Annotated in this window: 108 protein-coding genes (2 of these 108 only partly in view); 40 read left to right on the top strand and 68 right to left on the bottom strand. The window is 42.1% G+C overall.

Annotated features, from left to right (window positions below):
• The 20 genes from GS399_RS01750 to GS399_RS01660 all read right to left on the bottom strand — a co-directional run.
• Positions 1–1,210, bottom strand: the 5' portion of a protein-coding gene (locus GS399_RS01750; protein WP_160842854.1) for an eCIS core domain-containing protein. 1,139 nt of this gene lie to the left of the window's left edge; the window shows 1,210 of its 2,349 coding nt (coding positions 1–1,210); the start codon lies at positions 1,208–1,210; its stop codon lies off the left edge, out of view.
• Between the two features lie 6 nt (positions 1,211–1,216).
• Entirely contained in the window at positions 1,217–2,587 is a 1,371-nt protein-coding gene (locus GS399_RS01745; protein ID WP_160842853.1) for an eCIS core domain-containing protein, read from the bottom strand.
• Between the two features lie 34 nt (positions 2,588–2,621).
• Positions 2,622–3,992 (bottom strand): ATP-binding protein, encoded by a 1,371-nt coding sequence (locus GS399_RS01740; RefSeq protein WP_160842852.1) that lies wholly within the window; start codon positions 3,990–3,992, stop codon positions 2,622–2,624.
• On the bottom strand, positions 3,986–5,479 hold the full coding sequence (locus tag GS399_RS01735; RefSeq protein ID WP_160842851.1) for a contractile injection system tape measure protein: 1,494 nt from the start codon (positions 5,477–5,479) through the stop codon (positions 3,986–3,988). The genes GS399_RS01740 and GS399_RS01735 overlap by 7 nt, the downstream gene beginning before the upstream one ends.
• Complete coding sequence (locus GS399_RS01730; RefSeq protein ID WP_160842850.1) at positions 5,479–8,355, bottom strand: hypothetical protein; 2,877 nt, start codon at positions 8,353–8,355, stop codon at positions 5,479–5,481. Before GS399_RS01730 ends, GS399_RS01735 begins: the two co-directional genes overlap by 1 nt.
• Before the next feature lie 4 nt (positions 8,356–8,359).
• On the bottom strand, positions 8,360–10,987 hold the full coding sequence (locus tag GS399_RS01725; protein WP_160842849.1) for a baseplate wedge protein: 2,628 nt from the start codon (positions 10,985–10,987) through the stop codon (positions 8,360–8,362).
• A gap of 5 nt (positions 10,988–10,992) precedes the next feature.
• Positions 10,993–14,181, bottom strand: a complete 3,189-nt coding sequence (locus GS399_RS01720) for a baseplate J/gp47 family protein (protein ID WP_160842848.1) — start codon at positions 14,179–14,181, stop codon at positions 10,993–10,995.
• Positions 14,178–14,609: a GPW/gp25 family protein gene (locus GS399_RS01715; protein WP_160842847.1), complete on the bottom strand. Its 432-nt coding sequence runs from the start codon at positions 14,607–14,609 to the stop codon at positions 14,178–14,180. Before GS399_RS01715 ends, GS399_RS01720 begins: the two co-directional genes overlap by 4 nt.
• Before the next feature lie 19 nt (positions 14,610–14,628).
• Positions 14,629–14,880 carry a hypothetical protein gene (locus tag GS399_RS01710; protein ID WP_160842846.1) on the bottom strand — a complete coding sequence of 84 codons (252 nt, stop codon included), beginning with the start codon at positions 14,878–14,880 and terminating at the stop codon, positions 14,629–14,631.
• Positions 14,881–14,884: 4 nt separating this feature from the next.
• A complete protein-coding gene (gene vgrG, locus GS399_RS01705) occupies positions 14,885–16,762 on the bottom strand; it encodes a type VI secretion system tip protein VgrG (protein WP_160842845.1) in 1,878 nt (625 codons plus the stop codon).
• Complete coding sequence (locus GS399_RS01700) at positions 16,755–17,486, bottom strand: CIS tube protein (protein WP_160842844.1); 732 nt, start codon at positions 17,484–17,486, stop codon at positions 16,755–16,757. The genes vgrG and GS399_RS01700 overlap by 8 nt, the downstream gene beginning before the upstream one ends.
• Before the next feature lie 2 nt (positions 17,487–17,488).
• On the bottom strand, positions 17,489–17,647 hold the full coding sequence (locus tag GS399_RS20615; RefSeq protein ID WP_202409354.1) for a DUF5908 family protein: 159 nt from the start codon (positions 17,645–17,647) through the stop codon (positions 17,489–17,491).
• Between the two features lie 2 nt (positions 17,648–17,649).
• Entirely contained in the window at positions 17,650–18,195 is a 546-nt protein-coding gene (locus tag GS399_RS01695) for a phage tail protein (RefSeq protein ID WP_160842843.1), read from the bottom strand.
• Between the two features lie 9 nt (positions 18,196–18,204).
• Positions 18,205–18,639, bottom strand: coding sequence for a phage tail protein (locus GS399_RS01690; RefSeq protein WP_160842842.1), 435 nt, complete (start codon positions 18,637–18,639; stop codon positions 18,205–18,207).
• A gap of 48 nt (positions 18,640–18,687) precedes the next feature.
• Positions 18,688–20,217: a phage tail sheath family protein gene (locus GS399_RS01685; protein WP_160842841.1), complete on the bottom strand. Its 1,530-nt coding sequence runs from the start codon at positions 20,215–20,217 to the stop codon at positions 18,688–18,690.
• Positions 20,218–20,231: 14 nt separating this feature from the next.
• Positions 20,232–21,284 (bottom strand): hypothetical protein, encoded by a 1,053-nt coding sequence (locus GS399_RS01680; protein WP_160842840.1) that lies wholly within the window; start codon positions 21,282–21,284, stop codon positions 20,232–20,234.
• A gap of 9 nt (positions 21,285–21,293) precedes the next feature.
• Positions 21,294–21,905 (bottom strand): Pvc16 family protein, encoded by a 612-nt coding sequence (locus tag GS399_RS01675; RefSeq protein ID WP_160842839.1) that lies wholly within the window; start codon positions 21,903–21,905, stop codon positions 21,294–21,296.
• Positions 21,906–21,969: 64 nt separating this feature from the next.
• Positions 21,970–22,740, bottom strand: coding sequence for a glycosyltransferase family protein (locus GS399_RS01670; RefSeq protein WP_160842838.1), 771 nt, complete (start codon positions 22,738–22,740; stop codon positions 21,970–21,972).
• Between the two features lie 34 nt (positions 22,741–22,774).
• Positions 22,775–23,368, bottom strand: coding sequence for a class I SAM-dependent methyltransferase (locus GS399_RS01665; RefSeq protein WP_160842837.1), 594 nt, complete (start codon positions 23,366–23,368; stop codon positions 22,775–22,777).
• A 33-nt stretch (positions 23,369–23,401) separates the two neighbouring features.
• Entirely contained in the window at positions 23,402–25,597 is a 2,196-nt protein-coding gene (locus tag GS399_RS01660; protein WP_160842836.1) for a glycosyltransferase, read from the bottom strand.
• A gap of 373 nt (positions 25,598–25,970) precedes the next feature.
• Between GS399_RS01660 and GS399_RS01655 the strand changes: the two genes are divergently transcribed.
• Positions 25,971–26,753 (top strand): response regulator transcription factor, encoded by a 783-nt coding sequence (locus tag GS399_RS01655; protein WP_160842835.1) that lies wholly within the window; start codon positions 25,971–25,973, stop codon positions 26,751–26,753.
• Positions 26,754–26,760: 7 nt separating this feature from the next.
• On the opposite strand, the gene GS399_RS01650 is transcribed toward GS399_RS01655, so the two are convergent.
• Positions 26,761–27,942: a PepSY-associated TM helix domain-containing protein gene (locus tag GS399_RS01650; protein ID WP_160842834.1), complete on the bottom strand. Its 1,182-nt coding sequence runs from the start codon at positions 27,940–27,942 to the stop codon at positions 26,761–26,763.
• A 58-nt stretch (positions 27,943–28,000) separates the two neighbouring features.
• On the bottom strand, positions 28,001–30,430 hold the full coding sequence (locus GS399_RS01645; protein ID WP_160842833.1) for a TonB-dependent receptor: 2,430 nt from the start codon (positions 30,428–30,430) through the stop codon (positions 28,001–28,003).
• Between the two features lie 118 nt (positions 30,431–30,548).
• Between GS399_RS01645 and hisS the strand changes: the two genes are divergently transcribed.
• Positions 30,549–31,943, top strand: a complete 1,395-nt coding sequence (gene hisS / locus GS399_RS01640; protein ID WP_160842832.1) for a histidine--tRNA ligase — start codon at positions 30,549–30,551, stop codon at positions 31,941–31,943.
• On the opposite strand, the gene GS399_RS20765 is transcribed toward hisS, so the two are convergent.
• The 5 genes from GS399_RS20765 to trmB all read right to left on the bottom strand — a co-directional run bounded on the left by GS399_RS20765 (position 31,940) and on the right by trmB (position 34,988).
• Positions 31,940–32,188 carry a Uma2 family endonuclease gene (locus GS399_RS20765; protein WP_237487837.1) on the bottom strand — a complete coding sequence of 83 codons (249 nt, stop codon included), beginning with the start codon at positions 32,186–32,188 and terminating at the stop codon, positions 31,940–31,942. The genes hisS and GS399_RS20765 overlap by 4 nt on opposite strands.
• 381 nt (positions 32,189–32,569) lie before the next feature.
• A complete protein-coding gene (locus GS399_RS01630) occupies positions 32,570–33,547 on the bottom strand; it encodes an alpha/beta fold hydrolase (RefSeq protein ID WP_160842831.1) in 978 nt (325 codons plus the stop codon).
• A 97-nt stretch (positions 33,548–33,644) separates the two neighbouring features.
• The gene (locus GS399_RS01625) at positions 33,645–33,989 is read right to left on the bottom strand and encodes a carboxymuconolactone decarboxylase family protein (protein ID WP_160842830.1); all 345 of its coding nucleotides are present in this window, start codon (positions 33,987–33,989) and stop codon (positions 33,645–33,647) included.
• A 5-nt stretch (positions 33,990–33,994) separates the two neighbouring features.
• Positions 33,995–34,336, bottom strand: a complete 342-nt coding sequence (locus tag GS399_RS01620) for an MGMT family protein (protein ID WP_160842829.1) — start codon at positions 34,334–34,336, stop codon at positions 33,995–33,997.
• Entirely contained in the window at positions 34,323–34,988 is a 666-nt protein-coding gene (gene trmB / locus GS399_RS01615; RefSeq protein ID WP_160842828.1) for a tRNA (guanosine(46)-N7)-methyltransferase TrmB, read from the bottom strand. The genes GS399_RS01620 and trmB overlap by 14 nt, the downstream gene beginning before the upstream one ends.
• A gap of 56 nt (positions 34,989–35,044) precedes the next feature.
• Here trmB and fcl point away from each other — a divergent pair, with 56 nt between their 5' ends.
• Entirely contained in the window at positions 35,045–35,980 is a 936-nt protein-coding gene (gene fcl, locus GS399_RS01610) for a GDP-L-fucose synthase (protein ID WP_160842827.1), read from the top strand.
• 33 nt (positions 35,981–36,013) lie between these two features.
• Here the strand turns inward: fcl and GS399_RS01605 are convergent, their stop codons facing one another.
• The 8 genes from GS399_RS01605 to GS399_RS01570 form a co-directional block, all read right to left on the bottom strand.
• Positions 36,014–36,475: a hypothetical protein gene (locus tag GS399_RS01605; protein ID WP_160842826.1), complete on the bottom strand. Its 462-nt coding sequence runs from the start codon at positions 36,473–36,475 to the stop codon at positions 36,014–36,016.
• On the bottom strand, positions 36,475–36,825 hold the full coding sequence (locus tag GS399_RS01600; protein WP_160842825.1) for a phage holin family protein: 351 nt from the start codon (positions 36,823–36,825) through the stop codon (positions 36,475–36,477). The genes GS399_RS01605 and GS399_RS01600 overlap by 1 nt, the downstream gene beginning before the upstream one ends.
• Positions 36,826–36,839: 14 nt before the next feature.
• Positions 36,840–37,106: a YtxH domain-containing protein gene (locus GS399_RS01595; RefSeq protein WP_160842824.1), complete on the bottom strand. Its 267-nt coding sequence runs from the start codon at positions 37,104–37,106 to the stop codon at positions 36,840–36,842.
• 39 nt (positions 37,107–37,145) lie between these two features.
• Complete coding sequence (locus GS399_RS01590; RefSeq protein ID WP_160842823.1) at positions 37,146–38,210, bottom strand: AI-2E family transporter; 1,065 nt, start codon at positions 38,208–38,210, stop codon at positions 37,146–37,148.
• 75 nt (positions 38,211–38,285) lie between these two features.
• Complete coding sequence (locus GS399_RS01585; RefSeq protein WP_160842822.1) at positions 38,286–39,287, bottom strand: response regulator; 1,002 nt, start codon at positions 39,285–39,287, stop codon at positions 38,286–38,288.
• A gap of 141 nt (positions 39,288–39,428) precedes the next feature.
• Positions 39,429–40,832: a sigma-54-dependent transcriptional regulator gene (locus tag GS399_RS01580; RefSeq protein WP_160842821.1), complete on the bottom strand. Its 1,404-nt coding sequence runs from the start codon at positions 40,830–40,832 to the stop codon at positions 39,429–39,431.
• Positions 40,833–40,915: 83 nt separating this feature from the next.
• A complete protein-coding gene (locus GS399_RS01575) occupies positions 40,916–41,698 on the bottom strand; it encodes an enoyl-CoA hydratase/isomerase family protein (protein WP_160842820.1) in 783 nt (260 codons plus the stop codon).
• A 3-nt stretch (positions 41,699–41,701) separates the two neighbouring features.
• Positions 41,702–42,178: a cobalamin B12-binding domain-containing protein gene (locus GS399_RS01570; RefSeq protein ID WP_369410088.1), complete on the bottom strand. Its 477-nt coding sequence runs from the start codon at positions 42,176–42,178 to the stop codon at positions 41,702–41,704.
• Between the two features lie 141 nt (positions 42,179–42,319).
• Between GS399_RS01570 and GS399_RS01565 the strand changes: the two genes are divergently transcribed.
• On the top strand, positions 42,320–43,993 hold the full coding sequence (locus GS399_RS01565; RefSeq protein WP_202409352.1) for a glutamine--tRNA ligase/YqeY domain fusion protein: 1,674 nt from the start codon (positions 42,320–42,322) through the stop codon (positions 43,991–43,993).
• Between the two features lie 58 nt (positions 43,994–44,051).
• Here GS399_RS01565 and GS399_RS01560 read toward each other — a convergent pair whose 3' ends face one another.
• A complete protein-coding gene (locus GS399_RS01560; RefSeq protein WP_160842819.1) occupies positions 44,052–44,840 on the bottom strand; it encodes a hypothetical protein in 789 nt (262 codons plus the stop codon).
• Positions 44,841–45,038: 198 nt separating this feature from the next.
• Between GS399_RS01560 and GS399_RS01555 the strand changes: the two genes are divergently transcribed.
• The 3 genes from GS399_RS01555 (at position 45,039) to GS399_RS01545 (ending at position 47,786) form a co-directional block, all read left to right on the top strand.
• Positions 45,039–46,337, top strand: a complete 1,299-nt coding sequence (locus tag GS399_RS01555; RefSeq protein WP_160842818.1) for an MFS transporter — start codon at positions 45,039–45,041, stop codon at positions 46,335–46,337.
• A 69-nt stretch (positions 46,338–46,406) separates the two neighbouring features.
• Positions 46,407–46,622, top strand: coding sequence for a hypothetical protein (locus tag GS399_RS01550; protein WP_160842817.1), 216 nt, complete (start codon positions 46,407–46,409; stop codon positions 46,620–46,622).
• A gap of 315 nt (positions 46,623–46,937) precedes the next feature.
• Complete coding sequence (locus tag GS399_RS01545; RefSeq protein WP_160842816.1) at positions 46,938–47,786, top strand: helix-turn-helix domain-containing protein; 849 nt, start codon at positions 46,938–46,940, stop codon at positions 47,784–47,786.
• Between the two features lie 10 nt (positions 47,787–47,796).
• Here the strand turns inward: GS399_RS01545 and GS399_RS01540 are convergent, their stop codons facing one another.
• On the bottom strand, positions 47,797–48,612 hold the full coding sequence (locus GS399_RS01540) for an N-acetylmuramoyl-L-alanine amidase (RefSeq protein WP_160842815.1): 816 nt from the start codon (positions 48,610–48,612) through the stop codon (positions 47,797–47,799).
• 165 nt (positions 48,613–48,777) lie between these two features.
• On the opposite strand from GS399_RS01540, the gene GS399_RS01535 reads away from it, so the two are divergent.
• The 4 genes from GS399_RS01535 to GS399_RS01520 all read left to right on the top strand — a co-directional run bounded on the left by GS399_RS01535 (position 48,778) and on the right by GS399_RS01520 (position 50,966).
• Entirely contained in the window at positions 48,778–48,999 is a 222-nt protein-coding gene (locus GS399_RS01535) for a hypothetical protein (RefSeq protein WP_160842814.1), read from the top strand.
• Positions 49,000–49,029: 30 nt separating this feature from the next.
• A complete protein-coding gene (locus GS399_RS01530) occupies positions 49,030–49,599 on the top strand; it encodes a hypothetical protein (RefSeq protein WP_160842813.1) in 570 nt (189 codons plus the stop codon).
• 65 nt (positions 49,600–49,664) lie between these two features.
• The gene (locus GS399_RS01525; RefSeq protein WP_160842812.1) at positions 49,665–50,576 is read left to right on the top strand and encodes a hypothetical protein; all 912 of its coding nucleotides are present in this window, start codon (positions 49,665–49,667) and stop codon (positions 50,574–50,576) included.
• Between the two features lie 15 nt (positions 50,577–50,591).
• Positions 50,592–50,966: a hypothetical protein gene (locus GS399_RS01520; RefSeq protein ID WP_160842811.1), complete on the top strand. Its 375-nt coding sequence runs from the start codon at positions 50,592–50,594 to the stop codon at positions 50,964–50,966.
• Here GS399_RS01520 and ypfJ read toward each other — a convergent pair whose 3' ends face one another.
• Together ypfJ and gltX are read right to left on the bottom strand one after the other, a co-directional pair.
• Positions 50,967–51,827: a KPN_02809 family neutral zinc metallopeptidase gene (ypfJ, locus tag GS399_RS01515; protein ID WP_160842810.1), complete on the bottom strand. Its 861-nt coding sequence runs from the start codon at positions 51,825–51,827 to the stop codon at positions 50,967–50,969.
• Between the two features lie 70 nt (positions 51,828–51,897).
• Positions 51,898–53,415, bottom strand: a complete 1,518-nt coding sequence (gene gltX, locus GS399_RS01510; RefSeq protein ID WP_160842809.1) for a glutamate--tRNA ligase — start codon at positions 53,413–53,415, stop codon at positions 51,898–51,900.
• Between the two features lie 145 nt (positions 53,416–53,560).
• Between gltX and GS399_RS01505 the strand changes: the two genes are divergently transcribed.
• Positions 53,561–54,796, top strand: coding sequence for a sensor histidine kinase (locus GS399_RS01505; RefSeq protein ID WP_160842808.1), 1,236 nt, complete (start codon positions 53,561–53,563; stop codon positions 54,794–54,796).
• Entirely contained in the window at positions 54,777–55,283 is a 507-nt protein-coding gene (locus GS399_RS01500; protein WP_160842807.1) for a DinB family protein, read from the top strand. The genes GS399_RS01505 and GS399_RS01500 overlap by 20 nt, the downstream gene beginning before the upstream one ends.
• Before the next feature lie 51 nt (positions 55,284–55,334).
• Here GS399_RS01500 and GS399_RS01495 read toward each other — a convergent pair whose 3' ends face one another.
• Complete coding sequence (locus GS399_RS01495) at positions 55,335–55,700, bottom strand: DUF6249 domain-containing protein (RefSeq protein WP_160842806.1); 366 nt, start codon at positions 55,698–55,700, stop codon at positions 55,335–55,337.
• A 182-nt stretch (positions 55,701–55,882) separates the two neighbouring features.
• On the opposite strand from GS399_RS01495, the gene GS399_RS01490 reads away from it, so the two are divergent.
• On the top strand, positions 55,883–56,461 hold the full coding sequence (locus tag GS399_RS01490) for an RNA polymerase sigma factor (RefSeq protein WP_160842805.1): 579 nt from the start codon (positions 55,883–55,885) through the stop codon (positions 56,459–56,461).
• Positions 56,458–56,952, top strand: coding sequence for a hypothetical protein (locus tag GS399_RS01485; RefSeq protein ID WP_160842804.1), 495 nt, complete (start codon positions 56,458–56,460; stop codon positions 56,950–56,952). The genes GS399_RS01490 and GS399_RS01485 overlap by 4 nt, the downstream gene beginning before the upstream one ends.
• Before the next feature lie 113 nt (positions 56,953–57,065).
• Here the strand turns inward: GS399_RS01485 and GS399_RS01480 are convergent, their stop codons facing one another.
• On the bottom strand, positions 57,066–57,629 hold the full coding sequence (locus tag GS399_RS01480; RefSeq protein WP_160842803.1) for a DUF2911 domain-containing protein: 564 nt from the start codon (positions 57,627–57,629) through the stop codon (positions 57,066–57,068).
• Entirely contained in the window at positions 57,629–57,820 is a 192-nt protein-coding gene (locus GS399_RS01475; RefSeq protein ID WP_160842802.1) for a hypothetical protein, read from the bottom strand. Before GS399_RS01475 ends, GS399_RS01480 begins: the two co-directional genes overlap by 1 nt.
• A gap of 144 nt (positions 57,821–57,964) precedes the next feature.
• Between GS399_RS01475 and GS399_RS20920 the strand changes: the two genes are divergently transcribed.
• Genes GS399_RS20920 through GS399_RS01455 form a run of 4 tightly spaced genes read left to right on the top strand, consistent with a single transcriptional unit; the run spans position 57,965 to position 62,552 of the window.
• Positions 57,965–58,606 (top strand): TetR/AcrR family transcriptional regulator, encoded by a 642-nt coding sequence (locus tag GS399_RS20920; protein WP_160842801.1) that lies wholly within the window; start codon positions 57,965–57,967, stop codon positions 58,604–58,606.
• On the top strand, positions 58,590–59,954 hold the full coding sequence (locus GS399_RS01465) for a TolC family protein (protein ID WP_237487836.1): 1,365 nt from the start codon (positions 58,590–58,592) through the stop codon (positions 59,952–59,954). Before GS399_RS20920 ends, GS399_RS01465 begins: the two co-directional genes overlap by 17 nt.
• Before the next feature lie 5 nt (positions 59,955–59,959).
• Complete coding sequence (locus GS399_RS01460) at positions 59,960–61,003, top strand: HlyD family secretion protein (protein WP_160842800.1); 1,044 nt, start codon at positions 59,960–59,962, stop codon at positions 61,001–61,003.
• A 1-nt stretch (position 61,004) separates the two neighbouring features.
• Positions 61,005–62,552 (top strand): DHA2 family efflux MFS transporter permease subunit, encoded by a 1,548-nt coding sequence (locus GS399_RS01455; RefSeq protein ID WP_160842799.1) that lies wholly within the window; start codon positions 61,005–61,007, stop codon positions 62,550–62,552.
• 296 nt (positions 62,553–62,848) lie between these two features.
• Here GS399_RS01455 and GS399_RS01450 read toward each other — a convergent pair whose 3' ends face one another.
• From GS399_RS01450 to GS399_RS01440, 3 genes are all read right to left on the bottom strand, one after another.
• Complete coding sequence (locus GS399_RS01450; protein ID WP_160842798.1) at positions 62,849–63,433, bottom strand: carboxymuconolactone decarboxylase family protein; 585 nt, start codon at positions 63,431–63,433, stop codon at positions 62,849–62,851.
• A 60-nt stretch (positions 63,434–63,493) separates the two neighbouring features.
• A complete protein-coding gene (locus GS399_RS01445) occupies positions 63,494–64,039 on the bottom strand; it encodes a peroxiredoxin (protein ID WP_160842797.1) in 546 nt (181 codons plus the stop codon).
• A gap of 145 nt (positions 64,040–64,184) precedes the next feature.
• Positions 64,185–66,572, bottom strand: coding sequence for a TonB-dependent receptor (locus GS399_RS01440; protein ID WP_369410087.1), 2,388 nt, complete (start codon positions 66,570–66,572; stop codon positions 64,185–64,187).
• 416 nt (positions 66,573–66,988) lie between these two features.
• Here GS399_RS01440 and GS399_RS01435 point away from each other — a divergent pair, with 416 nt between their 5' ends.
• Complete coding sequence (locus GS399_RS01435) at positions 66,989–69,883, top strand: DEAD/DEAH box helicase (protein WP_160842796.1); 2,895 nt, start codon at positions 66,989–66,991, stop codon at positions 69,881–69,883.
• Between the two features lie 4 nt (positions 69,884–69,887).
• Here GS399_RS01435 and GS399_RS01430 read toward each other — a convergent pair whose 3' ends face one another.
• Together GS399_RS01430 and aat are read right to left on the bottom strand one after the other, a co-directional pair.
• Complete coding sequence (locus tag GS399_RS01430) at positions 69,888–70,727, bottom strand: universal stress protein (RefSeq protein ID WP_160842795.1); 840 nt, start codon at positions 70,725–70,727, stop codon at positions 69,888–69,890.
• Between the two features lie 77 nt (positions 70,728–70,804).
• On the bottom strand, positions 70,805–71,440 hold the full coding sequence (gene aat, locus GS399_RS01425; protein WP_160843238.1) for a leucyl/phenylalanyl-tRNA--protein transferase: 636 nt from the start codon (positions 71,438–71,440) through the stop codon (positions 70,805–70,807).
• A gap of 71 nt (positions 71,441–71,511) precedes the next feature.
• Here aat and GS399_RS01420 point away from each other — a divergent pair, with 71 nt between their 5' ends.
• Complete coding sequence (locus tag GS399_RS01420; protein ID WP_160842794.1) at positions 71,512–72,912, top strand: DUF1800 domain-containing protein; 1,401 nt, start codon at positions 71,512–71,514, stop codon at positions 72,910–72,912.
• Positions 72,913–72,921: 9 nt separating this feature from the next.
• On the top strand, positions 72,922–74,118 hold the full coding sequence (locus GS399_RS01415; protein WP_160842793.1) for a DUF1501 domain-containing protein: 1,197 nt from the start codon (positions 72,922–72,924) through the stop codon (positions 74,116–74,118).
• A gap of 21 nt (positions 74,119–74,139) precedes the next feature.
• Here GS399_RS01415 and GS399_RS01410 read toward each other — a convergent pair whose 3' ends face one another.
• The 7 genes from GS399_RS01410 to GS399_RS01385 form a co-directional block, all read right to left on the bottom strand.
• Positions 74,140–74,787: an HAD family hydrolase gene (locus GS399_RS01410; RefSeq protein WP_160842792.1), complete on the bottom strand. Its 648-nt coding sequence runs from the start codon at positions 74,785–74,787 to the stop codon at positions 74,140–74,142.
• A 524-nt stretch (positions 74,788–75,311) separates the two neighbouring features.
• Complete coding sequence (locus tag GS399_RS01405) at positions 75,312–75,779, bottom strand: hypothetical protein (RefSeq protein WP_160842791.1); 468 nt, start codon at positions 75,777–75,779, stop codon at positions 75,312–75,314.
• A gap of 342 nt (positions 75,780–76,121) precedes the next feature.
• Positions 76,122–76,337 carry a type II toxin-antitoxin system VapC family toxin gene (locus GS399_RS20610; protein WP_202409351.1) on the bottom strand — a complete coding sequence of 72 codons (216 nt, stop codon included), beginning with the start codon at positions 76,335–76,337 and terminating at the stop codon, positions 76,122–76,124.
• Positions 76,337–76,588 (bottom strand): DUF6364 family protein, encoded by a 252-nt coding sequence (locus GS399_RS01395; RefSeq protein WP_160842790.1) that lies wholly within the window; start codon positions 76,586–76,588, stop codon positions 76,337–76,339. The genes GS399_RS20610 and GS399_RS01395 overlap by 1 nt, the downstream gene beginning before the upstream one ends.
• Positions 76,589–76,910: 322 nt before the next feature.
• Positions 76,911–77,468, bottom strand: a complete 558-nt coding sequence (locus GS399_RS01390; RefSeq protein ID WP_160842789.1) for a hypothetical protein — start codon at positions 77,466–77,468, stop codon at positions 76,911–76,913.
• Positions 77,465–77,758: an alpha/beta hydrolase family protein gene (locus GS399_RS20915; protein ID WP_369410096.1), complete on the bottom strand. Its 294-nt coding sequence runs from the start codon at positions 77,756–77,758 to the stop codon at positions 77,465–77,467. Before GS399_RS20915 ends, GS399_RS01390 begins: the two co-directional genes overlap by 4 nt.
• Entirely contained in the window at positions 77,752–79,851 is a 2,100-nt protein-coding gene (locus tag GS399_RS01385; RefSeq protein WP_255491514.1) for a S9 family peptidase, read from the bottom strand. Before GS399_RS01385 ends, GS399_RS20915 begins: the two co-directional genes overlap by 7 nt.
• 83 nt (positions 79,852–79,934) lie before the next feature.
• Between GS399_RS01385 and GS399_RS01380 the strand changes: the two genes are divergently transcribed.
• Positions 79,935–80,495 (top strand): GNAT family N-acetyltransferase, encoded by a 561-nt coding sequence (locus tag GS399_RS01380; RefSeq protein ID WP_202409350.1) that lies wholly within the window; start codon positions 79,935–79,937, stop codon positions 80,493–80,495.
• Between the two features lie 227 nt (positions 80,496–80,722).
• Here GS399_RS01380 and GS399_RS01375 read toward each other — a convergent pair whose 3' ends face one another.
• Entirely contained in the window at positions 80,723–81,943 is a 1,221-nt protein-coding gene (locus tag GS399_RS01375) for an FAD-dependent oxidoreductase (RefSeq protein WP_160842788.1), read from the bottom strand.
• A 176-nt stretch (positions 81,944–82,119) separates the two neighbouring features.
• Here GS399_RS01375 and GS399_RS01370 point away from each other — a divergent pair, with 176 nt between their 5' ends.
• Positions 82,120–82,656, top strand: a complete 537-nt coding sequence (locus tag GS399_RS01370) for a YfiT family bacillithiol transferase (protein ID WP_202409349.1) — start codon at positions 82,120–82,122, stop codon at positions 82,654–82,656.
• A gap of 66 nt (positions 82,657–82,722) precedes the next feature.
• Here the strand turns inward: GS399_RS01370 and GS399_RS01365 are convergent, their stop codons facing one another.
• The 4 genes from GS399_RS01365 to GS399_RS01350 all read right to left on the bottom strand — a co-directional run bounded on the left by GS399_RS01365 (position 82,723) and on the right by GS399_RS01350 (position 85,259).
• Complete coding sequence (locus tag GS399_RS01365; RefSeq protein WP_160842787.1) at positions 82,723–83,526, bottom strand: hypothetical protein; 804 nt, start codon at positions 83,524–83,526, stop codon at positions 82,723–82,725.
• A 3-nt stretch (positions 83,527–83,529) separates the two neighbouring features.
• Positions 83,530–84,054: a heavy-metal-associated domain-containing protein gene (locus tag GS399_RS01360; RefSeq protein ID WP_160842785.1), complete on the bottom strand. Its 525-nt coding sequence runs from the start codon at positions 84,052–84,054 to the stop codon at positions 83,530–83,532.
• A gap of 54 nt (positions 84,055–84,108) precedes the next feature.
• Positions 84,109–84,423 (bottom strand): HYC_CC_PP family protein, encoded by a 315-nt coding sequence (locus tag GS399_RS21175; protein WP_500778604.1) that lies wholly within the window; start codon positions 84,421–84,423, stop codon positions 84,109–84,111.
• Positions 84,424–84,578: 155 nt separating this feature from the next.
• Positions 84,579–85,259, bottom strand: a complete 681-nt coding sequence (locus GS399_RS01350) for a YiaD family glycine zipper/OmpA-like lipoprotein (protein ID WP_160842781.1) — start codon at positions 85,257–85,259, stop codon at positions 84,579–84,581.
• A gap of 61 nt (positions 85,260–85,320) precedes the next feature.
• Here GS399_RS01350 and GS399_RS01345 point away from each other — a divergent pair, with 61 nt between their 5' ends.
• On the top strand, positions 85,321–86,142 hold the full coding sequence (locus GS399_RS01345; RefSeq protein ID WP_160842779.1) for an SDR family oxidoreductase: 822 nt from the start codon (positions 85,321–85,323) through the stop codon (positions 86,140–86,142).
• Here GS399_RS01345 and GS399_RS01340 read toward each other — a convergent pair.
• From GS399_RS01340 to GS399_RS01325, 4 genes are read right to left on the bottom strand one after another with little or no spacing between them, the layout of a single operon-like run.
• On the bottom strand, positions 86,139–86,924 hold the full coding sequence (locus GS399_RS01340; protein WP_160842777.1) for an SDR family oxidoreductase: 786 nt from the start codon (positions 86,922–86,924) through the stop codon (positions 86,139–86,141). The genes GS399_RS01345 and GS399_RS01340 overlap by 4 nt on opposite strands.
• A gap of 40 nt (positions 86,925–86,964) precedes the next feature.
• A complete protein-coding gene (locus GS399_RS01335) occupies positions 86,965–87,810 on the bottom strand; it encodes a transglutaminase-like domain-containing protein (protein WP_160842775.1) in 846 nt (281 codons plus the stop codon).
• A complete protein-coding gene (locus GS399_RS01330; RefSeq protein ID WP_160842773.1) occupies positions 87,807–88,562 on the bottom strand; it encodes a proteasome-type protease in 756 nt (251 codons plus the stop codon). The genes GS399_RS01335 and GS399_RS01330 overlap by 4 nt, the downstream gene beginning before the upstream one ends.
• 39 nt (positions 88,563–88,601) lie before the next feature.
• Positions 88,602–89,876 carry a replication-associated recombination protein A gene (locus tag GS399_RS01325; protein WP_160842771.1) on the bottom strand — a complete coding sequence of 425 codons (1,275 nt, stop codon included), beginning with the start codon at positions 89,874–89,876 and terminating at the stop codon, positions 88,602–88,604.
• Positions 89,877–90,049: 173 nt separating this feature from the next.
• Between GS399_RS01325 and GS399_RS01320 the strand changes: the two genes are divergently transcribed.
• The 3 genes from GS399_RS01320 (at position 90,050) to GS399_RS01310 (ending at position 94,679) form a co-directional block, all read left to right on the top strand.
• The gene (locus GS399_RS01320; protein WP_160842769.1) at positions 90,050–90,916 is read left to right on the top strand and encodes a tetratricopeptide repeat protein; all 867 of its coding nucleotides are present in this window, start codon (positions 90,050–90,052) and stop codon (positions 90,914–90,916) included.
• Positions 90,917–91,200: 284 nt separating this feature from the next.
• Complete coding sequence (locus GS399_RS01315; RefSeq protein WP_160842767.1) at positions 91,201–92,301, top strand: tetratricopeptide repeat protein; 1,101 nt, start codon at positions 91,201–91,203, stop codon at positions 92,299–92,301.
• A gap of 155 nt (positions 92,302–92,456) precedes the next feature.
• Complete coding sequence (locus GS399_RS01310; protein WP_237487835.1) at positions 92,457–94,679, top strand: carboxy terminal-processing peptidase; 2,223 nt, start codon at positions 92,457–92,459, stop codon at positions 94,677–94,679.
• A 60-nt stretch (positions 94,680–94,739) separates the two neighbouring features.
• On the opposite strand, the gene GS399_RS01305 is transcribed toward GS399_RS01310, so the two are convergent.
• Positions 94,740–95,255 carry a hypothetical protein gene (locus tag GS399_RS01305; RefSeq protein WP_160842763.1) on the bottom strand — a complete coding sequence of 172 codons (516 nt, stop codon included), beginning with the start codon at positions 95,253–95,255 and terminating at the stop codon, positions 94,740–94,742.
• A gap of 197 nt (positions 95,256–95,452) precedes the next feature.
• Between GS399_RS01305 and GS399_RS01300 the strand changes: the two genes are divergently transcribed.
• The 4 genes from GS399_RS01300 (at position 95,453) to GS399_RS01285 (ending at position 102,493) form a co-directional block, all read left to right on the top strand.
• On the top strand, positions 95,453–96,544 hold the full coding sequence (locus tag GS399_RS01300) for a ligase-associated DNA damage response exonuclease (RefSeq protein ID WP_160842746.1): 1,092 nt from the start codon (positions 95,453–95,455) through the stop codon (positions 96,542–96,544).
• A complete protein-coding gene (locus tag GS399_RS01295) occupies positions 96,541–98,151 on the top strand; it encodes an ATP-dependent DNA ligase (RefSeq protein WP_160842744.1) in 1,611 nt (536 codons plus the stop codon). The genes GS399_RS01300 and GS399_RS01295 overlap by 4 nt, the downstream gene beginning before the upstream one ends.
• A gap of 529 nt (positions 98,152–98,680) precedes the next feature.
• Positions 98,681–99,796, top strand: coding sequence for an NHL repeat-containing protein (locus tag GS399_RS01290; protein WP_160842742.1), 1,116 nt, complete (start codon positions 98,681–98,683; stop codon positions 99,794–99,796).
• Positions 99,797–99,979: 183 nt separating this feature from the next.
• Positions 99,980–102,493: a ligase-associated DNA damage response DEXH box helicase gene (locus tag GS399_RS01285; RefSeq protein ID WP_160842740.1), complete on the top strand. Its 2,514-nt coding sequence runs from the start codon at positions 99,980–99,982 to the stop codon at positions 102,491–102,493.
• 4 nt (positions 102,494–102,497) lie between these two features.
• Here GS399_RS01285 and GS399_RS01280 read toward each other — a convergent pair whose 3' ends face one another.
• A complete protein-coding gene (locus tag GS399_RS01280) occupies positions 102,498–102,695 on the bottom strand; it encodes a hypothetical protein (RefSeq protein WP_160842738.1) in 198 nt (65 codons plus the stop codon).
• 52 nt (positions 102,696–102,747) lie between these two features.
• Here GS399_RS01280 and GS399_RS01275 point away from each other — a divergent pair, with 52 nt between their 5' ends.
• On the top strand, positions 102,748–103,851 hold the full coding sequence (locus GS399_RS01275) for a sensor histidine kinase (protein WP_160842736.1): 1,104 nt from the start codon (positions 102,748–102,750) through the stop codon (positions 103,849–103,851).
• Entirely contained in the window at positions 103,832–104,569 is a 738-nt protein-coding gene (locus GS399_RS01270) for a LytR/AlgR family response regulator transcription factor (RefSeq protein ID WP_160842734.1), read from the top strand. Before GS399_RS01275 ends, GS399_RS01270 begins: the two co-directional genes overlap by 20 nt.
• A gap of 85 nt (positions 104,570–104,654) precedes the next feature.
• On the opposite strand, the gene GS399_RS01265 is transcribed toward GS399_RS01270, so the two are convergent.
• Together GS399_RS01265 and GS399_RS01260 are read right to left on the bottom strand one after the other, a co-directional pair.
• Positions 104,655–106,862, bottom strand: coding sequence for a DUF5916 domain-containing protein (locus GS399_RS01265; RefSeq protein WP_160842732.1), 2,208 nt, complete (start codon positions 106,860–106,862; stop codon positions 104,655–104,657).
• A gap of 219 nt (positions 106,863–107,081) precedes the next feature.
• The gene (locus GS399_RS01260; protein WP_160842730.1) at positions 107,082–107,570 is read right to left on the bottom strand and encodes a hypothetical protein; all 489 of its coding nucleotides are present in this window, start codon (positions 107,568–107,570) and stop codon (positions 107,082–107,084) included.
• Positions 107,571–107,802: 232 nt separating this feature from the next.
• Between GS399_RS01260 and GS399_RS01255 the strand changes: the two genes are divergently transcribed.
• Genes GS399_RS01255 through GS399_RS01245 form a run of 3 tightly spaced genes read left to right on the top strand, consistent with a single transcriptional unit; the run spans position 107,803 to position 110,724 of the window.
• On the top strand, positions 107,803–109,857 hold the full coding sequence (locus GS399_RS01255; protein WP_160842728.1) for a M13 family metallopeptidase: 2,055 nt from the start codon (positions 107,803–107,805) through the stop codon (positions 109,855–109,857).
• A gap of 46 nt (positions 109,858–109,903) precedes the next feature.
• Positions 109,904–110,479: an outer membrane beta-barrel protein gene (locus GS399_RS01250; protein ID WP_160842726.1), complete on the top strand. Its 576-nt coding sequence runs from the start codon at positions 109,904–109,906 to the stop codon at positions 110,477–110,479.
• A gap of 53 nt (positions 110,480–110,532) precedes the next feature.
• Positions 110,533–110,724 (top strand): hypothetical protein, encoded by a 192-nt coding sequence (locus GS399_RS01245; protein ID WP_160842724.1) that lies wholly within the window; start codon positions 110,533–110,535, stop codon positions 110,722–110,724.
• 66 nt (positions 110,725–110,790) lie between these two features.
• Here the strand turns inward: GS399_RS01245 and GS399_RS01240 are convergent, their stop codons facing one another.
• Positions 110,791–111,351, bottom strand: a complete 561-nt coding sequence (locus GS399_RS01240; RefSeq protein WP_160842722.1) for a C40 family peptidase — start codon at positions 111,349–111,351, stop codon at positions 110,791–110,793.
• Positions 111,352–111,581: 230 nt separating this feature from the next.
• Between GS399_RS01240 and pdhA the strand changes: the two genes are divergently transcribed.
• The 3 genes from pdhA to GS399_RS01225 form a co-directional block, all read left to right on the top strand.
• Complete coding sequence (gene pdhA / locus GS399_RS01235) at positions 111,582–112,577, top strand: pyruvate dehydrogenase (acetyl-transferring) E1 component subunit alpha (RefSeq protein WP_160842720.1); 996 nt, start codon at positions 111,582–111,584, stop codon at positions 112,575–112,577.
• Positions 112,578–112,609: 32 nt separating this feature from the next.
• Complete coding sequence (locus GS399_RS01230; RefSeq protein WP_160842718.1) at positions 112,610–114,289, top strand: pyruvate dehydrogenase complex dihydrolipoamide acetyltransferase; 1,680 nt, start codon at positions 112,610–112,612, stop codon at positions 114,287–114,289.
• 87 nt (positions 114,290–114,376) lie between these two features.
• Positions 114,377–115,343: the 5' portion of an alkaline phosphatase family protein gene (locus GS399_RS01225; RefSeq protein WP_160842716.1), read on the top strand. The gene runs 287 nt beyond the window's last position; only the first 967 of its 1,254 coding nucleotides appear in the window; the start codon lies at positions 114,377–114,379; the stop codon falls past the right edge of the window.

Genomic DNA, 115,343 nt, shown 5'->3' with positions numbered 1-115,343 from the left:
GCGCGGCGCGGCGCGCTCTGAAAGCCGTAACGTTGGTCCTGATAATCGGTTCGAGTACCCCTCTAATGCGTGTGGTAAATGCTGTCGCGTTGGAGCATACCGGAGCTACGGTTGGCGGCGTTACAGTTATTGTTCCCGTTGAGGATACACTAGTGGTAGCGCCCGGATTAAATATGGTTTCGATTGAAGCTTGTTCAGCCGCAGTTGGAATGTGTGATCCTGTGTATAAATCCTGTGAAACAGCCGACCGGTGTGTGGTTATGTATGTTTGTATGGCCTGCTGTTGTTGTAGAGGCAATGCCGTGATGTTTGTAGCCAAATCCTGCAGTTCGGCTGCCGACATGTCATTTTGATAACGAGCATTTTTAAATCCGAGAAAATAAACCCTGAGGCGGGTTACGCCAACGGGGCCGGTGGCGCTGCCGAGGTTTGAAAGAAGCGAAAAAACTGACCTGGGATTCCTTCTTTCCAGTTCATCCAGCGTGTCGATAATGTCTGTCGAATTTAACGGACTTAGAATGGTATACGCTCCCGCAAAATCTGTTATCCCGGTGGCGGAGCCTCCGGTTACTTGCGGATAATACGATGCCCTTTGGATTTTTTTATTCAGTTGATTATTTCCCTGCTGAATCGTGTGAGTTAGTTCATGCGCCAGCAGTTTTTTTCCTTCTGAAGAGTTTGACTGATACTGACCGCTGTTGAAATAAATGTCTGATCCGGTTGTAAACGCTTTGGCGTTAAGGCTTTGACTTAGTTGGGCGGACTGATAATCGTTATGAATTTGAACGTCCGAAAAGCTGGTGTTAAAACGACTTTCCATAAAACTTCGGGTATCCTTGTCAATGGATGTTCCTCTGCCTTTTTCGGCTTGAATTTGCTGTGAGACAGCTTCAGGCGCCGTTGAGCCATTTGCATCAGTTTTTCGTTGGATAAATTCCGGCATAATTTTCCGCTGAGCTTTTTCCTCCTCCTCGCAGTGCGAACATTTACGTTGGATAAACCCGTTTTCGGGCATTCGCATCACCTGGTCGGCAACGGCGTCGGCTTCGCGTTCAAGAGGGTCGTCTGGCGCGCCAACAGTAAGTTTGTACTGAACAGGATTTATGCCGCATATGGTTGGACGGTCTAACGTATCGATTGTAGGCGAAAAACGCGAAACGCTTTGGTCTTCCGTTTTAGCGACAGGATTGCTTGTTTCCGGCTGATGCATGACAGATCAGGGATTGGGAATGGTGAAAGGAAAGACCACCGGTGAGAATTCAACCGTGAAGGGAACGTCGCCTGATATGCCGGTTGCTTCGAACTGTGACATTGGCACTGTTGCCAACTGTTCAGCTGAGGTTCCACAATTACCGGGACAAAGGTCTATAGTATCTTTTACGGTGTAGTTAATGATTGGTATGACGGTAATTTCGCCAGGTTTGCTTTTCACAAGCGTAACAGCACCAGTGGCGAGACGCATATCATTGAACGGTGATGGCTGCGCACCAGATTTACAGGCTGTTTGATTATCGCCGATACCGCCAGCCAGGTTGCCGGCAATGTCTTTAGGAATGTTAAAATTCATTTCATTGGCATCTCCCGATGTGTTGATCGCGGCAAGTTCGGTGGGAATAAGGGTTAAAATGTCGACCGTGGTTACCATGGAGCCGGCAGGGAATGTTGGAACAGAAGCTGTCAATTTGTTTTTAAGAGCTCCCAACAAAAAATTAGTAGTGGCTTTTGTTGTAGGCGAAGCGGCAAAGTCGGCGCCAAATTTGGCGCTTAAGTTCTGCGGTGGCGAGCCGCCTAACAAATACTCGCTCCAAAGAGGCATTACCCGGGAATCGACCACTGCGCCTATACCCGCCAGCAGGAAGAACATTGTTTTATCACGTTGGCTTCTTGCCAGGTTTTCGCTTTTAAATGGCTGGCAAAAAGTCGCTGGACAGTTTGATGGCGGGGCACATGATTTCGCTTTTGGAGCACCGTCGCGCTGATCGACGTAATCGATATTTCCTGGATCTGAAGCCAATTGCCTTTGTACAACAGGCGCATGCGAAGAACTTTGCTGCAACACGTGCGTTAGCTCATGTGCCAATAGTTTTTGTCCGTCCGGTGATTGTGGACGATATTGACCTTCGCCAAAATAAATATCAGAGCCGGTGGTAAATGCCCGGGCGTTGAGATTCCGGCTTAGTTGTACAGCCTGTTGATCGGTGTGGATTGTTACGTTTGAAAAATCACTGCCAAAACGATCAGACATGAACGATTGAGTTCTATTGTCGATTGATGTGCCATTTCCTTTTGATGAACTGATAGAACCGGCAATGCTTTCAGTGGCAACCTGTTCTGAGCCGGATTGATTCGACTCTTTACGCTGAAGTTTTTCCTCTTCCTCGCAGTGAGCACATTTACGCTGAACGAAGTTTGATCCGGATCCGCTCACAACCTGTTCGGCTATCGAATCCGCTTCGCGTTCGTATTGGTCGTCTGGTGAGCCGACTGTTAACTTCCGCTGAATGTTCAGCACTCCTGGTGAACACTTTCCTGTTACAGAAGGTCCTTCCGGATTATTGTTTTCCGAATGTTTTTCTAATGCAAACATTGGTCCTGATTCTATTATTCAAGATGCTTAAACCTTATACGGTTTTGCCTTCTTTTCTAAATTCTTTTCGAATTCCCTCTAAAATATCCGACTGGCGGATGATATTCTCATTGCGGCTTAGGGCCATCAGCGAGGCGTACTGCACCACGTTTATAATTGAGCCCCCGGCCAGTTCAAATTTTTCAGCAATCAGATCAAGATTAACATCTTCTGAAAAGCTACTTTGCGTACTGAAAGATTGCTGCCAGAGCAAGGTTCGTTCATGGCTTTTAGGAACAGGGAAATGAATAACCGACTGGAGCCTTCGGCCGAATGCTTCGTCAACATTGCTGCGCATATTAGAAGATAAAATCACTAGTCCGTTATAATCTTCAAGCCGCTGCAGCAGGTAGGCTATTTCCTGGTTGGCATATTTGTCGTGTGCGTCTGAAATGGAAGTCCGCTTGCCAAACAAGGCATCCGCTTCATCAAAAAACAGGATCCAGCTTTTGTGCTCCGCTTTAGTGAAGACTTTTTCAAGATTTTTTTCCGTTTCGCCGATGTATTTCGAAACGACCATGGAGAGATCAACCCGATAAACGTCAACACCTGCAAGTTTGCCGAATAACGCCGCGGTAAGTGTTTTGCCTGTGCCCGGCGGGCCATGGAAAAGAGCTTTGTAGCCGGGCTTCAGCTGCTTCTTCATTCCCCATTCGTTCATCAGCTTGCTGCCATGCTCCAACCAGATTTTTATTTCAGCCAGCTGCTGAGATGTGTGCCTGTCAAGAACCAGATCCTCCCAATCTAAGGTCGTCGTTATCCGCTTTGCCGGGAAATCCATGCTGAAGGAAGGCTTGCGAAGTTTCCCCCCGGTAAACAGGTCGACGTATTCATCATTGATCAACAGCTGGCCGCTAAAAACTGGTTCATTTGCCGGCGAGCTTCCCAGCCAAAGGATGTTGTGGATTTTAAATAAATGTTCTGTATCAAAGAGCTGCTGCACTTTAAACCGCTTGCCCAGATCATTGCCCGCCAGTAAAAACAAAACGGTTTCGCCTGTTGGGAGGAAACCGCTATGAGATGTGCCTTTTAAGCCCCCGAATTCTGTGTTTCCGCGATCTTTAAGCTGCCCTTTATTAAAGAAAACGTCCAGTATCTGCGGAAAAATGTGAGGCAGCATAGCCAATATCAACACCAGCCGTTCAGAAGATGTTAACTGGTAAAAGCGGATGAATTCAAAATAGACAGATTCCCTGTCTGAATAATCGGGTGGCAGAATCTGGTTGATGGATTCAAAATCAGTTTCCTCGCCATAGTGAAGCTTAAGCCGTGTTTGCAACACCTTCTCAAACCAATTGATTTCATCCAACAGGTCGAGCGCGTTTAAATGGTATGCTTCTTTTACTAGTTGTCCATTGGTCACCATTCGGTGTAAATTAATTCGTCGAGCCAGGGGAGTTTGACCGTCCCGATGCCCCAGGGTAATCGTTCTAACAAAATATCTACGCCGCTTCGCTCAACGTTCAGCAGCCAGTGATCATCTTTAAAGGAAATTTTTCCTTCGCGTAGAAGGAATGTGTTTTGGAGTGCTTCAATGCTTGATCCTTTCAATGCCTCCCAGTAATCAACAACGGCTTTTAACAGCAAGAGCGATTCTGTTTGTTCCTGTTCTGTCAATTCTATTCCGTTCGGTATTAAATCAGTTGTGGCTAAACCGCATAGGATTTTATTCAAAGCCATGTCCCATTCCTGGTATTGCCGGCTGCCACATTGTAAAAAATAAAGCAAAACTGAAGCCCGGATCTTTGCTTCGGCAGAGATAAACAGGTTCGTGTCATCTGTAAGATTCAAGCCACGGAAGTAAGCAGGCAAAAAGGGGTGAAGTAAGATAAGGCCGGCATTTTCTATATAAATTCCTTCCTGCTCGCTTGCAGAATAATTTATAGACTTTTTTGTTTTTTTATCATCAACTGATTTATCCTGCGTTTTCGAATCTTCGGTTTGGATATCTACACCATCGTAAATCACTTCGCTATATAAAAAGTCGCCCGTCTGAAGTGACTGTGCTTTCTCTTTTAATTCGTCTGTAGAAAGTGATGAGATTTGCCGAAGCTCTTTGAAAAATGCTTGAAGAAAGCTTTCTTCTGTGCTGTTTAACAGGATGAAATTAAGGCTGCGTTGTAAGTATTTTTTTTCGGAGATACCGAACAGGTTTGCTATTTCAGTTTTATGGTTGATTAATGTAGTAATGTTTTTCCTGGTTGATTCGTCAGAAAGCAATTCCTGCAGATGATGAATAAAGTTTGCAGTAGATGATTCATCTGAATGACTCAGCAGGCGTTGAATAAATTGATTCGTTTGCGCTGAAAACCTGTTAACCCGTGCCAGCGACAGAACCTTTAAAATCAAATTTTTTTGCTCACCAACGTCCAATAACGACAATAATTCCGCCGGCGTTTTTCGCAGGTTTTTTTTAAACCACCAGGGGAAAGATCCGCTTTCCAAAAAGTAAATCAGCGCGGTGTAATTTTGCTGCTTTACTGATGTGTATTTTATAACAGCAGGTAAGTCGTCTGAGTCAAATGAGCTGTCGGTATCGTTATTAGATTTTTTGTTTGGCGTGACCTGCGAATCTTCAAATTGTTTTGCCAGTTCGGCAACGAGTTTTCTTTCGACTAACTCAAAAAAGTGATTTTTAAATTCAGCTGTTGAAATAACTCCAAGATCTATTTTCAGCGAGTTTATTGTCACGAACTGATCCTCGGAAACTTCCTGGTAAAAGATGTTCCCGTAAGTTTTTTTCAACCCGTCTTCAACAGTTTCATTTATGAAGCGCTGACAATCAAACGCAATTTTTTCATTTTCGGCTTTTATGCTGATTTGTTGCTTGCGGATGATCACATCGTTATTCACTACCTGCGCAGATTAAAGCTTTTGATAGCATTCAGAGCTTTTTCAGAGACCTGGCCTGCCTGATCTTTCAAAGCGGGATTTTGTACGAATGTAGATGCGCTTTGAACGTCGGCTAAAATGCTTTTTGCACCGATGGCGCTGGTCGGATCCTGTAAAACTGCCGGTTGATTAAGTTTATCTGTTAGATCATTCATTGATTGCAGCAGTTCATTTTCTTTGACCTGCCGGTCTGGTGCGTCAGGGGCAAGATTTTGAATAATCGATTGTTTTTCATGCAAAGCATTGAGATCAGCCGTGAAATCCCGGCCGCCTAAATTGAGACCTGCCGAAGGAAGTGCTACTTTTGATAGATCTTTAGACAAAACGCTGTTAAAGAGGGAAGAATTGTCTTTCAAGCGTTGATCGAAACTAGCGATCTGCGGTGTTAATCCATCGATTTTTGCATTTGTTACTGCGAGTTTAAGATCGACGGTTGAGGCTACTTTAGTATCTATGTCAGCGATTTTTACGTACGGTGCAATCCGGTCATCAAAATTTTTCACGTAGTAAGGTTTTATTTCAAATACGTTTCTGATCGGGAACTTCGGAATGATCGGTGTTCCTTCCGGCAATGGCAGCGGAAGTGGTTTATAAACCGGTGGATCTGGGACAACGTCCTTATCAATACTGGCATAGGGTAGCATAAAATCTGCTACTACCTTTTTATCATCGGCGGTATAAACCAATACAAAAGTTCCGCCGCGTAATGATCCCCCTACATGCTCCAGGCCCGGATTATCTTTCATAAAATTTCCAAGCGTAAGACCAGCTTTTTTCTTATTGAGGGTTTCCTGGAAAATCCCTGAAATAACATCAGTTTTTCGCAGAATGTCTGAATTAAGAATAAAATCGTGCGGGATCGCCGTATTTGAAAAAGTATATTGCTTGGTTTGGGCCTTTACGTTGGATGCGGCGGTGAACATGTTTGATACTGCCGACCGGTAATTAACAAAATTAAACTGCGGATCGCCTACATCTCTCGCATTGTCAAGGACATTCTGTTTAGCTGTTTTAAACTCACTTACGGGAATAACCGGATTGTCATTTGCGGTATCCTGAACCAACTCATCGTTCACGGTATCGGCGTCATTCATACGGTCGATAAACGTGCTTTTTACCGATTTTTCATACATATACAGGTGCGGGAAGAACCAAGGTTTGATAGGGATCGTTTCAATTTTCTTTTCCACCTGAACAGATTGAATATTTATCGGCAGGTTATTGTCAAGAATGATTTTATTAAGCGCTGCTTCCACTGCAGAGAGTGTAAAACCAATATGTCCCTCGATCCTGAAAAAGTTAAACGGCAAAATATTATACAAAAGCGGAGTAAGTGTGGCGGGATTGTTTGAATACAAGTTCGCATTGTATGATAAAATCTGGTTCTCTTTTTTGCGGGTATTGGCATTAAAGTTCCAGTAAAGGTTTAGCGGAAACGTTGCGTTGTAACGATAGTAAAACGGAATACTGCGTTGACCGAGCGGAGAATCTTCCTGGTATCCGGGTATAATTTTTAAGGCCGTATCGATATTTTGTAATTCGTCGGATGTCGGTACATGAAAATTGGTAATCATGCTGTGTATACGCATAAAGCAGAACCGGGTAAGTTCATCTGCTTCATTGTTATTATTTAGGATCGGCGATTCATAAAAATGATGCCGGTATTCCAGGTCGATATGAATCGGGTTAAAGCGTTTGATCAGTGTGCCCAGGTTAAACCGAATGTTACTGAACAGGTTGATTCGTGGATTGATCAAACGGTCAATTGTTCTGGTCGGGATGATCGGGATATCTCTTCCGGGTAAAATCCGGATGTCCGGAAAGGGGATGATCGGATTTTTCAATGAAGCGTCACGTATCAGGCCAAGCAGCACATGTTTAGGAAACAAATCAACATCCGGCAAACTCAGCATGTCGTCAGAAAAAAGACTTTCACGCATTTCATTATACGCGTAGCTCAAATCCCTTGCGAAGTCGTAAACGTACTGTGTTGTGGTGCTTACGCCCGCGGTAAAATGCTGATCAAGCAGGGTGTTCCAGCCGGAAGTCGGATCGCCGGCTTCAAACTCATCTTCGACAATCAGCTGGCAGGTTTGATAGGCTTTGGCCAGCTTGGCTTTAATGTCATCTTTGATTGCAAGCGCATTATTGAACGATGCATTTAATTCGGCATACGTGTCTATCGCTGTGCTAACGGTAACTCTCGGGATGTTCAGGTCATCGAGTGCGAAATAATCCTTGTTTAACGAAGGCATACTTTGCAGCAACGTATTTACGTTGTTTTTATGAACTAGTAAAACCTTAAGTTCTTTAACAGCGATGATACCCTTATTGTCGCAATCGGTGCCGGTACACAGATCTTCATCATTGTCATAATCTTCCAGGTAAAGAATGCCGACATAATCCTTAAAAGCGGTGCCGGTGGTATCTTCCAGCGTTGCAAGGTCTTTGCCGGGAACTGCGCCTACGAGCTGACTATTTCGCAACTCGAAAAGGGGAATGGGCTGATCGGTGTCTAAATGGAAGTAAGAATATTTAGCGTTGGCATCTTCAAACACGTCATACTGGTCAAATTCCTGATCATTTGCAAATTGCACGAGATCGCCGTCGGTAGTGATGGCTGCGCCTTTAGAGACTACCACGTGCTTATTGTCCAGCAAGCCGATTTCGAGGCCGGTAATAATACCTACACCAATTGCCTGCGTCCTGGTGAGCCTTGACTGGACATCGAGGTAATTGACCAGATCGTTCAAATGATCAGCAGTTAATACCTGGTCGTTTTCAAAAATAGTAAAGCGGGTATTGTCTTTACTGATGTGATCGAGTACGTTACCCATGATTTTATGTTTTAAGTGTTCCCAATGCGTTTTGATTTAACAGGAAGAGTGTACGTTCTTCGCTGCTTGAGCAATCTTCCAGTCTTGATACCGGGTAAATTGATCGTAGAGCCGTAAAAATGGTAATGAAGCGGTTTAAAATTAAATTACCGTTATCGGTAGCGGCGCCGGTTTTTACTGCGAGCCATGCCCGGTAGGCATCCTGGAATTCTGCCAGCTGCTCGTTGCTCACCCAGCAAATCTTTGCGAAAATATGTGCGGGCGATTCCATCCGGATAGTACGTTCGATATATTGACGAAAGCCCTGATTTAAAAGCCGCGGTGCATAAGCGGGTAAAACAACGCTTATTCTGAATGAGTAAGGGTCTTTATCCTCGCAATCCTTGCAGCTTGAGTCGACACAGATAGGCAGAAATCCATCTAAATTATCGGGTGGAGATTGTGGCGCATCAGGCGGGCTTTCAGGTGCTGATTCATCTCTTTGTGGAAATAGTAGCGAATGTTCGATCAGGAACATTCCTTCATCCGCCCTCGACTGGGTAACCAGAGTTGTTAACTGCGCCAACGCCGCATTTGCATCCTCCTGTGTGGCGTAAGTTTCGCCGCTTGTGCCGAGTATGTCTTCCTCATTTAAAACCTGGTAAGAAAATGTGCCGTCGCCATTAGCTACAACCCTCAGATTAACCGGATTATAAATTAATGTCAGCGCATCTTCCAGGTCGAATGCGGCCTCTTCGCTGCCCGGATATTTAGCCGCGCCTTCTAAGAGTATTTTGCTATTGCGGTGGTCGGAAATCCGGAACCAGAACTCATCGTTGTTAAATTCATTAACTCCATGCTCAACGGATGTAAGCAAATTAACCAGGTCGTGCCTGTTCAAATTATCAAATCCCAGCAAACGTTCCAGCCGTTTTTCAAGTCCGCTTACATTCGGAGTGTCCCATATTTGCGGGTTGGTATAATCATATGCTCCGAACCGCTGGCCGCTGTATTCGGGATAGTTCTTTAAAAAAGCCGCCTTGTCCTTAATAATGTCATCCTGGTTGATCGGAAATGGAATAATTACGTCTTTTGGGTTGGATGTAAAACCCGAATAAAGAACATTCACATAGTCAAAGAATGATTCTGAAAAACGCGAAAGAAGGTGGTCAAGAAACAGGTTTCTGCGTTTGTAAAACTGGCCTTTATTTTCTGCTGCGGCCTGAAATGCCGTGTCGGCTGTTGCCGGGTCGACAAACAGATCGTCGGCGTCTTTAAAAGATCTTACCGCGGCAGTGAAATACGTTATCGTTTCGTCGTTTGCGGAAAATAGATTTTGCAAATGAGAAAGCTGGGCGAAGTAATTAGCGAGATGCTGGTCGAAAATATATAGATAGCCCTGAAGCTGTTTCGCCTGTGCCCTGCGTTCGTCGGTTGCGTCATTAGGCAATCCCCAATGGCTGATTCCGTAAGTTTTTGGATAATGGTTTTGAAAGGAATAATAATCACCGGTATTGGTAAATGAGCCGGTATCAAATGTGATATCTTCAGTGCTTACCAGATCATTTCCGGTGATATATTCGCCCATCATTTGCTCGAACCGGGCTTTTATAATATTCATATCCGGCCTGAGAGGCATGCCGTTTTTATAAACCAGGATATTCGACTCAAGAATATTGACAACGGGCTGTTTGCCTTTAGCGACCGGAATTATCCATTTGTTAATAAGCTCCTTTTGCTGATCAACCGGGTTAAAAACAATATCAAGGATATTGCTGATACCGTCGATATTTAAAATCTGCTGCATCACGTCGGAAAGATGAATTTCCGTTTTAAGGTCAGACGCGATCAGTTCCTCTTCTTTTATAAAACCATGGTCGAGTAACGGGCCTTCAAAAATCTTATCGCTGGTATATCCCTGGGCAAACAGGTCCTTTAGCCAGTAAAATTTAATTAGCGGGGTTAGATATAACTGTATGTTAAAAAATAGCCTTGCGACAGCATCGAACGGATCGGCGCCTGACTTTATTTCCAGCTCGCTGCAAAGACGAAATTCCTGTTTGTTTACCTCGCCGATAGCCAGAAAATCTTCACATAAATTACGCTGCTGGTTAAGTGTTTCTCTTACTTCGTTTATTATTCCCGACCGGTTTTCAATAGCAACATTTGTATCAAACTCCAGCAGAACATCATAGTAACCTTTGATTTCTACCGGCTCCCACTGTTTGCTTGTTGGTTGGGTAAACTGTAGTTTTTTGTGCGATATGTCGGCGAAAACCGGAATCGATCTTTTAGTCAGCCAGGCATTTTTAACACCCACTGTGTCGATAATCAATTTTCTGTAATCGTTAATAGTAACCGCCCGGTTTGGGAATATCTTTTTAGCCGAAAAAAAGTGACTGAGAATATTTGTTTTAGCGTTGGTTGATGTTGCCAGTAAATCGGGTATGCTGTTATTGATACGATAACTTAAATCGGTGATGACATAACACAACAATTCGAGGGTAGTAATTCCCGGGTCATGAACGTTATAATCGGTCCATATGGCTGATGCGGTTTTCTCAATATGGCTGATACCAAGTTTTCGCAGTTCTTCATAGTCAAAAGCACTGTTTAGCGGCTTTTCGGTTGAAATAGTTAATACGTCGCTCATGAGGATCAGTCGTTTATTATCACATGATGAGGCGCCGAAACCAAAATAGATGCCGGGTTGGAAGCTTCGGCCACTTCCGTATTTTTACCAAAGGAAAATTTGGTTGGAGAGAACTTGTAAAGGGAAAAATCTGTGAGGTAATCTACAAACTCCAGGTCTTCCAGGAATTTGATAATCATCGATTTGGTCACTTTTCCGCCAAAATGAATGTCGCTGCCGGTATTGGTTATCCAGGGCGATAAAAACTCCTGTATTTTCTGATCAATTATCTTCTCATAATAATTGAATTCATAACCTTTTTTTAGTTTCACCCGTATGGAAACTTTTACCTGCTCATACAAAGGATTTATCACTTTAAACTGCGACCATGCAGATGAATGCTCCGACAGAAATGTTGCTATCTGATCAAGGGTGTTTTTGTCAACCTTTGGCCGTAACGGATCCACCGCATTCCGGTTAGTTAAATCGGGCACCACCACAATCAACGTATTGCCAGGCGAATAAAATGAAGTAGTTGAAGCGTGATTTATACATTTCACTTTGTGTACACCGGGGAAATGCTGCAGGATGAGGCGCTCATAATCCCATATTGCAATGCTTCGCTCTTTGTGCCTTAGCCGCTCACTTACACGAATGTAGTAGGAACGGTCGTCTTCCTTCATCCGGCCACCGAACGAAGCATAAGGCTGTGATACTTTTTTGATATATGCGACATCGGTTTTTAACTTACTAATGGTTTGAGCTGGCATCGCATTAGCGAGATACTGCGGATCATTATCCTGGTTGTCAAATACAACGATCGCCGCGTTGCTTTGAACATCGAGCAGGCTGCAAACGCCGTCTGTATCTTTTTGTATAGATGCTTTCAGCCAAAGTAATCCCGCAGGAAGAATGGTATTGAGAGTAGTCGCTTCTTTCGGAATAACAATATTTATTACGCCGCTTGTCAGTAAGCCATTTGTTGTATCGAAAATAAAATCTTCATTGCTCAACGATTTCCAGTAGTTATCACAAAGAACACTCCAGGCAATTGATATTTTAGGTTTTTCAGGATTGGCGCTACCTTCGGCTACCTGAAAGAGTAACGAAACAGAATCCTCAGCATATAAATCGCTTAAGCCAATCATCAACGATCCTTCCGAACTGTATTCGGGCAATAGTTTTACCAGGTTGTTTCCAAGGAAACTAAGTTTGCTTCGTGTGTATGCGTGTTCGCGCATCTGGCCGAAAGCGCCATATTGAAAAAACTCGATCTCTTCGTCGACATAATCATTTAAGGCGGTACTGTTAAAAGCGATTTTGGCGGTTGTAGTGGTATAATTCAGTGTTAACGATTGTATTTCCGGCGTAAAGGGTTCGGCAGGTAATTTTAGCGTTCCGCCTTCACGGCTGAAGCGCATAATTTCGGCGGTATATTTATCGCGATAATCTTTAAACAGGAAGCTATGTTCCAGGCGAAGCTGAAGCTGACCTTTGCGAATATCTTTATAAACATTAAATAAAGCCTGCAATACCGGCTTGTATATCTGTAAGGTCATGGCCGATTTAGCCTGCACGAACTGGGTTTTATTTTGCAATGTCGAGAAGCCGGGAACCAGGTATGATAATTTGCTGGTTACAGCTTGCTGAACAGATTGTCCAGGATTGATTGAATATTGCCCCGGATCAACGTAGTACGGAATGGTAAATTGAGGGAGGATATAAAAAGGGAATAAAACCGGGAATGCCGGGTTGGTAAATTTCCATGTCGTAGTAAGTTGTGCGTTTGATGCATTAAACAGCTGAACTGATTTAAATCGTTCCTGCCAGGTGAAGCCATCTTTAAAGGCGGCAGTTGCAGTGAAGTTTGCATTGCCGTTGTTCGACTGGTTATAATTAACGAAATAGTTAGCGAGGTTCGAATCCGGAATATTTTTCCAATCAACATCCAGCCAAAATTCTTTCAGTCGCTTGGAGAAAGTTTCTTCATGACGTACATAGAAATTTGAGTTTTTATCAGATTGTGAGCCAAATGGGGCAAACGGTTTTTTAGGATTCAACGTGCCGGAATCATTTTCAAGTTCCATCGAAGTAATTTCCTTAACATCCACTTCGATGGTCGCATCAATCAGTTCGGCATTCATGAGATTCTGGTAACCAAAATCGGATTTTTCGTTATTTATTAGTAGCTGTAATACAGGACGAATTGTATCGAAGTCGCCACCATGAATGCCTTTATCATAAGCGATTACCGCCGGCTCGTCCTTAGTTATATTGACGACAATCGTCATGTTAAAAGTCAGGTTATCGGATGAGCTGATAGTTGCAGAAGTAAGTTTTGGACCTATCCAGCCTTTTTCGCCGGTGAGGCTAACGCGAAACAGATTAGTGGTTAAAAGGTTGTTTTTCGCCGATTGGTCCAGGTTTTTTAATGTAAGATTCAGGGTAACGGTCCTCGTTCCTTCTTTCATTTTTAAAACATCGCTGGCCAGGCAGAAGCCGACTTGTGCTGCCGGCATTATCGAGTTACCGAATCCGCTCCATTTAGGATTTGACGGATCTAAGACTGCACCGACACCATCTGCAGAATTAGCGATTGGTGCCTGATGTAAATAATTTTTGTTGTAGGGATTTACAAACAGCGACTTTAGCTGAGATACTTTTGATGCGTTTACAATAATGTTATGCGTCAGTTTGTAATTCAGGTCTTTCTTTGTCTTGTCCTTGCCCGCCAGCAATGCCGATCCCGCAGTGAGGAGGGTGTTTTCAGCATTTTTTTTCAGCTCAAAGATTACATGAGCGCTATCGGCAACCGGCGCATTTCTGTTGAGTTTTAAAGCGTCCTGGTAATAGAAATCCAAGTGACGTTTAGTGAGTGTATTAATAAGGTCTTTAGGCTTTTCCAGCAGTTCAACAAAACTGTTCCAAAGGCCGATATGTGGCGGGAGGGAGGCGCTTTCTGCCAATTCATTTAATTGAGTAATATCCAGCTCATAAAAACTTTCCCAGGTTCCATTTTCAATCAGCTTTTTGTTCTGGTCAACGTCAAAAAACTTCAGCTGTTTGGATACTTCCTGAACATACTTTAGCAGGTCTTCCTTGCTCCGCTGGTCGACAGGAACAAGAGAAGGATCCAGCCAATCGGGCATTCGCTGTTCCTGCGTTTGTCCGTCGCGTTTCAGGATTACCTTATAATCGATTGCTTTTGCACTCATGCCGACTTGTTATTAGCCTCATTGAGGTAGAAAGGATAAACCAGGTTGAACCGTGTATTGGTATTGATTACTTCATAGTCGACGGAAATATCTATCCGGCCTTCGTAAATAAAGTCAGTAAGCAGTTCAATGGTTAATAGTTTTATTCGCGGTTCAAATAGCAGCACCGCATTTTTTACGGTTATTTTAATTGCCGTTTGGGTGGATGCGCTTAGTCCTTCAAAAACATAGTTATCAAGATTGCAGCCGTATGAAGGTTGGAGAAAGCGTTCACCGATAGTTGTTGAAAGCAATATTTCCAGGCTTTTATTAATATCTTCTTCGTCTGCTGTCATCACAACCTGCCCCGTTTGTTTGGAAAATGCTGGAGGAAAACTCCAACCGCGACCCAGAAACGAGCGTTCGGTTATATCGTTAATATTTGCCATGAGTAAGAATAATTTAAGATCACTGAATTTCAACGGTTGCGTTGTACAGTGTTCCGTCGCCAAATTTTGTTTTAATTACAAATGCTTCCGGATGTGCCTTCAGGTGGTTAATTACCCCTTCGGCAACGGCAATGCATAAAAGCTGCATCTGTTTATTGTCGGGCGGAGGCGGCTGCCCCATTATTTCGTTATAGTGATTATTAAAAGCAGTTTGAATAGCTTCTGCCATGCTGCTCGAAAAATCTGATTTTGTACCTGCTTTAAGCGCCATAAAACTATCCTGTTTTAACTTTGACTGACAATAATGCCGGCGTTGGAGGGCTCATTGGTTGCGCCGGAATCATAGGGCTTACCGGTAATCCCAAAGCTGTTTGGCCTACGTGAGTATGGGTTGTATAAGTCTTAACAATATCGGTTAAATAAGTCAGCAGATCATCGCCAAAAACCAGGGGATGAGCAGCGCCGTCAACAAGTTCAATTTGCGGTGCATCTACAACTACTTTGGAGTTGCCTTTGATTTTTATAATACCACCGTTTACATCGATATGAATTTGATTATCCTTCGAATCTTTAATCGTTACTGAAGCCGGTTCAGTAGTGATTTTGTGTCCGCTTTGATCTTCCAGGCTAATTCCTTTCTTATCATCACTGATAAAAGCTTTATTCTCTCCGGGAGTTTCTATTAAAATTTCTTTGATCTCATCGTCAAACGTGAGTTTCAGTTTTTCGCGCGAGGTATAGCCTTTCTTAAAATTATCATTAGTCGGATCTATCGGCGATACTTTATTGGAACTATGCAACATCCCCAGAATAACAGGGTATCTTGGGTCGTCAAACAAAAAGCCTAACACTACTTCGTCACCAACGTCTGGCCTGAAAAACAGGCCGCGTTCGTTTCCGGCATCCGCTAACGCGATTCGTGCCCAAACTCCATCATCGTCAGCGTTTATGAAGGGCATTTTCACTCGTACGCGCTGTTCATTTTCCGGATCCTCATTGTCGGTAACAATGCCGGTATGGAGACCGATCACTCCGGGTAATAATCCGCCGGCTTTTGGTGCGGTTACCTGGGTTTCTTCGATGAACCAATCTGGTGTGTGACCAAACTGAGCATGTGTTTTCCAACCATCGGTAAGGGTATATTCCTGCCTTACGCCGCTAACAAAGGCTTTTCCATTGAAGCGATCGCCAAGGCTTGTAAGTTGTATTACATCGCCGGGATTGATGGTTGCGATGCCCTGAAATTTCGCTTTGCCCCGTATTTTTGCCAGGCGTGATTTAAGCAGTTGCGCATCGGCCCAAGCCTGGCGCTCGTCTGGAGCAAGGGTTGCTGAATGACTCAGGATAAATTCTTCTGGCCCTGCAACCGCCGCAAGATCGGTATTGGGTAGAATTCCCTCTTCTTCGAGATCGGAAGGATCGTTTGCGGTCGATTCGGCAATTTCCTGGTTTGCCATATCCCAGGCTTTGCTTTTCACCGCAGCAAACTGATTGCGGCTATCCATTTCGGCGTCGAGCTCAATAAGCGTATCACCATGATTGAGGGAAAGTGTCGCATCGCCGGTTACCGTCGGTGTTTTGGTTTCAATCTTTCCGTCGTTTGTCAATATCACTTTACCGGTTGCTTCCGCGCGGCTTAAAATAAAATCCCAGTCGGTTGTATTGTACTGGACCATTTCCTTGTGGGTAAGATCGCTTGTTTCGATATCCACATCGTTAAAACCGTCCGCTTGTAAAATCTGGCTGATGATATCGGAATCCGTAGAGTCATGAAAATATGCGTTCTTCCGGCCGATGGTAGTTTTAATTGCTTTATGCCGGCATTCAACGATCAGTTGAGGAGCCGAGGCACTGCGCACTTTGATCGACTGCTTAATCACAATTCCGGTAAAGATGCTGGTTGATTTCTCCGGATCGCCGGCTTCAATTACTATTTCATTGCCCGGGGTAAATAAGTCGCCGTCGGTTAAAGGGAACTTTCCATCCGACGCATCACCATCCTGGAATATTAAAGTCGCCGAAGATATTTTATTAACGACCTTGGTGATGTGGACTCCAAGTTTGGCAACAGTTGCCGGTATCTCCGTTCCGCTTATTTTGATCCGGAATTCGGCGACGGATTCTACCGCGGGAATGAGCCTTTCTTCAGACATTTTTAGATTGCTTTACAGTTTTATCGAATGGCGGAAAAATCAACTTTTGACCGGGTTGCAAGTCTCTGAAATTTTGGAGTTTATTGATCCTGGCAACTTCCAGGTAATATTTAAAGTCGCCATAGATTTTTTCAACCATTCCAGGAAGTGTATCTCCTTCTTTAACAATACGAACATGTGTGAGATCCGGCGACTCTTTTCTGTCTTCCGCAAGCTGTTTTTCAGCAGCAACTTTTTCCGCAAACGTTGCGCTAATAATCACGCGGAGCGGCGTTCCATCAAACTTAAACAGCTTATATTGAATGGAAGTCGTTTTTAGCTCACAGTCAAACTCGTACTGATTGGTACGTAACCAGGTAAGATGTCCCCAGGTAATACGCAGAAATGATGTTCTGTGAACTTTTCCGTCGTAACCTATAGTTTCATAAAACTCCCGGATTTTAGAGGGTACATCCAGTTTAACCCCGTTTGCATTGGTCCCGTCGAGAAAGAACTTTAAAGAAACTTCAAGCGGTTTTGTTCCGAGAAATCCTCCGGCGCTTCCGTTTGCTCCCGCCGCATTGGTGCTTTCGGTTAAAACCGAGTAGTTTAAGGTAAACTCATCCGGGTTAATGAATGCCGTGAAAGTTTTACTTGCCGTCCCTTTTCTTTTAATATCCGGCCAGGATTCGATTTTAAGTTTATCGGCCGACTTTCCGGGCAATAAACCACTGATTATATCCATTGTCAGCGTTCATTTTTTTGTTTGATGATTTCCATGACCTGTTCCACGCATTCCTTGATGATCTCTTCTTTCGTAGAGGGATTAGCTGTGGAAGAACCGCCTGCCGGATTATTGTCGGCAACGGTTACTGATATTGCAATTTCCTGAATGATTAGTGGCATAACTAGAAGCTTACAGAGCCTGAAATTCCGCCGCTTACCGCACCGGCGACGGCTCCAATAGCGCCGGTTACAAGATCGCCGATGCCCATCGGTTTAAAGTACTGGTAGGTCAATTCCAAAGTTTCAATCACCAGGGTGTTTTGCTCGGCATTGAATTCAGAAACATCAATTTTTGTCGGATAGGCGTTAAAAACATGCCATACATTAAGCGGAATATGGCTGTCATTGAGCAGGCTGATCAGAACATTTTTGGGTTCAAATTCAAAGTTTTCTATCGCATTTTTGCACCAGTTGGTGATAAATGAACCGATAAACATGCCACGCTTCAGAACCAGTTTGTTGAATTGTGGAACGTTCGGAAACTGGTGTTTAAACCGGTTTTCGCCACCTTCGGCCACGGTTTCAGTTGCGATGTTGACACTCAGGCCACTTACGCTTTGAAAACGAATATCCTGCGGAGTTTGCGGAAACATTTCAATCACTACCAGGAAATGAAACCCGGGAGGCGGATAAATTAACCCGTCGATAATACCACTGATCAGACTCATAGCCGTTTGTTAATCACCGTTATTGATAGTGAGGCCTTCGTGCGCCAGGTCTAGCTGCTCGATGGCAACTTCGCTGCCGTCTGCCTTCAGATCTGTACTCTGTATCTTAACAGGAAAAGCATTTTTAATTTTCCATACCACAACAGGGTCGTGGTTTTCATTCAGCAATGAGATTGTCAGATCACGTCTCTCAACGGCATTAAGCTGGATGGTATTGAGCCAGCTGTAAAATTCATTATCGCCGGCAAAAACACCCCGTTTTAAGGTGATGTTGCTAAACTCCCGCATTCCGGGCATTTTAATTTTACTATACTCGGGCGAGGCGCCGTCTCTGTATTCAATCAGTTTATTTTCAATATTTAGTCCGCTAACTTCAGAGAAGCCAATTTTCGTTCCACCCCAAGCAACGGAGAAGTGGAACTTCGGAAGAGGATATGTTGCCATTTGATTTTTATTTGTGCTATTAGTTTGAGTAACTTTTAAGCTGGTTAATTAAGATTCCTGGAGTTTGTGAGAGAATTTCAGAATAATAAATTCTGCCGGGCGAACAACCGCCATGCCGATTTCGATGTTCATCCTTCCTTCCAGGATGTCTAATGCTGTCATGGTGGTTCCTAGGCCAACCCTTACAAAGAATGCCTGTTCCGGTTTAGCACCAGCCAGCGCTCCGGCCCGCCATTGCTTGATAAGGAAATTTTCGATCATGGCTCTTACCCGAACCCAGGTGTTAGCATCGTTAGGTTCAAAAACAACCCATTCAGTGCCTTTTTTAATTGATTCTTCCGCGAAGATGAAAAAGCGGCGCACCGGAACATACCGCCATTCATTGTCATTTCCAGCAAGTGTTCTGGATCCCCATACTATGACGCCTTTGCCGGTAAAATACCTGATGGCGTTAATTGATTTTCCGGAGGTTGGGTCGACATTTAACGACATCTGATCTTCGTGCGATATTTTCAGCGAAGCAGCATTTACATAGGCCAGTGAGACGTTAGCCGGTGCTTTCCAAACACCGCGCGAACTATCGACGGCGGCGTAAACTCCCGCAATGGCCGAAGATGGTGGCAAAACGATATTTAGTTTTTGAAGCTGAAGTTTTATCTGGTTGTAAAGTTCAGTGTTCCCTGCAACAACGGGCGGATCAACCGGAGAAGAAAGCGATCCCGAAACCTTTTGAAGATTCAACCCGGAGCGCACAGACGCTTTCAGGGTTGTTGGGGGATTTAAAATTGATCCGAGATTAATGAGGCCTGTGGTAGTATCAGTTTCTTCGGTACCATTTAGATTGTAAACGATATTTACCGCGGCATCATCATACCGGTAAGTAAGCGTGGTTTCCAGATAAGGGAAATACGCCGCTCCATACTTCATTAAATCGAGGTTGCTGCCTAACGTAGCGGTGTTCCTGAAATCGTCGGCAGAACTGTTGATGTCGTTAAATGTTCCGGTGCTTTGTTTTACATCGATAATTGTAAAACGATCCTGTAGTGTGAAACACTGGCTTAACGCCTCGTTTATCAGCGTATAATAAGTTGATGAATCTAGTGAAGGTCCGTCAGGAAAAAGTAGCAGAGTCGGTTCGTCAACCTTGGCAATTTCTGCGAGCCCATCGCTCAATTTATCAGCGCTTAAAGTGCCAGCGCTATATTTATCTGCAGAAACGATATAACAAGGGCCGCCACCATTGGCAAAATACATTTGCAAAGCATAATACATTTTGAATTGCGACTTATCATCTTGGTCGATAGATGCATTGATGGTCCGGGTGGTCGATCCGGCATCGTCGGTATCAGTAATGGTTATTGTAATGGCGGTTTCTTTTTCAGCCAACCCGTAAAGTTGTTCATACTCAAGGAGCGAAGTAATGCGCTGGGGCTTATTGCCAAAGTCGTTGCCATTAAATTCTGATTTCTCGGTATAACCAATGAAAGCAGGAATTGCGGTTTCCACTTCCGCTACCGAAGGTGGAAACGTAGGGATCTCCTTGATGTAGACCCCCGGTGTTTTAAATACATCAGCCATGGTGGTATTTTAGTTTAAATTGTTATTAAAATATCTGAGAAGGTATCTGCGCCTTCCGTTTTTATTAGATTTAAAGGAGGGTTGGGCAGATTAGCAATAATGACTTTGTTGGTATTGTCGCTTAATTTGATTCCGGTGACAGGTTCTTCCGTTAGCGGAAGCGCATTGTTTGAAGATGCGATAAACACGCCTTCTGGTGTGCCGCCTGCTAAACTGAAATTGATGGGCGAGCCATTCGTTTTACCAACGGTTACCGAAGTAATTGCGGGGTTGAATTTGCGCGTAATGATATAGCGCCATTTTGTGGCCCGGTTGGTAAAAGGAATCTCGTAGTTTTTAGTGGTGATCGAATGGTCGGTTGCCTGGAATTGATATTCTGCGGGCAAGCTGTTCTTATAAAAAATTTCGATGATCCCGAATGTATCGGCTTGCTCGCCAGCGTCGATTGAATAAAATAGTGCTTTTTCTGCGCCGTCAACAAGGAATCGGGTTCTACCTCCCGAAAACTTATGCAGATCGAAAGAGTGGTTGAAAATATTGTTCGAGTTACTCAGCTCCTGCTGGAAGCTTTCGCCGCTGTCGAGAAATTCGAGCCTGCCGGTTTGAGTGGCGGCTGTATTGCTTTGTGCCGATGAAAAACTTCCGCTCGCAAAGGGCAGCAAGTCCGCATCAGATACAATTTTGCTGGTGGCGTTTGAGACAAGCAGCGGCTTATTTGCGGTAGAAAGATTATTGACCAGGTTGTTAAAATAATAATGATTTCCAAGAGGCTTAAGCAGGTTCAGATTTGAGATATTCTGGAAAAAACTGTTTTTAAGTTTCAATAAAAAAGTAAACTTCAGCCCCTCTGCCAGTGGGTTTTGGATAAAATCTTTATTGGCCTGGGTTTTTACCTTCGCATATAACTTTCCGCCAAATTCCGTCTGCAAGAAATGCAAGCCCATGGTACTAATAAGTTTCTGACTGCTTTTTGTAGGTTGTACAATTAAGTCCGGGCTCTTACCCGATTTATAGAAAGTGTGTGGAAACTCGATGCTGAACAGCGGTTTATATTTGATCTGGATCATTTCAAGCACTTATTTATCTGTAATTGTAACCTCTGTAATTGGCGGAGCTGACATTTTAGGTTCAAAGTCAATAAAGCTCATTGTGCGTATTTTATAAACCACGTTAGGCATGTATTTGGCACCAAGCGCGGCCCAAAGATTGTTTTGCTGCTCAAAAGTGGTGGAGTGGAGGGTAATTAACAGGCGCCCAACTTTTTGCCAGGGTTTATCGGCGTCGACCTTTGCATTGATTTGCGGGTATTGTCCGCTGTCAAAAACCTGGTTGCCCTGGAAAAATGAAATCACATAGGATAAGAGTCGCAGCGCAGTCGAATAGTTATTGGCGAATACCGAAAACAATACAAATGCATTGATATTAACAGGTGGATTTATCACCTCGATTCGATCGTCAAACTTTTGGTAATTGTATTGGGAATCTGCAATCCTGTCTTCTTCAATATTTATAAGAGTAATGATGATTTTGGATACGTCGGCACCATCTGTCGATACCGCGAATGTTCCGTCCGGATTCATTAACGACGAGATTACAGCGATATCATCGTTACCAAAATTGGTTGGATCTTTTCGTTTGAGATACGAGTTAAGCTCGTCGGATAAAAACTCAAATGCGGTGCGTAGCATGATGCTATTGTTTATATGTGATTTTAAGCTTGAACCGGTTGCAGCAGCTCCGTTGGATTGAATATTAAATTAAACCGCGCCAATAATCGGGTACCATCTCGATTTCGATAGGAGTATTGGAGCAACTATCTTCATAAAACCATTTCTCGAATTGCTGGTCGTCAATAATCCGGTTTTGATAACCCCAGTTCTCGTCGACATCCCGTTGATTCCATGGGCCGGAAGCGCGTTGTTTGTGGCGGTCGTGGCAAAGATCATAATCAACCCGATGAAGGTGTAAAAGATATAAGGACGGATCAACAGAAGTTTTGCCATCAACTCTTACATGCAAGCCTCCATGCCACTGCATTGGAACGGTGGCAAGCAGGGGTTTTGAATATGAAGGGTTATGGTACCAATGGAACCGTTGCTCTAAAATCGGCTGTTGAAGATTTAGCTGTTTTTCGCTGTTTTTGATATGTATGATTTCGTATCCGCGGCAGTTTACAAACTCGCCTTCAAACCGGTCGATATAATCACCTAAAGTTCCTGTGCGAGGATCCGGAGCCACAATTTCATCTACATCGGTACAAAGAACCACGTCATACCGGGCTATCAGTTTGTTTTGATTTTCCTGGAGCCGGTCGCGGTGCCAGCCCCAGTCAACAACCGGGTGGCTTACTGGTATCCGTACAAAACCGGGGCCTGATGTAGAGCCGTCCGTTGTATCATGATCGATGATATAAATGTCCTCCGGGTGAAAAAATTGCGAGTAATAATGCCACCAGATTGGAAGAAACACTGATTCATTCTTCGCCATTGTGACTACTGCACGAGATTTTTTCTGGTCAGACATTGACATAATTGTAGAAAAATGCTTTACCGGCTGCTTATTTATTCTTTTGAATAACCATCATGCTGTCTTCATGCTGCACCTTCCGGTATCTGCCGGTAGCCAAAACTTCATCGACGAATTTGACTACGCCAGGATAATACGGTGAATAATCATGAAATGCGATGTATCCTCCCGCGCTTACCCAATCGGAAAAATGTCCGAAGTCTCTTGCAACGTTGAAGTGGTCATGCAAACCGTCAATAAAAAGCAGCGAGATCGGCTTATTCCAAACCACGTGATAGGAAACGTCCTTTATCAGTTCTACTTGTGCGGCAACACCCGAAGCTTGTATGTTTTTCAGAAAAGTATCAAGCGTAGGCGCGACAGTATGCATACTTTGGCCCTGAGCACCTATTTGGCCTTCGTGTGGGTCAATCGCATATACTTTTGCTTCCGGAAAGTACGATTTTATCGTGCTGCCAAGAAGCACCGTCGACTTGCCTTTATAGCTTCCCACTTCTACCAGGTTATGAGGCGGCGGCAGATCGATACAGCTTTTCAAAGTAACTGATAACAGAAGATCAGCCTCTTTTTCTGAAAGCCAACCGTCTATGGCCTGAATTTTCTTTAATAATGGCAGTGTTAACATGATTTGAGTTTTATCTGGGCTGGCTGGAATCATTTACTGTTTTTGCAGCACCACAAGTGAATCGGAAAGATGTATTTTCTGATAGCTGTTTTCCAGGATAAGCTCGTCGGCGAAAGCCTTTACATCCGGAAAATAATCGGCATAATCATGAAATGCCAGGTATCCGCCTTTTTTTACGAATGAATTAAAGTGATTAAAATCATTGCTGATGCTGAGGTAGTCATGCAGGCCGTCAATAAGCAACAATGAAATTGGCTGGCTCCATTTTACGTCAGTTGATTTCGACACAACAGAAATAATTGTTTCCGAAAGGCCAGCCTCGCCGATGTTTTTTTTGAAGCTGTCAAGCGATGGCTTGAATGTATATAATCCCTGGTCTGCGGAGCCCAATATGCCGTTGTGTTCATCAATTGCATAAACTTTTATCTTGTCAGAGGCCGACCGGGCGACGCTTCCAAGCAGAACAGTAGCTTTGCCATGATAGCAGCCAACTTCTACCACTTGCGAGTCTGGAAATTTGCAGCAGGCTTTAAGTGCACAGGCTATCAAAAGCTCAGCTTCTCTATCAGTTAGCCAGCCTTCAATTTTTTTAATGCTATTTATAGCTTCAGTTTGCAGGAATAACGATTTGTTGGAGGCATGGTTAACTGCATCTTGAGTCTGTGGAATATAATTGTTTAAATGCTTGCGTGCGTGTTTTCGTAAAACGTCGTCATAATTGCGGCTTACCGGATGCACCCAAAAGGCATATGGATCGTTTAACGCACAGTCGATATCTTGTGTTGAATACGATTTTTGATAGTTTACAAAATCGTGGCAGCATGGGTTTTTTTCAATGTTGTAACCAAGCAGACTAACCAGCGTTGGAAAAATGATTTCCTCTGTCGCCCATATTTTAGTGCGCTGCATAATATGCTGAAGCTGAGTGTTTGTATCAAAAAGTTTGAGCATATCTTTGGCCGCATCGTGTGTAAAAACAGTTGAGGGCCAGAAGGTCCAGTGAACAAACTTTTCTTCACCTTTCGGAAATTTTTTGAGAAAGGGTTTCCACAAGTTGTATTCCTTGAACGGCTGAATTGATGTCCAAACCTCGGTGTTTTTTGCAGTTAAACGTTCAGGCCTGTTTGACAATAATCCAATATTGCTTTTGCCTGCAAGGAATTCCGATATAAAACCGGAGTATCCGGGTTGCATGCTTAACTGGTCGGAATCGACAATGGTAAATATGTCGAATGAGAAATTCTGGAGAGCGAACCTCATGCTTTCTAAAGCAAAGCCATGCAAATAACCGTGCTTAACAGGAAATGAATTGGGATGGATTATCGCACCATATTTTTTGAAATCGAACGAGGATTCGTTTAGCTTGAAATTGGTCCCGCCGTTAAATAAAATAATGATGGAAGATGGGTCGTGATAATGCAGGTTGCGAACCATATCCACCACACAGTCGAGCTTTTCATGAACAAGGCACGCGTAGATGTTTTTTAGTTGTTTCGCAGGTGCTTTAACCGGGGTGCGATCAGTTACAAGTGCTCTTGGCTGCCTGTCCTCGTAATAGTAATCAAAATCCCTTTGCATAATTTTTTCAATATCTTTCACCGGATAGGGATGCCACCAGTCACCAGTTGTCCGTTTCGGGCAGACATTTTGATTGTGGATCATGTGAACTGACATGGTAGGATCGGGTAGCACCGTAACCTGGCTGGATGACGTGCGCCAAACGAATAAACCATCCATGCCTACATTGATTTTTTCGAAAGGGTTTGCCTGCCAGTGTGATCGATAATAACATAAAGAACTTCCCAGCAGCCATTTGCGGTGGTCCGCCGGATAGATGTATTCAAAAGCTTGTTTACATCCCAGGTCGAAATAGAGAAGATTGTTAATTCCGCAAACTTGCGTTTGATGTTTTGCTAACTCTGCAACCTGGTACTTCAGGCGGCGGGGAGCGTACCAGTCATCATCATCCCAGTTGGCAATAATGCTTCCCTCGGCTTTATTGCAAGCAATATTTAGTTTTTCGCCTAGTGTGACCTTTTTTTTAAGACGAATATATTTTATGTTTTCGTTGTTTGGAATAAGATCTTCAATGCTGTCTGATCCGTCGTCAACAATGATGAGTTCTTTATTTGGATGTTCCTGCCGCATGAAATACCGTATAGCATGCGGTATAAATTTTCTGCGGTTGTATGTTGGCATCACACAGGAAACAAGGGGTTGCTGATCCATTAATTCTTTTTAGAAATTATACAGTTTAGCACAGTTCGGATATCAACTCGCGACAGACCTGAGCTTCGCTGAAGGATTGTCACAATGACATCCTGATTTGAAAATTTTGCTGTAATTAATTAAACTGGGCTTGTTTAATTACAGATTATAATCGGGGTTTGCGGGAATCTAAATTATTCCCGGCAGATAAAAGTGAGCACTTTTTTTGCACAGAGCAATAGCTAGAACTAGCTATTTTGAATATTCAGTATCAGCCTGTGAAATTTTAGGTAAAACCCGAACAAAATTGTGCGTGATAACAACGTATTTGGACAATTAAAAAGAACTTTTATGTTTTTATTATATATTTGATTTAACTGATAATCACCCGGCTATGAAAGAAATCAGGCAGTTTTCATACAATGATTTTTTACATTTTTCGTCAAAAAGGAAATCGGTTCAAATACCCGAAACTAATGATCTCGTAAGGGACTTTAATCATCATGCGCTTTTAAACAATCTTTACCCTTCGGCTATATATCTTATAGATTACACGGATAATACCTATTCATCCCTCGATACAAACAACAACAGTTTTCTCGGATATTCAACCCGGTTTTTGATTAATGCAGGACCATCATTTTTTTATAGTCTCTGGAATCCGGAGGATTTTAAGATTTACAATGGACAGATCTTTCCCGAACAAATGGAATTTCTAAAAGACAATGTCAGGGATGATTGCAGCGAATTTACCTTTACAACTAATTATAGGATAAAAAACAAAGACGGATCATGGTCGTCAGTGATCCAACGTGCTTGTTATTTATGCGGTGCAGACGATTGTATCCCGGTCGCATCATTGGGTTCGCTAACTGATATAACACATTTTAAAAATGATTCGAAAATCATTCATATTATTGAGCGAATGAGCGATCAGCACGTGATCGTATTGAAAAACAAGAGCTATTTTCCACACGAATACTATAGCACACTAAGTAAAAGAGAAGTAGATGTTTTAAAACTTGTTTGCAATGGTCTCTGCAGTAAGGAAATCGCCGACAGGCTAAATATCAGTATTCATACAATCAATCACCACCGGCGCAATATGCTCGATAAATCCAACTGCAAAAATCTTTCGGAATTAGTAAACCGTGCGGTAAAAAGCGGAATGCTATAATCAGGGTTCACTCACCCGCAAGCTTCACGTTATTGAAACGACTTCTTCGTGTTGTTACTAATTTTACTCCTGTTTCAGCTTTTGATTTTTTCTTTCTTCTGCCAAGCCACACAATAAACCCTGTTACCGGCAGGCTTGTCGCAATAAGGCTGGCAATAAACGCGATTATTTTTCCAAACAGTCCCAGTATCTGCCCGGTGTGAATAGCATAATTCATCTCGTTAAGCTTCATGCCGACACTTTTGCTTTTATAGGGTTGCGATTTGAGTAACTGAGCAGAAACCGGGTCGAAATGGTAATTGTTTTGCTGATGATAAACCAGAGATTTGGCATAAGCACCGGTTTCGAAGGATTCAGAGGTCTTTTCTGGAAAAGTGACGAAATACATTTCGGAAGCTGGAGACAATTTGAATGTCTGAGCCATGGCTACGTCAATAACCGGGCGGTTTATCGGTTTGTGGTTAATGGTATCAATAACCGGGTGCTTGTCTTCATCGGGATATTGAGCGCCAAGATTAGCGGTGTAAGTGAATGTTTTACGCATCCATTCGTAGTCAATCGCCAGGCCTGTTAGTGCCAGAACCAACGCGATGCTTGCAGCATAAAATCCGAGAACGTTATGAAGATCATAGTTAACACGCCTCCATTTGCTATTCCATTTTATTTTGAAGCTCCGCTTATGGTCTGATTTGCGCTTCGGCCACCACAGAATTATTCCACTAATCAGCATTACAACAAATACAATAGTTGAAATACCTACAATCTGTCTTCCGATTTCGGCCGGTAACAATAAATAGAGGTGGATATACTCAACAATAATGAAGAAGTCGGTTTTTAAATCTTCAGTTTTTAAATGCTTTCCGGTGTACGGGTCGAGATAAACATAATAGGTGCTCGTACTATTGGTGGTGTAAGCCAGCGCGGGACGATCCTTCCCAACATAGCTCAAAAACGAAATTTTACCGTCAGGCACGGCTTTCTGCGCGTTCTCCTTTAAAACTGATGGAGGCAGGTATGGCTGATTACGCGCTTCGACATGTCGATGCGGCTTAGTGATATCTTCAATTTCATCGTGGAAGCAAAACAGGCAGCCTGTAAGGCTTACTATAAAAACAACAAGCCCGCTTGTCAAGCCGAGCCATAAATGAATTCTGCCGATCCAGTACTTTAGGTTCCGTTTCTTTTTCATCCGGTTAAATTGAAACTCCTCCCGGCAAGGCCGGAAGGAGTAATCACACCACTAACAATTAAAATTTGTAGGCTACGCTACCTACAACACTTCTTAATTTCTGAGCGTTCATGGTTGTATAACCAATCCAGTATTTTTCATTCGTCAGGTTGTCAACTTTCGCTGAAAGCCTGAATTTTTTATAATCATAAAATGCTGAAGCGTTTAATACGGTGTAAGATGGAAGTGTGAAAACGCCGTAAGTTATGCTGTTTACGATTTTGTTATCGCTGGCGTAGTTTCCGCCAAATCCAAATCCTAAACCTTTAATTGCAGTTTCGGGTAAGCGGTAACTTATCCATAAATTTGCAAGGTATGGAGATGATGCTGTAGCCGGGCGGCGTCCTTCTACGTCCGCATCAGCTTTTTCGTATTTTGAATCGTTGTAAGTAAAACCTCCCACGATGTTTAATCCTCTGGCCGGATTGGCAATTAATTCAAACTCGATTCCTTTGCTGATCTGTGTTCCATCCTGTATTTGTGCATTTAACGCTCTTGGATCTGATCGCAACATGTTTTCAACCTTGATATTATAGTAGCTCGCGGTTCCGCTAAGTTTTCCTTTCAATGCATCAAACTTAATACCGCCTTCAATCTGATTTGCATGTTCCAGATCTGCATGCTGAGATATTAGATTATTTGTAGCGCTTTCACTGTACGCTGAGAATGTCCCGTGGTTCTTAAAGCTGTTTTGATAATTCGCAAACACAGACAACTGATCTTTTATTGGTTGATAAACAATTCCAAATTTAGGTGACCACGCCGATTGGGTATATCCATCGTAAGGAGATCCAACAATACCGCCTTTGTCATCATAATGATCGTAACGAATCGCTGCCAATACACTGAGTTTTTCAGTAAGATTTAAAACATCCGAAGCAAATGCAGAATAAGTGATTATTTCATTAATTATCGGATAGGTAAAATCAACCGCTCCTGAGGAATATTTTTCTTCCAAATTGACGCCATTGAACTGGCTGTAATCTGTATTCGGAGTAGTAAACGAAACGTTATCGAAGTAACTTCCGAAAAAATGCTGGTCCGAATTTACCCGAAGATAATCAAGCCCAAATACGACCCTGTTGCGCAGTGAAGCAATTTTGAAGTCACCGTTGAAGTTTTGTTGGATTTCAAATATCCTGTTCTTACTGTTATCTGTTGATTGGTCGGCACGGGCAATAGAATCTGATTTACCGGAACTCCCGGGAACCATATAAAAATATGGTGACATTCCATTCGAATAACTATTACTTGCAGTGATATTGGTAGATGATGTAAAAGTTTCCGAGATCTTATAGTTCACCTGTCCAAAAAGGTTTGTACTTCTTGATTTTTGCGCCAATCCATCTCCCATATACGAATTTCGATAGTCGATCGGGACATCCTTTGCATTGCTGTAACCTAACTGGGCAACAGGATAATAAAAGAATATACCTTGCTTGCCAACATTGTGGCCATATGTCAGCTCAGCGTCGAGGCTAATTGACAAACGATCGGTAGGTTTATAAACCAGGCTTGGCGCTACAGTAGATGCATCAGTAAAGCCTACAGTTTGAAATGTTCCCTCATGATTGAACGCCGTATTAAGACGGAATAGTAATTTTTTGTCATTACTTATTGGCTGATTTAAATCAACGCTAATACGTTGAAAATCGAAATTTCCAGCCGAAAACTCCACTTGTCCGCCAAAAGTGTCATACGGTTTTTTTGTGACACGGTTAATCATGCCTCCATATGAAGTTAATGAACTGCCGAATAGTGTCGCAGATGGACCTTTAATAACTTCAAGTCTCTCCAGGTTTACAGCATCGATCTGGTTTGTCACAAGTCCGGCAATACCATTACGCAACGAACTCTGTGTAATGAAGCCTCGTGTGCTATAAAATGAGCCGCCATCACCGCCGCGTCCGGTTGCTTCCCACATTTTTTGAATACCGGTAGCATTACGCATGGCATCATCTACAGTGTAGACTAGTTGATCGTTTAACAATTCCTTGCTCACGGTTGTATATACCTGCGGGTTTTCAATGCGGCTTAGGGGCATTTTGGCAACGTAATCACTCGATTTTTTATCAAATTTATTTACACGCCCGCCGTTGATAACTACTTCATCTAACTCGGCTGAATTTTCAGTAAGAGAAAAGTTGACGGTTTGCGTTGAGTTTGAAGTTACAGAAACCTGCTTTTCCTGACTTCGTAAACCAAGAGCTGATACACGAATCGTGTAATTTCCAGGTTTAAGGCCGCTCAATGTGTATGCGCCTGATTCTTCCGTAGTTGTTCCTGTTTTTGTCCCGACGAGGTTTACTGAAACGTCTGGGGCCGCCTTACCATCAGCAGTTGTTACTTGCCCTTTAATTTTTCCGGACTGAGCAAATGCCGTTATGACAGAAAGGCAAAATGCGAATGTTAGGTATATGGATTTTCTTAAAGGATAAGGTACGTTCATTTTATTTGGATTAATTCTAAACTGCAGCAAATGTATAACGCAACGCGCATAAACCAAAATTATTTTGAATTATTCTAAATAGATGTTCATAAAATGTGAATTACGTACTTTTGCGCCCATGGCTAATTTTAAACCATCAGTTCCAAAAGGCACCCGAGATTTTTCACCAACAGAAATGGTGAAACGCAACTATATTTTTGATACAATTAAATCCGTTTTTAAAAAATATGGCTACCAGGAGATCCAAACGCCGAGTATGGAAAACCTGGACACTTTGACCGGAAAGTATGGTGATGAAGGGGATAAGCTGATCTTTAAAATTCTGAACAGTGGTGAATATTTGAACGAGCCAAAAAAGAAGTTATTTGATTTCGGTGCAGAGGAAAATAGTGCCAGGCTCGTGTCTTTAATTTCTGAAAAGGCATTACGCTACGATTTAACGGTGCCCTTCGCCCGTTATGTGGTGATGCATCAAAATGATATCTCCTTTCCTTTCAAACGCTTTCAGGTGCAGCCCGTATGGCGTGCAGATCGTCCGCAAAAAGGCCGCTACCGCGAATTTTATCAATGTGATGCGGATGTTGTTGGTTCTGAAAGTTTATTGAATGAGGCCGAGTTCGTTCTTATTTATGATGAAGCTTTACGGAAACTTGGCTTAACTAACTTCACCATAAAATTAAATAACCGAAAAATACTGTCGGGAATCGCTGAGATCATCGGTAAGCCGGAGCTGATTGTCGACATGACCGTCGCGATTGACAAGCTGGATAAAATCGGATTGGATGGCGTTATAAAAGAGTTGTTGGATCGCGGTTTTAATGACACTGATATTGACAAGCTAAAGCCGGTGATTCTGCTGGAAGGGTCGAATGAAGAGAAGCTGAGAAGTTTAAAGCAGGTTTTAGCTTCGTCGGAAACAGGCTTAAAAGGAATAGGAGAAATCGAACAGATATTTGGGTACGTTCACCAGCTTTCGGCTTCGGGTATTGGCCCTTCAGCTTTAAACCTCCAGCTTGACATCACACTGGCTCGCGGCCTGAATTACTATACCGGAGCTATTTTCGAAGTGAAAGCAAACAATGTATCTATCGGCAGCATTGGTGGCGGTGGCCGCTATGACGACCTTACCGGCATGTTTGGGTTAAAGGGTTTGACCGGTGTTGGGATTTCATTTGGTGCCGATCGAATTTACGACGTACTGGAAGAATTGAAACTGTTCCCTGAAAGTACTGAAGAAACTACGAAAGTGTTGATTACCAATTTTGATTCAGAAGCGGAAAAGTTTGCTTTACCTATACTTGCCCAATTGCGCGCACAAAATATTTCAGCAGAGTTATATCCGGCGTCTGCCAAACTTAAAAAGCAAATGAGTTATGCCGATGGGAAAAATATTCCTTACGTAATCCTGATTGGGAGCGAAGAAATTCAATCAGGTTTGCTGACATTAAAAAATATGAAATCCGGTGACCAGGAAAAATTGACGATAAATTCGATTGTAGAAAAGCTGGCTTAATAGTCAATAAGGCCAACAAAAAGTTCGTCAAGCTGAAGTTCAAGCCCGTAAAGTACTGAAGAGCTTACTACATCTCCGAGCGTAAAAAGTCGCGAAGGCTGATAGCTTCCATGGACAAGAAGGTACTTCATGAATGTTTTTTCAACTGGATGAATAATCCAGTATTCTTTTACGCCTGCCTGTTCGTAAACTTCATATTTGTTTTTTAGTTCTTTTGAATTGTTAGAATGGGGAGAGAATTTCAACGACAATATCTAGCGCGCCAATGCAACCGCGCTCGTCGATCTTTCCTGGATCGCAAACAAAGCAAATGTCAGGTTGTAAAACTGTTATGATATCTTCATCTAGCTTTGACTTGCCTGGTAGACGAACATCGTAAGGCGCGGAAAAAACTTTACAAGCTTCTCCTTTAAGTAATTCCAAAGAAAGGCATGTGTATATTGCCGGCTACCGTTTGATGTACTGTATTGGGGCCCGGGCTCATCTTGAAGATCTTTCCCTTAATCAGCTCGATTCGTTCCTCAAACCGCCATTTCCTATAGTCGGCATAAGTGTATGTTCTGCTTAAATCTATGTCAGATAGCAGTCATTCTTCTTTTTCCATACCTAAAATACTTAAATCTTGATTACAGGTTTTGAAGCAGGGATACAATAAATTGTTCAGGAGTTTGGATATGAGGAATGTGGCCAACGCCATCAAATTCAATCAGCTTACAAGCTGGTATTTTTTTCGCAGTCTCTTTTCCGAGCATTTGATATTGCCCGTGCTGGCTTTGCTGCTCCTTCGATAGAAGGGCCTTTCCAACAATGGTTCGATCTTCCTTGCCAATAAACAAAACTACGGGAACCCTCAAATCCTTAAACTCGTAGACCACCGGCTGCTCGTAAATCATGGTAAACGTCATCGCCGATACTTTAGCGTATCTGGGGAAATCAGCACTTTTTGCAACTCCGGCACCTATTTTTACGAGGTAATCGTAATCTGGCTTCCATTGCGGAAAATAGGACGACTGATAATATTTCTTGACGCTTTCCGGAGTGGTTTTTAATTCCGTTTTGTACTGCTCTTCGGTTGTGACATACGGAACAAATTCCCTGTAATCTTCCAACCCGATTGGATCTTCAAGAAATAATTTTTCTACTTTTTCAGGATACATCAGAGCGAATCGGGTTGCAAGCATTCCACCCATAGAATGTCCTAAGATGTTTGCCTTAGTTATTCCTAATGTATCTAGTAACTGTTTGTTCCACTTTGCCAGTTGTTGAAAGCTATAGTGAATAAATGGTTTGGATGATTTACCGAATCCGACCTGGTCGGGAACAATGACTCGATAACCCTTAACGGATAGCGCTTTGATAACGTCCGTCCAGTAGTATCCGCCAAAATTTTTTCCATGAAAAAGAACAACCGACTTCCCGTTAGACTGAGCAGGAATTATATCCATGTAAGCCATTCGAAAATCCTGGCCTTCTACCGTTAAATTCAGAAACTTTACCGGATAAGGATATTGTACATTTTCAAGCGTTATCGAAAGGGTATCCGGCTGTGAAAATGCAGAAACTGAAAAAAGCACAAAAATGAGTGCGTGGAAAATCTTCTTCATGACTTTAGTACAGCGTAGAACAACTAAAGTTTGTGATACACTAGCAGAATAGAGTTCAGGCGGCAAAAGCGCCAATGATATCCATGGTTTCCGGCGATTATTGTGCGTTTAGCTCATCCCAATATTCAACAGCCCTGCGATAATGCGGAATAACAATTGATCCACCAACCAGGTTGGCAATCATAAATATCTCATTCATTTCAGCAGTGTTCACACCGGCTTCATGGCATTTACCTAAATGATATTTAATGCAGTCATCACATCGTAAAACCATCGATGCGACCAAGCCAAGCATTTCTTTGGTTTTAACATCTAGAGCACCATCAGCATATGTTGTTGTGTCTAAGGCAAAAAAGCGTTTAATATTGGTGTTAGCCGATTCCATAATCCGGTCGTTCATGCGGGTACGGTAATCATTAAATTCGTTAACTAGTTTTCCCATGTGTTTTATTTTTCGAGATCGAGTTCTACTGCCGGATCCCAGAATAGTTCTTTGAAATTTTGAACCTGGTCATCAATAACAGTGATTCCTTCACTTTCGAGAAGTTGCTGCATCAGGTTTTCGCTGCCGAAATAATGTTTGCCGCTAAGCATTCCGGCCCTGTTTACAACGCGGTGAGCCGGTACGGGTGGCTGAATTCCCGAGCAGCCATTCATTGCATAGCCAACCATTCGCGAAGAACCTTTTGTTCCCAGGTAAGCGGCAATGGCCCCGTAAGAGGTTATTCTTCCTTTTGGGATTAACCTGACAACCTGGTAAACCTGCTCAAAAAAGTTATCCTTGTCCATTTGTACCGAAACTGAATTTCAGGTAATTAATGTTTTTGTCGTAAACAAGATATTTCTTTTCGTAATACGTTTTAATAGAGAGAACTTCATTTACCAGATCCGAATTGTAAAGATCTTCGGTTTTCGCATGGAGTTCAAGCCCTAACTCGCCGATTTTTTCGTGAGTAAACTCGTGCAATGCGTCATTATCTGTTTTTAAATGGATTATGCCGTTTTTTATTAGGATCGATTGATACTTTTCAAGAAAGCGGTTGTGCGTTAGTCGTTTCTTTTCGCGGCTTACTTGCGGCTGCGGGTCGGGAAAGGTGATCCAGATTTCAGATACCTCGCCATTAGCAAAATAGTCAAGAATGTTTTCTATCCGAATTCTTAAGAAAGCAACGTTATTAATGCCTTCTTCCAACGCTGTTTTGGCGCCTCTCCATATCCTGTTTCCTTTATAGTCAATGCCGATAAAGTTTTTTTCCGGGAATAGGCGTGCGAGGTTAACTGTATATTCACCTTTTCCGCAGGCTAATTCCAATATCACAGGGTTGGTGTTACCGAAGTGTTTTTCGGCCCATTGCCCTTTCATTACTTTGCCCTCATCAAGTTGCAGAACGTTGCTAAATGTATCAACTTCTGCGAATCTTCGTAGTTTGTCTTTGCCCATGTTTGTTTACCGGCACAAAAATAAGTTTTTATATTTGGGGCTTAAGTCATTTATCTGTGGAAAAAAGCGCTAAAATTTATGTTGCCGGTCATAATGGAATGGTTGGTTCAGCCATCGTTCGTAAATTAGAAAAAGAAGGTTTTACATCCATTATAAAAAAATCGTCGAAAGAACTTGATCTTCGTAATCAACAAGCCGTTGCTGATTTTATGGCAGAGGAAAAGCCGGATTATGTTTTTCTTGCTGCTGCTAAAGTTGGTGGAATTATAGCCAATAATACTTACCGTGCTGATTTTTTATATGAAAATCTTTGCATACAAAATAACATCATTCATGGCGCCTATGTTAACGGGGTTAGAAAACTGATGTTTCTCGGGTCGAGTTGCATTTACCCTAAAATGGCTCCGCAGCCATTAAAAGAAGAATACTTACTCACCGGCCCGCTTGAATATACCAATGAGCCTTATGCCATCGCGAAAATTGCCGGCATAAAAATGTGTGATGCCTATCGTGAGCAATATGGATGTAACTTCATATCGGTCATGCCGACTAATCTTTACGGCTATAACGATAATTACCATCCCCAAAATTCCCATGTGCTGCCGGCCTTGATCCGTAAATTTCATGAAGCAAAAACGAATAATGATAAGACAGTGACTATTTGGGGCACAGGAACACCAAAGCGGGAATTTCTTTTTGCCGACGATTTAGCCGAAGCTTGTTATTACCTGATGCTGAATTACAATGAATCCGGGTTGGTAAATGTGGGCACGGGTGAAGATGTAAGCATTAAAGATTTAGCTTTGCTTATTAAGGATGTTATAGATTTTAAAGGCGAGCTTGTTTTTGATTCATCGAAGCCGGATGGAACGCCACGAAAACTGATGGATGTATCAAAACTTCACGCACAGGGCTGGAAACACAATATTGAACTTCGCGAAGGTATCGAAATGGCTTACCACGATTTTCTGAAAAGTTATGTAGAGCGATAAAAAAAAGAGCGATGAATTTCATCGCTCTCTTGACTAATATGTTTCGCTGTAAGGCGGGATTCCGTAATCCTTTCCAGCTGAGATTTTAACTGATTGCGGCTTCTGATCTTTCTTGCTCGTAAACTTGCTAAAAAGTCCCTTCGCTTTTTCAACGAGATTGTTTAATGTGTGAGAATCGACATTTTTTGCCGCGCGCTGCGATACAAATGCTACTATCGCTTTGGTAATAAAGTTGGATTTTCTGAATATAAAACTGTTCATAAAAACCGGCAGAACCAGTCTGCTGATACTCGTTATAAAATCCTGGCTTATCAGATCCGATATAAAATTTGAACCTTTACCCGGCGATCGTTTAAAAAGCGATGTCACTGTTGAGAGTATAGCACCAGGGCTTTTAAACTTCTCTTTAATCTGTTCTTCCTGCTCGAGCTTTTTTACTTTAAGGAGGACAATTTCGGCTTGCATCTCAGCAAAAGTCGTAAACACTTTTCCCATTATTTTTTCTTTCGATAAATGCGTTTAACCATAAAATTATGGAGGCCTCTTTCTAAAATACCATCTTTAATGAAGTAAACAATTATAGCGATGGTAAGAAAAATCAGACTGACAATCCCAAAGCCGGCAGCATTAGAATTTAACACCTCTCCCAAATAAAAGCCAAGTGTTATGCAGGCAAACAAAAAAGTTATCAAAAGACTGATAACCATTGCAGTATCGGTGATAGCATTTGCTATCGCGATGATAAGTTTCTCTTTAATGGTCAATTTACCAAGTTCAATGTTGGTTTCAACATATTCCTTAAGCAAGCTAATGATATCCTGGTTGTTTTCCGTTATCTCTGGCATGATGTGGGTTTCTGTTAGATTTGATCAGTTACACCGGTGTATTCCTCTTCGGGTTTATTCAATTTTGATTTAATTGTTTCAACCACTTTGTCTTTAAACTCAGCCAGCTTTTCAATTTCTTCAGCGGCGGTGTCCTTAATTGAATCGCCCAGATTTTTTAAGGCGTCGTTTAATTTATCTCTTGTTTCAGTACCTTTTTCAGGTGCGAATAAAATTCCTAGTGCAGCACCGGCGGCCAGTCCGGCTAATAAGGCAATTACTACTTTCGAATTGTCGTTCATGATTGTTATATTTTAGCTTATAATTTATACAGTGAAAAGTTATAAAGTGTTTTCTGAAATGTTCTTTTCTTCGGCCGCACGGATTTTTTCTAATCGTTCAGTTGCCAGTTGACTGGTTTCATAAATGCGGACAGTAAGAATAAAATAGGAAAGGAGCAGGGGTCCGAAAACAAGTCCAAGGATTCCAAATATCGGGATGCCTATAATTACGCCTATTACTGTGATCAATGGATGAGTGTCGGCCACCTTTTTTGCTATTATAAAGCGTATTACATTGTCGATATTAGTAATGATAAGTATTCCGAAAAGAAGCAATCCTACGCCGTTAAAAGTATCTCCCTGCATAATCATAATGATTGCCGCCGGCAAAAAAACAACTGGAGCGCCGATCACTGGCAAAAAAGATAAAAACGTTGCAATTACGCCCCAGAAAATCGGATCGCTCACGCCAAAGATGAAAAATGCAATGCTTACCAGTGCACCCTGTACAAACGCGATAAAACCCTGCCCAAGAACGTTCGAATAAGTCGTATTCCTGAGTTCGACTCCGAATTTCTTCGAGTTATGTTCCTGGAAAGGCGAATATTTAAGCAGAGCTTTTTCAAACTCTTCAGTACAGGTAAGCATAAAATATAAAATAAAATACATGACTGTTACGCCAAGCAAAATGTCAGCTGCGCCACCTAATATCGAAGGAAAGAGATCGCCGATGAAGGCCTTACCTTTAGTTGTCATCTGGTCCATTAAATCAGGCTGTCTTAACTTTGATCCGAAGAAATCGTCAATTTTTCCCATTAAAACCCGGATTTTAAAAGCATCGCGCTGAAAATCGGTGATCTTATTAATTACCATCACCGTAAGCGTTAGTACTGGTAATACAATGATGATAAACGAACCTAGTATTACCGCGGCTGCCGCAGCTACAGAATGCCATTTCCATTTGTCGCGTATGGCAATAAATACTGGTTTGAAAATAGTATACATCACCACTGTCGACAAAAGACATCCGGCAATCGTTCGTAACGAGTAAAGGATTAAGCACCCCAGAATAATGAGGATGACAAGAACAATGTTATTACGTTGTTTATAATTGAATTGTGACATGAAAGTAAAGGTCTAAAATAAAAAACTTCCCACTGTTAACCACAGGGGAAGTTGATTGTTTAACCAAAACGAGCGTTATTTAATTTGTTCTGTTGTTATAAAGCTATCAGATAGTATGCCAGCTGTTAATTTGCTGATACGTCCGCAGCTTTCTTTCACGATATCGATATAAGCTTTTAGGTCATGAGCGTCGTTGCCAACGTTCTGACTCATTTCATGTAAGGCGAAATTGACAGTAGATAGCGGGTTTTGAATTTTTTCCGCGAGGCTCATTGCTAGCTGCTTCGAAACTTCCCGCTTCTGTTTTGCCATGATTTCCATAACCTTATTTCTGCGGCTTGTTAAATCATGTATGATCGAATGATACACCTCAGTACTTCCACGCTGTGTAATTTGAACAAAAGATGATAGCGTGCAGAATCGTAATGTATCATCGCCGGCTTTCAGAAACGTTTCAAAATCAGAAACTGAACCTTCTCCCTCAATTAGCTGTTGGAATCTTTTTAATTCGTCAGGGTCGGAAAAAAGTGTGCTAACAGGCGTTTTAAGCAACTGATCCTTGGATATCTTAAAAAAATCTATTGCAGATTTATTGCAGTCACAAATCTCTCCTTCTTTATTGCTGATAATTATCGGCTCTTTGCAGCGTTCGAAAATATCCCGAAGCATAGCGCCGTCTGTTTTAAGTTTTTTTATAGTGCTGCTATGTTCAACAGCATAGCGAATAACTGTTTCCAGTGCAGCCGGCTTGAGTGTTTTTACTGATAGGGAATCAAATGCCCCACCTTCCAAAGCCTGACTATAAATCTCATTATCCGGGCTCAGCATGATAATAGGATCATTGCAATTAGAGCATACGGCTTCATGAAGCAGGTCGAGCCCACTCCATTTCCCCAAGTCACTACTAACCAGATAAAGGTCGTAATGTTGCTTTAAAATTGAATTAATAGCTATTTTATAATCATTGCACCAGGCAAGCTCGTAGCTGTTTTCTGAATCACGGTTTTGTAAAAGTGATTGAATATGAAGGAACGCTTCATAATTTAAATCGACATATAAAACCTTAATATACTTCATAAACCTATCGGCTACTTGTGTTTAGCTGCGAATGGCAAATGATACAATAGCCGTGCCTTTGGCTGATGAAGTCAATTATAGGTAAGAGGGAGTTTGTCTGTTACAAATGTTCCACAAGATGTGAATCGTAATTCACATGCGCTATTTTAAATTTATAGCCTTCATTTTATTGTAAAGAGTCTTACGATCGATGTTTAGTATTTTAGCGGCTTTGGTTTTGTTAAAATTGACGTCTTTCAAAACTTTCAGAATTGTTTCGTATTCTGCCTCAAGGGCTACATTTTTAAGGCCGGTTTTAGCTGGTTGGCTCACACCGTTTGTTGTGGTGCCGTCGTACGATGAAATATGAGCATAAGTGGCAATCTCCAGAGGCAGCGATTTCAGCGTTATCAGCGAACCTTCACTAAGCAGCGTCGCACGGCGAATAAAATTCTTCATTTCGCGAACGTTCCCGGGCCAGTTATATGTTAGCAGGCATTCAACTACTTCTTCGGAAAACCCTGTGACGTTTCTGTTTAGCTCCTGATTGGCAATTTTCAGGAAGTTTTCGGCGAAAAGAATAATGTCTTTACCGCGCTCGCGCAATGGAGGCAAATGAATACTAAACTCATTAAAACGATGATAAAGGTCCTCGCGGAAGCGCCCGTTTTGTATCGCTTGCTGGAAGTTCTCATTCGTTGCTACGATAATACGAACATCCAGGTCGATTTCTTTTGTGCTGCCAATGCGCTTCACTTTTCTCTCCTGAACAGTTCTCAGTAAGGCAGCTTGTATTTCATAGGATAAATTACCAACCTCGTCGAGAAATAAAGTTCCTCCATTTGCCATTTCGAAATGGCCGATTTTAGTGTATAAAGCACCTGTGAATGAACCTTTTTCGTGACCGAAAAATTCGCTGGCAGCCAGTTCTTTCGTTAAAGAGCCGCAATCCATCGCAATAAATGGCTTATCCTTCCGCGGACTTTGCAAGTGAATAGATTGAGCTACTGATTCTTTTCCGGTTCCGCTTTCGCCGGTTAAAATCACGCTGTAATTAGTCGGCGCGATTAATTGAATCTGTCTAACCAATTCTTTTGATGTGGTGCTTTGACCAATGACAAAACCATCAGGGAGGGAACTTCCATTTTTTGATGTATTTGATTCGCTGACAGGAAGAGGTTCATGTGAATTTTTTGAAAGCGCTTCCTGTGTTTCAATGGCTTTGTTTATGGTATTTAAAATTTCATCAGGATAAAGCGGCTTAGTTATATAATCGTACGCGCCAAGCTTAATAAGCTCTACGGCCAATTTTATATCAGAATATCCTGTTATAATAATTACACCGGTGTTCGGATATAGTTGCTTGATCTTTTTTAGGATTTCCCGTCCATCGGTGTCTTCCAGTCTAAAATCACAAAGCACAAGGACGTACTCGTTTTCGCTGAGTTTTTCCATCGCGCTGTTGCCGTTCGTAGCAGTGTCAACTACAAATCCATTACGGTTCAGGAAACGCGATAATAGCAGACCAATGTTGATCTCGTCATCAATGATTAAAATTCTTTTCATAAAAGGTTCAGGCGGCCTCGTTAAACAACATAAACGCGACTAATATATACTAATTCGCGGGTACTTGTGTAAAAATTCCCCAATTAGTTTCCACAAAATTTAGGAACCCGCTTTTCTAAAAAAGCTGAAACTCCTTCTTTGATGTCGTTTGTTGTAAAACATCCGCCAAATTGTTCTATTTCTGTTTGAAAACCATTAATTCCATCTGTGTATCCAGCGTTTATTGCGCGTATAGCCGCGGCAACCGCTAAAGGAGCCCGGCTTAAAACAACTGTTAATAACTCGGCTGATTTAGGCAGTAATTCTTCCAGTGTGACAACCTGGTTGGCTAATCCGATTCTGAAGGCCTCGTTTGCGTCGATCATTTGCGCGGATAAGATCATTTCAATAGCCTTTCCTTTGCCAACCAGTTGTGGAAGGCGTTGTGTTCCGCCATATCCCGGAATTAAACCCAACGTTACTTCGGGTAAACCAAAACGGGCGTTATCAGACACGATGCGAATATGGCAAGCCATCGCAAGTTCCAGTCCACCGCCCAAAGCGAATCCGTTTACAGCAGCAATAACAGGCTTCGGGCCGTTTTCGATAAGATCAAATACTTTCGTGTGTCCCGATTTTGATAAATTGCTGGCTTCTTCTGCATTTAAACCCTGGAACTCTGCTATATCGGCACCGGCAACAAATGACTTTTTTCCGGCACCGGTAATAATTATACCGCCGACCGCTTCATTACTAAATGCTTCATTCAGGCATTTATGCAATTCATCAAGCGTTTCCTTATTGAGTGCGTTCAACTTATTCTCGCGATTAATCGTAACCGTTAAAATGCGATTATTCAGACTAGTAATTAATGTGTTGTAAATCATAGGTTACAATTTACGATTATTCAGCACCCAATTTTTTATATAAACGGCAATTTCATTCGTGCTTGATCCAGGGGCGAAAAGCTTTCCGACTCCCAGTTCATTTAGCTTTTCGACATCTTTATCAGGAATGATTCCTCCGCCTGTTATCAATACATCGTTCAACTCATTGTCTTTTAGCAACTGCATGACTTTTGGAAAAACCGTCATATGCGCCCCGGAAAGAATTGATATTCCAATCGCATCAACATCTTCCTGGATAGCCGTATTAATTACCATTTCGGGAGTTTGGCGCAAGCCGGTATAAATAACCTCCATTCCGGCATCCCGAAGGCTGGTAGCAATAATTTTAGCTCCTCTGTCGTGCCCGTCAAGTCCTATCTTCGCAACCAGAACACGTATCGGGCGTTCAAAATCATCGTTTAGCATCTCTAAAGCTAAAAAAGTCTGATAAGATTTGGTAAAATGTTGTGATAATTTCACAATATTTTACATGAATAACATAACTTACGATAATTGGTTCATCTTAGTTTTATGTAGCTTAAATAACATAAAGTGAGTGAAACCTTTGCCTGTCAATTATAATCGCCTCGATTTTTATTATTTTTGCGCCTTATATAACATATGATCACAAACGAAGAGCGCTCTCTGAATTTTATAGAAGAGATTATAGAAGAAGATTTAAAGGAGGGGAAATACGAGAAAATAGTAACCCGTTTCCCTCCGGAGCCTAATGGTTATCTGCATATAGGACATGCATCCAGTATTTGCCTAAACTTTGGATTAACTCAGAAATATAACGGCTATACCAATCTCCGGTTTGATGATACGAATCCAACCACCGAGGAAACGGAGTATGTGGAAAGTATTAAAGACGACATCAGATGGCTTGGCTTTACCTGGAAAGAGGAGCTTTATACGTCCGATTATTTCGAAACTCTTTACGGTTACGCCGTCAAGCTTATAGAAAAAGGACTTGCTTACGTCGATGATATTTCAGCGGAAGAGATGGCTGAACTTAAAGGTACACCTACTGAACCCGGAAAAGATAGTCCATTCAGAAACCGCTCAGTTGAAGAGAATATCGACCTTTTTTCACGAATGAGGGATGGTGAGTTTGAAGATGGCAGGCGGACGTTACGTGCAAAAATTGATATGGCGCACATTAATATGTTAATGCGCGACCCGATTTTATACCGCATCAAACATGCCCACCATCATCGTACCGGTAACAAATGGTGCATTTATCCAATGTATGATTTCGCACACGGGCAAAGCGATTCAATTGAGAATATTACGCATTCGATATGTACGCTTGAGTTTGTCCCTCATCGCGAGTTGTACGACTGGCTGATAGAGAAGCTCGAAATTTATCCGTCAAAGCAATATGAGTTCGCCCGTCGGAATGTTGATTTTACTGTTACAAGCAAAAGAAAGCTACTTCAGCTTGTAACCGAAGGGTTTGTTGAAGGATGGGACGATCCGCGTATGCCAACGATCAGCGGGCTTCGCCGCAGAGGATTTACACCCGCTTCAATCAGGAATTTTTGTGATAGGATAGGTATTGCAAAACGCGATAATCTTGTAGAGTACAGCCTTCTGGAGTTTTTTATACGTGAAGATTTGAATAAATCTGCATGGCGCCGTATGGCTGTGCTTGATCCGGTAAAACTCGTTATAACCAATTATCCCGGAGGCCAGGATGAGATGCTGGAAGGCGAAAACAATCCGGAAGTTGAAGGCGGTGAAGGAAGTCGCCAAATTCCTTTTAGCCGCGAGCTCTGGGTCGAACGCGAGGATTTCATGGAAAATCCACCGAAGAAATTTTTCCGTTTAGGACCCGGTTTAAGTGTTCGTTTAAAACATGCCTATATAGTTAAATGCGAGGATTTTGTTAAAGATGAAGCGGGTAATGTGACCGAAATTCATTGTACATACATCCCAGAGTCCAAAAGCGGGCACGACACAAGTGGGATACATGTTAAAGGAACGATTCATTGGGTGAGTGTCCCGCATGCGAAAACTGCAGAAGTTCGCCTTTATGATCGTTTATTTAAAGTAGAAGATCCGGGAAACGAAGAGCGCGATTTTAAAGAATACATCAATACAGAAAGTTTGCAGGTAATTCCAAACGCATTTATAGAAGCGGATTTAGCAAATGCAGAGCACGGGAAAGGCTATCAATTTATTCGCAAAGGCTATTTTACAATTGATAAGGATTCAACGTCTGGAATGCTGGTTTTTAATCGCACGGTGACATTGAAGGATGCCTGGGCGAAAGAGATAAAAAAGGGTTAAGCATTTGCTTAACCTTTTTTGTTTCCTTGCCTTTAGACCTTGACCAATATCGAAAAGGCTAATATCGCCTCGTAAGGTTGGTACTATGGCTGCTGATTGCAAATCCAGCTAAAAGCGAAATCCCGCTCATTGCCAGGACTACAAACAGACTTGTCCACTCAGTTTCTGTATGTAAGCTTGCTATAACTCTTGGCAAATGCAATATCCAAAACCAAAGGAAAAACATTAAGCTGAGAAGTATCGAAGAAATCAGAACGAGCTTGTTAATAATTATACTGACTGCACAGGCTAAAAATATCACACCGACGAAATATGCCCAGAATAGCCGGCCGGGAATCCAGCCCGGTATCAATGTAGCTATAAACTCTGCATATATATAATGCAGCACTGCAAAGGCGATTAAGGATACTGCGAAAAAGTATGCACTAAACAGACTTAGTTTTGAGTTTTTTCGATGATTTTGCAGCCTGTTGCCATGATAATAATTGTCAATTAAAATAACAGCACCGCAAATAAGCGGAACTACTTCAAAAACGACTGTCCATTCGCCAGCATCTTTCATGTTATTAAATAGCTTAGGCAAATGAATCAGTAGAAATAAAATAAACCAGACAATTGCTGCAAGTATCGCACCTTGAAACGTCCATTTTTTTGATACGATCAAAATTCCGGAAGCAGTTAACAATACGCCTGTAAGTGCTGAAAAAAGCCTTTGACCGGGCATTGCCGGAGGAACGGGTAGCAAGCCATTCGGAAAATGACCCGAGGCTATGTGAATGATACCTATCGCAGCTATGGCGATTCCTAAAAATAGTCGCCCGGTTTTTAGATATAGATCTTCCTTCATAAGCTATTTGATTGTAGTTAATTATTTAATTGCGGGTGCATTGCAGTCTTTCGCATCGTAATATGTTTGGTTAGTATAACTAAGATCGCAATAAAAATTTTAAATAATTGATTATCTGTGAGTTGATTTTGTTTTTGCTATTCGTATGTTAAGGGTTCGCAAAGCAACCTTATCTTTTTGTTTTTAAGACAGACGAAAATGGCAATCGAACATTATACTTATCCGAATACTTTTAAAAATCAATTCAAATCTGTGTTAGGAGGCTCGGTAGGAAACCTTGTTGAGTGGTACGACTGGTACGCGTACTCGGTGTTTTCGCTTTACTTTGCCTCTGCCTTTTTTCCTGAAGGCGATCAAACGGCACAGCTGCTTAATACGGCGGGAATTTTTGCCATTGGATTTTTAATGCGCCCGTTTGGCGGATGGCTTATGGGTATGTATGCCGATAGAAAAGGGCGTAAGGCAGCACTTACCTTATCAGTGCTTTTAATGAGCGCCGGCTCGCTGGTTATCACGTTTGTACCGGGATATAAGCAAATTGGAATCGTAGCACCTATTATTCTGGTTTTAGCAAGGATGCTGCAAGGAATCAGTATCGGCGGCGAATATGGTACTGCTGCAACTTATTTAAGCGAGATAGCGCCGTCAAATCGCCGGGGCTTTTATTCAAGTTTCCAATATGTAACGACGATTCTGGGGCAGCTTATCGCATTGTCGATTTTATTGGTTTTACAACGCTACTTGTTATCGCCGGAACAATTGTCTGATTGGGGATGGAGAATACCTTTCGCCGTAGGGGCAATCCTGGCGTTGTCGGCAATTTACCTTCGTCGGAATCTTTCGGAAACCCATTCGTTTAGAAGTGAAACGGCAACAGAAAAAACTAAAGGGTCTATGTCGGAAATGTTCAAATTTAGCCGCGAGCTTCGTGTAATCGTTGGCTTAACCATTGGCTCAACAGTCGCCTTTTATACATTCACCGCTTACATGCAGAAGTTTTTAGTTAATACTAGCGGATTCAGTAAAAATGATGCGACCACCATTACAATCATTGCGCTTGTAGCCTTTATGTTTGCTCAACTTATATCCGGTGTGTTAAGCGATAAGTATGGTCGGAAAAATATGATGATTTGCTATGGGGTACTCGGAATGCTGACCACGGTTCCAATACTGACAAATCTGGAACATGCCAATCATATCTGGCTTGCAACTTCGCTGATAATAATATCGTTGTTTATTTTGAGTATGTGCACTTCAATTTCGGCAATTATTAAAGCCGAACAATTTCCCGCTAACATACGATCATTGGGCGTGAGTTTCCCTTATGCCACTACCGTAGCTCTTTTTGGAGGAACAGCCGAGTACGTAGCCCTACTTTGTAAGCAAAGCGGACATGCTAATTATTTTTATTGGTATCTTACCGCTTGCATTGGTGTTTCTCTGATTGTAAGTATAACTATGCGTGATACCGAGAAATTTTCAAGGATGAACGAATAAAAATGCTCAATGAGATAAAAGTTAAAACAATAGAAGCGCTTACGGTTTATATCTATAAATTCTAACGATATGATACCGGAAAATAACTCTTCATCTCCGGACGAAGAAACTCCCCAAAACTCCTCTAAAAACCCTCTTAACGATCCAGCTAGCGGACGCGTTGAAAATAAGAACTCGGCCGAATATGACGAACTGGAACGAGCGTATGATGCTGCAGTCCCGTCTTTTGAATTAGATACTGAAAGTACCCGGTCTGCGGATGGGGACGATGCGTCTGAGCAATAAAGAAATCCTATCTTGCTAAGATATTGATAGCGTAAGGACATAATCTGTAATGGTTAAAGCAATGGCTAATCCATAGTCGCATAGCTTGGTTATAAAACATTCGCAGTGCGTGTGATAATATTCCAAATCAAATTTTGCAATAGGCTGAAATCGCCAGATTGATTTTTTACGGAATTTAAAACTTTTCGTCAATAAACTGCCGTATATGTATTCAAGGATATGCAGCTCAGGCACGTCTTTGAGAATGTGTTTTTAACAATGATTTATTACTGGTTCAATGTGTCAAAAATCTGAGCTTCTTAAACCGGATCTTACATGTACGATATTTCCGACCCTCCGCTAGCGAAAAAAGTCAGCCACGGCTTTGATATGAAACATTTCAATAATGCTACTCAGGCAATGAATGAAGCCTGGGAAACACAACGCGACGAACGGTATCTTTTTTATTTATTGGAAAATGGCAATGCCTCGTTAATGCTGGATTTTCAGCAAGTCAGTATCAGCGCTCCATCAATTTGTTATATTTTCCCTGGCCAGATTTATAGTCGCCTGATGGAAGAAAAGGGAAGCGGATGGCTTATTGCGGTCGAGGCTTATTTAATTCCCCGTGAATACCGAATGGTTTTTGACAGCCAGTTTTCCCTGAATCAGCCTTTTTGCTTAAGCGATAATTTGATATCACAGTGCAATCGGCTATTAAACCTGTTAAAGGAAAAAACGGCCGAATCTCCGGAGTCACCCTTTTTTCAAGGGGTGGTTCATTCAATCCTTCATGCTTTTTTAGGTATAGCTGCTTCGTGTTTTAATCAGCCGATTAACGGCGCGTTGACAGCAAAACGGCCTAAAGAACTGGCGTTGCAGTTTAAGCATCTCCTGCTTGAAAAAGTTAAGACGTTGAAAAGTCCCGCAGCTTATGCAGCAATTTTAAATGTTTCTGAAAGCTACCTTAATGAATCACTGAAGAAAGCAACGGGATATTCGGTAAGCTATTGGATACAGTATCATGTATTGCTCGAAGCGAAGCGTTTGCTTTATTATAGCTCGCTCAATGTCAAGGAAATCGCGAATGAACTTGGCTATGACGACCATACCTATTTTTCTAAGCTCTTTAAAAAATCGGAAGGGACGACGCCGTTAACTTTCAGAATGCAGTACCGGAAATAACCAGGCAACTTTAGTATTTCTGATATAAGTTATAAATCACGTTCATGTCCAGCTGCGTAAGGTGCGGCCTTACATCGGTTTGTATAAAGTGCTTTTTGAAAGCAACGATCGCTGCATTGTAGTCGCTGACATCGTAACCAATGGTATGCAAAGCTTTGCGGTAATCGAAAGTAACTGGCGGCAGCTCAAGAATATCATCGTACCATAATCCGAAACCTTTCCTGGCCAGATCTTTCCATGGAAAAAGCACACCCGGATCAGGCTTGCGTTTCGGAGCGATGTCAGCATGGCCGATAAAATTCGCGGCTGGGATATTATAGTTTTTTTTCAGGTTACCTAACAGTTTAGTGAGGCTGGCGATTTGTGGCGTTGTAAATGGTTCGGTACCATTGTTATCAATTTCAATACCGATAGAAGAGGAGTTGATGTCTGCATCGTTGGCCCACTTTCCAACACCTGCATGCCAGGCTCTCATATAATCATTCAGCATGTGATAAATTTTACCGTCTTTGGCAACAACATAATGAGCGCTGACCTGCGTTCTTGTTAATGTAAACGTTTTGAGGGTTTGTGCAACGGAATCCTGAGCCGTATAATGAATAATGACAAAATTAGGTTTCCGTAAATTAAAATTAATGGTTCCTACAAAGTCCTTCGCCAGGTCAAGCGAATCCTGGCCTGGAGTAGCAGGTGGATATTGACCAACGGTTTGTGCAAACGATTTTGCCTGCTGTTTATATATTTTATTTGTTGGCGCATAAATGCTTTTGGAGCACGCCGCAAGCAAAAGTCCGCTTGCCGATAGCACGTATTTGAGCTTCTTCATATGATGTATGACGCGAATATCTGTAATCTAATTCAAAAACATACCGTCTCAAAACTTATAGATTAATTTGTTACATGTTGTTAAAGTTTGTGTAACTTTAATTCACCCGCCCGCAATATCGGATGCTTCATTACGGCAACTGATCTAATCAATCTTTTTAAGATAATGAAAAAGTTGACGCCATATAATTGGGTTGTTATTTCGCTGGTTGGATTCATCGTCTTCCTTGCTTTTTTCTATTTTATCATCAGGTTTACAAATCAGATCAATCTTTCGCCGCCAGTTTATTTTATGCTGGTTATTTTTATCGATCTTATAGCAACGGCTTTTATTGGGGGCGCTTTGCGGTCGGTGGCTAAATACAACATGCAGATGCAAAATAAATAGCTGCAGCTAGCGGGGCCTGTTGTTATCTTTTTGATCATCCTTTACATTGCTTACCAATACAAACCTGGAAACAGGGAGCCTTTGAGTTTATCGTTCACTTTCAACGGTCCACAGGGCGCTAACGAGCTGGTCACCACCGGAACAGTTCGGGTTTCGATCAAGGAATACCGTGCAAGCAGAAAAATTGATGAGGATGGGAATGTTTTGTTTACGGGTATCGATGCAAACTATCACGGGGAGAAAATTAATTTGTCTCTTGACATACCAGAGTATTTTTTGAAATCCCCAGCGAGCTACAAACTAAGTGACTCGTCGCGTTTTACCGAATTCACTGTCGCCCTGGATAAAGCAACTGACTCTGTGAACGTCCAGGGACGGGTGTTCGAACTGTCCAGTAAAGAAGGAATTTCTAATGCAGAAATTCGATTTCAGGGCAGCAGCTCAATTTATAAATCCGATAGTCTCGGAAACTTTTCATTTGTGCTTCCTTTTAAGAACGGATATGAAACACGAGTAGTTGTTACAAAGGGGAAAAAGGAACTATATAACAGTTTAAGAACTATTTCAAAAGCTGATTTTCTAAGCATAGCGGTCGACTGATCATGATAAAATACCTCTTTTTTTTACTTATCTCTGGTGCTGTCTTTAACGCAAGCGCACAAAATATGCCTTACAAATTCCGGATCAGGTTTGAAGACTACAGTGCTTTGAGTAATTCAAAATTTTTGATAACCGGGCAGGAGCTGGTTACCGATCGTCAGGGAATAATAAATCTGAGTTTGCCCGCTCTGGCCACATATGTGAACATAGGTTCGTCGGACCTGAAAAGTTACGTCGTTCGTTACCCGCTTGAAGGGCGCGCAATATTGCCAAAAGATCCTGCAACGTTTATTGACATATATATTTCAAAGCCAAATCCGGATAAAATGGAGTTGGTTTCAGCTAAGCTGACTGCACAAAGTACCGCCATCGCGAAATTGGAGAAGAAAACTACAACAGGGTACAATGAAATATTACGCTTGTTAAAAGAGAACCAGCGCAAAGGGTTAAGCGCTGCGGCGCAGATGAAGGGGCGAACAGAATTTCTACCCCTGATAACGGAATCAATGAATACTTACTTGCGGACGGCTAAAGATTTGAGCGCGTCACTCACTATGCTTTCATCAGCGATGCAAACTGTGAAAAATTATCAGCGTGTTGGCAACCAAACGGTCGCGCAGGTAAGCGAAAAGATAGTCGACTATAACGAAGCATTTAGTTTTACGGATAAATATAAAGACACTTATAAACAGGCGATTGCCGTTTATTGGAACAGCCAGGAGCTGGCTACTAAATACTCGAATCTTATTGATGTGTTAATTTACGATTTCCATAAGCCCTATATTCTTGGTTTAAATAATTTTATCATTCGTCTTTATTCCATAAATCAGCTTGATGCCGGAAAGCAGAAAGGCGAACTAAAAAATCTATCAAACGACCTAAAAACACATGCCGACGCGATGTCGACAAAACTCAATGATCTAAGTGAGCGCATAACGACGTTTAATGCGATCATAGGAACAGCGGGCACAAATTAATTTAAAACGATTGTTATGAAAGCGAAAAATTTAGTCATTGTATTTTTAATCACATTTATGGCTTCCTGCGGAGCAGAAGTTGTGGCTATTTTTATTCCCCTGCTTTCCGCAGTGCGGTGGGATAGTGACAGGAACTCACAGTTCTTCTTTTTTACCGTCGCCAATGAAGGAAAAAATGAATCAGACTTTAGCGGGAACGAAGTTGACGATGGAGGAAGTGTTAGAAGTTTCGAGGGGCATTATAAAAATTACGATGTCAATTTTACTTTTACCAGTGGTCCTGAAGAGACAGTAAAGTACACAGGCAAATTTATTAAAGATGCTAACCCGCAACGAATGGAAGTTACCGGAACAAACGGTGTAAAGCTTAAAATAACCCGTTCGCAATAATTATAATGATGAGGCATTAAATGTATCACCCTGGTTAATATCACCCGTGTCAAATCCTTTTTTGAACCAGCGCATTCGCTGAGCTGACGTCCCGTGGGTAAAAGCGTCAGGAACTACCTGGCCCTGGCTTTCCTGCTGCAGGCGGTCATCACCGATAGCGTTAGCCGCGTTAAGAGCTTCTTCAATATCTCCCGGCTCTATAACCGCTTCTCCATTTTCGCTTTTCATCTGGTTTAAATAATGCGCCCAAACACCAGCGAAAAAATCTGCTTGCAGTTCCATGCGTACCGAAAGTTTATTTGATTCAACTTCGTCCGACTGGCGTCGAAGGCGATCAACTTTTTCGGAAATTCCAAGCAGATTTTGAACGTGATGGCCCACCTCGTGTGCTATCACATAATTCTGTGCAAAATCGCCGGCAGCGCCAAAGCGATCCTGAAGCTCTTTATAAAATGATAGATCGATATAAACTTTTCTGTCCGCCGGACAATAGAACGGTCCGACTGCGCTGCTGGCTATACCACATCCGGCGGCACTCACCTGGTCGGTAAACAGAACCAACGTAGGTTCTTCATAAGTTCTTCCCTGATCCTGGAATATTTTTTCCCAAACTACTTCTGTTGATTTAAGCGCTTCGGAAACCGCCTGCCCTTCAGCATCAGTTGGCTCGCCTTTTTTACCTTGTTGTTCGGTTGGTGCCGCACCGCCCATTTGGCTCAAGAGCTCGTTAGGATTCTTACCAAATAACAAGCCTAGTATTACAACGATAATTGTTGCACCGCCTCCAAGGGCAACTTTGCCACCGCCGCTCATGCCGCGACGATCTTCAATATTATCACTTCCTCCGCCAAACCAGCGCATAATAAAACCTCCTGTTTAATTTTGATTCTTAAACAGGAGGCTAATGCGTTTGTTTTATTCTAAGATTGATTTAAGCAGTAAAGGCTTCCAGCGCTTTGATAATACGGCTTTTGGTTTCTGCTACGCCCAGCAAGGCGGCTATCTCAAAAACCTGCGGACCGAACTTGCCACCAACCAGCATAATGCGGAAAGGCAGCATAACTTCACCTATTTTTAGGTTTTGTTGTTCTGCCAATTGTTTGAATTTAGCTTCAAAATCCAAGGCATCGATTTGATTTTTGCTATCAAGTACAGCCGTTAAACTGTTAAAGAAGTTCGTTTTGGCATCGGTCCATTTCGGTTTTACAGATGGCAGGTCGTATTCCTGAGGTGGTACAAAAAAGAATGAGGCCTGCTCCCAGAAATCGTTTAGGAATACCAACCTGTCTTTTACTAAACTTATTACTTTGTTTACATCGATAGGTGTTGATGAGACGCCTTTTTCCTGCAACAAAGGATTTATTAAATTAAGCAATTCATTGTTTGGCGTTTGTTTAATCCACTCGGCATTGAACCATTTAGCTTTTTCAAAATCGAACTTGGCTCCGGCTTTGCTAACGCGATCAATGGAAAACTTTTGTATTAATTCCTCGAGAGAGAAAATCTCCTGTTCGGTGCCGTCATTCCAGCCCAGTAGCGCAAGCATGTTTACAAATGCTTCCGGAAGAAAACCGAGTTCGCGGAAACCCTTTGTCAAATCGCCGGTTTTTGGGTCGGTCCAGTTCATTGCATAAACCGGGAATCCCAGACGGTCGCCATCGCGCTTGCTTAATTTGCCATTTCCATCCGGTTTTAATATTAACGGCAAATGTGCCCATTGAGGCATTTCTTCTTTCCAACCAAGGTATTCCCAAAGGAGTAAGTGAACCGGTGCGGAAGGAAGCCACTCTTCACCACGGAAAGCATGCGTGATCTTCATCAGGTAATCATCAACTACTACGGCTAAATGATAAGTCGGCATGCCATCGGCTTTAAGCAAAACTTTATCATCAACCTGCGATGTTTCGAAACTTACCGCTCCACGGATCATATCCGTAAATGATAAAGTCTCATCTTCAGGCATTCGAATGCGCACAACATGAGAAGTTCCTGATTGAATAAGCCGGTCAACTTCCTCTGTTGAAAGTGACAGCGAATTATTCATGCTTAAGCGGTTGCTATGATCGTATCTGAAATTAGGAACTTCCGTACGTTTTTGTTCGAGATCTTCTGACGTATCAAATGCATAATAGGCATACCCGTCTTTTACAAGCTGTTCGGCGTATTGTTTATACAGTAATTTCCGTTCGCTCTGGCGATAGGGAGCATATGGCCCTCCAACATTAGGCCCCTCGTCAGGATTTAAGCCACACCAGCTGAGGCAGTCGATAATATATTGTTCCGCGCCTTCAACGAAACGGTTTTGGTCGGTATCTTCAATGCGCAGAATAAACTCGCCGTTATGGTGGCGTGCAAAAAGGTAATTGAAAAGAACTGTGCGCACTCCGCCAAGATGTAAACCTCCGGTGGGGCTGGGAGCAAATCGTACTCTTACTTTTTTATCACTCATAATGCTTATTTGGGCAGCAAAGATAAAACTTATGAATAGCATCTTTTTTAATACCGTCAGATAGTTTATAATTCTACGCCGGGCAAACAATTCATTTATTTGTTTATCGTTAGCAAATTGCCATCTTAGCAAATTATCAATCCTGATGAATCCATATATTCAGAAACGTCGCTGGAAATTCCTTCTTCTCGCTTTTGCAACGGTAATCGCCGGAGCGTCACTCTGGTATACTAATTATCTCGTAAAAAACATCTCGAAGGCTGAGCGTACCAAGGCCGAAGTGTGGGCGATGAGTAACAAGAACATCGTAGAGATGCCCGACGTAAATGACGAGTTCATTACGTTTATTTATTCAATCCGTGACAGTTTGACGGTTCCGGCAATTGTTACCGACGAAGTGGGCGAAATAAAATTTGTTCGGGGCCTGGACAGTACAAAAACCTACATCAACCTGCCGGATGAGGGAACCAATTCATTAAATCCAAAATTGACATACGATCCTCAATATTATAAACAACAGCTTGGTGAGATGCGTAGCCAGCATACTCCAATAAAGGTTTCGTTGACAAGCGGCGAAGTGCAGTATGTGTACTACAAGGATTCTTTACTGCTTACTCAATTACGGGCATTTCCATATATCCAGCTTTCGGTTATTACGATATTTTTGGTGATTGCCTACTCGGTTTTCAGCTCGTCGCGGCGGAACGAACAAAACCAGGTGTGGGTTGGGATGGCGAAAGAAACCGCGCACCAGCTCGGAACGCCCATCTCATCATTGATGGCATGGATTGAGCTGATGAAGTCGAAATTTAATGCGGACGATGATCCACTTATCCTGGAAATGGAAAATGATATACGCCGGTTGGAGATCGTAGCCGACAGATTTTCTAAGATAGGCTCAAAACCGGCCTTGAATAACCAGGTTGTTTATGATATTATAAAGGATTATGTTGATTATTTTAAGGTAAGAGTAAGCGATAAAATCGAGTTCGCTGTTTCCGGCGATCAGCAGGTCGAGGCTTTAATGAGCATTCCACTGTTTGACTGGGTGCTGGAGAACCTGTTAAAAAATGCTGTAAACGCCATCGGCGGCCCCGGCAAAATAAACGTGTCGATCAGCGAAAATCTGGCTAAGGAACAGGTGTATATCGATATCAGTGATAGCGGCAAAGGAATACCAAGATTAAAGTTTGAAACAATTTTTCAGCCGGGATACACCACGAGAAAACGGGGATGGGGACTGGGCTTATCTTTAACGAAACGGATTATAGAGGCTTATCACAAAGGGCAGATCTTCGTTAAAGATTCGGAGCTTGGCAAAGGAACGACATTTAGAATTATATTAAAAAGCAATTTGAAATATGAACCGACCACAGCCTAATGACTACGACACTTATTGTGAGAACTATATAAAACATGTTAAAGATGATGTTTTAGCAGACCTCGAACATCAGGTAACGGAATTTCCGGATTTTTTGAAACAGCTGCCTGACGAAAAAGTGAATTATGCATATGCTGAGGGAAAATGGACGATTAAACAAATGCTTGGACATATTCTTGATACTGAGCGTATCCTTACTTATCGGTTGGTAAGCATATCGCGTAATGAACAGCAGCAATTACCTGGTTTCGATGAAGACAGTTACGAAGCAAATGCTGAATCCGGGGCACGTAACTTCGATGAATTAATCCAGGAATTTGTTTATTTACGCAAGGCTAACTTGTTTTTGTATAAAAGCCTCAGTGAAATACAGCTTAACCGCCGCGGTGTTGCCAATGGAGCTGGAGTGACGGCAAGAGCGCTTTTATTTATTATTGCCGGACATTTACTTCATCACGTCGCGATCATCAAGGAGCGTTACCTTTAAACATAAAGCGGCCCGGGTGAAGTTTCAAACGGGCCGCTTCAATTAACCTAATTATTTAGTATCCAGTGTTTTCTTTTCCATTGCGAAGGAAACAATCAAACCAAGGCCTCCGAAGATGGCAAGTAAAGAAAAGTACATGAATACGGATTCCGGACGGTGATCGCCCCATTTGTTTCTTAAATCAAAAACAAAGTTGTCTAAAACGAAGGCCAAAAACAGGCCAACTCCTGATCCCATAAGAAGTAACCCCCATTTAAGATTTTTGTAGGGTTGAGACTGCGGTTGTGGCCTGTTTATTTTCGGATCCATTCCGTTTTGGATCATGGCCATGTTTTCTTTGTTGTTCAGGTAGCGTAATCCAAAAATCATGGCAAACAAACCAAGTAAGATTAAAATAGGAATTAATTCTCCAGGCATAATATTTAAATTTAATGTTAAACGATGTTGTTATTAATTATTGACCAACTGATCTGAAAGCTATGACAACATGAAAAATAGCGAGGTTACACTTCCGTTAAAAAAATAATAAAGACTTTTCGGTAAATGATTACCATAAAGTGTAACCTGTATTAAGGTTATGTGGTCATAGTTGTTGAACAATGCAGATATACCGCAGCGATACCGAGTTAATTGAAGAAGTGTTGGCAGGCAAACAGCAGGCTTATGCGGAGCTTGTGGGCCGTCACCAACGATTTGTTTTCACACTGGCCATGCGTTTTACAAAAAGCAGGGAAAGCGCCGAAGAAATTGCGCAGGATTGTTTTGTAAAGGCATACCGTTCGCTAAATTCGTTTCAGCGTACTGCAAAATTCAGCACCTGGCTCTATAGTATCGTTTATACGACCTCTATGACATATCTACGAAAGAAGCAGTTGTTAACGGATTCGATAGATGATGAAACGGTAAGTGTGGAACTTGAAAGTTACGCATCACCTGCAAATGGTTATGCGGAGAACAGATCACGATCATTTTATGTAAATAAATGTATCGAAATGCTGCTTCCGGATGATTCGGCTATAATTACGATGTTTTACAAGGGCGAACAATCGCTTGAGGAGATCGGCAAGGCCCTGCATATGGACCCGCAGACGGTAAAAGTGAAGTTACACAGGGCGCGGCAGCGTTTAAAACAAAAGTTAGAAATTATGCTTAAGCATGAAGTAAAGGAGTTGTTATGAGCCAGTTAATTGAGCAACGTGTTTGGGATTATATCGACCGCACTCTTCCTGAAAATGAGCATCAGGCAGTCAAAGCTTTAATTGAAAATGATGAGCAATACTCTGAGATATACGCTCAACTGATAGAACTGCAGCAAAGTTTAAATGTGCTTGATCTCGAGGAACCATCCATGCGTTTTACCGCAAATGTAATGGAGCAGGTGAAAATTAGTCCTGCACCAGGCTCGGTATCGTCAATTGTAAATAAGAATATCGTAAGGGGAATCGGGTTGTTTTTTATACTGACAATTTCCGCCTTGCTGGTAATGTTGTTTGCTAATTTACAATGGCAAAGCGATTCGGGATTTGAAGTGCCAGAGTTTAAATTGCCGGCTATAACACTATTTTCTAAAATCAATAAATCCGTTTTATGGGGATTTTTGTTTGCAGATGTGATTCTGGGACTGTATCTGGTTGATGGGTGGCTACGGAAAAGACTTTTTCACAAATAATTTATTTTTAGGAAAACATTTATGAAATACCAGCGTTAAAGTAAAAGATCGACGCGAGTTGATCTATTGTGATAAGGTTTAGGTTGAAGCGTCACGGCACCGTCTGTGACGCTTTATTTTTTTCCAGAAAACACGAAAGGGACTTCCACGATAGTGTTATCCCATCCCATCATCATTTTCGCACCAGAATCTGTCGGAATAAAAGTGATTGAAAAGGCCTCGATAGTTTTAGAGGATTTAATTACAGGAACTTCGATTCTCGCCACATCAGCTGATTGATCGTAAGTAAACGCTCCCCATTTATCAGTAATCTTATTAATTATAATAATCCATTTATCGGAATTAGGTATAGCAAACAAACTATACGTTCCGTGCTTGATTTTTTTATCGCCCAGTTTAACGGTTTCAAAAAATTTGATTTCCGTTGATTCATTTGCGCCCACGCGCCACACTTTGCCAAACTGTTCAAGCACTCCAAAAATTTCACGACCATTTTTTTGCGGTCGCGAATAAATGACTTTAATAATTGGTTTAACCTCCGGATCTTTACTTGAGGGTGCCTTTAAAGGAAAATAGATGATATCTGCCGGACTTTTATCGAGCAAAGGAAATTGTTGAGCGCGGGTTGTTAGTGCCGCCAAAAATAACAACACAATTATAACGAACGCTTTTCTCATTAAGCTTCGTCGCTTTTATTAACCAGAACGTTTACAAAAAAACCAGCTGTAAGCAAGCCTAAAACGGCACCTATAATAACCCATAAAATAGATCCGGTTACGATCCAAGCGGTAAGCATACCAAATACCAATGCTAAAATGTAATAGATTGAGTCGTTAGATTTCGTTTTAATTTCTGGATGATTTGACATAAACCTTGATTTAATTGCGCCAAAGGTATAAAATTTCGTGCAACTCTCTATCGCCGATTCGTATGTCATAGAATCATCATTAAAAAATATATAGAATTTAATCTTTTAATTAATCAATCGATTGATTAATTTTGCACTCGATTTATGACAGCTGAAAAAACAGATAAAAAGAAAGAAGCCATATTGGATGCGGCGGAATTGCTGTTTTCACAATTTGGATATGAAGGCGCTTCAACTCGTCTGATCGCCTCAGAGGCTGGGGTGAATATGGCCATGCTCAGTTATTACTTTGGTTCAAAAGATGGGGTCTATAAAGCGGTAATCGAACGCCGGTTGTTGTCATCGCGGCAGCAGCTTAATTCAATCAATAATCTTTCAATTTCATCATGGGAAAAGTTGAAAGTATTTATCGACTCGTATGCCGATAAGCTTATGACTAACAATTGTTTTCATAAGATCGTTCAGCGGGAGTTATCCTTAAAACATAAAAATGAGCTAACGGATTATATTTCAGACAGCGTGTACAAAAACGCTCTGGAAATAATGAAAATAATCCAGGATGGCATTGATAATGGTTCTTTCAGGAAAGTAAACGTTGAAATGCTGATCGCCACCATTTTCGGAACTAAGTACTACATAGTTAACTCCACTCATATTTCTTCGCGCCTTTTAGGCAAAGACCTGCAGGACGATAGAGTAATGCAAGAAGAAGTAAAACCTCAAGTGAAAGAATACTTATATGATCTCCTGAAAACTTATCTAACAAAACATGAAACAGAAGTTTAACAAATATATGAACATGCAAAACTCGCGATATGCGATTAAAGCGGTTAGTTTCCTGATCTTATTTTTTATTTACGGGGCAGCTAACGCGCAAGAGAAACGACAGATCAGCTTGAACGAAGCCGTACAATTGGGGATTGAAAACAGCAAGCAGCTAAAATTGTCACGCGCAAAAGTTGACGAAGCTATTACCCAATACGAACAGGCAAAAGATGCAGCCTTGCCTACCGGGAAAGTAAGTTATGCTTATAATCACGCTGAAATCCCTGAAAATAAGCTGACAGCCGGACCGACAACTATCGAGTTACCTAAGCGTGCTGATGCCTGGCTTGGAACTTTTTCATTGCAGCAACTAATATTTGCCGGCAATAAATTAAAATATGCAAAAGAGTCAACCGACCTGCTAACCAAAGTTGCATTGCTTGACGTTGACAGGGACAAAGACGACATCGTTTACAATGTTATAAATGCATATTATAATTTATATAAAGTTCAGCAAAGCAGGAAAGTTGTTGATCAGAACCTTCAGGCAATTGATAAACAAATTAAACAGTCGCAGCGCTTTTTTGAACAAGGGATTGTAACGAAGAATGACGTATTGCGTTTCCAATTGCAGCGGAGCAACATCGAAATTACCGGTATGGACCTTGATGCAAACCGGAAAATCATCAACTACAACCTTAACGTTTTATTGGGATTACCTGAAAATACCCAGTTGGAGGCTACACAGGTAGCTGCAGGTGCCAATCAATCAGTTGCCTTAAATAATCTTATTGATTCTGCCTTGACTAATCGCTCTGAGTTAAAAGCTTATGATTTGCGCGGTGAGGTTGCTGATAAGAATATAAAATCGGTGAAGGCAAATATGCTGCCGACCTTTGGTGTAGGAGTAAGTGCCTATTACTTAAACGCTGGAAGTTTATTCATTCCGCCTGCCGAAAGATTTATTACTCCAATATCGGCAGCAGCATCCTTATCGTGGAACTTTGATCAACTTTGGACGAATAAAAACAAAGTTGCCGAGGCCAGGATTCAGAAAACTCAGCTTGCGATAGGAAAGGATTTAACGGTAGACCGCGTTAAAACTGATGTAAATCAAAGCTTCCAAAACTATCTGAACGCTGTTGATAAAATCAAGGTATTGCAAACAGCGGTAGATCAGGCGAGAGAGAATGACAAGATCTTAGAATCAAAATATCAAAATAACATCGCTTCGGCAACCGATCGCGTTGATGCCGAATCTCAATTATTCTTACAACTCATAAATATCGAACTAGCAAAAGCTGACGCAGGTTTGGCTTACTATTCATTAATCAAATCAACTGGAACAATCACAAATATCAATTTTTAAATACGATGGAAAGCAACGAAAAGAAACCAAAAAATAAAGTAATTCCTATTATACTAGCTGTAGTAATAATTGTTGGATCGATTTTCGGTATCAGGGAATATATCTATTACTCCAAGCATGAGGATACTGACGACGCTCAGATTGATGGCGACATCAGCCCGGTAGTTTCGCGTGTTGGCGGTTATGTTGACTCTATCTTATTTGAAGAGAACCAACATGTAAACCAGGGACAGGTATTAGTTAAGCTAGATGACCGCGATTATAAAATAAAATTAGAACAAGCTTTGGCTGGCCAGCGTGGTGCAGCTGCAGGAATCGGTGTTAACCAGGCTCAGATCACTGCTGTTGCGGCAAATACGTCAACTGCCAAAGCAAACATTGAGGCCGCCCGTGTAAAACTTGATCTTGCCAATAAAGATTACGCTCGCTACGCAAATCTGGTAAAGGACGGTTCGGTCACACAGCAACAATTTGATCAGGCTAAAGCTAATAAAGAATCTGCCCAGGCAGCTTACCAGGCAGCTAAAGATCAATACAACGCGGCAGTTCAGCAAGTCGGTTCTACACGTTCACAGCTTGCAGTAACAAATACCGGCGTTGATCAGCGGCAGGCCGACGTTGATTTTGCGAAATTACAGGTATCGTATACTACTGTGTATTCTCCGGCAAGCGGAATCGTTTCTAAGAAAAATATTCAGAAAGGCCAGCTTGTGCAAGCCGGACAGACCTTGTTCTCGGTAGTAAATGACAATAGCTTATACATTACGGCTAACTTTAAAGAAACTCAGCTCGAAAAAATCCACACCGGAGCTCACGTAGACATAGATATCGACGCTTTTCCGGACGAAAAAGTAGAAGGAGAGGTTTATAATTTTTCTCCGGCTACGGGTGCTAAGTTTTCACTTCTTCCGCCTGATAATGCTACAGGTAACTTCGTAAAGGTGATTCAGCGTGTACCTGTGAAGATTAAAATTAAAGCTAATAAAGAGTTAATGGAAAGATTGCGTCCAGGAATGAGCGTAAATGTTTCCGTGTCAACAGAAAAATAAAATGGCCGAAAAAGGTTTAAAAAAGTGGGTTATCACTATAACAGTAATTACTGCATCGCTGTTAGAATTGATTGACACCACAATTGTGAATGTTTCAATGCCCCAGATACAGGGAAACCTCGGGGCAACTCTTGAAAACGTGGCATGGCTGTCAACTGGTTACGCTGTTGCAAACGTAATTATATTGCCGATGTCGGGCTGGTTGGGAAGCCGTTTCGGGCGGAAAAATTATTTCCTGACATCCATCATCATTTTTACTATCGCCTCATTTTTGTGCGGTAACGCCACAGGCTTAAGCGAGCTGGTCATTTTCCGGATATTACAAGGTCTGGCCGGAGGAGGATTGATTTCCAACGCTCAGGCGATTTTGCTGGAAACATGGCCTAAAGAAGAAGTTGGTACAGCGACTGCGCTGTTTGGTTTGGGAGCCGTTGTTGGCCCTACATTTGGCCCGACTATCGGTGGATACATCCTTGAACACGCGAACTGGCCGTGGATATTTTATGTAAATATCCCGGTTGGTATCCTTGCAGCGATATTTACGTACTTATTCGTTGTCAAAACGCCGCAGGACGCCAAAGGGAAGCCCGTCGACTGGTGGGGAATTGTGTTATTGGCCGTGGCTGTTGGCAGTTTGCAAACGGTGCTTGAAAAAGGGGAAAGTGAAGACTGGTTTTCGACTCCTTACATTACCGCTCTTGCTGTCGCCGCAGTGCTTGGCACGCTGTTATTTATTTGGCGGGAATTCAGTACAGACCATCCGATCGTAAACTTCAAGATTATGAGACACCGAAGCTTTAGCGTCGGTATGTTTACCTCGTTTGTACTAGGGTTTGGATTGTACGGTTCCGTATTCGTGTTCCCAATATTTTGCCAGAACTTACTGGGGTTTTCGGCTTTGCAAACTGGCGAGGTGTTGGTTCCCGGAGGGCTTGTAACAATCGCGATGATGCCGTTTATTGGTAAGATGCTTCAGAAAGGTATTCCGGCGCAGTTTATGGCTACCGGAGGAATGTTATTGTTCTTCTTATTCTGTAAAATGTTAAGCAATTCTACTTTGCTATCAGGAACCAGCGACTTTTTCTGGCCGCTGATCATTCGTGGTATTGGAATGGCGCTACTGTTTGTACCTCTTACTACTTTGGCAATTCAGGATTTGAAAGGGCCGGAAATTGGTCAGGGAACAGGCTTGAACAACATGATGCGTCAGCTAGGCGGATCGTTTGGTATTGCATTCCTTACAACCATGATCCACGTTCGTCAGGGTTTCCATAGGAGTGTATTGATAGATCACATCAATCCGTATAACCAGGCTTACCTGGATCGCTTTAATATGCTTGTAAGAGGGTTTATGGCTAAGGGTTACGGCTTGCTTGATGCTCAGAGTATCGCGACTAAAGCAATTGAGGGGACTGTTATAAGGCAGACGATGCTGCTTACATATGTTGATGCATATTGGGTTGCCGGAATGATTATGCTTTGTTCGATTCCTCTGCTTTATCTGCAGAAATTTAAAAAGAATGCAAACGTACCAGTTGATGTACATTAATTGTTAAAAACAAGAACGCCGTTATGGCTCCACATAACGGCGTTCAAAAATTAACAATTAAAACCTTTATCCCCGAATCAATCTGAATAATTGTGTAAGTTTTTTATGAAATCAAAATTAAAAGAGAACGTTCCGGGGTGGTCAACCTTAAGGTTTAAAGCTACATATAAAAATATTTTTATCAAATAAAAAGTGAGCTTTTTGGATAAAAAAACCATTAGATAAATAATGGTCGTAAAAAAAAAATAAAAGGCACGAAGGTTAAGAAACCGAGTGCCTTTGTTATTTTTTAAAGCTTAGAAAATAATTTTTCCGGTCGCTGTTATCAACGATGCTATACGTACTGCGTCGAAAATGCGCTCTTCCTTTGTGCCTAACTTTATTAAAGAATCCTCGTGAGCGTTTACACACATCTCACAACCATTAACTGCCGATATGGCCAGGCTAAGCAATTCAAAAAACTCTTTGCCAGTTACCGGTTTAACCATGATCTGCATTCTGATGCGTGCTGGAATCTGCGCATATTTATCCTTTTGAGTAAAATGCCGGAACCGGTAAAATACATTATTCGAGGCCAGCAGGGAAGCGCATGCCGCAGCTTCCGCGATTTCTTCCGCCGTACATTCTGACTTTTCTGCAAAAGAGGTGAAAAAATCGGTTAAAGGCTTGTTGTTATTGTTTACAGCAATACTTAACGCAACCAGTGCAATCTCTTTTTGCGAAAGCTGCTCTGATGACAAAATGCTGTTAAAGTTTACTTTAAAATCACGCAGGTAACGTGATTCGCCTTTTTCAAGCAAGGTTAAACTTTCTGTTCTATACTGCGTATCTAAACCGATACTTTCTAAAAATTCATTAATTGTTTCTGTTGCTTCGCTCATATTATTGTTCATAAAAAAGGCCGTACCATTGATACAGCCTTTGATTTTTTGATATAAAAATTAAACTGTTAATGTCTCCTGGCCTTTTTCCCAGTTACAAGGGCAAAGTTCGTCAGTTTGTAAGCCATCTAATACACGTAAAACTTCTTTGACATTACGGCCAACATTTAAATCGTTAACTGAAACCCAGCGAACGATTCCCTGAGGATCAATAATGAATGTGGCGCGGTATGCTATCTTTTCTTTTGGTTCTAAAATTCCAAGGTCTTCAGCAAGCGACTTCGAAGTATCAGCAAGCATTGGAAATTTTAATCCGCGAAGATCATCGTGATTGTTTCTCCATGCAAGGTGAACAAATTCTGAATCGGTTGAAGCGCCTACTAAACGTGTATCGCGGTCGCGGAACTCGCCGTATGCTTTATTAAATTCAGCAATTTCGGTAGGGCAAACGAAGGTAAAGTCTTTTGGCCACCAGAAAAATACTGTCCATGTACTGTCATCAGATGTTAATGTCTCGGAAGAAAGTGTCTCGAATTCTTTTCCCTTTTCAAGGCTAACAACGATAGTTTTCTCAAACGAAGGGAATTTTTGTCCTATGCTAATCATAATTCTATTGTTTCTTAAAATACGGCGCAAAGGTAACTTCACGGTAGTAATCTGACAACCTCAATAGCTGAAATCTTTATTCTTTTTCTTGATAGATAAATAGAGGTAGTCTATATATGTATGGTGTCGATATAGGTTTGTCTTATTAAAATTTCAAATTTAACGACAATAGAAAATTGCGTGTTGCTTGTGGAAAGTAATAGTTTTCAGTCGCTTGTGCGCCAGCATAAATATAACTGAACGAGTATCCGTTTGATTCATAAAGTTCTCCGAATACATTGTTTACAAGCAGCGAAAGGCCGATATTTTTTATCCCTTTTACGCCAAGATTGTATCTTAACCGACAGTCGTTAACAAAAAACGATTGCAATTTTCGGGCTTCGTTTTCTGTATTGTCAAGATATTGGTCGCCAACATACTTGCTAATGAAGCTTAAATCGGCGTGTTTTAATAATTGATATGTCAGTTCGCTGGAAGCGATAAAGTTTGGCGAATAGGCAATGTCCGGATCTTTATAAATATTCTCAGTCTGGCTGCCATCGTCGTAATTGGGAATAAATTCAGTAAACGTTTTAATTTTATTCTTACTTAGCGAGGCAGTAGCAGCCCACGTAAAATTGCGAAAAGGTTTCCATCTGAGATCTGCTTCCAAACCAATACGGTAACTCGATGGAACATTTTGACGAATTGATTCTCCCACGTCGTTAATTCTGCCGGTTAAAATCAGCTGATCTTTGTAAAACATCCCGTAAGCATTGACACCGGCGTTAAAATTTGATTGATTGTGACGATAGCCGACTTCAATATCCTGCAATTTTTCAGGCTTTGGATTCGTCTCCGCGGTGTTATTGTTTATGTAATCATCCCGATTTGGTTCTTTGTGTGCAACAGCGTATGACGCGTAAACATTGTTTGCATCATTCAGCTGATAACTAAACCCGACTTTTGGATTGAAGAAATTTAAATTATGTCGCTGGTCAAGCGGATTTCGGTTTTTGTCAAGACCATTGATGATATAATTTAAATTGCGGTATTGCAGGTCGCCAAAAATAGTTGCAGCACCAAACGTATAGCTGGCTTTTAAATAAGTATTGAAATCCTTCTTATAGCCGTGTCCGTCGTAATAGTGATCGGCATTTGAATTTTCATTTCCCTCGTTGGTTGGGGATGGATATTGCGACCAGATAACCTGTCCGTAGTGCTTTCCATCATATTCGTTCCACGCACCACCTAACGTAAAATTCAAGTTTTTGGAAGGATTGTAATTAAAAGAGTAAGTCGCTCCATAAAAATCATTGTCAAGCCAACGGCGTCTGATGAGGTTTGTTGCGTCGATCGTTTCGCCATTGACAACTGCCGGCAGGAGGCCATAATCTGCAAAATTCTGATCGTCTTTGTATTCCTCATAATAACCCCGGCCATAGGTGTAATGAATGGCCGCGTTAGCGAAGAACTTCGTTGAAAAAGTGTGAGAGTATAGCAGCTGGTAATGATCCTGCCAGTAGTTATCGGTCTGGTCATTATACGTGAAGCCGTTATAAGTTCGATCAGTTTGTAATAACGTCTCAGGCACGCCATTCCATGCCTGGTAAGTTTTTTCGTAGCCAGAAAACACATTGGCTCTCAAAAGGTCGTTTTTACCGTACCATGCGCCGCTTAAAAAGTATGATTTAAGATCAGAAGAAGCGCGATCGATATAGCCCTCAGACTTAATTCGCGACAAACGGCCGTCTACCGTGAATTTTCCATTGATCAATCCCGTGCCGACGTTTACCGTATTTTTCCAGGTATCATACGAACCGTAAGTATTGTTTAATTCAGCATAAGCACTGTCATGGCGGGTATTTGTCTGGATGTTGATGCTCGCTCCGAAAGCGCCCGCACCATTAGTGGAAGTACCAACGCCGCGCTGCACCTGGATGTTGTCAATTGATGAAGCAAAATCGGGTACGTCTACAAAAAAACTTCCCTGGCTTTCTGCATCGTTAAATGGGATTCCATTGACGGTCACGTTGGTTCTGGTCGGATCACTGCCGCGTATCCGGATACCGGTATAACCAACGCCGGCTCCGGCATCGGATGACACGACAACGGATGGCGTTTGGTTGAGTATGTAAGGAAGATCTTGTCCCTGGTTATATTTTTCAATCGTTGCTTTATCCAGGTTCGTATACGTAGTGGCAGAGTTTTTTCCGGCTCGTGTTGCACTTACAATAACTTCATCAGTAATTAAAGAAGCAGGTTCAAGTGACAAATCGAGTTCTGTATTCCTGGTCAGCTCAATGGTTTGTGTATTGGTTTTATAACCAAGATAGGACACTTGCAACTGATATCGACCCTCCTTGATGTTTTCAAAATGAAACGATCCATCAGGGCCGGTTTGGGTTCTTCCAATGTTTGAAAGTGAAATACTTGCGCCTGCTAAGGGCTGCTTGGTGAGTTTCGCCGAAATTTTTCCGGTTACTGAAAATTGCGCCAGTGCAAGGAATGGCAAAAGCATGATCCAAAGGACGGCTAATGAAAATTTTTTCACGTTAAAATGAATACTTAGTTAAACATGCTGCATGCAGGGGAACGTGCAGATCCGTTAACTTTTACCTCCCTACGCCGGCATTATCCGGATCAGGTGCTCATTGAAGTTGCAAGTATCAAGTGGTTAGTTGCAAGTAAATCTTACAACTATGAACCTTTCTCTTTCAACTCAATGATGGGTATAATCTCAGCCTGTTTTTGTGTTTGAAGCAGATTTTTAGCTAGCATGGTCTGATCTTAACAAACAAGGCACCCCTTATTGATGTGCAAAAATAGCGCAATTTATCAATAATGAAAATTCTTTTAAGAAAAGTCTATATACTTAATAGGTTTTTCTTGTTAATGATTTAATTTATCGTTAGGTTTACAATTTTTTTAAAGCAGACATCTACCTTGAAATAATTTTGCTTTACCTATATGTTACGCGTTGATAGTTCCAAACCCTGCAAGCTGGTTTACTCGATATGTAAACACGAGTATCTTGGTTATTTGATTGAGCCACATGTTGTTCAGTTAAATCCGGATGGCGATTTTTCGCTTACCTATCAGCGATTGTTCACCGCAACCGCACAGGAATTTTCAAAAATTCTTGATGATACCGATTGGAAGCTGATCAAATTGCTGGAAGAAACCGAGCAGGGTAACATAATCAAGCGTTACTATAAAAAACCTATCAGGCCGGTCGAGTTTTTTACAAAAATTTTTGATGACAAGTTATTTGAAGTCATCCGTCCGAAGATTGAAAAAAGGATGAGTGACGCTTTCGCGTTGCTGAAAGCCAAAGAAATTTATTTAATGAGCAAGGAGGGATGGCCCGTGGAGCGCAGGTTGTACCTTGCTGAAGAAGCCGCATCGGTTCTTTTCCACTTTCGGCGTGATGAGAATGAAACCAGGTATTTCCCAACTATCAAATACCAATCGATGCGTATAGAGTTTATGTTTAAAGATGCGCAGGTTATCAGCAATCAGCCCGCCTGGCTTTTGCTGGACGATACGCTCTACTTTTTCGAACAAAATATAGAAGGTAAAAAGCTTCAGCCATTTTTAAACAAGCGATACATTTCCATACCAAAAACCTCTGAGAAAGCGTATTTCGAGAAGTTTGTAAGTCCCCTTATTGAGAAATATCATGTTTACGCCGAAGGCTTTGAGATTCGTACTGAAAAGTATGAAGCTGTGCCTGTTTTAAAGATGATCTATGTTCCCGGTGGCGTATCGCAGCTGCAGCTTTATTTCAAATATGGAAACTATGCTTTTGCAGCAGCGAGCGACAAGCAGGTGTCAGTCCGTACTGAAAAAATTGGCGACGACTATATCTTTCATCGTGTTAAACGTTCCTTAAAGTGGGAATCGAATAAATTAAATGAATTGATAGGCCTGGGTTTGGTTTCATCAGGTACCTTGTTTTCAAATCTCGAAATTGATCGTGCCGATCTTTCTGAAGACACTGACGCTTCGTTTAGCATCATAAATTGGGTGAATGATCACCACACAGAACTCGTTGAAAAAGGATTTGTATTTGAACAGCCGGACGGTAATAAGAAATTTCTATTCGGGAAAAGTAAGATAGATCTCGATATCAAGGAAACCAACGACTGGTTCGACCTTCACGCCATCGTGTATTTCGGGCCGTATCAAATACCTTTTATTGAATTAAAAAATCATATCCTCAATAAAATACATGAGTTTGTTTTGCCTTCCGGCGAAATTGCAGTAATACCAGATAAATGGTTCTCTCAATATGCCAACCTGCTGCATTTCACAGAAGGGACGAACTCGCTTAAGCTGCAGAAACATCATATCGGTTTAATTAATGATTTCGCGAATAGTGAACTGGCGAGCATTACCATAGACAGAAAGCTTCAGCGTTTGTCTGACTTTAACGAAATTGAAGACATTGGCGTGCCTCTTCGCTTTAAAGGCACACTTCGCTCTTACCAGAAAGCCGGTTACAATTGGTTTCATTTCTTACGGAAATACAATTTTGGTGGCTGCCTGGCAGATGATATGGGATTAGGGAAAACTGTTCAAACCCTTGCTTTGCTTCAAAAAGTTAAGGAAGAAAATGCTGGAGAGCATTCGCCCTCATTAATCATCATGCCTACGTCGCTGGTTTATAATTGGCAAAAGGAGGCGGAGAAATTTGCACCTGATTTGAAAGTCCTGGCCCATACTGGCAGCTTTCGTAATAAGGATATTGAACGATTTATTGATTATGACGTTGTGTTCACCACGTATGGCGTTGTTCGCGTCGATATCGATTTGCTCAAAGGTTTATATTTCAATTATATCATCTTAGACGAGAGTCAGAATATTAAAAATCCGGCGTCTAAAGCGTATCATGCTGTTAAACTGTTGAAATCAAAGCACAGATTGATTCTGAGTGGCACACCGGTAGAAAATTCAGTAAATGATTTATGGACACAAATGTCGTTCATCAATCCTGGACTGCTTGGAAATCAGCATTTCTTCCAAAACGATTTTGCTACGCCAATCGAAAAAAAGAAAGATGAAGACAAGGCACGAAGACTCCAGGCATTAATCAAGCCCTTTGTTTTAAGGCGGACGAAAACGCAGGTTGCCACCGAACTGCCGCCTAAAACTGAAAAAGTTTTTTATTGCCAGATGAGTGACGAACAGGCTGAGTTTTATGAAAAAACAAAATCCGAATACCGTAACCAGCTTTTACAAGGAATAGAGGACGGAACGTATGCGCAAACTCAGATTAAAGTTCTTCAAGGACTGATAAAACTTCGGCAGATAGCAAACCACCCGGCAATGGTCGACGAAACTTATACCGGCGACTCAGGCAAGTTTGAAACGGTTATCGAAACATTGCAAAACGTGTTATCGCGAGGTCACAAGGTTTTGGTTTTTTCCCAATTCGTAAAGCAGCTGCAGATCTATCGCGATCATCTTGATAAAGAAGAAATATCATATTTATACCTTGACGGCGCAACGCGAAATCGGGGCGAAATAGTAACCGAGTTCCAGGAAAATGATGATATCCGGTTATTCCTGATATCAATTAAAGCAGGCGGTGTTGGCTTGAACCTAACCGGTGCCGATTATGTTTTTATCCTTGATCCATGGTGGAATCCGGCAATCGAACAGCAAGCAATCGACCGTACACACCGTATCGGGCAAACGAAAAATGTGTTCATTTATAAGTTCATTACCCGCGACAGTGTGGAGGAAAAAATACTCGCGCTCCAAAACCGCAAACAGGTTGTGGCAGACTCGCTGATCACGACAGAGGAAAGCTTCGTTAAATCACTTTCTGCTGATGATATCAGGGAACTTTTAAACTAAGTTCTTAATTGTCTTTTAGCAACAGAACCGGGATACTTAGATGATCCGCCAATTGCTCAGTAAGGCTTGTATGTAGCAGACCGGTGAAAAAGCTGTACTTTTTAGGTAGTGCAATAACTATTTGCGCGTGCTGCTCCTTGGTAAATTCAACAATCCCTTGCAGTACATTAGTATGCTCCCTGAAAAAATATTGTGGATTAAATTCAGCAAGTATTTCCTGTAACGCAGAATGTTCAGACTCATCCAGATTTTGGCTGTCTTTGCAGATGTTCAATACCAGAAGCTGAACAGGTGATGAGGTGTCAAATATTTTCTTTAAGCTTTTCAACGGAATAACTTCTTTAACTTTTTTCAGGTCGCATGCTAACACAACGCGTTTAATTTGCTGCCAGCGCACTTGTGGTGGTACTACCAAAACAGGTATGGGGCTCGTTTTCGAAATTACCAAAGCGTTGCTGCCCAAATCACTATTGTCGAGATCTCCGCCATTTGTTCCGATGACTACCAACGTCGGTTCGTAATCACTGATAGCGTTGTGTACCGCCCGGATTACTGGGAATGCGCTGATATGCGTTTCGACAATGCAATTGACTCCCGCCAGCTCCGATATTGTTACTTTTAGGTCTTCGAGTGTTTTTCCTCTTTTTTCTGTTTCTGCAATTATATACTCCGGTGTTGTTATGGTGAAATCCGCTGATGGAAGCAGCGTTTCGTACTCCGAAACATAGTAGGAATGCAGTAATATTATTTTTGATGGAGATGTTTGTGTGGATTGCTGCGCCGCGTATTTGGCGGCGTTGATAGAAGTTTGTGAGAAGTCGGTGGGCACAAGGTAAATTTCCATAACGTCTTAAAATAAATAAGTAAAGTTACAAAGCTTAATTAAGTGATAAGACTTTAATTGTTAATGTGACAAGAATGTTATCTAATCGTATTAAGTATATTTAAGTATTCTTCCCGCATAATCATTTCGGCACCGAGGCTGCTCAGGTGATCGGTATGTACCTGGCAGTCAATTAAATTATAATTCTTGTTTTGGCAAAGCCATATAAGTGCAGCTTTTGAGGCATTGCTTACTTTGCTGAACATGCTTTCGCCGCAAAATATGTTGTTTACCTGCACCCCATACAATCCACCAACCAGTTCGCCGTTATGCCAAACTTCTACCGAATGCGCGAATCCTGTTTGATGGAGATCAATATAAGCTTTCTTCATTTCCATGGTTATCCAGGTTCCGTCCTGACCTTCTCTCGGAACTTCCGAACAGGCCTCGATAACTTCTTCAAAACATCGATTCTGGGTAATACTGAACTGATTCGATTCCATGACCTTTCGCATACTTTTACTGACTTTCAATCTCTCAGGAAAAAGAACAAATCGCTCATGAGGTGAGTACCAAAGGATGGGGGTATCATCCGAATACCAGGGGAAAATACCATGTTCGTAAGCAAGTTTTAATCGATCAAGACCTAAGTCGCCGCCTACGGCTAGCAGGCCGTCATCTTCTGCCAGTTCGGGATCCGGAAACCAAAGGTCATTATCAAGTTGGAAAATCATTAGAATATTGGAAAGGCCGGACAAATTTAAACCATTAGGCGTTAAAGTGGTCATAAGTTAAATTTGCTTACATGGCACTTACTTCAAATCAGTTGAAGATTAAACATCTTTATTCAAGAGCCGGATTCGGTATCAGCTACAATGACCTCGAAGCTAAAAAGCATCATAGTATTTCCAAGGCAGTCGACGATCTATTTTCAGAATCTAAAAAATGGGAACCACTTGAGCTTGACCAGGAATACGTTCCCAAAAGTTCGATCAAGGCTATGGCTCAACTGACGCCGGACGAAAAGAAACAATTGATTAAAGATACCCGCAGCCTCACAAAAGACATGAATCTCATTTGGTATGATAAAATGTCGACAGAGCGCGGACAGCTGCGTGAGAAAATGACTCTCTTTTGGCATGGGCATTTCGCTTGCCGCGGGTTTTTCCCCGGCCCGTTAAAACAACTGAATAACATACACCGCGAATATGCTTTTGGTAATTTCAAAGACATGCTGCTTGCCGTTTCACGCTCGCCGGCCATGCTGCAATTCCTAAACAATCAGCAAAACAAAAAAGGACATCCCAACGAAAATTTCGCCCGTGAACTGATGGAGCTTTTTACACTTGGAAGGGGAAATTATACCGAACAAGACATTAAAGAATCAGCGAGGGCATTTACCGGATGGGGTTATAATCGCGATGGCGAATATATCAACCGGCCGTTTGTACATGATGACGGCGTAAAGACATTCTTTGGGAAAACAGGAAACTTCGACGGAAACGACATTATAAATATAATTTTGGAAAGGCCCGAAGCTGCGCAGTTTATCACCCGCAAGCTGTATGTATTCTTTGTAAATGATACACCTGACGAGAATCGGGTAAAAGAACTTGCGGACTATTTTTATCAACGCAAATATAACATCGGTGATCTTCTTCACATGATGTTTACTTCGGATTGGTTCTACAATTCTGCCAATATGGGCAATAAGATAAAGTCTCCCGCAGAATTAATCGTTGGCCTTAACAGGCAGTTTTCCATCGATTATAAAATTCCAGAGGTACAACTGAAGTTCCAGTCGGCGCTTGGGCAGACTCTGTTCTACCCGCCTAATGTGGCTGGCTGGCCGGGAGGTAAAAACTGGATCGACAGCTCGTCATTAATGCTGCGTCTCAAAATTCCGTCGCTGATACTAAACGATGGCGAGATCGAATTTAGCGGTAAAGCCGACCCGGAAGATGAAGCCGCGATTGCATTAAAGAAAGGAATCCAGAAGCAGACAACTTCGCGCAAGCTGCAGACGTTTGCAAACTGGGATAAATTCCTGGCACAGTTCCCTGCTAGTGCCGACCCTTCACTCATGGCAGAGTTTCTATTGCAGCCCAAGCCGGTGTCACAAATAATGAATACGCTTAAACAAAGCGGTGGCCTTAAAAATGCGGCTATAGAAGCAGTAAGCACTCCGGAGTACCAGCTTTGTTAAATTCAGACTATGAAAAGAAGAGATTTTTTAAGACATACGGCCCTTGCTTCAGGCGCTTTCATGATACCATCATTCCTGAAGCCATTTGAAGCACTTGCTTTCGATGAACTTTCCGGACACAAAAACCTGGTAATTATCCAGCTTTCCGGGGGAAACGATGGACTGAATACAATCGTTCCTTACGGTAATGATATCTATTATCAGAAGCGCCGCACTATAGGCATTAAACCCGAGCAGATCGTAAAGCTGACCGATATGCAGGGATTGAATCCCAACATGGCAGCGTTAAAAGAGCTTTACGACCAGGGATGGATGTCGGTAATCAATTCGGTGGGTTATCCCAATCCCGACAGGTCGCATTTTCGCTCAATGGATATCTGGCAAACTGCCAGCGATTCTAATCAGTTTCTTTCAACCGGTTGGATAGGCCGTTATCTGGATTCCAATTGTCAGAGCTGCAAATATCCTTACACAGCGATAGAGGTTGATGATACACTTTCACTGGCCATGAAAGGCGTTAGCAAAAAGGGAATTGCCGTTCAGGATGCGAACAAGCTGTTTCAAAACACCCGTGAGCCGTTTTTCAAGGACCTTCTCGATAACCACGACGAGCACCTGAACGAAGATAATCTAGGATACCTGTATAAAACAATGATCGAGACTTACTCGTCAGCTTCTTACATACAACAAACCTCAAAAACTTATAAAGTAGCGGCCGAATATCCGCAAACACCTTTTGCAAATGAACTCAAAACCGTTTCAAAGTTTATTAATTCGGGGTTGAATACGCGGGTTTATTACGTTTCGCTTAGCGGATTCGATACTCACGTAGGGCAACAGAATCAGCAAGGCCGCCAATTGAAAATATACTCGGAAGGTGTGGCGGCTTTCATTAAAGACCTGAAACAAACAGGCAAGCTGAATGACACCCTGGTGATGACATTTTCGGAATTTGGACGTCGTGTGGAGCAGAACGCAAGCAATGGCACCGATCATGGAACTGCCAACAACGTATTGCTTTTCGGTGGAAAACTTAATAAAGCCGGGATATTCAACAACGCGCCGGATCTTCAAAATCTGGATAACGGCGACTTAAAGTACCAGGTTGATTTCAGGGATGTTTACGCTACCGTTCTGGATAAATGGCTGGATGTGAATAATGAACAGGTGCTTAATAAGAAGTTCCGGGGCTTAGGGTTTGTATAAAATTTCGATTCCTGCAGGTGCTCATGTCAGCAACAATTGCCGTAGTTCGTCGAACGCGGCAATTGTTATTTCCGGGCGATTGGCTTTTCCAAAACCATACGCCGCATAAATAAAAGGAACGTTACTTTTTCCTGCCGCTTCCTGGTCCCAAACCGTATCGCCGATGTAAACCGGGTAATGTAATTCATTGCGCTCTATAATGAGGTTAATATTATCACTTTTCGCCAAACCGGTATTACCCGACGATTCGAAATCAGTAAACAATCCATCCAGTTGGTTGAAACTGATAAAGTTTTCGATATATCCCGCGAGGCAGTTACTCACTATAAAAAGTTTAAAGGATTCGCTTAATTCTCTCAGCACATCTTTCACGCCAGGAAACAGTTCCCCGCCATATCGTTTCATAAAAAGGGATTCCTGGTGTTTATAGCGTTCAAGAACTTCCTCCTGGCTACTTTTAGGAATGAAATCCAGGTACTGATCAAATATCTTTTCAACTTTCATTCCCGACCAGGAGCGGATTGTCGCATCGTCCAGCACGTGATCGCCATGCCCGGATTCTTTAAATGTTTGGTTCCACGCCTGGGTGCAGGTGTTCGATGCATCCCACAGCGTTCCGTCCAGGTCGAAAATTAAGCCGTCGATAGCTTTGGGAAGGTGCTGATTCATTAGGTAAAAGTTATTGAGTTAAACAGAATTCAAGATACTTAAAACAGGCAAATTAGTTGAAGCGCTGAGTTGTGAAATGATTCGGGTCATGAAGCACGAACGTGTGGAATAAAAGTTTACAATTTATGAAATATGAACCGCGGTAAGAGTTAACAGGTTTCAGTTTTCTTTTTGAAAAGCACTTGCATTGCCACTTTGGTTACGATAGCCCCGCCATTCGCTATAGTTTTGCCGGGGAAAGGTTGTGCTTGGTTATAATTTCTTTTACCCGGCAAAAGCTGCCGCTGCTGTTGGGTTTAAAACCGTTGGGACATACTTTTATCGGAAAAAACGTGGCGCCGGTTTGTTGCATAACCATTCATTTTAAACCCGCACCGGAAAACCCGGAAGGAGGTACGACTGAGGATTTGGAGGGAAAAGCGGGGCTGCTCACTGATAGTAATAAGAACTGTTCATTTCCAGATTTAATTGAAGGTCGATTGTTTCGTAGAAGATATCTGCAGACTCAGCCAGCTGACCGTCGGCTACCAATAGGCGAAATTGCCATGCCCTTTGGCGATCTTATAACGTTTCTTTGCTAAATGCTGTAAGTCGCGACTTTCAATTTTCTCTATAATAAAACTCAAGACGTGTTTTCCTTCCGAGCCTTCAGCAGTTCGCCCTATGCTATTTGCTGAATCGATTTGCAGGTTCCGACATTCAGTTGTCGTCAAACTGTCAATGAATTTATGATCTTCTAAAGTTAAAATTGGTTCAGTAAAACCACTCTTGTCCTCGTTCAAAATTTCCTGAATACTTATGGAGTTGTTAAAGGATTTTTTCAGCACACTTTCAACATAAACCAATTTGAACTCGCTAACATAAATCTTTTTAACTTGATTCTTCGAGCGATAAATTTCAGTTTTACAGCTGCTCGTTAAAAATGATGTCCAGGCGGCAATTGCCAGAAAGCCTGAAATAGATATTTTAATATGTTCCGATATCTTTTTCATCTTTCGCTGCTTAATAGATCCAATTGCCTGGTGCACGACTTCGTAATCTTCTCGCTTATTCCAGGTTCGTGTCCTCACTAACTTGGATAGCTCCGAAATCGCGTGAATAAATACTTTATTTATGCTGATACAATAGTTAAAAGCCAGTTATCCTTTCAAATATAATTCGGGGCTTAAGACAGCCAAACTGCTTTTTTCATAGTCTTTAATATTCCTTGTTAAAATAATACTGATCTCGCCGTGATTGATAGCTGCAAAATTTTGCAATGCGTCTTCAAAATCTCCAAACTTTGAATTCAGAGCCTCTATAGCAATCTCTTTATTTCATGTCAGCAATCTCGATTATGCCAAAAGCTGTTCTAATTTTTCAATGATCACTTCGTGCTTTGCTACTTTGTTTAGGATATAATAAACGTTGCTGATTATGACGGGTGTTGTGAATCCCTTCATTTCTTGACTTTCACAACGTTGGAATATTTCGGTAGCAAATTCAGCGAACGGCTCGCGGTCAAAGAATAAATCAAGTATTACATCTGTGTCGATAAGCACGTGGTCCATCACAGGTGCTTTTCCTGAAGGCCTTTTCTCAGTTCTTCGTTGTAATCAAAATCGATTGGCATGTTAAATGAACCTTTAAATGATTTAACGACGGGAGAAAGCTGGGTCTTCTTGTTTTTGCTATCTTCTTTGGTCAGACTTTTAAGATAATTTTCTATAATGCCGGAAAGACTGCTATTTTTTTGTTTCGCATAGCTTTTTGCCTTTTGAATGACATTGCGTTCAATCGTCAGAGTTAGTTTGGTATTCATAGCTGCCGTTTAATAAAAATAAGAAATAATATACGTGCATGTATCTATTTTATTGCACGTGCTTTTTGTTGTTCGTCAATACATGCTTGTCAGGGTTTTGTACTTCTACTTCACTTCAACGTCTCCTCGAACAACTTAATATTCCCGTCGCTGGCAAATCTTTGACGCAAAGGCAAAAACACGGAAATCGTATTAGGCCAGTTTAAGGAATATACGTCCAAGCTAAGCCGGGGCTGCTCACTAATAGTAATGCGAATTGTTCATTTCCAGATTTAAAGATTGAATGGTTTGTGAAAAGATTATAAACACATAGAGGAGCTAATCATTCAATTTCTTTGGCGTATTTATAAAATATGTTTGCATAAGGCGAGTCTATCCTGAAAAATGTAATTTCTTTATATCTAGCGGTTGTTGGTTTCAGATCAAATTCACCTGAAGCATTGAAGTGCTTTAGCTTTACTTTTTTCTCATCTACTTCGCAAATCGGCCCAATCTGGAATCTATCATCTTTTCCATATTTACATTCGATTATGATGGGCAATTTCAAATACATTAGTTGTATAAACATTTCTTTGAAGGCACTTAGCGTAACATTTATGGCCAGACGTTTTTTTGTTATTGAGTTTGTGATTCGTTCATTGTCGATAATTTGTTTAAAGATCTTTTCATTTTCAGTGCACTTTATCTCGGAGATATCAGATTTTCTTAACACAATAAACCCATCAAAATTGAAATCAAATGTGTCGCACATTAAAATGAATTTGTCATTTTGCTCATAAATAATCCCGTTAAAGTGGTCTATCTCGTAATCATCCGTATTTGTTATATACACTTTAACAAAATCCTGATTTTTAATATGCTTTGCTATTCTTTTCTTCATTGGATTCTTTTCTTCAACGTCTCCTCAAACAACTTAAATATCCGCTTATACTCATCCGTCCAACTGCTGGGCTGTACAAAACCATGATCCTCCACAGGGTAAACTGCTAACTCCCAGTTGTCCTTTTTTAATTCGATAAGCTTCTGGCTCAGCCGAACAATGTCCTGGAAGTTTACATTTTGGTCTACCATGCCGTGGCACATAAGGAGATGCCCTTTTAATCCACTGGCGAAATTGATCGGCGAGCTTTGCTGGTAAGCCTTTTCATCTGTAAACGGTTCGTTTAAGATATTGGAAGTATAGCCATGATTGTAATGCGCCCAGTCGGTTCCGAACGCAGAGCCGCGCCTGAAGCAAATACATCGGGTTGCGTAAATAATGCCATCAGCGTCATAAACCCGCCATAAGAGCCACCGTATAAACCGATTCGTTTAGGGTCTACGCCGTAATTTTCAATCAGCAGTTTGGCGCCGTCGACCTGGTCGGTTAAATCTTTACCGCCCATGTGGCGGTAGATTCCTGTGCGGTGATCGCGTCCATAGCCTGAGCTTGCCGTGTAATCGATATCTAAAACCGTGTACCCGTTATCGGCAAGGAAGTTGTTAAACATATACTCCCTGAAATAGCTGCTCCACCAGTAATGAACGTTTTGCAGGTAGCCTGCGCCATGCACAAATATTACCGCCGGCTTTGTTGGCGCTTGCGTTTTAGGCTGATAGATCCGCGCGTAAACATCCGAGCCATAACGGTTTTGAAACTTAATCACCTCGGGCTCGCGCCATGCGTAGGAGTTAAATTCTGCGGTTGTTGAACGGGTAATCTGAATTGATTTTGCTCCCGGTTTATTGGCTTGCAAATAAAGCTCCCACGGTTTGTTTGAGTACGAATAACGGATCGCCAGCCATTTTTCGTCGGGTGAGACGCTCACCTGGTTGCCGCCCTTCATCGAAGTAAGTTTTACCGGCGCGCCGCCAGTAACGGGGATCTTATAAAAATGGGTAATGCCCGGATGTTCGATATTGGCAGTAAAGTAAAACCACTTTTTATTGCGCGACAGGTAGAGGCTCTGTACTTCCCATTTTCCGCTTGTGAGCTGTTTTTTGTTTTTATCGATTACGTCGACGAGGTAGAGATGCGAATAACCGCTTTGTTCGCTTTGGTAATAGAAATGTGTGTTATCTGTCCAGCCGGCTTCACCACCATTATAACCGCCGATGCCTGGCCCGCCGATCCATGCTTCATCCCGCTGTCGGTCGAGCAAAGCAAGTTTGCCGCTTGCAGGGTCAAGTTTCATGATCCATCGGTCCTTATTGTCTCTTGAAAGAACTATTACTACAGCGTTCTTGCCGTCTTCGCTCCAAAACGGCCCGCTTGTCACTACAGAACGATCGGCGTTTAGCTTTTTCTTTTCTTCCAGCAGTTTCGGATAATCCTTCAGGTAGTCGGGCAAATCTTTGATTCCCGGAATTTCTTTAGTTGAGATTTTATAGACAGAATCACGGACGGTATCATAAATAAAGGACTCAAAGGTCGATTGATTGGCGCCGACTTTTGTGCGGTTGGGAATATCTTCGGTGAAACCTGATTCAGTTACATAATTCGGAACAATGGCTGAGCGCGAATCCTCAGCGGGAGTGATCAGGCGATATGTAATAAAACGGCTATCCGGACTGATCTGTAAATAACTCAAAGATTTGTTCCCGAGGGAAATCTCTTTTGGCCTTTTAACAAGGTTTTCCTTTTTCTCGATTGAATCAAGTTTTGCATCCTTTGCTTTTTCCTTAAGTACGTCGAACAGATCAAGCTGCTCTTTTTTGAGCCATTTGACTTGCTCGTTTTCTTTTTCGGTTGTTGATTTAGTACGGTTATTTCCCTGGCGAATGAAATTCGTTAACTGCGTTAACTCTGCGCCGTTTAACTTCATCGAATACAGGTTGTCGTTTTTCATGAAAAGGATTTTGCTGCCATCAGCATTGAAGCGCGAATTATATTCGGATTCGAGTGTATTGGTAAGACGGGTTATTTTGTTGTCGTTAACATTCAGCAGGTAAATATCTCCATCCTTGTCGTACACTTTTTGGGTGTATAGCTTATTAAATTCTCCGTCTTCGGAGGGCAGGTTCTTTTTTTCCGGCGCACTCAGTTTGGTCGGTTTACGATTTCCATTTACTGTTATTGAGAACAACTGGCTTCTTTTGGCCGAATCGGGATTCCAGTCGAAGTAGATCTTACGACTGTCGTCGCTCCAGCGGATATTATCAGGTGACACACCCATCCATTTAGGGTCCCGCATGATTTTATCAACCGTAAGCGAAGTAAGTTTTTGAGCATTCGAAGTATGGAAAAGAGCTAACAAGGAAATTATAATGAGAATTCTTTTCATGGAAATTGATAATGAGTAAGCTGAAACAAGCGTACAAGATATGAGTAAGCATGGGAAATCGAAAGAAAGAGAGATAAACTTGAATGAATCTACTGCCTGATGGCAAAGTACGTTGGCCAATTCTTAATTTTAATTTCATGATTGAAATCCGGCCATACCTTCGTTCTGATGTTGCGGATCTGCAGCGCCTCGCCAATAACGCAATGATCCCGCATTTCACCCGCGATCGCTTTCCTCACCCGTACACTATGAATGACGCTGAATTATGGATCGAGGTAAACGAAAATGCTAGTCCGGTTTTGAATTTCGCTATCGCTGTTGATGGCAATTTTGCCGGAGGTATCGGTTTAATGCCGCAGTATGATATTAACCGGTTCAATGCAGAAGTCGGCTATTGGCTGGGTGAGCCGTATCACGGTAGGGGCATCATGACCGCGGCTTTGACGCTGTTGATTGATCACGCCTTTAATAAGCTAACTTATGTGAGATTGTACGCAAACGTATTTGAGCACAATGCCGCTTCTATGCGTGTGCTTGAAAAGGCCGGCTTTTATAAAGAATCTATTCAAAGGAAAGCTGCTTACAAAAATGGAAATTTCATTGACGAGCATGTTTACGCGCTTTTGAAACCAGGCATCTTATAAAAGGTGTTAAACGGTAAAGCAAAAAAGCCAAGGCGTCGCCCTGGCTTATACTTGTAAATAAAGAGGGGGGAAAAATTTAACGGTTTGTAATTGGTTAGTTTGATTACGTAATAAAGATATAGAACTCTTTCATTTGAAGAAATCTATTGCAGGGCTTGTATTAAAAACCGTGAAAATGTGAGAAAACGTTACACATTTTTTGACTAATCAAACGATGCGTACAATAATTAACTTCCTAATCGGCCGGTGAGATCAATCCTTACGGTGAAAGGCTTCAGATAACTTTCAGATAAAACCACAAACTCGCGGCGTGTCAATATATGTTTGAGATCGAATTTTCCTTTGAAGTTAAAAGACCCGGCCCAGCCGCGCTCAACTTCGCGATTCAACTCATCGCCGCGGTTAGCCGTATACTTAATCAGGCTAAGCATATCGCCCAGCGTCATCTTTTCGATTTTTTTATCCAGGAACCAGATCTGGCTGCGTGATACATATTCCTTAAATACCAGCCGGATTTCTTCAGTCGAAACGGTGCTATCAGGATTGAACTTAAATTCTGCACCGCTTTTTTTGCCCTGGAGAGCGCCGGATAACGATATATGTTGAATGGCTGTAAAATCCGGATCGCTGGTTTGAATATCTGTAAATGGAACGGCTAATGATTTATAGCTAAACAGTTCTGACTGTATCGTCCTTACATTTAAAGTTTCTGTAGTAGTTTTAAAAAATGAGCAGAAAGCTCCGGAAGCTCCTGCTGCCTGCCCGCTTAACATGGCATCTGCCGACGATTGTTGCGCTGCTATCTTACCAACGGCCACCAGGTTCACTTGCCCTTTTATAATTAACGCCGCAAGGGGAACGAAATAAGGCTCACCGCTTTGCTGATCATGCCCAACACTTACGCTGGTGCGGTAAAGTTTATTGCTATAAAAGTCTTTTACAAACGGCGTGGCGATGATTGGCTGATTTCCTCCCGTTGCAGAAACGACCTCGTTGGAGCTAGTTGCGTCAATCAGCACATCGGTGTGTACGGTCGTGCCATCGCTTAACTTAATCTCCCAGCCCTTTCCCGATTTCTTTATTGATTTATACGTTGTGTTGAGCTGTAGCTTGAGATTCTTCACAGTATCGGCCATTGTTTTCAGTATTGTTGAAGCGGCTGCCGCATTGATTGATGATGTGCTGTCCTTACGGAGCTTGTAAATGTTTTTCACCAACTCCTGGTAAAGCCCGGCTTTATAAAATGCGACAGGTTGGGTGAAATCAGCCCCGAGCTGTGTGGACTTTTCGATGAGCAATGTTTTAACACCGGAACGCGATGCCTGGAAGGCTGAAGCCGTGCCTGCACAATTACCGCCAATCACTACAACGCCGGGTTTAAAGGTTTCTGAAAATGCACTTAGGCTTAATAAGCCGAAAAATACTAACGCGAAAAATCTTTTTGTCATATCTTAGTTCGTGTGAATTTACAGCGGTATGCAGTTAATTACAACACCTTCAGGTATAAAGATGTGTCCAAGGTAGGTATTTAACAAAATTTAACAAGCGCAGTGCTTAAATACGGTAGATCAGCAGTGAACAATATGCTAATTAACAAAGTACATCCACGATTAAATTTTTAATTATGAAAAGTCTGAACGATAATCTGCGGTATCCAATTGGAAAATTTGTTCTGCCTGAAAATATTAGTAAGGTTCAGCTTGATGAATGGATAGATCAAATTTCAGCTCTTCCTGCAAAGATACGAGAGGCTGCAGCCGGGCTGTCTGACAAGCAGCTAGATACACCATATCGCCCGGGTGGCTGGACACTTAGGCAAGTGATCCATCATTTACCGGATAGTCATATGAACGCCTACATTCGTTTTAAGCTGGCCTATACGGAAGATCACCCAACTGTAAGGCCATATTACGAAGAAATATGGGCCGAATGCGGTGAGGCTAAGAATGGCCCGATTGAAGTTTCGATCAACCTTTTAGACGCATTGCATAAACGCTGGGTGTTTTTCTTAAAGACATTAAATGTAGAAGATTTTGACAGAAGCTACCAGCATGCCGAACATGGCGAATCTAACCTGAAGAAAATGCTTGGGCTTTATGTTTGGCACGGAAACCATCATCTGAATCATATAATCAATACCAGAAAATTGAATAAATGGTAATGCCGGAAGTGCAACATTCAACTAATTGGTGAGTGTTGCACCAGATGCCATGCAATTAACCTTTAATCAATAAACGTTAAAAAAATTGTATTCGAGCCTGACCAGGTACATGTTTTTAGCTGTACGCTGCATATTGTTCCATAGCTGTATGCGTTGTGAAAGGTCAATACGAAACGTGCTGTTGATGATGAACTGAATGGCCGGCGCCAGATCCATCAGATTTTGTCCTTTGCCCGGATTGGTCTTTCCTAATAACTCGATATATAGATTCACGTTTGTTTGCTTATAGCTTGTATAAGTTTTAGGAAACAAAAGATATCCGCCCGAAAGCGTGTAACCAATTGATTGGCGTGCCTGTCCCGGCCTGAAATCATAATTTTGATTGTCAAAAGCGTAGGTGTAATTTCCGGAACCTGAAACGGCGAGCTTATGAAGCAACTTGGTGAATACAACACCACCCTGTATACCGCTATTGTCACCTTCCAGGCTTATCTCATCATTTACCAATGGATCATTGCTAAATGAATACTTTGCAAAAAAAGCGCCACGAAAGTGTTTTTTTACGCTGTCAATACTCAGGAAACGGTACTTACCATAGAATGAGAGTCCTTCAAACTTCTGCTTGTCCTGGTAGAAATCAGAAAAATAAGCATTGCCATGGAGCATCAGATTTTTAGAAACACCAGTCATAACTTCAAGATTGGTGCGATTCTTAAATCCGTTATTTATCATTCCTTCGTTAGCCAGCCGAATGCCGACAGATCGACTCGCCATATTACTGGCCGGCTCGGTCGAAACATATAATTCCTGCGCATAGGAATTATCCAGCGATAGCAAAAAAGCTATCGCAAAAAAAATAATTTGATACACCGCTTAAATCGTTACGTGATACACCCGCTCTTTCCCCATATACCCGCTTTTGTAGCAGGGGTAAGTGGTTTGCGCAGCAATCTTTTTAAACTCAGCAGATGGAACAAAGTCTTTGTCCAGCAAGCTCAACTTAACCTGGCCGTCGAGTGTCCGAGCCGGCACATTCATAAAATGATAAATATTCCCGCCGTATTTGAAATGATAGTTATTCTCGATTTTTTGGTTTTCAAAATTAAAAACGACTGCCAAATCGCTCACTGAAAACCCTGCGCCTTTTATCTTGCTTTTGATCTGGTCCAATTCCACAGGCTGATCTTTTTTAAACGTTACTACGTAGATGTTTTTGTTAAGATCCGGCTTGATGTCGCTTATAAACGGAATTGTTTTCAAGGCTTTCTGAGTTGCCAGCTGGCACATTGAGCAGGTAAGGCCGCTTACCTGAATTTCAGCTTTTAAAAATTGTGCGCGAGCGGATAATGATATGAAAGGGAGGGTGGCAATAGCCATCCAAAATTTTAGTGATTTCATGATTCTGATTTTAATAAAAATTGTCCGAGTTACCGATAGGGAAGCCGGTCAGAATCAAATACGGAAAACGCAGTTTATAACGCAGGCGGAAATGTGCGACGTTGGAGGTGCCCGCATTCCTTGCGATGTTTCCTGTTCTGTTATATTAGATTGGAACAAATCAGCGAAACCGGGTAACCGGAATAAAAGAATTTCAGACGAGGCAGGTGCTTTAGAAGTGCCACTTTTCTGTTGTTTGTCTGTTATCTTAACTTTTACTTGTTTGTCTTTACAGCATTTCATGGACTTAACGGCCTTGCTGCAGCAGGATTTGGCTGGTTTGTTAACAGATATGGCAGATACCTTTTTGCCGCAGAGATGCATATTCATGCTGAATCCTGCCGTTGCAACGATATAAAGTAAAAGTAAAGTTAAAACTGATGCTTTTTTCACCACAACACAAAGATAATCAAGGTTTTCGAAAGGGCAAGATTAAAATAAAAAAACCGCCCAAGAGCGGTTTTTTTATTTTAATACCAATTATGTTAATTGCCGGCTTGTTTTGCCTGTTCTTTCATTTGATCGTTAGCGACAATAACAATTTCAACCCGGCGGTTAGCTGCGCGACCGGCATCTGTTGTATTATCACCTATTGGTTCTGATTCGCCCTTACCTTCAGTTTTTAAACGTGCCGAACTTACGCCTTGTGCTACAGCATAGTCACGAACAGAATTAGCTCTCCGTTCAGATAATCCCTGGTTGTACGTGTCACTGCCGACATCGTCAGTATGGCCAATAATCAGGATGTTTGTCTCAGGATTATTTTTCATCGATGTTGCAAGGTTGGATATGTTTGTTTTTCCGGCATCTTTAACATCTGACTTGTTAAAATCAAACAGGATACCCGAATCAAATTTTACGATGATACCTTCGCCCTGGCGAATAACTGTTGCTCCGGGAACTGTATTCTGAATTTCGGCTGCCTGGCGATCCATTTTTCTTCCAATGAAAGCACCCGCAGTACCACCGACTGCTCCGCCTATGATCGCGCCTAGTGCGGTATTTCCTGCTGCTTTACCGATTAAAGCTCCAACTGTACCGCCTGCGCCAGCGCCAATAGCCGCTCCTTTTTGTGTTTTAGTTAGGGAGTTACAACTGCTGATAACAAGGGAAGATGCGGCAAATGCAACCGATAAAGTGGCTATTTTAATGTTCATAGTTTTCATAAATTTTATTTTAAATAGTTAATAATAAGCTTAGGTACACGTAACTTCGTCAGGATATTAGATGAAATTACCGTTTATAAACGTTTTTGGCTGCGGATGGTTTGGCTTCGCGCTAGCAAAATTTTTAGTAAGCAATGGATATTCAGTAAAAGGTTCCACCACGACTGAAGCTAAACTTGCTCTATTGGCTGACAATGAGATCGATGCTTACTTGTTAAAGTTGGAGCCAAAACCAATTGGTGACTATCATAAATTTTTCTCGCAGTCTGAAATACTGATAATAGCTATTCCACCAGGGCCAGACACTGAGAATTATGCCGCGAAAATATCCGGTCTGATTAATTTCATAAACAGGTACAGGATAAAACAAGTGATTTTCATCAGTTCGACATCGGTTTATCGTAATGCTAACACCGAAGCAGATGATTACACTGTTCCTCAACCAGAAACTGATTCTGGCAGAGCCTTACTTGAGGCCGAAAATATGTTACTTGAGGATGGGTCATTTACGTTAACCGTTTTGAGATTTGCTGGTTTAGTCGGACCGGGAAGGCATCCGGGAAGGTTTTTCGCCGGGAAAAAGAATATTCCAAACGGTAAGTCGCCGGTTAACCTGCTTCATCTGGACGACTGTATACAGGTTGTCTACGAAATCATCAAGCAACATAAGTTCGGCGGTATTTACAATGTTTGCAGCCCCGATCATCCCGAAAAGCAACAGTTTTACTATGAAGCAGCGACGGTCAGGAATTTAGAAGCGCCGCAATTTACAGATGAACTAAACAGCTGGAAAAAAATAAATGGTTCCCGTATCGCAAGGCTGCTTGATATCAGTTATCAAACACATGACTTACTGAGCTGGCTCAAAACGTCTGCCGACTAAAGGGACGGAGTTCTGCCGCCATCCACCGGTAGATTGATGCCGTTTATGTATCCTGCTGAGGGAGAAGTGAGAAAAGCGATCGCAATGGCTACATCTTCGGCGGTGCCAATACGTCCGGCAGGAATCTGGCTGATCATGTCCTGCTGGATTTCTTCAGGTGATTTGCTTTCTTTCTCAGAGCGTGATTTAATAAGTGATTCAAGACGCCCCGTCATCGATGTGCTTGGTAAAACATTATTCACTGTAATACCAAATGGGCCCAATTCAGATGCAAGAGTTTTTGCCCAGCTTGCTACCGCTCCCCGAATAGTATTTGAAACGCCTAAACCTTTCAATGGAGTTTTGACCGATGTTGAAATAACATTAACGATTCGTCCCCAGGCGCTTTTTTTCATATAAGGAGTTATTGCCTGCACCAAAAGCTGGTTGCAAACCAGGTGATTGTTAAATGCCTGAATATAATCAGCTGCAGCTGCGTCAAGTGCGGGACCCGCCGGAGGTCCACCTGTATTATTTATCAGGATATCAACGTTATGGTCTTTCAGGTACTTTTCAACCACCGCTTTCACTTCATCAGGCTTACTAAAATCAGCTACCAGATAATCATGCGACTCAGTATCATCTGCAGGCAAATGCTGTAAGGTGTCTTTAAGTGCGTCTTCGTTACGCGCAAGCAACGTTATGCTTGCGCCAAGTAAAGCCAGTTCAACTGCAGCAGCTTTTCCAATGCCCTGCGTGCTTCCGCATACCAGTGCGCGCTTTCCTGTTAAATCTAAGTTCATGGCAAATAGGTTTCAGCAAATATAAAAAGGTTGTTAAGGATTACATATAACTTATGCCTGTAAGTGTTTTAGAATCGTAATAGAAAGGCTCGAAGTTATTGTCCGCAAATTCGCTGTTTATCGCCATCGACAGAAAACTTACTTCGCCATAAATAGTGGCAATAGCGGTATCAGCGGCATCGCGACCGGTTGCTATTTTAACCAGGCCATTTAAAGGAGCTAATTTGGTAGCGTCAAACAATACCCATTGGCCGCCAATGAACGCTTCGAAACAAGCATGGAAATCTGGCGGTGAAAGCTTGTATGCGTACCCGGTAAAGTAGCGGGCCGGTATACTAAGCGCCCGGCAAAGCGCAATTCCTAAATGAGCGAAGTCCCTGCATACGCCGGCTAATTCTGTTACCGTATCAAATGCGGATGTTTGTGAGTTCGTTGAGCCGCTTAAGTATTGTACATTTTCATGAATCCAGTCTGTTAATGCGGCCACTTTTTCGAAAGTATTATTCAGCATGCCGAAATGGTGCATAGCGAATCTGTATAATTTGTCTGACTGGCAATATCTGCTTGGATACAGGTACGGAAATATTTCAGGATCGAGGTCGCAAATTGCCACTTCAGGCTGATCGGTAAAATCGATAAGTTTGGTGTTGTTGTCAACGATGGCGCTATACTTTACTTCTACAGTACCTTGCTGCGGAAGATCGAACCTGATAAAACGATTCTCGCCGTGGGCAGACGTTAGCTCCTCAAACTTCGAATAGGGCGTAATAGTAAATTTTTCTTCCGTGATCGTCTGACCCGGTGTGTGCAAAGCATGAATATTTAAAATGATAGTACCGGGGGTTACTACCTGGTATAGCAATTTTGCCGTGATGTTAAACTTCATTTTGCTTCGGTGGATGTAGATATTTCAGGTTTTGCTGGCATTTTGTTGAAGGCTGCATCTATCCAGTCCTCACTTATATGATTAAGCGCTTCTTTTAGTTCTTCAGCCCATTGAGCCGATATGTTGGCGAGATCCCTTTGTTCGTAACGATGTTCAGTAAGGCAAAAGCTGTCTTTTTTATACAGCACTACATCAATTGGGAAATCAACATTATTAGCACTTACGCGAGTTGAGTCAAAAGAAAGAAAGCCCGTTTTCAAGGCTAGCTTCATGCTTGAGGCTGCCTCGAGCGTACGATTGAGTATCGCCTTGCCATGGCCCGAATTGCCGATAATAACAAAAGGAGCGCCCTGGCCGAGTTCGACCCAGTTTCCTTCGGGGTAGAGTAAAAATAGTTTGTGCTCCTCATCGTCTTTTAACTGGCCGCCAATAATGGTATTAAGGTCAAATCGGAATCCCGATTTTTCAAGGTACTGCTGATCCTCTTTAGCGACTCTTCGTACCTGTTCGCCAAAAGCGTTAACAACTTTATACAGCTTATTATACTCATCACGCTGAACAAGTTCTTTAAAATAAACTACTGCTTTATCGCGAACAGAGCGCAGTCCGCTTGTCATAATAAATATGGAATAGTTTTCACGCTGTTCGGTGAATATCTTTTTTTTAACTGTCGTATCCGTTCCGGATGTTATTCGTGTATCCGCTAATGCAACCAGGCCTTCATTTACTTTTATGCCTAAACAATATGTCATTGTAATAAAATTAGTGGTGTAAGATATAAAAGCAGGCGATCAATAATTGTATTTTTCTTTCCATAAACGCTTTAGATTTTCACGGAGTTTCAATTCAGAAGCGTTGTTGCCTGGTTCATATAATGTTGTGCCGCTAAGCTGATCGGGAAAGAATTCCTGTTCAATAAAATTACTTTCGTATGAATGGGCGTATTTATAGTCTTTTCCATAGCCGATATTTTTCATGAGTTTGGTTGGCGCGTTACGGATATGCAGCGGGACGGGAAGATCTCCGGTTCTCGATACCAGTTCCTGCGCTTTGCCGATAGCCTGATAGCTGGCATTACTTTTTGCCGAAGAGGCAAGATACGTAACAGTTTGCGACAGGATAATCCGCGATTCAGGCCAGCCGATAACGTTAACCGCCTGAAAGCAATTATTGGCAAGCAGCAAAGCATTCGGATTGGCGTTTCCAATGTCTTCAGAAGCGAGTATAAGCAATCGCCGGGCAATGAAAAGCGGATCTTCGCCGCCGGCAATCATTCGTGCGAGCCAGTAAACCGCCGCGTTAGGATCGCTTCCACGTATAGATTTTATAAAAGCCGAAATGATATCGTAATGCTGTTCACCTGCTTTATCATACAATGCTAAATTTTGCTGCACATTCTGCAAAACAAGCTCGTTAGTTAGCGGCTTATCTGCAACGGCATTTACTACCAGTTCAAGTATATTTAACAATTTTCGAGCATCGCCGCCAGATAGTCTCAAAAGAGCTTCATACTCCTGGATGATTATTTTTTTCGACTTTAAATATTCGTCCTCAGTCACCGCATAGTTCAAAAGATAAATCAAATCCTCTTCCTCAAGTGGTTTAAGGATATAAACCTGGCAACGGGAAAGCAAAGCTGATATCACTTCGAATGATGGATTTTCTGTTGTGGCGCCTATTAGCGTAACCAAGCCGCGCTCAACCGCACCCAGTAATGAATCTTGCTGAGATTTTGAAAACCTGTGAATTTCATCGATAAATAAAATCGGAAGATCGCCGCCTTCTTCCTTCAGTTTGGCAGCTTTGTCAATTACATCCCGAACATCTTTTACTCCTGAATTAATAGCGCTCAGATTAAAGTAAGGGCGGTTCAGCTGTTTGGAGACGATATATGCAAGGGTTGTTTTTCCCACGCCAGGTGGCCCCCACAAAATTATTGAAGGAAGGTTTCCGCTTTCTATGGCGCGTCGTAAAATGGCATTTTTTCCAACAAGATGTTGCTGCCCGACATATTCATCAAGGTTAGTAGGGCGCATTCTTTCTGCTAAAGGAGGTAATGTTGCCATTGTACAAATATCCGATTTTTAATATGCGCAGCTTTATTAGCTGCATTGCTTTATAATAATTCCTGTTAAAACACTTTCATAAACTGTATGTTCATACATTTCATTATTATTCCTCTATATACTAAATGAAATTTTTATACGCGCTTTTTTTGTTTTTAGCCCCATGCTTGCTGATGGCGCAAATTTCTGCTTCAGACAGCGTTTTCCTGCAAAATAACCAAAAGGCAAACAGATATTACCTTACATCCAGGCAGTACTTCTCTCAAAAGCGACCCGATGACGCTTTTGCCGAACTGTTGAAGGCGGAGAGCTTATACAGGAAAATAGGTAATCAAATTGGCTTAGCCAGTGTTAACGAAAGCTACGCTGACTTTTATGCTGCAAATAAAATGAGTGATGACGCCCTGCGCTATTATGAGAAGGGTTTATTATTGCTCACCAGCACAGAAAGTGATTCTTTGGCAGGTGAGCTGGCGTTTAAGATAGCCAGGCTCAACTATCGTAAAAATGATACTGACGAAGCAATTAAATACTTCGCTTATTCGATAAGCCGGTTTGAAAAGGCGGCCATTAAAAATGGTCAGGCGAAAAACTATGTACAGATAGCTTCTATCAGAAGACAACAAAAAAAGTACATTGATGCCGAATCGATTATTTTGAAAGATGCCTTGCCGAAGTTCCGCAACGGTGAAGATAACACCGGCAGAATAGGCTGCTTTAATGTACTTGCGGGTACTTACCAGGATCAAAAACGGTATTCGGAAGCTAAATGGTTTTACCTGCAGGGTAATGAACTTGCCCGTACTATTGGAGATACTTCAATGATCATCACTTCCTTAACTAAACTTGCGCAGGTTAAGATCTCAATAAATGATTACGACTTAGCCCTTCGCGATTTAAAAGAGGCCCAACAGCTTGCCGAAAAAACCAAATCGGTACGCCTTTTAAGCGATGTGAAGCTGGCTATGAGCCAGCTATACGCCAAAATGGGTCAAAAAAAAAAGCAAGATCTTAAAGGAAAACTACTTATCGCTGGTTGATTCCGCTAGACGATTAGAGGCATTGGATTCAGCCAATGCACTTGAATTTGTCCACAATCTCTTTAAAAAACAGGAAGTGCAATTGAAAAGACCTGTTGTAGTTAATCCTTATAAAATCAACTGGATTTGGGTTGTGTTTCCACTTTCGCTTATCGTCATAGCCTTTATCATTATACTTTCAAAAAAAATCTTAACGAAGTGATAATCATATAGTAATTGAAAAAATGTAGTTTTGTAGTTATATTGGTGAGTTGGATAATTACAAAGCTGATTTTAAAAAGGGGATGATTAACAAATATTGGGTTATTGCGGTGTTGGTTTCGGTTACTGCATTGAAGAGTTACGGTGCAGACAACTATTTGCCTGGCGCTGACAGCGTTTACGCGCAGCAAAAAACAAAATTATATAAAACAGTAAAAGTCGGACCGGAAGCGTTTTTTCTGCCGCCGCCAGTTGATTCGGCAACTTTACGGAAACAAGCTGTTGACAGTTGGTTTAAAAACTACGCGACAAGCAGCTATTTCAAGACAGCAACCGAGCTCCAAACCATTAATAGTTTGTTTTCGCCAATAAATCTCTACCAGGAGCCGGATGGAAAAAATATTGCCTCATTGATTCAAATGGATGAATCATTCAGACGTGCAAATGACTACCGTAACCGGATTTTAAGTCTTAATAGCCTGGCTTGTTATTATAGCAGAAAGGCAGATTACGAAAAGGCGCTTGGTTATTTGCAGCAATCAGTAGCTCTTTCGGAAGCGATGGCAGATAAAGAGCAGCTGAGTTATCTGGTTACAGCCGCGGCAGTGGTAGCAAATAAAGCAGGGAAATATAACGATGCCTTAAATATGAGTGATTATGCTACACGGTTGAACATGAATTTGCACCGGGCGATCCCATTAGCCGAAGATTACCTGCGCATTGCTGAAACAAAATCGTTACAACAAAATTATTCAGAGGCTGAGACGTATATTATTCATAAAGCGCTTCCTCTTTTCAGGAGGATGGGAAGCAAAGTCGGTAAGATGCATAGCTTTGAATGTCTTGCTAAGGTTTACGAACGGCAGGCAAAATATACCGAATCGAAATGGTATTACTTGCAGGCGCTTCAAATGGCTGATATTCAAAACGATATATTGTCAAGAATTAACCTGTTAACCGAACTTGCCCAGCTAAAAAGCAGCGCGGGTGATCACAAATTGGCCCTGGAGGATTTTAAATTAGCGGAAAACCTTGCATCTCAAAATAAATACCTTTCAAATCTCGTTGAAATAAAAGGTGGAATGGGCGAAACTTATCGCCAGATGGGCGACTATACTGCTGCAAGTAATGTAATAACAGAGTACGGTCATTTACAGAGTAACCTGTCGTTTTTATCTAAATAGCCTGTAACAAAAACAGTTTTTTTGAGTTAAACAGAAAGCGTTTTTTGGTAAAGAATTTACCATGAGGCAGTAACAAGCTGCCTCTTTTTATTGAATAGTTTGTCATTTTTATTTTGTTAGTTCGCATATCAATGAATCTTAAAACTTGTAAGGATATGTTAAAGAAAATATTTTTATCAGCTTGTATAGCAGCCACGTTGGCCTGCCAGGCCAGTCCTCGGGTCAACCTCGATGATACCGGCGATGCTTCCGGATTGAAACCGGATATACAGCAATCTATCGTCACAAAAAACCTGGTGGCCCTGCTTGAAAAATATCACTATAAAAAAGTTCCTCTTAATGATTCCCTGTCAGGAGTAATACTTGATCGATTTATCAAAAGCCTGGACCAGAATAAGAACTATTTTCTTGCCAGCGATATTAAGGATTTTAACCAGTACAGAACAACTTTGGACGACGATTTAAAGGACGGCGATCTGACATCACTTTTCCGAATCTTTAATGTTTTCCAGCAACGTTACACAGGCCGAATTAATTATTCTATTTCACAGCTGAACAAGCCGTTCACTTTTAATTCAGGAACATATTCTTACAATAGGGAAGATTTACCATGGCTGGCATCACAAGCGGCTTCAGATTCTTTATGGACTTCCCGGGTTGAATACGACCTGTTAAATCTTCGGCTGGCAAACACAGATAAAGGAACAAATAAAAATATTCCGATTGGTACCAAAAGTCCCGATGCTACTGACACCAAAGCGTCATCAGACGAAACCAAGAACATTCAGACGCTAAAAAAACGTTACGAAAACCTATTGGCTCAGTCAAAAAAAATAAATAACCAGGATGCATTTCAGATCATGATGGATGCCTTTACGGAGTCAATCGATCCGCATACTAATTATTTTGTTCCCGTGCGTGCGCAGGAGTTTAATGAAGAGATGGCTCGTACGTTTGAAGGTATCGGCGCCCGTCTTCAGTTAGATAACGAAGTGGTGAAAATCGCTGAAATAATCCCCGGCGGACCTGCGTTCAAAGCGAAAACTATACAGGCAAACGACCGGATTATCGGTGTTGCGCAAGGTAAGGACGGCGAGTTTGAAGATGTGATTGGCTGGAGGCTTGATAACGTGGTTTCTAAAATAAAAGGGCCTAAAGGCACAACGGTGCGGCTAAAAGTGATTCCCGCTGGACAGGAATTGACATCGTCGCCTAAAATAATAAGCCTGGTTCGCGACAAAATTGTATTACAAGACCAGTCTGCTAAAAAGACAATTAAAACAGTTAATTCTGATGGTAAAACTTACCGTATAGGAGTAATTACCATCCCTGGATTCTACGCTGACTGGAAAGCAGCACAGGCTGGCGATCCGAATTATAAAAGTACAACCCGCGACGTGAAGTTATTGCTCGATACTTTAAAGCAGCAAAAGGTTGACGCGGTGCTGGTAGATCTTCGCCAGAATGGCGGTGGTTCTTTACCTGAGGCGATTTCGCTAACCGGGTTATTTATTCCGAAAGGACCGGTTGTTCAAACGCGCGATACCCGCAATGCGGTAGAAGTAGATGAAGACGAAGATCCGTCAATAACCTGGAACGGCCCGTTGGGAGTGATGGTTGACCGATTCAGTGCGTCGGCATCAGAGATTTTTGCAGGAGCCATTCAGGATTATGGACGGGGCCTGATTATCGGAACACAAACCTATGGTAAGGGATCGGTACAATCTGCAGTGAACATGAACCGTGTATTGAGCGCCACCGACAAGTTAATGCTTTTGGCAGCCCGCAAGGATCCAAAAAACAAAAACATGGTTGTTGGATCCGATGATGCTCCGTATGGACAGATTAATTTCACAACCGCTAAGTTTTACCGTATCAATGGAAGCAGCACTCAACACAAAGGCGTAATGCCGGATATCCAGTTCCCAATGATATTTCCAGCGGATAAGTTCGGTGAAAGTTCTGAGCCTTCGGCGATGCCGTGGGATACTATTCAGTCAAGTACTTTTACACCGTATGCTAATCTTTCAGGAGTAATTCCATCACTGGAATCAATGCATGAAAAACGTATGAAAGCATCGCCTGAGTACCAGTATTTACTTGATGACATTTCTGAGTTTAACAAACGCGAAAAAGAAACTTCCGTTACATTAAATCAGTCACAGCTTAAAAAAGAGCGCGAAGAGCAGGACGAAAAGACACTTGCAAGAGACAATGCGCGCCGGAAATTAAAAGGATTGCCACCATTGAAAAAAGGTGAAGCCCGGCCCAAAAATGATATCGATTTCGTTGAAGACGAAAGTTTAAATGTAATGGCTGATTTTATTAAGGCTTCTGCGAATAACCAGCTAACAAATAAGCCAGCTCAGAAATTTTAATTCCAAAAAATTAGACCAGGAAGCGGCGGGGAAACTCGTCGCTTTTTTTATTTGCAAAACTTAGTTGTCAGCTGTTGCAGGGCTGATACCTTTTATGTAACGAATAGTGTCTCTATCCAGGTTTTCTTTATTTCTCGTTAGTACATTAAGAATGGTCAGCGGTGCGACGTTTAAATACTTGAAATCACCCGACTTATGGATTAAACATTTATACACATAAGATGAATCGATTTTAATATCGCTGGTGTCCCGTACGAATTGGCCGTCAACCATGTAAATTAGAGATTTTGCATGAATGCCATAATTTTTCGCTATCTGATCCAGCGTTAACAAATTCAATGATTTTGAATTCTTTAACTTAAAATACATCTCTCCATTAACATACACTTTGCTACCCTCTTTATACCCAACTATTTGTAAATCAGCAATTTTGTCAACCGCGAAAAACGGCAATACTTTAAATTTGACTGAGTCGATAAAGAAAAGCGGCATCCCTTCCGCCGTGTTGTAGGTAAAAATTTGCGCTTTAGCATCTAATGTGCAAACAACTATGAAAAATAACAACCAGTATTTCATAATCGACTTATTAGTTAGTTTAAGGTATTTGAAGATCAAGATTCATTCGCAGAATAAATTTAAGTGTTTAAAATCACAGCCCAACTATAAGCATTTCTTTTTTTCGGATTTTAGTTTCGTCGTTTGATATGCTATCAATCGTTTTTGGCCAAGCCAGCGTCGAACAAACTATTCCGCCGTCTTCAGGTTAATTGGATATGCCTCGTAAACCTCTGCTAGAATTTAACGATTGCGGAATCTACTGCTCCGCCGGCGAGTTTTACATCGACCCCTGGAAGCCGGTTGATAAAGCATTAATTACCCATGCGCATTCGGACCACGCCCGCCCGGGAAGTAAAAAATACCTGGCGCATAACTTGTCGGAGGAAATTTTAAAATACAGGTTAGGCGATATCGATTTGGAAACTATTTCTTATAACGAACCTGTCACTATTAACGGTGTGAAAATTTCGTTTCATCCGGCTGGTCACATCATCGGGTCATCACAAATTCGTGTTGAATATAAAGGCGAGATTTGGGTTGTTTCCGGCGATTACAAACTGGAAGATGACGGTGTTTGTGCGCCATTCGAACCTGTCAAATGTCATTCGTTTATTTCAGAATGTACGTTCGGAATGCCGGTTTATAAATGGAAGCCGCAAAAGGAAATTCATGATGGAATCAACAGCTGGTGGAAGCAAAACCTTGAGGAGGGTAAAGCGACAGTCATTGTAGGCTATTCGCTTGGCAAAGCACAGCGCATTTTGCAGCACCTGGATCATTCATTAGGGAAAGTTTATGCACATGGGGTCATTCAAAATACGCAAGAGGCCTTGCTTCGTAACGGTTTGAATTTGCACGCAACGTACCGTATTACTCCTGAAACAAACAAAGAAGAGATACGGAAAGGAATTGTCCTGGCTCCGCCATCGTCGGTTGGAACACCCTGGATGCGGAAATTTCAGCCCTACGGATTTGGTTACTGTTCCGGCTGGATGGCTTTACGGGGAGCAAAACGCCGCATGGCCGCTGATCGTGGCTTTGTGCTTTCTGACCATGCAGACTGGGATGGCCTGGTACAGGCGATTGAAGCAACGGAATGCGAAACGGTTTACCTCACGCATGGTTACACGGCGTCGTTTTCCCGGTACCTTTCCGAAATTGGCTATGACGCGCGCGAGGCCAAAACACTCTATGGCGGCGATGAAGCCACCGAAGCCGATGAAGCACCGGTTGAAATTGTAGATGAAGAAGGTGATGTTATAAAGGACAAAGAAGCAGTAGCCGAAAGCGGAGGGGGAGAATTATGAGAGCCTTCGCTAAGCTTTTCGCCGACCTGGATGAAACGAACAAAACAAACGAAAAGGTCAGGATACTTAAAGACTACTTTACAGCCGTTTCTGACAGCGATAAGATCCAAACGTTGGCGCTGTTCACGGGTAGGAAACCAAAACGACAAATCAACTCAACATTCGTTCGTAACTGGGCGATGGAAATGACAGGCATTCCGCAGTGGCTGTTCGAGGAAAGCTATCATGTGGTTGGCGATTTGGGTGAAACCATCTCATTGCTGCTTCCGCAAAATACTTCTACGCAGGATAAATCCTTAAGCGAATGGATCGATGAAATAAATGAACTTGGCGACCTTAACGAAGAACAACGCAAAAAATGGCTAACCGAAGCCTGGTCAGTGATGGACCAACAGGAGCGCTTTGTTTTTAATAAAGTGCTTACGGGAAGTTTTCGCGTGGGCGTTTCACAAAACTTAATCATCAAAGCGCTCGCGGAAATATCCGGATTGGATTCAGCGACTTTAACTCACCGCATCATGGGGAATTGGGATCCGCAAAGCTTCAATTATCCGCAATTGATGCAGGAGCAGGATGCTTCGGATGATATTTCCCGGCCGTATCCTTTTTACCTGGCTTACGCGATACAGGAGACTTCCGATAAAGCCAAATCCGCTGAGGAAATGGAAGAAGCTTTGGGTGATCCTGCGAACTGGCAAGCCGAGTGGAAGTGGGACGGCATACGTGCTGAAGCCATTCATCGCGATGGCAAAAATTTTGTATGGACACGCGGCGAAGACCTGGCTACCGACAAGTTTCCCGAACTGCACGACTTTTTAGATGAACTGCCGGACGGAACTGTATTGGACGGTGAAGCGATCTGTTTTTCGGGCAACTGCCCGCTTCCGTTCAACGTTTTGCAAACACGTATTGGACGAAAGAATCTGACCAAAAAAATCCTGGCCGATAGTCCGATGGCGTTTATCGCGTACGATTGCCTGGAATATAATGGTGAGGATATTCGCTACAAACCTTTGCACGAGCGCCGGAAGATTCTCGAGCAATTGCAGCAGTCCAGCTCACATCAAGAAGTTTTCAGGTTGTCGCCGGTTGTAAACTTTAAAACGTGGCAGGAGCTTTATGATCTTCGCCTAACCGCCCGAGAAAACGTCGCCGAAGGCTTCATGCTCAAACGTAAAGATTCTTCCTACCAAACCGGCCGCAAACGTGGCGACTGGTGGAAATGGAAAGTTGATCCTTTGTCCGTAGACGCGGTTATGATATACGCTCAAAAGGGCCACGGCCGGCGGGCGGATATGTACACCGATTATACTTTCGCCGTTTGGGATGCCGATAAATTGGTGCCTTTTGCAAAAGCCTATTCCGGTTTAACTGACAAAGAGATCGCGCAGGTCGACAACTTCATCAAGCGCAATACGATCGAGAAATTCGGCCCTGTGCGCACAGTAAAACCTCAATTAGTTTTTGAGATAGGTTTCGAAGGAATTAATCAATCGAACAGGCACAAATCGGGTGTTGCGTTGCGGTTTCCGAGAATATTAAGATGGCGACATGATAAGAAAATAGAGGAAGCGGATACGATTGAAAGTTTGAAGGAGTTGCTTTAACAGGATTGAAGGGCAACTTACCATCTTCACAAAATTGAACATAATCGTTCACAAACATCAATCCATCCGGTTTAAAATAAACGGATAGTATCCCGCACCTACACTCGATCGGCGATCATGTGAACGACAGCCATGAGGCCCAAACAACAGTTCCGATAACAAACCGGCCAGCGTAAAGTAAACCCGGGCGAAGCGGATACCGGCAATGTGGCTAAGGCCTCGTGAAGTATGAGCGAAGCACGGGAGGAAAGAAGCTAAGAACTACCGCCACTGTTTTTCAAGTAAATACATACTACGACCATAAAATTGCGCTGATAGTGAGTCTTAACCTCATCTTCGCCGGCGCGAACTTTCAGCCCATATCTTATGATTTTTCAGATTAGTTTCCCCTTCGTTGGTTTGACCTCCGTTCAGCAACGATAGTAAGGCCGGGAGTTGGCCGAATTGCACAACTTTTACTCGATTATCTTAAACATGTCTTTTCGTGCCAGATTATTGATAATTTTAAGTCAACCAGTTAACCTTTGTTATGAAAGCAAATGTTATCAAAATGATTCCGCTTGGCGTGTTAGCATTCGGAATACTATCGTTACAAAACTGTAAGAAAGACGCTGAATTATCAGAAAATCCTGTTCAGGAAAATAATGCTTTAGCCACTGCAAAAACGAGCGTGTCAATGCCATCCTATGTGGTGAGTACGGTAGGTGGCAGAAATCCCGATTACAACTTTCCTAAAGGAGATTATCCGTACAACATATGCAGTGATGCCGACGGGGTAATGTATGTAACCTCTCCAGATATCAATACGATTTATAAAGTCACCGCCCAGGGCAGTTACACTTTTTTTCTAAATTATGAACATCCGTACGGCATCAAAGCGGGAGCGAACGGAAGTGTCTATTTTATAAGTTCACATCCTGATTATGGCACCGGCAATAGTTCTGAAGTTATTGTTAAAGCAGACAAGAACAAAAAAACCACTATCCTGCCTGTGACGGAACCTCTTTCTGGTGTTCGTGACTTAGCAATAGGACCTGATAGCAGCATCTACATTCCCGATCCCTCCAACAATCGAATCATTAAACGTACCAAAGCAGGAGTTACGAGCATACTGGCAGGGAAAAAAGGAACGTGGGGCGATAAAGACGGGCTAGGGGAACAAGCGCGTTTTAACAACCCGGGTTTTGTCAAATTTGGAGCAGACGGTAATCTTTGGGTCGTAGATGACCTTCGGAACTTTGTTACTGGAATACCAAGTTCCATAAGGAAAATAAGCATGAAAGGCCAGGTAACAACTTTCTTTAAGTGGAAAAATGATGTAAATGATAGTATACCTGATACTCATATCATTTGTTTTGCCGTGACCAAAAGGGATAAAAACTTTAAACTGACTCCGTACGAAAACGTCATTCTGTTCGTTTCAACTGATCGTTATAAGGAATCATATCAGTTGTTCCATCTTTCCTATGACAAGGTTCTAACTCCTCTCACAGGAAACTTAGCTATACCCGTTCATGAACAATACAAGGATGGTCCCGCCTTACAGGCAACCTTTGAGGCTCCCCGGGGATTAACGGTAAATCCAAATGGCATATTTGTGGCAGAAGCAATTAGTGGTGCCATCAGGAAAATAGCAAGGCATTGATGCTGTTCCTGTTAATAAAACGATAAACAGACTGCTTCCATTAACAGTTCCGACCGTGAGCGGCTTACCGAATTGAAATCAATCGATGTTTTTGATCAAATAAAACTTTGAATTTTTCAATTACCTTTCCGGAATTTTGCTCAAAAAAAAACTTTCGAAAGCAATTCTGTTTACAATCTAATAATGACTGCCGGCCAAAAGATTATATCCACCTGGTTTAAAACTAAAAAATGGAGACAATTTCCGTTTCAAAAGGAAATGGAGGAGGTTTATCTTGCCGGATACTCGGGCCTTTTAAATGCACCAACGGGCAGCGGTAAAACATTCGCTATGTTTTTGCCATTTCTGATTGATTATATCGACAGGTATCCAACAGATTATCAGACACGGAAAGATAACGGCCTGCTCATGCTGTGGATTACGCCCCTGCGTGCTTTGACCAACGATATCCGCAAAGCAATGCAAACGGTGGTCGACGACCTTGGAATTCCCTGGAAAATAGGTACACGTACTGGTGACACACCCGCCAAAGAAAAGCAGGAGTTAAAAAAGAAACAGCCCGAGGTGCTGCTCACCACACCGGAGAGCCTTCACCTGATGCTTGCATTAAAAGATTACCCCAAGCTTTTCGAAAATCTGCAGGTAATAGTTGCCGACGAATGGCATGAGTTGTTGGGAACTAAGCGGGGTGTGCAGTTGGAGCTCGGATTGTCCAGGGTCAAGGCTTTAAAAATCAAGCCGCTTTCAATCCCTACAACCAACAACCAGCAACTAACAACTCACAACCAACACCTCCGCATCTGGGGCATTAGCGCAACCATTGGTAATTTAGAACAGGCGGCAGAGGTACTTTTGGGAAATAATTTCGATCCTGAAAAGGTAAAACTGGTCCGGGCCAATATCGACAAGAAAATAATCATCGAATCGGTTATTCCACCAAATATCGAGGAGTTTAGCTGGGCAGGGCACCTAGGCATTAAGCTTTTGCCCGAGGTGATGCAGATCGTGGAGAAAAGTAAGACCACACTGATCTTCACCAACACGCGTTCGCAAACGGAAATCTGGTACATGGCGATCCTGGAAAAGTATCCGGAATATGCCGGCATTATGGCCATGCACCACGGGTCGCTGGATAACGAGCTGCGGCAATGGGTGGAAGAAGCTCTGCACAATGAAATTTTAAAATTGGTAGTATGTACCTCGAGCCTAGATCTCGGTGTAGATTTCCGCCCGGTTGATACCGTGGTCCAGATCGGCAGTCCCAAAGGCGTTGCCCGCTTTATGCAGCGTGCGGGTAGGAGCGGCCACCACCCTGGTGCGACCTCGAAAGCGTATTTCGTTCCGACACATTCCATGGAACTGCTTGAAGGCGCCGCTTTGAAACAAGCCATTAAGGAAGGCGTGTTTGAAAGTCGTGACCCGATCTTACTCGCAATGGATGTGTTGATGCAATATCTTGTGACGCTCGCAGTTTCCGACGGCTTCCGCCCCGAAATGATTTTTAAGGAAGTGAAAACCTGTTACGCATATGCTGACCTTGAATATCACGATTATCAGCAGATACTAGATTTCATTACCAAAGGTGGGAAGACGCTGTCGGCCTATGATGAATTTTTGAAGGTAGAGGTTGAAAATGGTATTTATAAAGTCACCAGCCGGCGCGTAGCCATGCGCCATCGTTTGAGTATGGGGACGATAGTAGGGGACGTAAACATCCGGATCAAATTTCTAAGCGGTGGTTACCTGGGTTCTATCGAGGAATACTTTATCTCAAAACTCAAAGTTGGCGACGTTTTCTGGTTTGCAGGGCGCAGTCTAGAGCTGGTGAAGGTAAAGGATATGACAGCATATGTTAAAAAATCCAACAAGAAAAAGGGAATCATTCCTAGCTGGATGGGCGGGCGTATGCCGCTGTCGTCTCAGCTTTCTGCCATGTTCCGCGAGAAATTGGATGAGGTGGTTCTGGGCGTAGAAGAGGATATTGAAATAAAAACCCTCCGCCCCCTGTTCAACCTGCAGATGGAGCTTTCCGTATTGCCCGCTAAAACTGACTTTCTGATCGAAAAGTTTACGTCCCGGGATGGCTACCATCTTTTCTTTTATCCTTTCGACGGCAGGCTGGTACACGAAGGAATGGGATCATTATTCGCTTACCGGATATCGAAAATCAAAAAAGGAACGTATTCCATTGCCATGAATGATTACGGATTCGAATTGCTTACTGATGAAGAAATTCCGATTGAAGAAGCTATTGCCAATGATTTATTTACAACCGACAACCTGATTGAAGATATTGAACATAGCCTGAACGCCAATGAAATGGCACGGCGACGTTTCCGTGATATCGCTCATATTGCCGGCCTGATCTTTACCGGTTTCCCCGGAAAGGAAATGAAGAGCAAGCATCTCCAGGCCTCTACTTCGTTGCTTTTTGAGGTATTCAGTGAATATGAAAGTGATAACGTTTTGGTTCGACAGGCCTATAATGAAGCATTGCAATTTCAGCTGGAGGAATTTCGATTGCGGCAAGCATTACAGCGGATACAGGGCTTGAACGTTATTATCACCGAAAGCGAGCGTCCCACACCTTTTTCTTTTCCTATTATGGTCGACAGGTTGAGCCGCGAGAAATTAACCACGGAAAGTCTGGAAGAACGTGTGGCTAAAATGAGTTTAAAATACGAGGATCTTTCATAAACTTTTACCGGATTTCGCGACTAAGTGCGTCCGGATAAAAATTATAAGGCTTGCAGGTTTTCTCCATAAGGCTTTCATAAAGTCCGGATAAGGCTTCCATATTTTCTCCATAAGGCTTGGAGATTTTCTCCGTAAGGCTTCCATTAATTTCGGAAGGTCTATTGGTTGTGTTCTGTTTGTCGTTTAATATCGCCGTTTGCATAAAAAACTTATTATCAGTCGATTTCTCCTTATTTTAGTATAAAGGCTAACCGGTGAAGACTCTAAGAGATTTTTTGACAAAAGGCGGAACGACCCAGGTTTACAGGCATCTGTTGTTTTGGCTGATATTCTATATCTACGATGGCCCTATCGCAGCCGCCATAGAGGTTAATCCAATAACCAGGATGCAAACATCGCTGATTGCGCTTCCCGTAAAACTTATCGCCACCTATTTTACGTTGTTTATTTTAACCCACATCGCCGATGAAAAGAAGGACGTCGGCAAGTCGCTGGTTTACCTTTTTATCTCCATACCACTATTTGGAATACTTCAGCGAACAGTGAGCTACGAACTTATTTATCCATCCTACTATCCGGAAGGTTTGACCCGCCCTCTGTTGTATCCTCCAAAAGTAATTATCGAAACGTTTGGCGTTTACTCTGTCGCCGCGATTGTCGCTGCCATCTATTTCACCAAAACCTGGTATTTCGGTCAGCAGGAAAAGCAGCAGCTGTCTAATGAAAAGTTGCAATCCGAACTGAAATTTCTAAAGGGGCAGATTCATCCACATTTTTTATTCAACACGCTGAACAACTTATATACATTGACGCTGGCTAAATCAAATAAAGCACCGGAGGTGGTGGATAAACTCTCGCAGCTGATGAGTTATATGCTTTATGACAGCAACAAAACCCGGGTACCATTAAAAATGGAGCTGGATCATATCACTAATTACATTTCACTTGAGAAAATAAGGTATTGTGAGCGGCTGGATGTTTCGCTGGATGTGCTCTCAGATATCGATGATATTGAGATTGAACCACTGCTGATTCTGCCGCTTGTTGAGAACAGCTTTAAACACGGATTTAAAAACGAAACCGGCAAAGTTTGGGTGCATATTTCAGTGCTTACGAACGAGGAGCAACTGATCATCAAGGTAGAAAACAGCATGGGCGATGAGGCACCGGTAAACGGTAATGGCTATCACGGCGTCGGGCTCAGTAATGTTGAGAAGCGGCTTGAACTGATCTACAAGGATCGGTATTCCTTCCAGGTATTTAAGGAAGATACTTTCATCGTCATCCTTCGTTTAACGCCAGACCGGCGGCAACCAGTAAAACAAGAAAACAAATACCATGAGATGCTTAATAGTTGATGATGAGCCGCTGGCAGTCCAGTTGCTTAGCAGCCATGTTGCCCGTGTTGATAACCTGGTGTTAGAAAAAACCTGCAGCAACGCTATGGAGGCACTGCTCTATTTGCGGCAGCATCCGGTCGATTTAATGCTGCTGGATATTTCAATGCCCAAGATCAGCGGCATCAGTTTATTGCAAGCCTTGCACAACCGGCCCAAAGTGATCATTACAACCGCTTACCGGGAATACGCTTTCAACGCTTATGACCTGGATGTGATAGATTACCTGCTAAAACCAATTTCGTTCGAACGCTTCCTCCGGGCCATCAGCAAAGTTGCCGGCACATCTTTAATTAATGACGCAGAAGATCAACATTCGCATTTGCTCCATGATTTTGACCATGCCTACATCTATTTTAAAAAGGATCGAGAAATGGTGAAAGTATTCTTAAAAGACATCCAATACATTGAAGGGTTGCGCGATTATGTTCGTGTGGTTACCGTAAATGGCAGTATTATCACCTACAACAAACTAAGCTATCTGGAGCAAAAGCTGCCAGAAAATAAGTTTATCCGGCTTCACCGCTCGTTTATTGTTGCGCTGGACCGGATTCATAAATTTGACACAACGCATGTCAAACTGGACGATTATTCGATTCCCATTGGCCGGAACTATAAAAATGAGGCGATCAAGGCAATTACGAGGAATGATGTTATCAGCCTGAAGGGTTTTGGCTAGTCAGCCACACTGTGTTTTGAAAACGAATGTGTACTCAACTATCACAGACTTGTCCCCCGGCGCATAGAAATCTTGGTAATCTTTTTTACAAATAGTAGGTTAATTTCACAATCAGGCTTTGATCCTTCCGCTGCCAGGTGGTTGTGTTCTGATTATTTCCATAGATCATAAAAATATCTGATAGGGGTTTGAACCGATACTGGATCCGGAAAAAATAATTAAGATTTTTATTTAGCGAAGTGTATTGAACATTAGCATTGAAGAAAAATTTCCTGCTGAATGAAATGTCTGCTTTGGGCCCGATAGCATAAATATTATTGTCGCTGTATGGCTCAGGTAAACGAATGAAGTTTAAATTATAAACAACGCCAAGCGTTCCGAATGGCTGAATTTTAGTTGACAGGTAACCGCTGAATTGCGAAAAGTTCCCATTGAAATACTTTCCGGCCTGCAGGTACAGCTCCCCGAATACATTTTTCCTGGCGTCGGATAGATAGTAAAATGCAATGTTCTTGTAGTAATAGTCTGTGCCGGCGGCGAGCAGCTTGCCTTCGTTAAGAGATGGGTTGAAAGGCGTCAATAATTTAGTGTAGTAGCCCAACAGCAAAAGGTATAAAAGGCCGGTATCTTTAAAATTTATCACACCACCCAGTTTGTACAGGTAATCTGTTTTACGAAACGCAGAATCCTGATAAACGCTGTAGTGGATGATCGGACCCCAGTTATTGATAATTTTCGATTTCGGATAGATTAGGTAATCCCACTCTGTATAAAGGTTCGTAAAATTAGTTCGGGGTATAAAGCCAATCGCCGGACTGAAATTTTTCCCGGAACGCGTGATACCCGCCCAGGCAATCAATTTTTTTGAATTGTAGTTGAGCCAGCCGCCTTCCCCGGATGATGTATGCTCTTCGTCGAACATGACATGCTCGTATAGCTTTCCGGTCCATTTCCCGTCTTTCGAAATCAGGTTGTAATCAATTCCCGCAAGACGGTTATAATTTTTATTGTTCCAGCCAAATTTGGACGAGCTGTCGCTGCCGAATGCCTGACGGTTGGTAAAAATAAAGCCTATGTTGGAGCTGGAAAATACTTTTTGCTGCACGGCGACCACGCTGTAATTCTGGCTTGGATAGTGTGTAACCTTATTCTCAAATGAAGACGACGACGAAGCGGTTTGAATGCTCATCAATCCGATTCGAAGGTCTTTCGTGAGTTTGCCATTAATTCTTGCGCCGGCAATGATCGATGCTTGCTCAAACTGGCCGGTGTTTTCATTGTAAGTCAGGCCGATTCGCCGCGAATAAAACGGTCGGAGAGTGGTGGTTCCAACTTTGCTCACTCCGAACTCAGAAAAAAGATCGCTGTTCTCAATAAAGAAAAAGCGCTTCTCTGGGAAGGACAATTCATATTGTGTCAGATTAACCTGTGCCTGATCAACTTCAGCCTGCGAAAAATCCGGATTTAATGTCAGGTCGAGATTGAGAGATGTTGTCAATGCAATTTTTGCATCCAGCGAAGGTTTCTCTTTAAAATGAAAAGCATTCTGACTCACCTGATATGCATTGGAGGTGAAACTAGGCAACAGATGAACGGTGTGCGCTTTTGGCTTAGGGATCTTACCCCAAGCCAGCGTTCCTTCAAAAGTTAAATTGGGGAAAGTGAAATTTCTTGGTGTTGGAAACCAGGACGATATCTCATTTTTGCCGATGTCATTACGGATGAAGTTGATACCAATCGCGTCAATCTTCTGGCTGAAACGAATGTCAGCTAAGGGAATCGCCATTTCAACAATCCAACCGTCGTTGGCAGACTTTACTTCACTAAGCCATTTGATATCCCAGCTGGCGTCGACCATATTGCCGTTAAAAATCTGTTCTTCACGTTGTACGCCCAGTGCGCTTATGTAGAATCCGTAACCAGTACTGTGATCGTTAAACGGATTCAATATGACAGCAAAGGCATCATTTTCGATAAACGGAAAATCTCGTTTAAGGGAGGAAACCGTCGGCTTGCGATTTGCGGCGTTATGTAGTTCTGCTGAAATATATAAGAAGGAAGAATTGTAAAGCACTCGTACTATCGTTGCGGAGCTGGCCTTTGCTGTATCTGAGGGAAAATTAAGCTGGAATTTCGTGACAGGTGTCGCATCCCGCCATTCTTCCTCGTTTAATATACCATCAACCGTCACATAGTTTTCGATGGCGATAGCGTTGATGGTATGGTTCTCGCCCTGCTGTGCAAGACAATTGAAACTGGTCAGTAAAATAAAAACAGCCTGAATGGTTCGCATGTTCAATCGTTTTTACCGAATGTCTAAAATCGATTCACCGGGCAAAAAAATCTTCGACAAAGAGCAGGAAGGATATAGGTAGGCTGTTTTTGAGAAGTTATCGGTTTTTATATTAACTATTTGATGTTCGTCGAAGAGATCTGTTGTTTGCATAATGGAAAAGTGAAAAAGCCTCCGGGAGGAGGCTTTCAAATAGAAAAACAGGCAACTCCAATCACCTTAGTTCTTACCATGATCTCCAAGCGAATACACCACAGCGATTTTCCACCCCGTATTCTCCTTTTTCATCAGCCGCGTTTCGTAGTTAGTAAACAGCTTTCCGTCGGTCATCGTTGTTTTTTGGATGAAATTCACCCACATCCAATCCGGGCTCAATGCTTTGAAATACCAATTGTTGCGCTCAATTTTAGGTTCGGCAGCTGGCTCAGGATTCTTTTTGAAAAAATCACTATAGTTTTTCCTGATCTGCGCTAATCCCTTAAATGAGCCATATGTACCGTTGAGATTATTCCAAAGGCATTGGGTGATGTCGTCACTGATATAATAGCTGAACATCAGTAAGCTGTCCCTCTTAACGTATGCTTCGGTTTCGCCGGTTATGACTTTCTTTACCGCGTTTTCTTCTGAAGAATTTTCCAATGCTTGTGCTCTGAGTTCAAAAGATATGATAGCCAAACAACCTGCAATAATGCCCGATAATTTTTTCATAATTAATTTGGGTTTACTTGTGCACAGGAAGCAAATTCGCACTTGCCTTTTAGGTATACGAAGTTTTTAGACAAGCAGCTTTTTTTTTCGACTAAAGAATGGAAGAAAGATTCCAATGACTTTTAAATCGCCGGCTTTAAAAAGATATAGTTGCAAAAATGACGTTACGTTTCTAAAGTTTTTGCGCTTCTCAGGAAATAAATTCGTCATCTTTATATTCTAAATCTAAAGTATGTTTAATTGTAAATATTGCGCATTGCTGGCAGCTCCCCTCTTTTTTGCAGCCTGTAACAGCGACAAGAAAACATCCGGTTCAGAATCGGATGTTCCGAAACGAACCGTTTTCTTTGACAAGGCCGGCATGGACACAACCGTCAGTCCCGGAGAGAATTTCTTCCAATATGCCAACGGCGCGTGGACAAAGAAAACAGAGATTCCGCCTTCAGAAACCGGCTGGGGATCATTCTATACTTTGTACGAAGACAATCAGAAAAATCTGAGAAAGATACTTGACGCGGTTTCGTCCAAAGATCGGAGCGAAGGAACTACCGAACAGAAAGTAGGTGATTTATATCAAAGCGGGCTGGACACAGCGACAATTGATAAACGCGGGTTCGAGCCGGTGAAACCGTTGCTTGCTAAAATCGATGCGGTTAAAGATTATAAAGAGTTGATCAATCTCGCCGCCGATGGTTTTAAAAATGGTGATGGCTTCCTGTTTAGCTTTGCTGTACAGCCAGATGATCGCATCAGCTCGAAAAATGCCGTAAATTTCTTTCAATCCGGTTTAAATCTGCCAAATCGTGATTACTATTTCAATAGCGATTCGGCCACAAAAAATATTCGGGCACAGTATGTAAAATATATTGCAAAGCTTTTCACTTTAACCGGAACGGATCAAGCTACGGCTTCAAAAAAAGCCGATGCAATTCTTAAGCTGGAAACAGAGATCGCGAAATCGCATTTCACTCCAACGGAACTTCGCGACCCGGTTAAGAATTACAATAAGTATTCGGTAGCGACGCTGCAAAAACAAATCCCGGATATTGATTTTACAAATGTTTTAAACCGCCTGGAAATAAAAACTGACACGTTGCTTGTGAGCCAACCGAAGTATTATGTTGCTTTGGATCAGCTATTGAAATCACAGCCAATTGATGTCTGGAAAACCAAACTGAAGTTCGAAGCGCTTAATGGCGCCGCTTCATTAATGAGTAAACCCTTTCGCGACGCAAGGTTTGACTTTTACGGACGTACGTTAAATGGTCAAAAGCAGCAGCAGGAACGCTGGAAGCAGATGGTAGATCGCGTTGACGGCAGTTTAGGTGAGTTGCTGGGCCAGCTATACGTGGAGAAATATTTCACTTCGGATGCAAAAGACCGTATGCTGAAACTGGTTAATAACTTGCAGACCGTTTATCACGATCGTATCGAGAAACTTGACTGGATGAGCGATGTGACGAAAAAGAAAGCGGAGGATAAGCTGACTGCATTTATGAAGAAAATAGGCTATCCCGACAAGTGGAAAAAGTATGACGATGTGAATATTGTTCGGGGTAAATATTACGAGAATCTCGAATCTGTTGCCCGCCACAACTATAAGGAGATGACCGGTAAGTTGGGAAAGCCGGTTGACAGGAGCGAGTGGGGAATGACGCCGCCGACAGTTAACGCTTACTATAATCCTAGTTTTAACGAGATCGTTTTTCCTGCTGGAATACTGCAGTTTCCTTTCTTTGACAATGACGCGGATGACGCGATAAACTATGGTGCGATCGGCGCTGTAATCGGCCACGAGATGACACATGGTTTTGACGATCAGGGAAGCCAGTATGATAAAGACGGCAACCTGAACAATTGGTGGACTAAAGAGGACAACGCCAAATTCAGGGCTAAAACTAAAATGGTTGCCGATCAGTATGATAAATTTACTGTACTCAACAATTTGCATGTAAACGGCAACTTGACACTGGGAGAAAATATTGCCGATATAGGTGGTCTTGCAATTGCCTACCAGGCTTTTAAAAATACTGCTCAAGGGAAAAGTAATGATAAGATCGATGGGTTAACGCCCGATCAGCGTTTCTTCCTTTCTTTCGCACAGGTCTGGCGAATTAAGAACCGCGATGAAACGATGCGTCTCCGCATCAGCTCAGATCCGCATTCGCCTGAAATGTATCGTGTAAATGGTCCTTTGTCAAACATGACTGAATTTTATAAAGCATTCAATATTAAGCCGGGAGATAAAATGTACCGCGCCGATAACGAACGTGTTAAGATCTGGTAGAATCTTTTGGCCGGGAATTGTTGTTTCCGGCCTTTTATATATAGCTATGCGAAGTTTTAAAATTTTAGTGCTTTTATTTTTGTTTTCAGTTCTCGCAACCGCGAATGCTTCGGCCCAACGACGCAGGGGGTATAGTTATACAGAAATCGGATACCTGGCAAATATTAATGGTTCGACACCATATGGCCGGTTAAATGCATTTCGCATAAGTACCGGTCTCGGAAAAATGGTAACAGATAAAGTTAGTCTTGGATTTGCCATAACGAGTGATTCTTATAGCGAGGGAAGTTCGCAGAGTGATTTCCAGGATTACCGCAGCCGCACGTACTTCAATGTTTTACCTATAACATTAAATGCGGCCTATTTTATTAATCCGGATCTTTCTGGCGTTCATCTCGATTTATATGGCGGCTACGCGCCAGCTATCTTCAGAAGTTACAACCAGGGTTTTAATGCGGGGGCTGGTGTAGCTTACGGCTTTCGCATATCTCCAGGGTTTATTATCAATGCGCAAACCGGTTATAACTATCAACAACTCGATACCGGAGGCTCTGGCCCAGCGTCAATCGGTGATGCAAACGTAAGCACAATTAGAATTTCTGTAGGATTAATGTTCCATTGAATTCACTTTGGCAGGTGATTTGTTTTATACCGGATATAAATAAAATTATCACTATGAATGTTAAAAGAATATTTGGAACGATACTGACAATACTGGGTATTGTCGGGTTAATCTACGCTGCTGTAGGATTTGTACAAGGAACCGGTGAAGCAAAAGCTTTAATAGTGTATGCAATACTGGGCATTATATTTTTCTTCGCAGGAATTGGCTTAGTAAGAAATACTCAGGACGTAGCGAAAGCTTAGAAAATACGAAAGCCGTTCAAATTGATCGGCTTTCATTTATTTAGGCTTGGAGAATTAGTTCTTTCGTTAATTGTTATCCGTGTCAAGTTTCTCACGGATAGATTCGATAAGGCGACCACCTTTGTAATAATAACGTTGCCAGTACGGTTCGTTCAGGTTGCTGATCATTACGCCTCGGCTGCTTGATGAGTGTGCGAATTTATTATCGCCAATGTAAACTCCTACGTGTGAAATTGCCCGGCTATGGATTTTAAAGAAGACGAGATCGCCTACCTTTAATTCAGTTTTATCAACCGGGTTAACCATACTGAATATATTACGCGAGTTGTTTGCAATAACTGTATTAAAAACCTTGTCATATAACTGGTAAGCGAAGCCAGAGCAATCGACGCCTTTTTTCGTATCGCCACCTAAGCGGTACGGAGTGCCTATCCAGTCGTATATAAATTGATAAAGCTTTACATTTTGAGTTGCCGAAACAGCTATTCCCATTATTTGTGAGAAATAATCTTTAGCAAGATTATCCGGATCTTCCGTTTCCGTTTTTGTTTCTTTCTTTATTGTTTGTGCATTTGCCGACACAAATGTGCCCACTAATAGCATAGCTACTATTAATTTTTTCCCCATTCTAAAATCGTCTCTAGTTAATTGTTTAACAGACTATAAACGCCTCATCGAACCCCTTCGTTATTAAAGCATTGCAAACCTAAAATAAATAATTTAGTAATGCAACTGTCAATTTCACTAAGCTACAGGCTTTAACGGATTTTTAACAGTTGTAGTGTAAAACTTTTTGATTTTCTTTTTTTTAGGATGATATGATTAGATTTGCCTTCCCAAAAACAGAGTTTATTCGAATGAGTTCAGTAGAAATAACTAAAGATACCTATTTACATTGGTATGAATCGATGCTCCTGATGCGCAAGTTTGAGGAGAAGTCAGGTCAGCTTTACGGACAGCAAAAAATCAGAGGATTTTGCCATTTATATATCGGTCAGGAAGCGGTTCTAGCCGGAGCCATGTCTGTGTTAGGTGAAGGAGATTCAATGATTACGGCTTACCGTGACCATGCACATGCATTAGCGCGTGGTATGGGAGCAAATGAAATTATGGCCGAGTTGTATGGAAAAGTGACCGGATGTTCGAAAGGAAAAGGCGGATCGATGCACATGTTCAGCAAAGAGAAAAAATTCTTTGGCGGACACGGAATCGTTGGCGGACAAATACCATTAGGTGCAGGCGTTGCTTTTGCTGAAAAATATTTAGGAACAACCAATGTAAACGTTTGTTACATGGGTGATGGAGCTGTTCGTCAGGGTGCACTAAACGAAACTTTCAACATGGCGATGCTTTGGAAGCTGCCGGTAATTTTCGTTTGTGAAAACAATGGTTACGCAATGGGTACTTCCGTAGCGCGTACAACAAACATGACGGATATTTACAAAATCGGTTTAGGTTTTGATATGCCTTGCGCGCCGGTTGACGGAATGGATCCTGTTGCAGTGCATAATGCTATGGATGAAGCTGTTCAGCGCGCTCGCAGAGGTGAAGGCCCAACATTCCTTGAAATGCGTACGTACCGCTACAAAGGCCACTCGATGTCCGATCCCGCGAAGTATCGTACAAAAGAGGAGTTGGAGTCATACAAAATGAAAGATCCGATCGAAATTACAAAAAAGGCGATCGTAGATAATAATTATGCTGATGAAGCATGGTTCGCAGAAATCGATCAAAAAATTAAGGATATAGTGGATGAGTCGGTAAAATTTTCTGAAGAATCACCATGGCCGGATGCGTCTGAGTTATATGATGATGTATATGTTCAGCAGGACTATCCGTTTATCCGCAATTAATTTCTGTTAAACGCTAAATCTGAATAAAAAAGATGGCTGAAGTAGTACGTATGCCAAAAATGAGCGACACCATGACTGAAGGTGTTATTGCGAAATGGCATAAAAAAGTAGGTGATAAAGTAAATTCCGGTGATTTGGTTGCCGAAGTTGAAACCGATAAAGCGACAATGGATTTTGAATCTTTCCAAGAAGGAACCATTTTATACATTGGAGCCGAGGAAGGACAGGCCGTGCCCGTAGATTCTGTAATTGCAGTTTTAGGCGAGGAAGGCGAGGACTATAAATCCGTTTTGAATGGCGCGGAAACCCCGTCTGCTGAAAAAAAGGAAGATACATCTGGAAACGAAGCTAAAAGTGAGAAGCCGCAAGCGGCCGCTGAAGACAAACCTGCGGCTAGTAGTGTAACTCCTGAGTCGTTGGGTGCTACCGTAATCAGAATGCCTTTGTTGAGTGATACTATGACTGAAGGCGTTATCGCTGAATGGCATAAAAAAGTTGGCGACAAAGTTAAAAGTGATGATACACTGGCGGATGTTGAAACCGATAAGGCTACGATGGAGGTTACAGCTTATGCTGAAGGAACTTTACTTTACATAGGCGTTGAAAAAGGTCAGGCTGCAAAGGTTAATGATATCATTGCAATTGTTGGTAAGGAAGGAACCGATGTTTCTGCTTTGTTAAATGCTCCGTCTGCTGATTCGAATAAGACGGAAGGGAAAGCAAGCGATGAAACAAGCGCGGCTCCGCAGACTGCTCAAAAAACGGATGCTACTCCGGGGGACGAGCAGAAAGAGAAAGCTCAGTCAGACAGTGATTCACGTGTTAAAGCTTCGCCGTTAGCAAAAAAAATTGCCAAAGATAAGGGTATTAATTTATCTGATGTTCAGGGTTCTGCAGAAGGCGGAAGAATAGTTAAGAAAGATGTTGAAGGATTTACTCCGTCAACAAAGCAAGTTGCAGAAGCTGCGCCGAAAGCTGCACAGCCATCCGCGGCAAGCCAAAGCGTAACAATTCCGCAATATATCGGAGAAGAAAAATATACGGAAAAGCCGGTTACTCAAATGCGCAAAACTATTGCGAAACGTTTGTCTGACAGCTTGTTCACTGCGCCGCATTTTTATGTTACTATGTCTATCGACATGGATAACGCAATAACAGCGCGGTCAAAAATGAATGAATTTGCTCCGGTAAAGATTTCATTTAACGACATGGTTCTTAAAGCTGTTGCCGTTGCTTTAAAACAACATCCTAATGTGAACTCATCATGGCTTAATGATAAAATTCGCTATAATGAGCATGTAAACATTGGTGTTGCGGTAGCTGTTGACGAAGGATTACTGGTTCCCGTAGTAAGATTTGCTGATGGTAAATCCCTATCTCATATCTCTGCGGAAGTAAAAGATTTTGCACAACGTGCAAAGACAAAAAAACTTCAGCCGTCTGACTGGGAAGGATCAACTTTTACCATTTCAAACCTTGGAATGTTTGGTGTTGACGAGTTTACAGCAATCATTAACCCGCCAGACTCATGTATACTAGCCGTTGGCGGAATACAACAGGTTCCGGTTGTGAAAAATGGTGCTGTTGTTCCTGGTAATATCATGAAAGTAACGTTAAGCTGCGACCATCGCACAGTCGACGGCGCTACCGGCGCTGCATTTTTGCAAACACTTAAAGCGTTGTTGGAAGAGCCTGTTCGGTTACTGGTTTAAAAATTAATAGAAATATTACAAAAAAGGGATTTGGCAACGAATCCCTTTTTTGTTTTTTATGGTTTACTTTGCGGGAAAGCCTTTGCTATGATATCGAGGAAGTTGTTGGTCACTGTATTTCTTTTTGCCTTTTTTAAAAGTTATTCGCAAGTTGATACCAGCCAGCATATTGTTGCGGGCCGGGTAAACAGCAAGGAACAGCAAAAGAAACCATACCTGGTACTGATTTCAGCGGATGGATTTCGATATGATTATGACGAGAAGTTCAACGCGGATTTCTTACTTAATATTAAAAAACAGGGCGTGCATGCAAAGTCGATGCAACCTAGTTTTCCATCTTTAACTTTTCCAAATCACTACACGCTGGTAACGGGGCTTTATCCCGCACATAGCGGCATTCCGGGAAACGTGTTCTTCGATAAGAAGCGCAAGGAAGTGTATAACATGGGTGATAAAGACGTCGTCAAAGATGGTTCATGGTATAAGGGTACGCCGCTATGGGTGCTGGCTGAAGAGCAAAAAATGTTAAGTGCGAGTCTTTTCTGGGTAGGATCGGAGGCGGCTATTAAAGGTATCTTGCCTACTTACTACTATAGCTTTAATGAAAATATGGGCATTGATCAGCGGATCGCGGCTGTTGTTAACTGGCTTAAGCTTCCTGAAGAAAAGCGCCCGCACATTATAACTTTTTACCTGCCGGAAGTAGATCATGCTGGACACGATTTCGGGCCCGATGCGGATCAAACAAAGCGAGCTGTATTGTTTGTTGACTCCGCTTTAGCAAAGCTTTCTAAAGATGTGAAGGCTTTAGGCTTGCCTGTAAGTTTTGTTTTTCTGGCTGATCATGGAATGATTAAAATTGACTCGGCGGTGCAGACGCCGCCATCAGATTCGACAAAATATCGCGTAAGTGGTAGCGGTTCAATGGCAGAGGTAAGACTAAGCGATTCCTCACTTTTGGAAAGTACCTATCAAACTTTGTCGGGAAATAGTAAGGGATACAAGGTGATTAAAAGTACAGAAACCCTATCTTATTGGCATTATTCTAAATCCG

Source organism: Hufsiella arboris (genome assembly GCF_009834875.1).
In the GTDB taxonomy this organism is placed as follows: domain Bacteria; phylum Bacteroidota; class Bacteroidia; order Sphingobacteriales; family Sphingobacteriaceae; genus Hufsiella_A; species Hufsiella_A arboris.
The sequence above is the reverse complement of the archived record's forward strand: the minus strand, read 5'-3'. Positions and strand labels throughout refer to the sequence as shown.

Bases quoted from the DNA above. Each gene is read 5' to 3' on its own strand.
- GS399_RS01745 (WP_160842853.1), bottom strand. From the start codon at position 2,587: ATGTTTGCATTAGAAAAACATTCGGAAAACAATAATCCGGAAGGACCT.
- GS399_RS01740 (WP_160842852.1), bottom strand. From the start codon at position 3,992: ATGGTGACCAATGGACAACTAGTAAAAGAAGCATACCATTTAAACGCG.
- GS399_RS01730 (WP_160842850.1), bottom strand. From the start codon at position 8,355: ATGGGTAACGTACTCGATCACATCAGTAAAGACAATACCCGCTTTACT.
- GS399_RS01725 (WP_160842849.1), bottom strand. From the start codon at position 10,987: ATGAGCGACGTATTAACTATTTCAACCGAAAAGCCGCTAAACAGTGCT.
- GS399_RS01720 (WP_160842848.1), bottom strand. From the start codon at position 14,181: ATGAGTGCAAAAGCAATCGATTATAAGGTAATCCTGAAACGCGACGGA.
- GS399_RS01715 (WP_160842847.1), bottom strand. From the start codon at position 14,609: ATGGCAAATATTAACGATATAACCGAACGCTCGTTTCTGGGTCGCGGT.
- GS399_RS01710 (WP_160842846.1), bottom strand. From the start codon at position 14,880: ATGGCGCTTAAAGCAGGTACAAAATCAGATTTTTCGAGCAGCATGGCA.
- vgrG (WP_160842845.1), bottom strand. From the start codon at position 16,762: ATGTCTGAAGAAAGGCTCATTCCCGCGGTAGAATCCGTCGCCGAATTC.
- GS399_RS01700 (WP_160842844.1), bottom strand. From the start codon at position 17,486: ATGGATATAATCAGTGGTTTATTGCCCGGAAAGTCGGCCGATAAACTT.
- GS399_RS20615 (WP_202409354.1), bottom strand. From the start codon at position 17,647: ATGCCACTAATCATTCAGGAAATTGCAATATCAGTAACCGTTGCCGAC.
- GS399_RS01695 (WP_160842843.1), bottom strand. From the start codon at position 18,195: ATGAGTCTGATCAGTGGTATTATCGACGGGTTAATTTATCCGCCTCCC.
- GS399_RS01690 (WP_160842842.1), bottom strand. From the start codon at position 18,639: ATGGCAACATATCCTCTTCCGAAGTTCCACTTCTCCGTTGCTTGGGGT.
- GS399_RS01685 (WP_160842841.1), bottom strand. From the start codon at position 20,217: ATGGCTGATGTATTTAAAACACCGGGGGTCTACATCAAGGAGATCCCT.
- GS399_RS01680 (WP_160842840.1), bottom strand. From the start codon at position 21,284: ATGATCCAGATCAAATATAAACCGCTGTTCAGCATCGAGTTTCCACAC.
- GS399_RS01675 (WP_160842839.1), bottom strand. From the start codon at position 21,905: ATGCTACGCACCGCATTTGAGTTTTTATCCGACGAGCTTAACTCGTAT.
- GS399_RS01670 (WP_160842838.1), bottom strand. From the start codon at position 22,740: ATGTCTGACCAGAAAAAATCTCGTGCAGTAGTCACAATGGCGAAGAAT.
- GS399_RS01665 (WP_160842837.1), bottom strand. From the start codon at position 23,368: ATGTTAACACTGCCATTATTAAAGAAAATTCAGGCCATAGACGGTTGG.
- GS399_RS01660 (WP_160842836.1), bottom strand. From the start codon at position 25,597: ATGGATCAGCAACCCCTTGTTTCCTGTGTGATGCCAACATACAACCGC.
- GS399_RS01655 (WP_160842835.1), top strand. From the start codon at position 25,971: ATGAAAGAAATCAGGCAGTTTTCATACAATGATTTTTTACATTTTTCG.
- GS399_RS01650 (WP_160842834.1), bottom strand. From the start codon at position 27,942: ATGAAAAAGAAACGGAACCTAAAGTACTGGATCGGCAGAATTCATTTA.
- GS399_RS01645 (WP_160842833.1), bottom strand. From the start codon at position 30,430: ATGAACGTACCTTATCCTTTAAGAAAATCCATATACCTAACATTCGCA.
- hisS (WP_160842832.1), top strand. From the start codon at position 30,549: ATGGCTAATTTTAAACCATCAGTTCCAAAAGGCACCCGAGATTTTTCA.
- GS399_RS01630 (WP_160842831.1), bottom strand. From the start codon at position 33,547: ATGAAGAAGATTTTCCACGCACTCATTTTTGTGCTTTTTTCAGTTTCT.
- GS399_RS01625 (WP_160842830.1), bottom strand. From the start codon at position 33,989: ATGGGAAAACTAGTTAACGAATTTAATGATTACCGTACCCGCATGAAC.
- GS399_RS01620 (WP_160842829.1), bottom strand. From the start codon at position 34,336: ATGGACAAGGATAACTTTTTTGAGCAGGTTTACCAGGTTGTCAGGTTA.
- trmB (WP_160842828.1), bottom strand. From the start codon at position 34,988: ATGGGCAAAGACAAACTACGAAGATTCGCAGAAGTTGATACATTTAGC.
- GS399_RS01605 (WP_160842826.1), bottom strand. From the start codon at position 36,475: ATGGGAAAAGTGTTTACGACTTTTGCTGAGATGCAAGCCGAAATTGTC.
- GS399_RS01600 (WP_160842825.1), bottom strand. From the start codon at position 36,825: ATGCCAGAGATAACGGAAAACAACCAGGATATCATTAGCTTGCTTAAG.
- GS399_RS01595 (WP_160842824.1), bottom strand. From the start codon at position 37,106: ATGAACGACAATTCGAAAGTAGTAATTGCCTTATTAGCCGGACTGGCC.
- GS399_RS01590 (WP_160842823.1), bottom strand. From the start codon at position 38,210: ATGTCACAATTCAATTATAAACAACGTAATAACATTGTTCTTGTCATC.
- GS399_RS01585 (WP_160842822.1), bottom strand. From the start codon at position 39,287: ATGAAGTATATTAAGGTTTTATATGTCGATTTAAATTATGAAGCGTTC.
- GS399_RS01580 (WP_160842821.1), bottom strand. From the start codon at position 40,832: ATGAAAAGAATTTTAATCATTGATGACGAGATCAACATTGGTCTGCTA.
- GS399_RS01575 (WP_160842820.1), bottom strand. From the start codon at position 41,698: ATGATTTACAACACATTAATTACTAGTCTGAATAATCGCATTTTAACG.
- GS399_RS01565 (WP_202409352.1), top strand. From the start codon at position 42,320: ATGATCACAAACGAAGAGCGCTCTCTGAATTTTATAGAAGAGATTATA.
- GS399_RS01560 (WP_160842819.1), bottom strand. From the start codon at position 44,840: ATGAAGGAAGATCTATATCTAAAAACCGGGCGACTATTTTTAGGAATC.
- GS399_RS01555 (WP_160842818.1), top strand. From the start codon at position 45,039: ATGGCAATCGAACATTATACTTATCCGAATACTTTTAAAAATCAATTC.
- GS399_RS01550 (WP_160842817.1), top strand. From the start codon at position 46,407: ATGATACCGGAAAATAACTCTTCATCTCCGGACGAAGAAACTCCCCAA.
- GS399_RS01545 (WP_160842816.1), top strand. From the start codon at position 46,938: ATGTACGATATTTCCGACCCTCCGCTAGCGAAAAAAGTCAGCCACGGC.
- GS399_RS01540 (WP_160842815.1), bottom strand. From the start codon at position 48,612: ATGAAGAAGCTCAAATACGTGCTATCGGCAAGCGGACTTTTGCTTGCG.
- GS399_RS01535 (WP_160842814.1), top strand. From the start codon at position 48,778: ATGAAAAAGTTGACGCCATATAATTGGGTTGTTATTTCGCTGGTTGGA.
- GS399_RS01525 (WP_160842812.1), top strand. From the start codon at position 49,665: ATGCCTTACAAATTCCGGATCAGGTTTGAAGACTACAGTGCTTTGAGT.
- GS399_RS01520 (WP_160842811.1), top strand. From the start codon at position 50,592: ATGAAAGCGAAAAATTTAGTCATTGTATTTTTAATCACATTTATGGCT.
- ypfJ (WP_160842810.1), bottom strand. From the start codon at position 51,827: ATGCGCTGGTTTGGCGGAGGAAGTGATAATATTGAAGATCGTCGCGGC.
- gltX (WP_160842809.1), bottom strand. From the start codon at position 53,415: ATGAGTGATAAAAAAGTAAGAGTACGATTTGCTCCCAGCCCCACCGGA.
- GS399_RS01505 (WP_160842808.1), top strand. From the start codon at position 53,561: ATGAATCCATATATTCAGAAACGTCGCTGGAAATTCCTTCTTCTCGCT.
- GS399_RS01500 (WP_160842807.1), top strand. From the start codon at position 54,777: ATGAACCGACCACAGCCTAATGACTACGACACTTATTGTGAGAACTAT.
- GS399_RS01495 (WP_160842806.1), bottom strand. From the start codon at position 55,700: ATGCCTGGAGAATTAATTCCTATTTTAATCTTACTTGGTTTGTTTGCC.
- GS399_RS01490 (WP_160842805.1), top strand. From the start codon at position 55,883: ATGCAGATATACCGCAGCGATACCGAGTTAATTGAAGAAGTGTTGGCA.
- GS399_RS01485 (WP_160842804.1), top strand. From the start codon at position 56,458: ATGAGCCAGTTAATTGAGCAACGTGTTTGGGATTATATCGACCGCACT.
- GS399_RS01480 (WP_160842803.1), bottom strand. From the start codon at position 57,629: ATGAGAAAAGCGTTCGTTATAATTGTGTTGTTATTTTTGGCGGCACTA.
- GS399_RS01475 (WP_160842802.1), bottom strand. From the start codon at position 57,820: ATGTCAAATCATCCAGAAATTAAAACGAAATCTAACGACTCAATCTAT.
- GS399_RS20920 (WP_160842801.1), top strand. From the start codon at position 57,965: ATGACAGCTGAAAAAACAGATAAAAAGAAAGAAGCCATATTGGATGCG.
- GS399_RS01465 (WP_237487836.1), top strand. From the start codon at position 58,590: ATGAAACAGAAGTTTAACAAATATATGAACATGCAAAACTCGCGATAT.
- GS399_RS01460 (WP_160842800.1), top strand. From the start codon at position 59,960: ATGGAAAGCAACGAAAAGAAACCAAAAAATAAAGTAATTCCTATTATA.
- GS399_RS01455 (WP_160842799.1), top strand. From the start codon at position 61,005: ATGGCCGAAAAAGGTTTAAAAAAGTGGGTTATCACTATAACAGTAATT.
- GS399_RS01450 (WP_160842798.1), bottom strand. From the start codon at position 63,433: ATGAGCGAAGCAACAGAAACAATTAATGAATTTTTAGAAAGTATCGGT.
- GS399_RS01445 (WP_160842797.1), bottom strand. From the start codon at position 64,039: ATGATTAGCATAGGACAAAAATTCCCTTCGTTTGAGAAAACTATCGTT.
- GS399_RS01435 (WP_160842796.1), top strand. From the start codon at position 66,989: ATGTTACGCGTTGATAGTTCCAAACCCTGCAAGCTGGTTTACTCGATA.
- GS399_RS01430 (WP_160842795.1), bottom strand. From the start codon at position 70,727: ATGGAAATTTACCTTGTGCCCACCGACTTCTCACAAACTTCTATCAAC.
- aat (WP_160843238.1), bottom strand. From the start codon at position 71,440: ATGATTTTCCAACTTGATAATGACCTTTGGTTTCCGGATCCCGAACTG.
- GS399_RS01420 (WP_160842794.1), top strand. From the start codon at position 71,512: ATGGCACTTACTTCAAATCAGTTGAAGATTAAACATCTTTATTCAAGA.
- GS399_RS01415 (WP_160842793.1), top strand. From the start codon at position 72,922: ATGAAAAGAAGAGATTTTTTAAGACATACGGCCCTTGCTTCAGGCGCT.
- GS399_RS01410 (WP_160842792.1), bottom strand. From the start codon at position 74,787: ATGAATCAGCACCTTCCCAAAGCTATCGACGGCTTAATTTTCGACCTG.
- GS399_RS01405 (WP_160842791.1), bottom strand. From the start codon at position 75,779: ATGAAAAAGATATCGGAACATATTAAAATATCTATTTCAGGCTTTCTG.
- GS399_RS20610 (WP_202409351.1), bottom strand. From the start codon at position 76,337: ATGGACCACGTGCTTATCGACACAGATGTAATACTTGATTTATTCTTT.
- GS399_RS01395 (WP_160842790.1), bottom strand. From the start codon at position 76,588: ATGAATACCAAACTAACTCTGACGATTGAACGCAATGTCATTCAAAAG.
- GS399_RS01390 (WP_160842789.1), bottom strand. From the start codon at position 77,468: ATGAAGAAAAGAATAGCAAAGCATATTAAAAATCAGGATTTTGTTAAA.
- GS399_RS01385 (WP_255491514.1), bottom strand. From the start codon at position 79,851: ATGAAAAGAATTCTCATTATAATTTCCTTGTTAGCTCTTTTCCATACT.
- GS399_RS01380 (WP_202409350.1), top strand. From the start codon at position 79,935: ATGAATCTACTGCCTGATGGCAAAGTACGTTGGCCAATTCTTAATTTT.
- GS399_RS01375 (WP_160842788.1), bottom strand. From the start codon at position 81,943: ATGACAAAAAGATTTTTCGCGTTAGTATTTTTCGGCTTATTAAGCCTA.
- GS399_RS01370 (WP_202409349.1), top strand. From the start codon at position 82,120: ATGAAAAGTCTGAACGATAATCTGCGGTATCCAATTGGAAAATTTGTT.
- GS399_RS01360 (WP_160842785.1), bottom strand. From the start codon at position 84,054: ATGAAATCACTAAAATTTTGGATGGCTATTGCCACCCTCCCTTTCATA.
- GS399_RS21175 (WP_500778604.1), bottom strand. From the start codon at position 84,423: ATGAATATGCATCTCTGCGGCAAAAAGGTATCTGCCATATCTGTTAAC.
- GS399_RS01350 (WP_160842781.1), bottom strand. From the start codon at position 85,259: ATGAAAACTATGAACATTAAAATAGCCACTTTATCGGTTGCATTTGCC.
- GS399_RS01345 (WP_160842779.1), top strand. From the start codon at position 85,321: ATGAAATTACCGTTTATAAACGTTTTTGGCTGCGGATGGTTTGGCTTC.
- GS399_RS01340 (WP_160842777.1), bottom strand. From the start codon at position 86,924: ATGAACTTAGATTTAACAGGAAAGCGCGCACTGGTATGCGGAAGCACG.
- GS399_RS01335 (WP_160842775.1), bottom strand. From the start codon at position 87,810: ATGAAGTTTAACATCACGGCAAAATTGCTATACCAGGTAGTAACCCCC.
- GS399_RS01330 (WP_160842773.1), bottom strand. From the start codon at position 88,562: ATGACATATTGTTTAGGCATAAAAGTAAATGAAGGCCTGGTTGCATTA.
- GS399_RS01325 (WP_160842771.1), bottom strand. From the start codon at position 89,876: ATGGCAACATTACCTCCTTTAGCAGAAAGAATGCGCCCTACTAACCTT.
- GS399_RS01320 (WP_160842769.1), top strand. From the start codon at position 90,050: ATGGCGCAAATTTCTGCTTCAGACAGCGTTTTCCTGCAAAATAACCAA.
- GS399_RS01315 (WP_160842767.1), top strand. From the start codon at position 91,201: ATGATTAACAAATATTGGGTTATTGCGGTGTTGGTTTCGGTTACTGCA.
- GS399_RS01310 (WP_237487835.1), top strand. From the start codon at position 92,457: ATGTTAAAGAAAATATTTTTATCAGCTTGTATAGCAGCCACGTTGGCC.
- GS399_RS01305 (WP_160842763.1), bottom strand. From the start codon at position 95,255: ATGAAATACTGGTTGTTATTTTTCATAGTTGTTTGCACATTAGATGCT.
- GS399_RS01300 (WP_160842746.1), top strand. From the start codon at position 95,453: ATGCCTCGTAAACCTCTGCTAGAATTTAACGATTGCGGAATCTACTGC.
- GS399_RS01295 (WP_160842744.1), top strand. From the start codon at position 96,541: ATGAGAGCCTTCGCTAAGCTTTTCGCCGACCTGGATGAAACGAACAAA.
- GS399_RS01290 (WP_160842742.1), top strand. From the start codon at position 98,681: ATGAAAGCAAATGTTATCAAAATGATTCCGCTTGGCGTGTTAGCATTC.
- GS399_RS01285 (WP_160842740.1), top strand. From the start codon at position 99,980: ATGACTGCCGGCCAAAAGATTATATCCACCTGGTTTAAAACTAAAAAA.
- GS399_RS01280 (WP_160842738.1), bottom strand. From the start codon at position 102,695: ATGCAAACGGCGATATTAAACGACAAACAGAACACAACCAATAGACCT.
- GS399_RS01270 (WP_160842734.1), top strand. From the start codon at position 103,832: ATGAGATGCTTAATAGTTGATGATGAGCCGCTGGCAGTCCAGTTGCTT.
- GS399_RS01265 (WP_160842732.1), bottom strand. From the start codon at position 106,862: ATGCGAACCATTCAGGCTGTTTTTATTTTACTGACCAGTTTCAATTGT.
- GS399_RS01260 (WP_160842730.1), bottom strand. From the start codon at position 107,570: ATGAAAAAATTATCGGGCATTATTGCAGGTTGTTTGGCTATCATATCT.
- GS399_RS01255 (WP_160842728.1), top strand. From the start codon at position 107,803: ATGTTTAATTGTAAATATTGCGCATTGCTGGCAGCTCCCCTCTTTTTT.
- GS399_RS01250 (WP_160842726.1), top strand. From the start codon at position 109,904: ATGCGAAGTTTTAAAATTTTAGTGCTTTTATTTTTGTTTTCAGTTCTC.
- GS399_RS01245 (WP_160842724.1), top strand. From the start codon at position 110,533: ATGAATGTTAAAAGAATATTTGGAACGATACTGACAATACTGGGTATT.
- GS399_RS01240 (WP_160842722.1), bottom strand. From the start codon at position 111,351: ATGGGGAAAAAATTAATAGTAGCTATGCTATTAGTGGGCACATTTGTG.
- pdhA (WP_160842720.1), top strand. From the start codon at position 111,582: ATGAGTTCAGTAGAAATAACTAAAGATACCTATTTACATTGGTATGAA.
- GS399_RS01230 (WP_160842718.1), top strand. From the start codon at position 112,610: ATGGCTGAAGTAGTACGTATGCCAAAAATGAGCGACACCATGACTGAA.